Origin of the sequence: Janthinobacterium sp. KBS0711 (genome assembly GCF_000988085.1) — a bacterium.
In the GTDB taxonomy this organism is placed as follows: domain Bacteria; phylum Pseudomonadota; class Gammaproteobacteria; order Burkholderiales; family Burkholderiaceae_D; genus Janthinobacterium; species Janthinobacterium lividum_E.
Map to the genome: position 1 here is coordinate 420,351 of NZ_LBCO01000033.1, position 86,229 is coordinate 506,579.

An 86,229-nucleotide genomic window follows, 5' to 3' on the forward strand; every position below is an offset into this window, starting at 1 on the left:
AAAACGCGGCTGAAATCGGCATCGAACACCACCTGGGCATGACGTGCGACCCCATCGGCGGCCTGGTGCAGATTCCCTGCATCGAGCGCAACGGCATGGGCGCCGTGAAAGCCATTACAGCCGCTTCGCTGGCGCTGAAGGGCGACGGTACGCATTTCGTCAGCCTCGACGAAGTCATCGAAACCATGCGCCAGACGGGCGCGGACATGCAGGACAAGTACAAGGAAACATCGCTGGGCGGGTTGGCGGTCCACGTGATTACCGTGAACCACGCGGCTTGTTGATGCGCCGGGGGTGTTGTCGGATTACGCGCTTTGCGCTAATCCGACCTACGCTATGCCACGGTCGGCATAAGCCGACAAGCACCATCCAATACTTCACTCCTCCTCAAACAACTGCTCCAGCCTTCTCGGGTAGTTATTCAAGAAATCGCGCGTCACGGCGTAATGTTCCGTGTCTTCATACGCCACTTCGTGGATGCCGCCGCCCGTAAACATGAGGATTTTCGCGTTCGGGTAGGCGAGTAGAATCGGCGAATGAGTGGCGATGATCAGCTGGGAGTCGTCCTGCACCAGCTGGTGGATCACAGACAATGCCGCCATCTGGCGGCTCGGCGACAGGGCCGCCTCGGGCTCGTCCAGCAGATACAAGCCTTTTCCTCGCAGCTTGTTGATGAGGGTCGCCATGAATGCTTCGCCGTGCGATTGCGCGTGCAGCGACTTGCCGCCGTAGCTGCCCAGGTACTCGGGCATCTCGTCCATGTAGGTGGCGACGTTGAAAAAGCTCTCGGCGCGCAGGAAATAGCTGTCCTCGGGTTTTTTATAGCTCTTGCTCAGGCGCAAGTGCGCGTGCAAGCCCGATTCCTCGTCCGACGGCAGGGCGATGCGCACGTTGCGCGTGCCGCCATCCTTGCCGAAACCCAGCGCCACGGCCAGCGCTTCGAGCATGGTCGACTTGCCGCTGCCATTCTCGCCCACGAAAAACGTCACGTCTCGGTGGAAGTCCATGTGCACGAAGTCGCGGATGGCGGGAATGGTGAACGGATAGTGGTCCAGGTCGACGACGGCGTCGGAGCGCAGCGCGGCGCTTTGCAGATATGGTTTTTTACTCAGCGACATGGCCGGTTCTCGACTCCAATATTGATCATGGCAAGGGATACTCAGCACAGTGTGGCGCAAATCGGCGGCGCGCGCCAGTGTGTACGCCAGCCATGTTCGCCTGGCTTGATCTGATGCATTATGGCTGGTTTGGCAACACTCAGGCTCTCCAATTGTCACATTCAGACCTGGCTGGTGCCACGCGATTCGCCTTGGACGGCGGCTGGCACTATAATATCCGCTGCCATTCATGATCAACCGCACTCAGCTCAACTGGACTCTTCAAATTTATGCACTACGTGTCTACCCGCGCTGATAAAGCGCCATCGAATCAGCAGCAATTCTCCGACATCCTCCTGGGCGGCCTGGCCCCCGATGGCGGACTGTACCTCCCAGAACACTACCCGCAAGTCACTGGTGCCGAGCTCAATGCCTGGCGCACATTGTCGTATGCCGACCTGGCATTCGAAATCCTGAAGAAGTTCGCCACCGATATCCCGGCCGCGGACCTGAAGGCACTGACGGCAAAAACCTATACAAAGGCAGTCTACAAGAACGCCCGCGCCGGCGAAAACGCGGCCGACATCACGCCGCTGCGCGTGCTCGAAGAAAACGTCGTCAAGGGCGGATCGACCACCCTGATGCTGCAGGCGCTGTCGAACGGCCCGACCCTGGCCTTCAAGGACATGGCCATGCAGCTGCTGGGCAACCTGTTCGAATACACTTTGGCCAAGCACGACGCGGAACTCAATATTTTTGGCGCCACGTCGGGCGACACGGGCAGCGCGGCCGAATACGCGATGCGCGGCAAGAAGGGCATCCGCGTCTTCATGTTGTCGCCGCACAAGAAAATGAGCGCCTTCCAGACGGCGCAGATGTTCAGCCTGCAAGACCCGAACATTGTCAACATCGCCGTCGAAGGCGTGTTCGACGACTGCCAGGACATGGTGAAAGCCGTGTCGAACGACTTGCCGTTCAAGGCAAAACAGAAGATCGGTACCGTCAATTCCATCAACTGGGCGCGTGTCGTGGCGCAAGTTATCTATTACTTCCGCGGCTACCTGGCGGCCACCACCAGTAACGAGCAAAAAGTGTCGTTCACGGTGCCATCGGGCAACTTCGGCAATATCTGCGCCGGCCATATCGCCCGCATGATGGGCTTGCCGATCTCGAAACTGGTGGCCGCGACGAATGAAAACGACGTGCTCGACGAATTTTTCCGCACGGGCGTCTATCGCGTGCGCAAGTCCGCCGAAACGTACCACACGAGCAGCCCGTCGATGGATATCTCGAAAGCGTCGAACTTCGAGCGCTTCGTCTACGACCTCGTGGGCCGCGACAGCGACCGCGTGCGCGCCCTGTTCACGAAAGTGGAAACGCACGGCGGCTTCGACTTGTCCGGCAAGCCTGGCAGCGATGGCGATGAATTCAAGCTCGTCGCCAAGTATGGCTTCAAGTCGGGTAAGTCCACGCACCAGGACCGCCTCGACACCATCCGCGACGTGGCCGACGACTACGGCATCACCATCGACACGCACACGGCCGACGGCATCAAGGTGGCGCGCGAGCACCTGGAGCCCAACGTGCCGATGATCGTGCTGGAAACGGCGCTGGCGGCCAAGTTCAACGAAACCATCCTCGAAGCGCTGGGCGTGGACGCGGAACGGCCCGCCGGCTTCGAGAACATCGAAGACTTGCCGCAAAAGTTCGTCGTGATGGATGCGGACGTGGAAAAAATGAAGGCGTATATCGCCGCAAATACGGGCTTGTGATGAGCGATCCGACCGCAGAACGCAAAGCCATGCTGTCGGTGGCCGAGGCGCAAGCCTTCATGCTGGGCGCGGCGCGCCCGGTGGGCGAGGTGGAACTGGTCGACACCATGCGCGCCAACGGCCGCGTGCTGGCGGCCGCGCAAACGTCGACCCTGAACGTGCCCGAGCGCGACAATACGCAGATGGATGGCTACGCCGTGCGCGCCAGTGATTGCGCCAGCGGCGCGGCCAGCTTGCCCGTGTCGCAGCGCATCGCGGCCGGCCACGTGGGCCAGCCCTTGCAACCGGGAACGGCGGCGCGCATCTTCACGGGCGCCCTGATTCCGGACGGCGCCGACTGCGTCGTCATGCAGGAGCAGTGCACGGCGGCGGACGGCGTGGTGACGGTCAATCACGTGCCGAAAGCCGGGGAATGGGTGCGCCGCCAGGGTGAGGATATCCGCGCCGGCGGTGAAATCCTCGGCGCGGGCCGGCGCCTGCGCAGCCAGGAAATGGGCCTGGCCGCCTCGGTGGGCCTGGCGCAAGTCCCCGTGTTGCGCAAGTTGCGCGTCGCCGTTTTCTTTACCGGCGACGAGCTGGCCATGCCCGGCGAGCCCCTGGCGCCGGGCGCCGTCTACAACTCGAACCGTTTTACCCTGCGCGGCTTGCTGGAAAATCTGGGCTGCGAGATCACGGACCTGGGCATCGTGCCCGACAGCCTGGAAGCGACGCGCGCCGTGCTGCGCCAGGCGGCCCAGGGCAATGATCTGATCATCACTTCGGGCGGCGTGTCCGTGGGCGAGGAAGACCATATCAAGCCGGCCGTGGAAGCGGAAGGACGCTTGAACATGTGGCAGATCGCCGTCAAGCCGGGCAAGCCGCTGGCGTTTGGCGAAGTGCGGGAGGCGTTCTTTGTCGGCTTGCCCGGCAATCCTGTCTCGAGCTTTGTCACGTTTTTGCTGTTCGTGCGCCCGTTCATTTTGCGCCTGCAAGGCGTGGCGGGGAACCTTGCGCCGCGCAGCTACAAGCTGCCGGCCGCGTTCGAGCGCCTGAAGGCGGACAAACGCAACGAGTTCCTGCGCGCCAAGGTCAATGACGAGGGCGAGCTGGAACTGTTCGCCAACCAGAGTTCGGGCGTGCTGACGTCCACGGTGTGGGGCGACGGTTTGATCGATTGCCCGCCGGGCCTGTCGATCGCGCGCGGCGACATGCTGCGTTTTATCCCGTTTAACGAATTGCTGTACTGAGGAAGTATCGATGAAGATCAATCTGCGATTTTTTGCCAGCGTGCGCGAACTGGTGGGCACGGGCCATGAAGTGCTGGAAGTAGCCGAGCCGCTGACGGTGGGCGCAGCGAGAGCGCTGCTGATCGCCCGCGGCGGCAACTGGGAATACGCGCTGGCGCCGGGCCGCGCGCTGCGCATGGCGCACAATCAGGTGATGTGCGATGCCGATACCGTGATTGGCGAAGGCGACGAGGTGGCGTTCTTCCCGCCCGTGACGGGCGGTTAGGAATACCGACTCAAGAAAATGGCCGCTGATGCGGCCATTTTTTTATCGCGACTTGACCTTGGGCTTGTCCCCGCTGCACATGGCGCAGGCGACGGCTTTCCGGTAGCGCCAGTATTTCGAGCCGATGAAGATGGCCGACGCCACCAGCGACCAGGCCAGCGCGCTGAGGATATCGGCCTGGCTGGCGCTGCCCTTGCTGTACTCGACCACCGTCAGGATGATGAATAAAATCGAGCTGGCCAGCAGATAGCGGGAAATCCAGAATCCTGCGCCCATGTGTTTCTCCTCTTGTCGTCGCGTTGTCTCGTGATTCAAAGTGCCGATCGTTGCAGCATCTCAGCGCAGTATGCATCATTTTTCGGCATTATTGCCATCTCCTGGCCCTATCTCGACTAAAATGCCGGGGTTTTCACCGTCTTCCAGCTTGCCATGACCAACTCCAGCTCCCCTCCGTTCCACATCGCCGTCATCGGCGGCGGCCCTGCCGGCCTGATGGCCGCCCAGGAGGCGGCAGGCCAGGGCGCTACGGTGGAACTGTTCGACGCCATGCCATCCGTCGGCCGCAAATTCCTGCTGGCGGGGCGCGGCGGCATGAATATCACCCATGCGGAAGACTACTGTTCCTTCATCTCGCGCTACGGCCGGCCGGCACGCTGGATCAAGCCGGCGCTGGACCAGTTCGGTCCGCAAAAAGTGCGCGACTGGGTACACGGCCTGGGCGTGGATACCTTCGTCGGTTCCTCGAACCGCGTCTTCCCCACGGATATGAAGGCGGCGCCGTTGCTGCGCGCCTGGCTGCACCGCCTGCGCGAAGCGGGCGTGCAATTTCACATGCGCCACCGCTGGACGGGCTGGCGCGACGGCCAGCTGGTATTCGCCACGCCGGAGGGTGAGCGTTTGCGCGCCTTCGACGCCGTGATCCTGGCGCTCGGTGGTGGCAGCTGGGCACGGCTCGGTTCCGATGGCGCCTGGGTGCCGCTGCTGCAAGAGCAGGGCGTGGCCGTGGCGCCTTTGGTGCCGGCCAATTGCGGCTTCGACGTGGACTGGAGCGAGCATTTCAGCAGCCGTCATGCGGGCGAACCGTTGACAACGGTGGCCATCTCGGCGCGCAACATCGATGACTGCATGATCAAGCGCCAGGGCCAGTTCGTCATCACGGCGGGCGGCGTGGAAGGCAGCCTGATTTATGCCTTAGCGGCCGCGCTGCGCGAGCAGATCGCCGCCGAGGGCAGCACCACCATCTGGCTTGACCTGGCGCCCGACTACACGCATGAACGCGTGTTCGAAGAAGTGACGCGCCCGCGCGGTTCCCGCTCCATGTCCAGCCACCTGAATAGCCGCCTGGGCATCAAGGGCGTGAAATCGGGCTTGCTGCGCGAATGCCTGAGTGCGGCCGACTTTGCCGACGAAGCCAGGCTGGCGGACGCCATCAAGCTGCTGCCCGTCACACTCGTACGCCCGCGTCCCATCGATGAAGCCATCAGCAGCGCCGGCGGCGTGGACTTCGACGGTATCGACGGCAGCATGCTGCGCGCCATGCCGGGCGTCTTCGTGGCGGGGGAAATGCTGGACTGGGAAGCGCCGACGGGCGGCTACCTGCTGACGGCCTGCCTGGCGCAAGGCAAGGCGGCCGGCGAGCAGGCGGTCAGCTGGCTGGAAGAGAATGTCAATGCCAGATGATATCGCCTGAACCGCTCTTTTGCGCATCGCGCTGGCGCGGGTTGCCGTAGACGTGAATGTCGCCGCTGCCGCGCAAGGTGAGGTTGGCCGCGTCGCGCACGAAGACCGTGCTCTGGCCCGAGCCTTGCAGGCTGACGCTGGCCTTGTCGGCGGCCAGGTGCTCGGCATCGATGTCGCCTGATCCGCTCAGGTCGGCACGGAGGAACTTCGTGTTGCCGCTGGCGGCGATGCGCCCGGAGCCCACCATTTCCAGCACCACGCTGTCGCTGTTGCCTGCATTGATGTCGAGGTCGCCACTGCCGTTGACGGTGGCTTGTACCTGCTTGTAGCGTCCCGTGAAGCTGACGTCGCCCGAACCCGTCAATTCCAGGATAAAACTGTCGCCGGAAAATCCCGTGATCTTGCTGTCGCCATTGCCGTGCACTTCCACGCGCACGAGGGCTGGCAGCACCAGTTCCACCTGCAGCGGCTGGCGATGGTGGAACAGCATGCCTTTCGGACCGATATGCAGGGTCGTGCCATCGGCCGTCGTGTCGACGTTCGACAGCAAACGCTGCTCGCCGCTCACTTTCAGCGATGGCGTGGCGCCGCGGCGCAGCACCAGGTCGATGGGGCCGGCCAGGTCGATGCTGTTGATATTGGCGGCAATCGGGCGCGTTTCGCTGCGCACGGCGCGGCCGGCAGCGCTGCTGGGATTGCTGATCCCCTTGGCGCGCAGCGCCGCATACGACATGGCGATCAGGACCATGGCCAGCAAGAGCATGGACAGGCCAACTTTGAGCAAGCGTTTCATGGCAGCCTTTCTAGTGACCTTTGAGCAGGGAGACATTCATGGCGACATAGCGTTTGATACCGATCAAGGTATAGCGTGTGACGACCAGACTGAGCAGGAAGATGGCGATGCCGCCGAGCAGCATGCCCACGCCGAAGACGGTTTGCGTGGTGCGCGCATCGCGGTCCATGTCGGTGGAGATGCGGATGCCGCCGCCGGCCAGCGCTTCGGCCCGCTCCATCACGCGCGATGTGGCGCCAGGCGCCTGGGGCTCGGACTCGGCTTTGACGGGGCCGGGCAGGTGGTCCACTTCGATGCCTTTGTCGCCGATGGTGATGCGCGTTTCACGCCGTTCGCCGCCTTCGCCGCCGTCATCGTCATGGATGAAGACGTGGCGCAGCGGGCCATCGAGCACCAGTTCGTTGGCGCCGGACAAGCCGCTGGCCGTGATGGCGATGCCGGCCAGGTAAAAGCTCAGGCCGACGGCATACAGGGCGGCCAGCAGGGCCGCGTAGACGGCGGCCGGCACGACCATGAACAAGTTGAAGATGGCCAGGCCCACGAGCGAGACGAGCAGGCGCAGCAGGTTGACGGGCGTTTTCTTTTGCTCGAACGCCTGGCGGTGGGTGCTGCTGCGCAAGGTGAGGGCGATCTTTTTCGGGTCGCCCAGGTCATCGGCGATTTCGTGCTCGCTGCGGCCGGCCGCTGCGCCTTCAATGAAGGTCTGTTCGTAATAGTCGAGGGTCTTGGCCACCAAGTCCGGTGGCAAGCCTTCCAGCGCGCGCCGTAGCGCGTCGAGATAATCTTGCTTGTTCATCATATTCTTCCTGTCCGTCCGCTTCGCCGCTTCAGCCCACTGCCGGCAGCAGCATGCTTGCCTGGCTCAGCAGCAATGGCGCATGGGGCGCCTGCTGTCCGTTGATGACAATCAAGGTGGCCAGCGCCACACAAGCGAGCAGCGCCACGGCTTTCAAGCTATTTTTCAAGTGCAAGGTGGTGTGCATGGTATTCCCCGTGGCATGGCCGTTGTCGATGATCAGACTGTACCCAAGCGCACGCGGGCGCACCAGTGCGGTGCGACAGAATGCAATTTCGCGGGGCCGAGCGACACCAGGGGAGGATGCACCGTCAAGTCTACTTTGCCGGCTTGACCGTGGTGACGGCTTTGGCCGCCGCCACGCCGCTGCGCACGGCCGCCTCGATGGTGGCCGGATAGTCTTGCGTCCGGTCATCATTGGCCGTGTAGTCTCCTGCCAGCAGCAAGCCCGGCACGCCGCTGGCGTTGCCGGGGCGGGCCAGATCCGGCGTGCAGGCAAAGGTGGCGCGCTTTTCCGTGATCAGTTGGGTCCAGGCAGGTTGCGCCAGTTCCGGGCGTTGCAGCACCTGCGCCAGTTGCGCCGCGATCGCTTGCGCCAGCGGGCCATGGCCTTGCTCGGCGGCATTGCCCGAGGCGCTGATGACGACGGCCAGCAAGCCCGCCTGCTTGCTGTCGAGTTGGCCCCGGTCAAAGACGAACTGGCCCCAGCGTTGTTGTTCCGGCGTATCGACGAGGGCGTAGAACGGCAAGTCCAGGCGCACCGAGGCGTCGTATTGGAGGTAGCAGGTGCTGATGGCTTCCGGCGTGAAGGCTTGCATGCAGTCAATGGCAGCGTCGAGGCGGGCGTCCTGCAAGCCTTGCAGCAGCGTGGTCGCCTGCACGGACGAGGTGGCGATGATGACGCCATCATAGTGCTCGCCGTCATCGAGCCGCCAGCGGCCATCAGCCAGCGCCTGCAAGGCATCGACCTTGGCACCCGTGCGCACTGTACCGCCATGCCGTTCCACATAGCGGGCGGCCGCGTCCGGCAACAAGGTACTCAAATCCGCTTTCGGGATCAGCATATCGGACGCGCGGCGGCGGGATGCGCCCAGGCTGTCGCGCAGCACGTTGATGAAGACGCGGGCCGAGGCCCGCTCGGGCGGCGTATTCAATGCGGCCAGGCACAGCGGATGCCACATCAGCCGGTTCAAGCGGTCCGTCTGGTCGAAGCGCTGCAGCAACTCGCTGACCGTGCAATCGTTATATAGCTGCCAGCCCATCGTCCGCATGGCCGTGGAAAAACGCATCAGGGCCAGCTTGTCGGCGCGCAATAATCCTTTGGCGCACAACAGTGCCCATGCCAGGTGCAGCGGCGCGGGCAGGCGCGGCGCGACGAAATCCATGCCGCCCGAGTCCGCCGGATAGCGCATCTGCAGGGGCAGGGTGAGGATCAGTTCGCCAGGGTCTTGCCCCGCGAGCTTAATCAGGCGCAAGGTTTCCCTGTACGCGCCCAGCAGGATGTGCTGGCCGTTGTCGAGCGTTGTATTTTCTCTCTCGACTCGGCGTGCGCGGCCGCCCAGGGTGCGCGCCGCCTCGAACACGGTCACCGAGTGGCCGGCGCGCGCCAGCTCCATGGCCGCCGCGCAGCCAGCCCAGCCGGCGCCGATGACGGCGTAGCGTTGCTTCACGGCCTGATCAGCCACGAATCCAGGTTTTCCAGGCCAGCCACAGTTTGCGGATCGGCGTGAGCGAAATGCGCTGTTTCAGCACATGGTAGCCGTCGCGCTCGACTTCATTGAGCAGGGTCCGGTAGATGGCGGCCATGATCAGGCCCGGGCGCTGGGCGCGTCGGTCTTCCGCCGGCAGCAGGGCGAACGCTTCGTCATACGCCTTCTGCGCACGTGCTACCTGGAAACGCATGAGGTTTTCAAAGTTTTCGCTGTGGCGCGCGTTCAGCAGGTCGGCCGCCGTCACATTGAATTGCTGCAATTCGCTGATCGGCAAGTAGATGCGCCCCTTGCGCGCATCCTCGCCCACGTCACGGATGATGTTGGTCAGCTGGAAGGCGTGGCCCAGTTTTTCCGCGTACAGCAGGGTTTCCGGGCGGGTCGCGCCAAAGATGCTGGCCGACAAGATACCCACCACGCTGGCCACGTGCCAGCAATAGCGGCTCATGGCCTGGTAATCGAGGTAGCGGGTCTGATTCAAGTCCATTTCCATGCCGTCGATGATGGCCTGCAAATGTTTTTCTTCCAGTTTATACACGTCCAGGTGCGGCTGCAGCGCGCGCATCACGGGATGCGTGGGGTTGCCCTCGTACATGGCCTTGACTTCCTTGCGCCACCAGACCAGCTTGGTGCGTGCCACGGCTTCGTCCGTGCATTCGTCGACCGTGTCATCGACTTCGCGGCAGAAGGCGTACAGGGCCGTGATGGCCTTGCGGCGCTCGGCCGGCAGGAACAGGAAGCTGTAGTAGAAGCTGGAGCCGCTCTGGGCGGCCTTTTGTTGGCAGTATTCGTCGGGAGACATAGTCAAAAGAGCAAGGGTTGCAGATCGAAGCCGCTATTCTATCGTCTTACAGAGTGGGCGACGGGGGAAAAGCCGTTTTTACTTGTGTCTCTTGATGCAAGCTTTTGCGCGACATGCGCAGGGCGCGCCAGAAAATGATCAGCCAGTCGCGTTTCTCGAGCTTAGGACGGCGCCGGAAAACGTCGTAATTGACGGCTTCGATGCACTCGAGGATGCGCAATCCTCCTTGCACCACCAGGCGCAGTTCCCAGCCGATGCGTCCGCGCAAACGCAGGGCCAGCGGCGCGCCGGACAGCATCAGGGCGCGCGTGCGGGCCACTTCGAAGCGCATCAGGGCGCTCCACTTGCCGTGCGCTTCGGGGCGTTCGAAGGCGGCGGCGGAGACGGCAAAGCGGCTCAGGTCTTCCATCGGCAGGTAGATGCGCTCCTTTTGCTGGTCGATGGCGACGTCTTGCAAGAAATTAATTAGTTGCAAAGCTGAACATATCGCATCGGAATCGCGTACATTCTGTTCATCGGCCGCGCCATACAGGTGCAGCATCAGCAGTCCCACGGGGTTGGCCGAGCGGGCGCAGTAATCGAGCAGATCCTCGTAGCTGGCGTAGCGCGTCGTTTCCACATCCTGCTTGAAGGCGGACAACAAATCGTGGAATGGCTTCAGCGGCAGCTGATGTTTGGCGATGACGCCAGCCAGGCGTTCGAACATGGCGGCGTTCTCGCCGGCATGGCCTTCACCGCGCGCGATGCGGCCCAGCGCCTCTTCGTAAGCGTGCAGGGCGGACAGGCGTTCGGCCGGCCTGGCGTCGCCTTCATCGGCCAGGTCGTCGGCGCTGCGGGCGAAGGCATAGATGGCTTCGACGGCGGGCACCAGGCGGCGCGGCAGTAAAAATGATGCAACAGGAAAATTTTCGTAATGGTCTACAGGCATGAACACACTTCTCTAGTCTTGCGTTTGTCCGGCACCGCTCAAACGGTGGAATGGGGCCGGGCGTTGTACGTCTCAAGATTAATGACGCAAAAGTCACTAAAAACTTTTACGCACGATTATAATTAATAACCAGAAAGTCATTAGCGGTCAATCACTCGCCGCCATGACCAAGCTGATATTGTCACAAATTTAAGGATATCGCGTGCGAAAAAGTTTGGCTTAACCCAAAGGGCAAGCAAAAAGTTTCTCCGCATAAAAATATTGCAGCCCGCATAGTAAAGGAAAATACCTTGTTTGCCCTGAAAACCCTGCGCCGCGAGACCGGCGCATCCGTACTTCCCGCCCTGCGGCTGATTGCCGCCGCGGCCATCGCGCTGACCCTCGCTGCCTGTTCCAAGCCTGCCGTCAAAGTGGAAGACGTGCGCCCCGTGCGCGCCATCGTATTGTCCAGCAGCAATGTTGACGTAAGTGCCGAGCTGTCGGGCGAGGTCGTGCCCCGTGTCGTGTCGCAGCTGGGTTTCCGCGTGGGCGGCAAGATCGTCGCGCGCAAGGTCGACGTGGGCGCCAGCGTCAAGAAGGGCCAAGTGCTGATGCAGCTCGATCCCGTCGACTTGCAGCTGTCGCAAGCCCAGGCCAAGGCTTCGCTGGTCAGCGCGGAGACGAGCCGCGACCTGGCGCGCGCGGAATTGAAGCGCTACCAGGATTTGCGCGAGAAAAATTTCGTCAGCCAGGCCGTGCTTGATGGCAAGGACGCCACCTACAAGGCGGCGCAGGCAAACGTGGAAGCGGCCCAGGCCCTGTACCGGGGCCAGGCGAACCAGTCCGGCTATGCCAGCTTGCTGGCCGACGTCGATGGCGTCGTCACGCGCATCGAGGCTGAAGTGGGGCAGGTGGTGGCGCCCGGCGCGCCCGTCGTGCAAGTGGCCAGGAGCGGCGAGAAGGAAGTCGTGATCGGCATTCCGGAAGACAAGGTCGAGACCTTGCGCGGCGTCAAGGATGTCGTCGTGCGCCTGTGGGCCGACCCGAAACAGGCGCTGCCGGGCAAGATCCGCGAAGTGTCGCCCGTGGCCGATGCCGCCACGCGCACTTATATCGCCAAGGTCAGCATTCCGGACGCGCCGCAAGTGCGTCTGGGCATGACGGCCGTCGTGCAATTCGCCTCGCAGACGGCCACGCCGCAGATCAAGGTGCCGCTGACGGCCCTGTTCAATGAAAAGTCGCAAAGTTCCGTGTGGGTGGTGGAAAACGGCGTCGTGAAGCTCGTGCCGGTGACGGTGGGTGGCGTGGCGGGCAATGAGTTGCTGCTGGCCTCAGGCGTGAAAGCGGGGCAGACGGTGGTCACGGCAGGCGTCAACCTGCTCAAGCCGGGCCAGAAAGTGACCATCCTCGGCGCCGACGTGGCCAGCAAGCCGGATGTGGCCGCTGCCGCCGTCACCGTGGGTGCGGCCAAATGAAGGGCGGCTTCAATCTGTCGCGCTGGGCGCTCGAACACATCCCGCTGACGCGCTACCTGATGGCCGTGCTGCTCATTGGCGGCATGCTCAGCTATGCCAGCCTGGGCCAGGATGAAGATCCGCCGTTTACCTTCCGCGCCATGGTCTTGCAAGCCTACTGGCCGGGCGCCACGGCCTTGCAGATGGCCGAGCAGGTGACGGACAAGCTGGAAAAGAAACTGCAGGAAACGCCCTACATCGACGAGATCACCAGTTATTCGAAGCCGGGCGAAACCCTGATTCTGCTGGAGTTGCGCGAATCGGCGCCGCCCAAGGAAACGGCGGCCGCCTGGTACCAGGTGCGCAAGAAGATCGGCGACATCCAGGGCACCTTGCCGGCCGGCGTCGTGGGCCCGTTCTTCAATGACGAGTTCGGCGATACGTACGGCTCCATCTTTGCCCTGTCCGGCGACGGTTTTACGTACGCGGAAATGAAGGATTACGCGGACAAGGTGCGCCAGGAACTGCTTGCAGTAGGGCAGGTATCGAAGGTGGAACTGTTCGGCGTGCAGGATGAAAAAATCAATATCATCTTTTCGCACAAGAAATTTGCCCAGCTGGGCATTCCTTTCGACGCCATCGTGCAGCAATTGTCCGCGCAAAACAGCATCAACGCCACGGGCGTGCTGGTAACGCCGACCGATAATCTGCAAGTGCGCGTGACGGGCGCCATGGTGACCGTCAAGGACCTGGAAAACCTGGAACTGCGCGCCAACGGCACCACTTTCCGCCTCGGCGACTTTGCCACCGTGAAACGCGAATTCGTCGATCCGCCCAAGGACAAGATGCGTTTCAATGGCAAGGAAGTGATCGGCCTGGGCGTGTCGATGGAAAAGGGCGGCAACATCATCGACATGGGCAAGGCCTTGCAGGCCACCGTCACGCGCATGAAGCGCGAATTGCCGGTCGGCATAGAATTGCAGCGCGTGTCGAACCAGCCGGAAGCCGTGTCCGCTTCCGTGGGCGAATTCGTGCATACCCTGATCGAAGCCATTCTGATCGTGCTGGCCGTCAGCTTCGTCGCGCTGGGCTTGCATACGAAGCCGCTGCGCATCGACGTGCGCCCGGGCCTGGTGGTGGCGCTGACCATCCCGCTGGTGCTGGCCGTCACCTTCCTGTTCATGCGCCTGCTCGACATCGACTTGCACAAGATTTCCCTGGGCGCCCTGATCATCGCGCTGGGCTTGCTGGTCGATGACGCCATCATTGCCGTCGAGATGATGGTGCGCAAGATGGAAGAGGGCATGTCGCGTTTTGACGCGGCCACGTTCGCCTACACGTCGACGGCCATGCCCATGCTGACGGGCACCCTGATCACGGTGGCGGGCTTCTTGCCGATCGGCCTGGCCAAGTCGGCTGCCGGCGAATACACGTTCTCCTTGTTCTCCGTCAATGCACTGGCCCTGATCATTTCGTGGGTGGTGGCCGTGGTGTTTACGCCATACATCGGCTACATCTTGCTGAAAGTGAAACCGCACGCGCATAACGACCATGAATTGTTCGACACGCCGAACTTCCGCCGTTTCCGCCGCGCCGTCACCTGGTGCGTGGAATGGCGCAAGACCACCATTGTCGCCACCCTGGCCATCTTTGCGCTGGGCATTTACGGCTTTAACTTTATCGAAAAGCAATTTTTCCCCGATTCCAGCCGTCCGGAACTGATGGTGGAGCTGTGGTCGCCCGAAGGCACGACGTTTGCCGCGAATGAAAAGCAGGTCAAGAAATTCGAAGCGTTTGTGAGCAAGCTCGATGGCGTGGAAAGCGTCACCAGTTACGTCGGTACGGGCAGCCCCCGTTTCTACTTGCCGCTGGACCAGATCTTCCCGCAGACCAATGTGTCGCAAGTGGTGATCCTGCCGAAGAGTCTGGCTGAACGTGAACGCTTGCGCCAGCAGATCGTCGACGTCTTCAAGAAGGATTTTCCGGAAGTGCGGGGCCGGGTCAAACTGTTGCCGAATGGACCGCCGGTGCCGTATCCCGTGCAATTTCGCGTGATGGGGGCGGAAGTGGCCGGTGTGCGGGCCATTGCCGACCAGGTCAAGGACATCATGCGCGCCAATCCGAACACCCTGGGCGTGAACGACAACTGGAATGAATCGGTGAAAGTGCTGCGCCTGGACCTGGACCAGGACAAGATGCGCGCGCTGGGCGTCACCTCAAAAACGGTGATGCAGGCGGCCAATACGATTTTGTCGGGCACGGTCATCGGCCAGTTCCGCGAAGACAACAAGCTGATCGACATCCAGGTGCGCCAGCCGCTGGAAGAGCGGGCGACGATTTCCGTGTTGAATGACACAAATATCCCGACGGCAGCGGGCAAGTCCGTGCCCATCTCGCAACTGGCTCGTGCGCATTTCGTGTGGGAACCGGGTGTCGTCTGGCGCGACAAGCGCGAATGGGCCATCACCGTGCAGTCGGACGTGATCGATGGCATCCAGGGCGCCACCGTGTCGACTCAATTGACGCCGCAGATGGATGCCTTGCGCGCCAAGTTGCCAGCTGGCTACCGTATCGTCGTGAAAGGCGTGGCGGCCGACAGCGGCGAGGCGGAAGCGTCGATCTCGGCCAACTTGCCGCTGGCCATCTTCATCATCTTTACCTTGCTGATGCTGCAGCTGCACAGTTTTTCGCGTTCCCTGCTTGTCTTCCTGACGGGGCCGCTGGGCGTGGCGGGCGCCGCCTTTGCCTTGCTGGCGTTGGGCCGGCCGCTTGGTTTCGTGGCCAACCTGGGCATCATCGCGCTGTTCGGCATGATCATCCGTAACTCGGTGATCCTCGTCGACCAGATCGAGCAAGACATCAAGGATGGCTCGGCCCCGTGGGACGCCATCATCGACTCGGCCGTGCGCCGCTGCCGTCCCATCGTGCTGACGGCTGCCGCCGCCGCGCTGGCCATGATCCCGCTGTCGCGCTCCGTGTTCTGGGGGCCGATGGCCGTGGCCATCATGGGCGGCCTGATCCTGGCGACGGCCTTGACCTTGCTGTTCCTGCCGGCCCTGTATGCGGCCTGGTTCCGGGTCAAGAGGCCGGAGCCGGTGGGCGCAAAAGAAGGCTAGGAGGCAGCGCCAGGGCGCTGGCATAAAAAAGGCGGCATTCCTCTGGGAAATCCAGTAGAATGCCGCCTTTGCTTTACCGAGCGCTTGCTCCGGGCTTGCTCATAAGTCCACGGTAGCCAGATCGCTTCCGAGTTGTTAAAATCAGGGAAGCAGTTTGTAGCAAGTAGCATACAGTAGTAAAAATGCGGATGTGGTGGAATTGGTAGACACGCTGGTCTTAGAAGCCAGTGCTTCGGCTTGGGAGTTCGAGTCTCCCCATCCGCACCAATCCGGGTTGTTCCAGCCCGGACGTGCAGCACCATCAAGATATTCTCCAAAGCATTCAATTCAATTCAATTAAGCTAGTGCACCCAGTGCGCCCATTTGTCGGCTCGACTGTTGCACCATCTGCGCAATCAATGCCTGCGCCTGCGGGTAGCCGCTTCTTTCCATCAATTTGTCATCTTCAGTCAGCGGCCACAGCGCCTGCAGGACGCGTTGCCGTGCCTGCGGCCAGTTGTGCTCTTGCGCCTGTGTTGAGGGAGGCAGTTCCTTGCCCAGCAGGTGCAGCGCCTCGCGCGTCTGCGCCAGCTCTTGCTCTGCCTGCGCAGCCAGCGTATCGCTGCGCGGTGGCGGCTGCAGCGCCAGATAAGTATCGAGTTTGCGGCTCTGGCGTTCGTACAGGTCGAGTAGCAAATGCAAGGTGGCGCCGCCTGGCCGCCGTTGGGTGTCGAGCGCATCGAGCACGTCGAGCAGCCAGTGCGTCATCTGCCGCCCGGCCAGTCCCAGCTCCGGCCAGGTGGTACGTTGCAATTGCTCGCCCAGGTAGCGGGCGCGATCGATGGCGCGCCGGCTGCCGCTCATGTGCTGGCCGATGGGGCCGTACTGGGGCGCCAGCGCCGCCTCCTGCTGCTCGGCCAGCAGGCACAGCAGAGCCAGGTGGACATACACATGAAAGGCGGCCAGGGTGCGGTGGGCATCCCAATAGTGATTGCCATCATCATCGGGCGCATTCCACAGCGAGCAGACCTTGGCGCCGTCCTCGCGCGCATAGTCGGGCGCCAGCAGGCTGTGGCCGTGGCGGAAGTCGTAGAGTTTCTGATGCAGCGACTCGTGCAGCAGGTGCTCGGCCAGCCACCAGGGATTGCCGATCAGTTCCTGGTTCAGGAACACGCTGCCATTGACGCGAAATTGCGAGCTGGACGCCTTGCCGCGCCACGTGCCCAGCTTGGGAAACAGGGCGATCAATTGCACGTGATAAAGCGCGCTGGCCGTCAGGCGGGGCAGCAAGGTTTCCAGCAGGCCCAGCCCGCGTCGCAGCAGTGCCCGTTCCTGCGGCGTGGGCGTGGCCAGTGGCGCGCCGTAGTTATCGTCCATCACGGCAAGGAAGGCCGCCGCATACGGCGTGCCCTGATGCCAGGTATGCCATATATAAGTGTCGTTGTCCTGCGGTGCATGTTCGTCGTACAGGCGCGCCATGTCGGGCAAGTGCGCCGTCAGCGGCCGGCCGGGCAAGCCCGCGCGCAGATGTTCGTCGGCCGCCAGGAACAGCGCCGCGCATTGCGGCAGGGGCAAGCCGTATTCGTCGCCGAGGTGCAACTGGCGCATGGCGTGCTGGACGGCGCAGCGCAGTACCGTGTCGCCCAGCAGCTGGCGCTGGCGCGCGGGTGGCGCCCCATCGAGCCGGCTGGCCAGCCGCGCGGCCTCGGGCAGGGCGCTGCCCAGCTTGTGCAAGCGCCGCCGGTAGGCGACTGCCAGCTGGTCGCGGATATAGCCGCTGTCGCCAAAGGCGCGGTGGGTCGCCAGCGCCGTTTCCACGGCGGCCAGTACGTCCGCCTCCGGTGGCGCGGCGCGCACGGTGGGCGCGGCCACTGCCGGCTCAGGCGACGGTAGGGTGGTCGTGGTCGTGGTGTCCATCGCCCCGCATGCGCAATTCCATTTCATCGACTTCCGTCTGGATTTTTTGCAGGTCGTCGTCCGTGACGCCGTCGAGCAGGCGGCTGAGGACCATTTGCAGCTTGGCTTTGGCGTTGCTGGAACTGCCGGGTGTGCTATCGCTCATGATGTTTTCTCCCTTAAATTCACTTGGAGAGGGCGTGCGCGGCTTAGGTTTGCCTGAAAAATGGCCAAATTGAGGTAAATCAAAGGTTTTTTGCCCGAAATCTTCGCTGTGAGCGCATTTCTTTGTTTCGGACGGGGCGCCAGTTCGCATATACTAATGAACGAAGCAGGCTGGAAAGCCTGTCTCTGGCGAAATAAAGAATGCCGGGGCAAGAGTAAAGACAGGGCACTCCCAGGCTGTGGCGACTCGTTCGCCGCCGCTGGTATCCTCTGTGGCCGGGCTGCAAAGCCAGCCACTTTCCCGAAGTCCTTTGTTATAATGCCACGCTTTACCGAATGATGGCCGGCCCTGCATATACCTAGACGCATGGCTGGACGCTCGGAGCCCTGTCGCAGTACTGGAAGCGGCGGATTGTTTGGTGCCTGGTGCGGGTTTTTCCTCAGCCGGGTAGACCAGGTCCATCGTCCTGTTTTCAGTACTTTTACAGATGAATATGCGAGCGAGTGAAGCTGGACCCATGTCTTGCCGCCAGTGATGGCGCAAGGGGTCGGGTCTTCTTTTCTCGCACCAACAGTGTTTATTTTTTGGACGATTTTTTACATGGCAACTGCAGTCGAAACCTTGGGCAAACTCGAACGTCGTATCACGATCTCCTTCCCGCTGACGGACGTCCGCACGGAAGTTGAGAAGCGCCTGAAAGTGCAAGCCCGTACGGCTAAGGCACCGGGCTTCCGTCCGGGCAAAGTGCCGTTGAAAATGGTCGCAGCACAATACGGCTACCAAATTGAATCCGAAGTGCTGAATGACAAAGTCGGCCGCGCGTTCAACGACGCCGCCAACGAAAACAATCTGCGCGTGGCCGGTTTCCCGAACATCGTGCCGAAAGAAGAAGCAGCCGAAGGCCAGCTGGCTTTCGACGCAACGTTCGAAGTGTATCCGGAAGTCGCCATCGGCGACCTGACGGCCGTTGAAATCGAAACCGTGCAAGCCGACGTGTCGGAAGCCGAAATCGACAAGACCATCGACATCCTGCGCAAGCAGCGCGTGCACTTCCACACCAAGGGCGAAGCTGGCGAACACGGCGACGGCGGCGAGGCTATCGCTGCTAACGGCGACCGCGTGACCGTCGATTTCGTCGGCTCGATCGACGGCGTTGAATTCCCAGGCGGCAAAGCTGAAGGCTACGCTTTCGTGCTGGGCGAAGGCCGCATGCTGCCAGAATTCGAAGCAGCGACCCTGGGCCTGAAAGTGGGCGAGTCGAAGACCTTCCCATTGTCGTTCCCTGAGGACTACCATGGCAAGGACGTTGCCGGCAAAACCGCATCGTTCACCATCACGCTGCAAAAGCTGGAATGGGCGCACCTGCCGGAAGTCGATGCCGAATTCGCCAAGTCCTTGGGCGTTGCCGATGGTGACCTGGCCAAAATGCGCGAAGACATCAAAGTCAACCTGCAACGCGAAGTCGCTGGCCGCGTGAAAGCACGCAACAAGGAAGCCGTCATGGACGCGCTGATCAAAGTTGCTGAGCTGGAAGTGCCAAAAACGCTGATCGCTCAGGACTCCGAGCGTCTGGCCGAAATGACCCGTCAAGACATGGCGCAGCGCGGCATGAACGTCAAGGACGTGCCTTTCCCAGCAGAACTGTTCGCGGAAAAAGCCGAGCGTCGCGTACGTCTGGGCCTGATCCTGTCGCAACTGGTGGGCGACAACAACCTGCAGGCAACGCCTGAGCAAGTCAAGGCGCAAATCGAAGATTTCGCCCAAAGCTACGAAGATCCACGCGAAGTGCTGAAGTACTACTACAGCGACCGTCGTCGTCTGGGTGAGATCGAAGCCCTTGTATTGGAAGAAAACGTCGTCACTTACGTGCTGGGCCTGTCGAAAGTCACGACGAAAGCAGTTGCTTTCGACGAACTGATGGGAAGCAACGCACAAGCGTAAACCAGTTGGTATTGGGATGCCATCATTGCTGAAAAGTATTGATGGCTTCCCCTAACTGCTTCACAAGGAAATGAAATGACAGGTATGAACCGTAATCCGGCGCTGGACACAGAGATGCTCGGCCTGGTGCCGATGGTGGTGGAACAAAGCGGTCGCGGCGAGCGCTCGTATGATATTTACTCGCGCCTGCTGAAGGAACGCTTGATTTTCATGGTCGGCCCGGTCAATGACCAGATGGCCAACCTGGTTGTCGCCCAGCTGCTGTTCCTGGAAAGCGAAAATCCGGAAAAGGAAATCTCGCTCTACATCAACTCGCCAGGTGGTTCGGTCTCGGCCGGCATGGCCATCTACGACACCATGCAGTTCATCAAGCCGGACGTCTCGACCCTGTGCACGGGCATGGCTGCTTCGATGGGCGCTTTCCTGCTGGCCGCTGGCGCCAAGGGCAAGCGTTTCTCGCTGCCGAACTCGCGCATCATGATTCACCAGCCGTCCGGTGGTTCGCAAGGCATGGCGTCCGACATCGAGATCCAGGCGAAGGAAATCCTTTACCTGCGCACCCGCTTGAACGGCATCATGGCCGAGCGCACGGGCCAGTCGATCGAACAGATCGCCAAGGACACCGACCGCGACCGTTTCATGTCCGCCGACGAGGCCGTTGAGTATGGTTTGATCGACAAAGTGTTGACCAGCCGCGCTTGATGAGCCCCTACCGGTATTGCTAAGCATGTAAGTAAACGCCCGGGCGATCAAACGTTCGGGCGTTTCGCTTTTATTTCGGGTAGCATGGAGCTTGTGCACGTTGTTGACTTGCGCCATGGGTAGCCGCCTTTATGGGCGGCAACCATCATCCGGCTTGCGATTTTGCAATATTGTTAATGCAGTTCCAACCAAAATGCCTTATGTCAGACAAAAAATCCTCTAGCGGCGAAAAATTACTGTATTGCTCGTTCTGCGGCAAAAGCCAGCACGAGGTGAAGAAACTCATCGCCGGCCCGTCCGTATTCATATGCGACGAGTGCATCGACTTGTGCAACGACATCATCCGTGATGAAACGTCGAGCATCGAGACGGTGACCGGTACCAAATCCGACCTGCCGACGCCGCAAGAAATTGCCGCCTTGCTCGATCAGTACGTGATCGGCCAGCAGACTGCCAAGCGCATCCTGTCGGTGGCGGTGTACAACCATTACAAGCGCCTCAAGCACCTGGGCAAGAAAGACGACATCGAACTGGCCAAGAGCAACATCTTGCTGGTCGGTCCTACCGGTTCGGGCAAGACCCTGCTGGCACAGACCCTGGCGCGCATGCTCAACGTGCCGTTCGTGATCGCCGACGCCACCACCCTGACCGAAGCCGGTTACGTGGGTGAAGACGTGGAAAACATCATCCAGAAGCTGCTGCAAAGCTGCAACTATGACGTCGAGAAAGCCCAGCGCGGCATCGTCTACATCGATGAGATCGACAAGATTTCGCGCAAGTCCGACAATCCGTCCATCACGCGCGACGTGTCGGGCGAGGGCGTGCAGCAAGCCTTGTTGAAATTGATCGAAGGCACGATGGCTTCCGTGCCGCCACAAGGCGGCCGCAAGCATCCGAACCAGGATTTCGTGCAGATCGACACGACCAACATCATGTTCATCTGCGGCGGCGCCTTCGACGGCCTGTCGAAAGTGATCGCCAACCGCTCCGAAAAGAGCGGCATCGGCTTCTCGGCCACGGTGCGCAGCAAGTCGCAAAGCTCGGCCAGCGAACTGATGCTGCAAGCGGAACCGGAAGACTTGGTCAAGTTCGGCCTGATTCCGGAACTGGTCGGCCGTCTGCCCGTCATCGCCACCCTGGCGGAATTGACGGAAGAGGCGCTGATCCAGATCCTCGTCGAGCCGAAGAATGCGCTGATCAAGCAGTATTCGAAGCTGCTCGAGATGGAAGGCGCGGAACTGGAGATTCGCCCGGCCGCCCTGCATGCGATCGCCAAGAAGGCGCTGGCGCGCAAGACCGGTGCCCGTGGCCTGCGTTCCATCCTGGAACATGCTTTGCTGGACGTCATGTACGAACTGCCGAGCGAACAAAATGTGGTGAAGGTCGTCATCGACGAAAATACCATCACCAGTGGCGCCAAACCTTTGTTGATTTATCAAGAGACTGCCAAGGCCTCCGGAGAAAATTGATTACTGCTGAGACAAATGCATAAAAAGGGTTTTGATTCCTTAATGCATGGCAGTACAATTTAAATCAATGAGTGCAGGCTTCAATCGGAAAGCCACTCGCGGCGCTTAGCTGCGCGTGGCTTTTTTTACTGTGAAAACTGCATTTATTACCGTCATGCGGGTGTGTTTTGCGAAATAGACAGAAAAATGTTTGTTTCACAGAATTATTTATTCTCGCCGGTCTTGTGTTTTGGCAGCGAGCGCCAACATCGTAAACACGCTTTCTATAAGGTACGCCATGACAACTTCCAAATTAACTGAGCAAACTCAACTGCCGTTATTGCCGTTGCGGGATGTCGTCGTTTTCCCGCATATGGTGATACCGCTGTTCGTTGGCCGTCCAAAGTCGATCAAGGCGCTGGAAGCTGCGATGGAGCAGGGCAAGAGCATCATGCTTGCCGCTCAAAAAGCAGCCGCGAAGGACGAGCCGTCTCCTTCGGATATCTATGAAATTGGCTGCGTCGCCAATATTCTGCAAATGCTGAAGCTGCCCGATGGCACCGTCAAGGTGCTGGTCGAAGGCGCGCAGCGTGCCCGTATCAACCACATCAGCGATGCGCCGACGCACTTCATCGCCGACCTGACGCCGCTCGAGTCCGAGCCGGGCGACGAGTCGGAAGTCGAAGCCATGCGCCGCGCGATCGTGCAGCAGTTCGACCAGTACGTCAAACTGAACAAGAAGATCCCGCCGGAAATCCTCGCTTCGCTGTCGGGCATCGACGATGCCGGCCGCCTGGCCGACACGGTGGCCGCGCACCTGCCGCTGAAACTTGAGCAAAAACAAGTCATCCTGGAAATTTTCAGCGTGGCCAAGCGCCTCGAGCACCTGCTGGGCCAGCTCGAAGGCGAGCTCGACATTCTGCAGGTGGAAAAGCGCATCCGCGGCCGCGTCAAGCGCCAGATGGAAAAGTCGCAGCGCGAGTACTACCTGAACGAGCAAGTCAAGGCGATCCAGAAAGAACTGGGCGAGGGCGAAGATGGCGCCGACCTCGACGAGCTGGAGAAAAAAGTCGCTTCGGCCAAAATGCCGAAGGAAGCGCTCGACAAGGCCACCAACGAGCTGAAAAAACTCAAGCTGATGTCGCCGATGTCGGCCGAAGCCACCGTCGTGCGCAACTACATCGACACCCTCGTCAATTTGCCTTGGAAAAAGAAATCCAAGGTCAACAACGACCTGTCGAATGCGGAAAAAGTGCTCGAAGGCGACCACTACGGCCTCGACAAGGTCAAGGAACGCATCCTGGAATACCTCGCGGTGCAACAGCGCGTCGACAAGCTCAAAGCCCCGATCCTGTGCTTCGTCGGTCCTCCTGGCGTCGGTAAAACCTCGCTGGGCCAGTCCATCGCCCGCGCGACGAACCGCAAGTTCGTGCGCATGGCCCTGGGCGGCGTGCGCGACGAGGCCGAGATCCGCGGTCACCGCCGCACCTACATCGGCTCGATGCCGGGCAAGATCTTGCAATCGCTGTCGAAAGTCGGCGTGCGCAATCCTCTGTTCCTGCTCGATGAAGTCGACAAGATGGGCGCCGATTTCCGTGGCGATCCATCATCGGCCCTGCTGGAAGTGCTGGACCCGGAACAGAACCACACGTTCTCCGACCATTACATCGAAGTCGATTTCGACTTGTCCGACGTGATGTTCGTGGCCACGTCGAACTCGTACAATATTCCGCCAGCCTTGCTTGACCGCATGGAAGTGATCCGTCTGTCCGGTTACACGGAAGATGAAAAGACCAGCATCGCGCAGCGTTACCTGCTGCCGAAGCAGATCAAGAACAATGGCTTGAAGGAAGAGGAAATCTCGGTGGCCGAGTCGGCCTTGCGCGACATCATCCGCTACTACACGCGGGAAGCCGGTGTGCGTTCGCTCGAGCGTGAAGTGTCGAAGATCTGCCGCAAGGTGGTCAAGATGCTGCTGCTCAAGAAGTCCGACAAGAAAGTCATCGTCAACTCGAAGAACCTGGATAAATTCCTCGGTGTGCGCCGCTATGATTTCGGTGTCGCAGAGAAAGAAAACCAGGTGGGCCAGGTGGTTGGTCTGGCATGGACGGAAGTGGGCGGCGATCTGCTGACCATCGAAGCCGTGTCGATGCCGGGCAAGGGCGGCATTATCCGCACGGGTACCTTGGGCGACGTCATGAAAGAGTCGATCGAGGCAGCCCGCACGGTGGTGCGCAGCCGGGCACAGCGCCTGGGCATCAAGGCGGACGTGTTCGAGAAGAGCGACATCCACATCCACGTGCCGGAAGGCGCGACACCGAAGGATGGCCCTTCGGCTGGCGCGGCCATGACGGTGGCGATGGTGTCGGTCTTCACGGGCATTCCCGTGCGCGCCGACGTGGCGATGACGGGCGAGATCACCTTGCGCGGCGAAGTATTGCCGATCGGCGGCCTGAAAGAAAAGCTGCTGGCGGCCCATCGCGGCGGCATCAAGACGGTCCTGATTCCCGAGCAGAACGTGAAAGACCTGGCCGACATTCCGGACAACGTCAAGAACAAGCTCGAGATCGTACCGGTGCGCTGGATCGACAAAGTGCTGGAAATCGCTCTCGAACGCATGCCTGAAGCGTTGGCGGACGTCGCTGCGGTGGAGGCTGTCACGGCCGCCGCGGCCAAGCCTGATGCAGCCGGCGAGGTAGTAAAACACTAACGTTTTACCCCTGTTTTCCCCAAACAAGCGCTTTTAGAGCGCTTGTTTTATATTGAAACGTGAATTGCGCCCCCAAAGCGCTTGACACATATACAGTGTGGCTTGTTTAATACGCCTGCACATTTTTTTCGCCGGACAGCTGTGGTGCCAAAAGTGCCGCAACGATACGGTAAACGTTTTATACCTTTGTAATTGGGGATGCTAGTGAACAAGACTGAATTGATCGACCACATTGCTGAAAAAGCTGACATTTCCAAAGCCGCCGCTGCGCGCGCACTCGACGCTGTTATCGGCGGCGTGACGGAAACTTTGAAAAACAACGACAGCGTGACGCTGGTTGGTTTTGGCACTTTCTCGGTCAGCGAACGCGCTGAGCGTACCGGCCGCAATCCGCGTACCAAAGAAGCGATCACGATCGAAGCTGCAAAAGTTCCAAAATTTAAAGCTGGTAAAGCTTTGAAGGATGCTGTAAACTAACGGACTTCGGTGAGGTGACAATCACCGGAGACATTTGGCGGCGCCTCCGGGTGCCGCGATTTCAGGGTTGAAGTTCTACGAATCGCAACCCTGGATGCAAATGCAAGTAGTACTGTGTATTTTTCGGAGTGGTAGTTCAGTTGGTTAGAATGCCGGCCTGTCACGTCGGAGGTCGCGGGTTCGAGTCCCGTCCGCTCCGCCAAAAAAATACGCTCTTAAGGAGTGGTAGTTCAGTTGGTTAGAATACCGGCCTGTCACGTCGGGGGTCGCGGGTTCGAGTCCCGTCCGCTCCGCCAGAATATAGAAGCCCGCGCTGCTGAATAAGTAGCGCGGGTTTTTCTTTTCCAGCGCCAGATTATCTCGGCGCGCCTGCTTTTTAAAATTCTCTCCTGCCGTTTTGAATAAAAACACCCGCATTTAAATCCGCTTTAAGCTGCGCCGGGTTAAATGCCCGGGCCCTGCGCCTTGCCCGCCATGCGGCGCCAGGGCAGGGCGCGCGCCCTGATTTACTCTTGCTATAGCGCTATGGGCATTGTAGAATCAGGAGATAATGGCTTGGGCGTCAGAATCCTGCTTTAGTTCCAGCGCCAAGTTGTTGAATCTAAAGGGGAAGTGGACATCTGTCCCGTCCATTCCGCCGAAGAAATCAAGGCGAACGCATGTTCGCCTTTTTTTATAGTGATCCACTCATCCCGAATTGGCTGACCATGTTTGAATTTATTCGTACCCATCGACGCTTGATGCAGTTTCTCCTGATGCTGGTCATCGTCCCGTCTTTTGCACTGGTCGGTATCAGCGGCTACCAAAGCTTCGGCGATGGCGCGAACACCATCGCCAAGGTCGGCGACCAGGTCGTTACGCAGCAGCAATATGAAGAAGCGCAACGCCAGCAGATCGACCGCTACCGCCAGATGATGGGCGAGCAGTTCGACCAGAAAATGTTTGACACGCCGGAAGCGCGCCAGAGCATCCTCGATAACCTGATCGCCGAGCGCGCCGTGGCCGCCGAAGTGGGCCGTAGTCACCTGGTCATCAGCGATGCCGTGCTGCAAAAGGAAGTACTGGACATTCCAGGCTTGACCTTGCCTGACGGTAAATTCGACCTGGAACGCTACAAGTCCATGCTGGCCGCCCAAGGCATGACGCCGCAGATGTACGATGCGCGCCGCCGCAGCGACCTGGCCCTGCAGCAACTGGCCGGCGCCGTGCAAGGCACCGCGTTCGCGCCGAGCACCGTCTCCAAGCGCCTGTCCGACATCACATCGGAAGAGCGTGAAGTGCAGGAACTGCTGCTGCCGATCGCCCAGTACGTGTCGGAAGTCAAAGTGACGGACGCCATGATCAAGGCTTTCTACGACAAGAACAGCAAGTTCTTCGAGATCCCGGAACAAGCCAAGGTCGAGTACGTCGTGCTGGACGACAGCGCCGCCGGCGAGCAAGTCGACGTCACCGACGCCGACGTGACCGGCTACTACGCGAAGAACCAGAAAGCCTACACGACGGAAGAAGCGCGCCAGGCCAGCCACATCCTCGTAGCCGTCAAGAAAGATGCATCGGCCGCCGACAAGGCAGCCGCCAAGGCCAAGGCCGAAGCCATCCTGGCGGAAGTACGCAAGGCGCCTGCCAGCTTTGCCGCCGTGGCGAAAGCCAAGTCGGAAGACCCGGCGTCCGCGGAACAGGGCGGCGACCTGGGCGTGATTGGCAAGGATGGTTTGCCAGCACCGCTGCTGAGCGCTGTCGCGAAACTCAAGCAAGGCGAAATCAGCGATGTCGTCGCTTCCGATTTCGGCTTCCATATCCTGACCGTCACCTCGCTCAAGCCGCAGCATGTCCGTGCGCTGGACGAAGTACGCGGCGAAATCACGGCCGACCTGCGCAAGCAATTTGCTGCCAAGAAATACTCGGAAATGGCCGAAACGTTCACCAACACGGTCTACGAACAATCGGACAGCCTGAAGCCGGTGGCCGACAAGCTGAAGCTGAAAGTGGAAACCGTCGCCAACCTGTCGCGCACACCATCGCCAGCACTGGGCAAGGCGCCGTTCAACAACGCCAAGTTCCTGACCGCCATCTTCTCGAACGACTCGTTGAAAGACAAGCGCAACACGGAAGCCGTCACCGTTGCTCCTAACGTGCTGATCGCCGGCCGTGTGGTGGAATTCAAGCCTGCCTCGAAGCGTCCGCTGGCCGAAGTCGAAGCGATGATCCGTCAGCGCGTGACCCTGGAAGAAGCGGAAAAACTGGCCAAGAAAGCGGGCGAGACCAAGCTGGCCGCCTTGAAGGCTTCGGGTGACGCCACCGGTTTTGGCGCGGCGCAATGGGTATCGCGCAGCAAGCTTGACGGCATCAACCGTGCCGCCATCGCGCAAGTCATGAAAGCGGACACGAGCAAGCTGCCAGCCTATGTGGGCGTGGACCTGCCAGCCCTGGGCTACGGCATCTACCGCATCGCCAAGGTGCAGCAGCCAGCAGAAGTGGATGCAGCGCGCCGCCAGCAAGAGAAAGACCAGATCAGCGGCATCCTGGCACAACAGGAAATGTTTGATTACGTCGAATACCTGAAAGCCAAGGCCAAGGTGAAGATCGTCAAGCCGGTGACCGCTCCGGTTGCTGCAGCGCCGGAAGCGCCGTAATCAGTTTTAGTCCATAAGAATAGCCGCTCTTGAGCGGCTATTTTTTTGTCTGTGGAATGTGCGTGCCATGGACCTGACTAGGATATGCAGCATAAAGCTGGGCTCAGTCGCTTCGCGATCGGGATATGCCCCACTGGGGCATATCCCCCCGGCGGGTCTCGGCGACCCCGTCTGACCCCAGATTTTTGCCTCGGGCTAGAGCTAACGTCAACAACTGGCTTACTTGGCGTTCAGCAACGGCGCCAGCCGCGGCCAGATATTCCTCAAAATCGTCGGATGCGCCTGCGCATTCGGGTGCATGCGGTCGGCCTGGAACAGCTGCGGCTGGTCGGCGATGCCTTCGAACATGAAGGGGACCAGTGGCGCCTTCCATTCCTTGGCCAGCTTGCCGTACACGCCATAAAACTGCTCGCCATAGGCGCGGCCATAGTTGGGCGGCATGCGCATGCCTACCAGCACCACCTGCGCACCCGATTTTTTGGCTGCCTCGCCCATGGCGCGCAGATTCGCCTCGGCGGCCGCCACGGGCAAGCCGCGCAAGCCGTCGTTGGCGCCCAGTTCGATCAGCACGACATCGGGCTGGTGCTTGGCCAGCAGGGCGGGCAGGCGCGCGCGGCCGCCGCTGGTGGTCTCGCCGCTGATGCTGGCGTTGACGATGCGCGTGTCGTTCTTTTGCGCTTGCAGCCGCTGTTCCAGCAGCGCCACCCAGCCCGTGCCCCGCGCCAGCCCATACTCGGCCGAGAGACTATCGCCGAGCACCAGCAGCGTTTTTGGTGCAGAATAGGCGTTCGTCATGCTCGATACCAGCAGCAGGGCTGCCGCAGGAAGCAAGGACAGGGTGCGCCGCCGCATGCGGCTGCTGCCCTCGACACTTATTTGTTCACGAAATTTTTTAAGATAGATCAGCATGCCCGAATTCCCTAAAGCGACTTCCACCAGTTTTCTCCCGTCCGACGCAGCGGCCCAGCGGCCCGCCGCACCCAACAGCCAAAATGCCCAGCCGGCCATCGAAGTGGTCCAGCTGGCCAAGCGCGTACCCGATGCCGATGGTGAGCTGACCATCCTGCATCAAGTCGATTTTACCGTGCAAACGGCGGAGACGCTGGCCATCGTCGGCGCTTCCGGTTCCGGCAAGTCCACCTTGCTGGGTTTGCTGGCGGGACTGGACACACCCAGCGAGGGCAAGGTCATCCTCGACGGCACCGATATCTTCGCCCTCGACGAAGACGGCCGCGCCGGCTTTCGCAAGGAAAAGCTCGGTTTCGTGTTCCAGTCTTTCCAGCTGCTGGCCCATCTGACGGCGTTGGAAAACGTCATGCTGCCGCTGGAATTGCGCGGCGACCCCGATGCGAAGGAAAAGGCGCAAGCCATGCTGGGCAGAGTGAACCTTGGCAGCCGCCTGAAGCACTATCCGAAATACCTGTCCGGCGGCGAGCAGCAGCGCGTTGCGCTGGCGCGCGCGTTCGTCACGGAGCCGCCGCTGCTGTTCGCCGATGAACCGACGGGCAGCCTCGATGCGGCCACCGGCGAGGCCGTGATCCAGCTGATGTTCGAGCTGAACCGCGAACGCGGCTCGACCCTGGTGCTCGTCACGCATGACAGTTCGATTGCGGCCCGTTGCGGGCGGACGATCACGATTGCGGCCGGCCGATTGGTGTGATTGCTGGTGGTAGTTGTCGGATTACGCGTGCCGCTAATCCGACCTACCCGACCTCCGAGGTGTCGCTTGGATTAGCGCAGCGTAATCCAACACAAGCGCGCCAACTGCCTATGCCGACAAGGCATTGATCAACCTGCGTATCGCAGGGATCAATTCCCCCGCCGTCAGGCCAATGGGGCCGCTGCCTGCAGCCACCAGCGCGTCGGCCGCCGCGCCATGCAGCCACACGGCGCCTATCGCCGCTTCCCACTCCGGCCAGCCTTGCGCCAGCAGGCTGCCGCACAGGCCGGATAACACGTCGCCCGTGCCGGCAGTCGCCAGCGCGGGGCCGCCCGTGTTGTTGACGACGACCTGGCCGTCGGGCGCGGCGATCACCGTGCCCGAACCTTTCAATACCACGATGACGCCCAGCTGCGTGGCCAGCTGGCGCGCCGCACTCAGGCGGTCGGCCTGTACCTCGGCCACCGTCATGTCGAGCAAACGCGCCGCTTCCAGCGGATGCGGCGTCAATATCGTCGCCCCCGCGCCTGTGCGCACGGCCAGCGCCGATTGCAGCTCCGGCTCGGCCGCCATCAGGTTCAGCGCGTCCGCGTCCAGCAGCAGCGGGCTATCGCTGTCAATGGCACGCTGCAGCAGTTCCACCGTCCCGGCCTTGTCGCCGAGGCCGGGTCCCGCCACCAGCGCGGCGAAGTGCAGGCCCGAGAAATCCACGTCCCTCGCGTGCCGGCACATCAGCTCCGGCTGGCTGCTGTCGAAGGCGGGCGGCGCGTCGGGAAACGCGATATACACTCTTCCCGCGCCCGCATGCAGGGCCGTGCGGGCCGCCAGGATGGGCGCGCCCGCCATGCCTTGTGCGCCGCCGATGATGGCCACGCTGCCGTAGCTGCCCTTGTGCGTGTTTTGCCGGCGCGGCTGCAGCTGGCGCGCGAACAGGTGCAGGCCGCCCAGCTGGGTCCTGGCAGGCGGCAGCAGGGAAGGATCGATAGCCAGCGCGGCCACTTCCACTTCACCCGCATGGTCACGGCCATTCGCCGTGTGCAGGCCCGGCTTGTCGCCGATGAAGGTGAGCGTATGCGTGGCGCGGATGGCGACGCCGTCGATGGCACCCGTGTCCGCGTGCAGGCCGCTGGGCACGTCGAGCGCCAGCACGGGGCAATCGAGATTGTTGACCAGCTGCGCCATGTCGCGGCATTCGCCGTCCAGAGGGCGCGACGCGCCGATGCCGAACAGGCCATCGATGACGAGGTGCCATGGCGCCGCGCCCACTGCCGCCGAGGCCATGGAGGTTGCCGCTTCCATCAAGCGCGCGGCGCTGTTGCGCGCGCGGCTCAGGGCCTGCTCGCGTTCGGGCGACGTGGCTTGCGCCTCGGGGGCCAGCCAGACGAGCACCTCGGTGCCGCTACCGGCCAGGTGCGCGGCCGCTTCCAGCGCGTCGCCGCCGTTGTCGCCCGGGCCGGCCAGCACCAGGACGCGCCGGTGGCCGTCGTCGTCGCCATCTTCCTGGGCGTGCAGCAGCTTCAGGGCGGCACTGGCGGCGGCCTGGCCCGCGCGCTGCATCAGCAGCCCTTGCGGCAGGTCGCGCATGGCTGCTTGTTCGATGGCGCGCAGTTCGGCGATGGAGTACAGCGGTGTGGAAGAGTCGATCAGGGGCATGGGGCGTGTTCCGTTAGTCAGCATGTCTTCAACATAAGGCCGAAGCGGGCGAAAGGCAAGGCGCACACGCCTGCGGTGCGCCGTAAATTGTGCGGCTACAATAGCCATCTCACATAAGTGCGGGGGCAAGGCGATGGATTGGCAATTCTGGATCGACCGGGGCGGCACCTTTACGGACATCGTGGCGCGCCGTCCTGACGGCAGCCTGGCCACGCATAAACTGCTGTCGGAGAATCCCGGCCAGTACCGCGACGCGGCGCTGGCTGGCATGCGCCAGCTGATGGACCTGGCGCCTGGTGCGCCGCTGCCCGTCGAACTGGTGGGCGCCATCAAGATGGGCACGACGGTGGCCACCAATGCGCTGCTCGAGCGCAAGGGCGAGCCCACCGTGCTGGCCATCACGCGCGGTTTTCGCGACGCCCTGCGTATCGCCTACCAGAACCGCCCGCAGCTGTTCGCGCGCCAGATCATCCTGCCGGAACTGCTGTATGGCGACGTGATCGAAATCGATGAGCGCGTGGGCGCCCACGGCGACGTCGTGACGCCGCTCGACGAGGCGGCCGCGCGCACGGCGCTGGAGCAGGCCTATGCGCGCGGCGTGCGGGCCATCGCGGTCGTGCTGATGCACGGCTACCGCCACCACGCGCACGAGGCGCGGGTGGCGCAGCTGGCGCGCGAGGCAGGTTTTACGCAGGTGTCCGTGTCGCACGAGGTCAGCCCCATGATGAAACTGGTGGCGCGCGGCGACACGACGGTGGTCGACGCCTACCTGTCGCCGATCCTGCGCCGCTATGTCGACCAGCTGGCGATGGAACTGCCCGGCGTGCACCTGCAATTCATGCAGTCGAACGGCGGCTTGACGGATGCGCGCGCTTTCCAGGGCAAGGACAGCATTTTGTCCGGTCCCGCGGGCGGGATCGTCGGCATGGTGCGCGCCAGCGCGCTGGCCGGCTTCGATAAAGTCATCGGCTTCGACATGGGCGGCACGTCCACCGACGTGTCGCATTACGCGGGCGAGTTCGAACGCGTGTTCGAGACGCAGATCGCCGGCGTGCGCATGCGCGCGCCCATGATGAGCATCCACACGGTGGCCGCGGGCGGCGGCTCCATCCTGCATTTCGACGGCGCCCGCTACAAGGTGGGGCCGGACAGCGCGGGTGCCAATCCCGGCCCCGCCAGCTACCGGCGCGGCGGCCCGCTGGCCGTCACCGACTGCAACGTCATGCTGGGCAAGCTGCAGCCTGCGTTCTTCCCCCGCGTCTTCGGCCCCGACGCGAATGAAGCGCTGGACGCGGCCACCGTGCGCGCCCAGTTCGAAGCGCTGGCGCGCACGGTGAATTCGACGCCGGAACAGGTGGCCGAAGGCTATGTCGCCATCGCGGTTGGCAACATGGCCAACGCCATCAAGCAGATTTCCGTGCAGCGCGGCCACGACGTCACCGAATACACCCTGACCAGTTTTGGCGGCGCGGGCGGCCAGCATGCCTGCCTGGTGGCCGACGCGCTGGGCATGCGCACGGTGTTCATCCACAGCCTGGCGGGCGTGATGTCGGCCTACGGCATGGGCCTGGCCGACCAGAGCGCCATGCGCGAGCGCGCCATCGAAGCGGCCCTGGGCAAGGACCTGGCCGGCGATTTCGCGCAACTGGGCGAACTGGCGCGTGGCGACTTGCTGCGCCAGGGCGTGGAAGGGAAGCGCATCGCGCTGGTGTCGCGCGTGCACCTGCGCTACGAAGGCACGGATTCGGCCCTCGTCGTGCTGTTCGATACGGCTGCCAGCATGCAGGCGCAGTTTGAAGTAGCCTACAAAAAGCGCTTTTCCTTTTTGATGCCGGCGCGCGCGCTGATCGTTGAAGCGATCTCCGTGGAAGCCATCGGCGCGTCCGATGCGCCGCAAGTGGCCACGCCCGCGTATGCGGCGCGGGCGGGTGGGTTGGCGTCCGTGCAAACGGTGGACATGTACTGCGCCGGCGCGTGGCGGCCAAGCGGCCTGTATGCGGCGGACAGCTTGCGCCCCGGCGACGCCATCGATGGCCCGGCCATCGTCAGCGACGCCAATGCCACCACGGTCATCGAGCCGGGTTGGCGCGCGGAAGTGACGGCGCACGGCCATCTGGTCTTGCGCAGGGTCGTCGCCTTGCCCGAGCGGCGCGCCATCGGGACCAATGCCGACCCCGTGATGCTGGAAATTTTCAACAACCTGTTCATGTCGATCGCCGAGCAGATGGGCCTGCGCCTGCAAAACACGGCCCATTCCGTCAATATCAAGGAGCGGCTCGATTTCAGCTGCGCCATCTTCGACGCGCAAGGCCATTTGATCGCCAACGCGCCGCACATGCCCGTGCACCTGGGGTCCATGGGCGAGAGCATCCGCACCGTCATGATGCGCAATGCGGGCGCCATGTGGCCGGGCGACGTCTTCATGCTGAATGACCCATACCACGGAGGTACGCATCTGCCCGACGTGACGGTGATCTCGCCCGTGTTCGACGAAGCGGGCGGCGCCATCCTGTTCTATGTCGGTTCGCGCGGTCACCATGCCGATATCGGCGGCACGACACCAGGCTCCATGCCGCCCGACTCCACGCGCATCGAGGAAGAGGGCGTGTTGATCGACAATTTCAAGCTGGTCGACGGCGCCACGGGGCGGTTAGCAGAGGCGGAAACACTGGCCCTGCTGGCGGGCGCCAGCTGGCCTGCCCGCAATCCCCGGCAAAACCTGGCCGACCTGCGCGCCCAGGTGGCGGCCAACCAGAAGGGGGCCGAAGAACTGCACAAGATGGTCGCGCATTTCGGTTTGCCGGTCGTGCAAGCCTACATGGGCCACGTGCAGGACAATGCCGAGGAAGCCGTGCGCAGGGTCATCACGACCCTGAAGGATGGCCGCTATGCGCTGGACCTGGACAACGGCGCGCGCATCCAGGTGGCGATCAGGGTCGACGTGGCGCAGCGCAGCGCCCTCATCGACTTTACGGGAACGTCAAACCAGCTGCCGAACAACTTCAATGCGCCATCCGCCGTCTGCATGGCGGCCGTGCTGTACGTGTTCCGCACCCTGGTGGACGACGATATACCGCTGAACGCGGGCTGTTTGAAACCGCTCACGGTGATCATCCCGCCCGGCTCCATGCTCAACCCGCAGTATCCGGCCTCCGTCGTCTCGGGCAACGTGGAGACCTCGACTTGCATCACCAACGCCCTGTATGGCGCGCTGGGCGCGATGGCGGCGTCGCAGGGGACGATGAACAATTTCACGTTCGGCAGTGAGCGATACCAGTACTACGAGACGATATCGGGCGGCTCGGGCGCCGGTCCCGGTTTTGACGGCACGGACGTAGTGCAGACGAACATGACCAATTCGCGCCTGACGGACCCGGAAATCCTCGAGTGGCGCTTCCCCGTGCGGCTGGACAGCTACAGCATCCGCCCAGGCTCGGGCGGGGCGGGGCGCTGGCACGGCGGCAATGGCGGCGTGCGCCGGGTGCGCTTCCTGGAGCCGATGACGGCGGCGATCTTGTCGAACAACCGCATCCATCCGCCTTTCGGCATGGATGGCGGCGCGGCGGGCGCGCTGGGGCGCAATTACGTGGAGCGGGCTGACGGCGCGGTGGAGCACCTGGCGCATATCGGCAAGACGGATATGCAGGCTGGCGACGTGTTCGTGATCGAGACGCCGGGCGGCGGTGGTTACGGCAAGACGGAATAGGCCGTGCCAGCGCCCGCCAGTTGCGCGCGCACCTGGCCCACGTCGCGCATGGGCGCGCGGCCGAACTGGCGGCTGTATTCGCGGCTGAACTGCGATTCGCTGGCGTAGCCGACCCGGTAGCCGGCCGTGCCCGCGTCGATCTGCTCGACCAGCATGAGGCGCCGCGCTTCCTGCAGGCGCAGCAGCTTCTGGTACTGCATCGGCGTCATGGCCGTAATCGCCTTGAAGTGGTGGTGCAGCGACGACATGCTCATGTTCGCCATGCCGGCCAGGTGCTCGATGCGCAGCGGTTCGCAATAATTGTGCTTGATCCAGTCGATGGCTTGCCCCACCTGGTGCGACTGGCTGCTGGCCAGCGCCATGTGGCGCAGGCGCGCGCCGACAGGGCCGTTCAACAGGCGGTAGGTCAGCTCGCGGCGGATCAAAGGCGCCAAGGTGGCGATCTCCCCCGGTTTGTCGAGCAGGCGCACGAGGCGCAGCATGGCATCGAGCAGCTCGGCCGACACGTCGCTGACGGAAATGCCGCGCGTGGCGGGCAGGATTTTCTGCTGCGCCGCGCTGTCGCTGCTGCTTTCGCTATCGAGCAGCGCGGCCACGTCGGCGATGTCGATGCCCAGCACCACGCACAGGTGCGGCTTGTCCACGCTCGCTTCCACCACGCGCACCTGCACCGGCAAGTCGACGGACGTCAGCAGATACTGCATGCGGCTGTAATGGAAGGTTTCGCTTCCCAATGTGACGTCTTTCGCCCCCTGCGCGATGATCGCCACGCTGGGACGCGCCGCGTGGAACAGCGATTCCGTCACCGACGACTGGCGGTGGAAACTGAGGTTGCCGATGGCCGTCGTGTAGTCGCCCGTGCGTGGCGCGTGGCGGATGATCAGGGCGGCGATTTCATCTTGCGGAGTAAGTGGCGTGGACATGGTGTTCAGTATGCGTGAGGCGAAGAAGGGCAGGGGCTGATCTTACGCAGATTTGGAGGATCGTGCAAAGGTCTTGCAGGATCGCGGTAACGGCGGCCGGGCATCTCGGGCACACTTGTGCAATCGCCTGCACAGCACGCGCCTCTCTCGTTCGTCACACTACCCAAGGAGTTTTCATGACCACCATCGCCAAAGGCTACGCCGCACTGGGCCCGACTTCCGCACTGCAACCGTTCACATTCGAGCGCCGCGCCCCGCGCGAAGACGACGTGGCCATCTCGATCAAATACTGCGGCGTGTGCCATTCCGACATTCACCAGGCGCGCGACGAATGGGGCGGCGCCGCCTTCCCGATGGTGCCCGGCCATGAAATCGCCGGCGTCGTCACGGCCGTCGGCGCCAATGTCAGCAAGTTCAAGGTGGGCGACCACGTGGGCGTGGGCTGCTTCGTCGACTCGTGCACCACCTGCAAGACGCGCAACGTGGACCTGGAACAGTACATGCCAGGCCTGATCCAAACTTACAATGGCCTGGAAGCGGACGGCAAGACGGCCACGCAGGGCGGCTACTCGGACAGCATCGTCGTCAAGGAAGGCTATGTGCTGTCGATTCCCGACAACCTCCCGCTGGACGCGGCCGCGCCGCTGCTGTGCGCCGGCATCACCCTGTACTCGCCGCTGAACCACTGGAAGGCCGGCCCTGGCAAGCAGGTCGCCATTTTGGGCATGGGTGGCCTGGGCCACATGGGCGTGAAAATCGCCCACGCCATGGGCGCCGAAGTGACGGTGCTGAGCCAGACTTTGTCGAAGCGCGAAGACGGCCTGCGCCTGGGCGCCGACCATTACTACGCCACCAACGACGCGGAAACGTTCAGCAAACTGGCCGGCACGTTTGACCTGATCATCTGCACCGTGGGCGCATCGATCGACTGGAACCAGTACATCAACCTGCTGAAAGTCGACGGCAACATGGTCATCGTCGGCATCCCCGACGGCGCCGTGCCGCCGATCAGTGCCTTCGGCCTGGTGGGCGCGCGCCGCAGCCTGTCCGGCTCCATGATCGGCTCGATCAAGGAAACCCAGGAAATGCTGGATTTCTGCGGCAAGCACAATATCGTGTCGGACATCGAGATCATCCGCATCCAGGATATCAATGAGGCGTTTGAGCGTGTCGTCAAGAGCGACGTACGCTACCGCTTCGTGATCGACATGGCATCGCTGTAACGCTCGAGAAAAAGCCCAGGGCGTTGTTGCCGCGTCTCGCCGTACTATTCGTACTGTCTTCGACGAGGCGCCTAGCCCTGGGCATTTTTCGAGCGTTCCAACCGATATGCTGTAAAAGCCAAGCTGGCTACTAGCTAGCGGACTGTGTTTGTTGGATTACGCGCTTTGCGCTAATCCAACCTACGCATATCCAGCAGTCCGGTAGGTCGGATTAGCTCGTAGAGCGTAATCCGACAATCCCCCTGAATGCCCCCATCCCCGCCAAAAATCAAGCTTCCACATCAATTTTTCTTTCCTTGCATCAAAAATCGGCATAAAATGAAACCGTACAGTACAGTTTCACTACGTAGATTTGAAAAAACCAGCCATCCCCGGCGTATTTGCCTGGGCAGGGGAGGCGTCATGGATAAAAAATGGACACTTCAGTAAATAAAGGGGCGCCGGCGATCCCGGCGGTCTTCAGGGGCAAGCGGCTTGCCTTGACGGTTTTCGGCATCTTTCTAGGATTTTCCGGCCTGGCCCTGGCGGCGGGCGGCATCGAACTCATTACCCTCGGCGGTTCCTGGTACTACCTGCTGGCCGGTCTCGGCCTGCTCCTCGCCGGCGTGCTGTATCTGCGCCGCAAACCGCTGGCCAGCAGCATCGTCGCCGTGCTGGTCATCGCTACGCTGGTCTGGGCCGTGTGGGAAATCGGCTTCGCCTTCTGGCCCATGGTGCCGCGCCTGGCGCCGTTCCTCGTCATCGGCCTGATGGCTGCCTTGCTGCATCCGTGGCTGGCGGGGCGCAAGCACACTGGCCAGTCGCGCGGTTTCGCGGCCCTGCTTGCCGTCATGCTGGTGGCCGGTTTCGCCGCCATGTTCAAGCCGCACGGCGTGCTTGACGCCACCGTGCAGCCGCAGCAGGATGCGCTGGCGGCGGTGAATGGCGGCAGCGCCAACTGGGCGCATTACGGCTATGGGCCGAAGGGCACGCGCTTCGCGCCGTACACGCAGATCGACAAGCAGAATGTCGACAAGCTGCAAGTGGCGTGGACTTACCGCTCGGGCGAGCTGGCCGAAGGCGCGTCCGAATCGCAAAATACGCCGCTGCAGATCGGCGACACCATCTACACGTGTACGCCGACGAGCAAGGTCATCGCGCTCGATGCGGACACGGGCAAGGAGCGCTGGACCTTCGATCCGAAGCCGGCCAACATCAAAACGTGGAACCGCTGCCGCGGCGTGGCTTACTACGAGCCGGCGAAAGTGACGAATCCGTTTCGTTTTGACGGCATGCAGGCGGCCAGCGCGCCGGCGGCGGGCGCCTGCGCCAAGCGTATCGTGCAAGTGACCATGGATGCGCGCCTGATTCAGATCGACGCGCAGACGGGCAAACAGTGCGAGGGCTTCGGCGACAAGGGTTCCGTCGACCTGACCGTCGGCTTGGGCAAAGTGAAAATGAACGTGCCGTACTATGCCTACACGTCCGCGCCCACGGTGGCGCGCAACCTGATCATCCTCGGCGGCTGGGTCTTCGACGGCCGCTCGACCGATGAACCATCGGGCGTCGTGCGCGCCTACAGCGCCGACACGGGGGAGCTGGTCTGGGCCTGGGACCTGGGCAATCCGGCCATCACCAAGCTGCCGCCGGAAGGGCAGACGTATACGCGCAGCACGCCCAACATGTGGTCGGCGCCCGCCTTCGACGATGCACTGGGCCTGGTCTACCTGCCGACGGGGAACGAGCAGCCCGACTTCTGGGGCGGCAAGCGTCCGCCACTGACGGAAAAATACGCATCGGCCATCGTCGCCCTCGACATGGCCACGGGCCGCGAGCGCTGGACGTATCAAACCGTCCACCACGATATCTGGGACTACGACGTGGCCGCGCAGCCGGCCCTGTACGACGTCCCGGACGGCAAGGGAGGCAAAATCCCCGCGCTGGTGCAGCTGACCAAGCGGGGGCAGATCTTCATGCTGGACCGTCGTACGGGCAAACCGATCGCGGAGGTGGTGGAGAAACCCGTGCCGCAGGAGCACGCGGCCGGCGACTGGGTGTCCAAAACGCAGCCATACTCGACCGGCATGCCGGCCCTCGGTGCGGAAACGCTCACGGAGCGCGACATGTGGGGCGCCACCTTCTTCGACCAGCTGGCCTGCCGCATCAGCTTCCGCAAGCTCAATTACCAAGGCGAGTTCACGGCGCCAAGCTTGAAAGAGACGCTGATCTATCCAGGCTACTACGGCGGCTTCAACTGGGGTGGCGCGGCCGTCGATGAGAGCAATGGCTATATGTTCGTCAACGATATCCGCATGCCGCAAGTGGTCAAGCTGGTGCCGCGCGAAACGGTGGACGTGGCCAAGCTGACGGCTGGCCACGGCGTGGGCAGCACCTATCCGATGGATGGCACGCCGTTCGTCATCGACCACAAGGCCTTCAATTCGCCGCTGGGCATACCGTGCCAAAGCCCGCCGTGGGGCGTGTTTGCCGCCATTGACTTGAAGACCAAGAAAAAAGTGTGGGAGCGTCCGGCCGGCACGGTGCAGGATGCGGTGGTCAACGGCGTCAAGGCGCGGTTGCCGATCCCGCTGGGCATGCCGACCCTGGGCGGCGGCATGAGTACGGCGTCCGGCCTCGTGTTTTATGCGGGCACGCAGGATTACTATTTGCGCGCCATGGATATCGCCACCGGCCATGAAGTGTGGAAGGCGCGCATGCCCGTCGGCTCGCAAGGCACGCCGATGACCTATGTGTCGCCCAAGTCGGGCCGCCAGTACGTCGTGGTCGTCGCGGGTGGCGCCCGCCAGAGCCCGGACCGGGGGGATTACGTGATAGCATACGCGCTTCCCAAGACACAGTAAGAGTTTGCTTCATGCCCCAGTTGCGCACCGTTCCCGCTTCCCCGAGTACCCGAAGCGAGGAGCGGCGGCGCAAGCTGCTGGTGGCGGCATCCAGACTCTTTCTTGACGCCGGCTACGACGGCGTCAGCATGGACGCCATCGTGGCCGAGGCGGGTGGCTCGAAAGCCACCGCCTACCGCTACTTCGGCAGCAAGCAGGAATTGCTGGTGGCCGTGGTCGAATACCTGTGCGCCGACTTTATCATCGCGCTGCGCCAGCTCGACACGTCGCAAGCGGGCCTGGAACAGGGCTTGCAATTGATCCTCGATGAACTGGTGGCCGTCGTCACCAGCCCCCGCCACGTGGATTTCTACCGCCTCGTTGTCACGGCCGCCGCCGCCGTGCCAGCCGTGGGCCAGACCTGGTACGAGCACGGTCCGCAAGTGTGGCACGCATTGATCTTGCGCCTGCTGGAGCAGCAGCGCGCCCAGGGCCGCATCGCGCCCGACACCTCGTTTTCCAATTTGCCGCAAATCCTGTTCGACGCTGTTTTTTCGCACCTGACCACGCGCACAGTGATGCTGGGGCAGGGCGGCAATGCGGCCACGTTCCGGCCATTGATCGCGGAGCTGATTGAGCTGGTGGTGGCGCGGGTGGAGCGTAGGGCGGATTAGGCCCGACAGGGCCGTAATCCGACTGTGCGGTATAAATGGCGCTTTACATTTGATCCGAGCACTTGGTGTCCATTTCGCATGGACGAATGTAATAAATGTCAAAGTCTCCGTCCTCAATCAACTTAAATCCGTGGCGCACATAGAAACGGTTTGCGTCGCTACCACGTAGGGCTCCCACTCGAAGAGGCAAACCAAGAGCGTTTGCCTCTTCGATAATACGAGCAAGAACAACGGCCCCAATACCCTTGCCCTGATTGTTTGGATGAATATAGAGGTGGTCGAGAAGCATGACATTTGCTTGCTTTCTGATAGCAATAAAGCCGACCCGTTTGCCTTCTATTTCAATATGGCGTGTGTGCTCCGGCAAGAAACCGGACAGAAACCTCTCTCTCGCTCGCACCGGATCGAATCTCCCTACTTGCATCAGGCTATCGCGCATCGCCTCAATTCGAAGCGCGACAAGTGCATCTGCGTCGCCTGCCTGCGTCGGCGTAAACGTTACAAACGGTCTTTTTAATAGCATATTAAAGAATGAGGCTTTATCTAAGGGCCAGGATGAATAGGGCAAGATCCCTGACCTTTTGGGTGAATTGGAGGCGGATTTGGATGGCCCAAATCTCTTTCAACTTCAATGGAGTCTTTTTGGTCAACCAATTTCCCCTTGCTCCAGGTGGTTCGGAGAGCCGGCGTCTGCGTGTTCGGTTTCATAGGTCCTTCTTTGAAATCGGACCTCATTCTGGCGTACTCATGCTGTAGTGGCTGACTGCAGCAACCGCCCATAACCCACCTAATCAAAACCACTTCGTTCAAGGTGTTGCTTCATTAGACAGTCGTTCTGCAGCTATATGGATCGCAGGACTGGATACAGTACTGGGGCCTAATATCCATTCGTCGGTGTATAGCGCTTGTTCGGCCAGCCGGCGATACATTTGATTGTGATCTACAAGTGATTTTTCCTGCACGGGATCACCATGTACACCGCACTTCGGGGCACAAGCCCAAAAGGTACCTTCTGACCTTCTCAAAGATACCGCGCGGGGCGATAAGTCCGCTAACAGCACACCCATTGATAGCGGTGGAATTGATCCACCTGAAGATGAAGACATTACCTTGATGCGGTTGTGGACATTGCCACTTAAGGTTAGTATCAATGCTGCAGGACGGCGAGCGCGCTCAGCGCGTACTTTGGTTGCCATGACTTCATCGCGCGTAGAAGATGCGGTCCCGGAATTTACTACTGCGTCGCCTTCCAGTACAAATACATTCAGGTTTGGATTTTTCTGCGCAAGCAAACGTAATCGTTCGATAAGTTGAAAAATAGCATAGCTTGAACGGCCATCCTGAAACTCTCGTGTCCAGAACGATGAGCGGAGGAGTAGGGCAGATGCTGGCTGTCCGCCGTTTGACGCCAAATAACTCCTTAGAACTTCAGCCTCGTTGCCATACAGTTCCAGCCCCACCGAAACACTTCGACCCAGCGCGAGCGCGCGGCAGGCAGCGGTGCCGAAGGCGGCTGGGGCTTCAGCGGTCCCATGGACTTCACCCATTAAGATTATATTTTCAACCTTGATTCGAGTCTCCAGTTCGGCAGGGACTGCACATTGCAGTGACGTCTGCGGAAATGGTTGCGCTGAGACGGTACTCGTCCAGACCACTGCCAATCCAATGATCGCACGAATGGTGCGAGCAGCAATTTGATTCCATAAAACAATGCTCTTAATACGATAATAACTCATGAAATTTCCAGGACTTTCTGATAGGCCAACGACTGCTTTTGGCTACGGATTCAATCGATGGTCGCAACACTCTACCCTAAATGGGCAGTCGCCTCATTACTCAGAGCACGTAAAAAGCCAGCGCAAGCTTCAGCTTAGGAAATACACCAGATACCATGTCGCGCCGATCATGATGGCAACTCCATCGCAGGTGTTCTGCCACAGTTGCCTAGGACGGATGTGATGGCCTCGCTGCTCCCCCGGGTCGCGTTGCACCAAGGGCGAATGTTATAGTGGCGAAAAATTATTTACTGAAAGAAACTGCCATGAAAAACGACGCAACCACTCGCCCGCAAGCAAACCAGGCGCCTGCCAGGCTCAGCAAGGGGGATTTCGTCACCGCACTGCGCAAGCTGCTGCAAGAAGAAGCAAAGGCCGGCAAGTCCAGCGTGGACGTACGCGCCGCGAACCTGCACACGGACGTTGGCGTTTATCCTGCGCGCGGCCACTCGATGCCGACCTGTTGCACGGTGATGTATGAAGAGATGCAGCCGGGTGACGAGATACTGCTGACGCCACCTGGCGGCAAGGGGGCTACGCTGCTGGTACGCTATAAATTCCCGCGCTGATGCCGGCGCTGCTGTGGCAGCGAACTCATTGCAAACTACCAATCGTCGCTAACTTATAACGTGCACAAGCAGGCGCTTTGCTGAGGCTGCCTCGCCTGGATGGCAGCCCGCTTCAATAGTTTTTAAATATTTATATAAGCTCTTATATAAGTGGTGCTACCATGGTTGCATGAAACCTGGATTAGGCACGCAATTACGACATCTCATCGAACTGCTTGACGGCGCGGTCGAGCAGGCCTACGTGGACGCGGGACTCGATTACCGGCCGCGCTACACGCCCGTGATGCGGGTGCTGGCCGAGCAGCCGAGCGCGACCATCGGGGAGCTGGCGGCCGTGGCCGGGCTCACGCAGCCCGCCGCGACGCAGACAGTGGCCTTGATGGTGAAGAAGGGCCTGCTCACGGTGGCCGCCGGCGGCGAAGACGGCAGGCAGCGCGTGGTGCGCCTCAGCGCCATTGGCGCGGCGATGCTGCCGCGCCTGCGGCTGTGCTGGCAGGCGACCAAATCCGCGGCCGACAGCCTCGATGCGGAACTGGCGTTTCCCTTGTCCGACTGCCTCGCACAGGCGATCGCCGTACTCGAGACGCGTTCCTTCGGCGCGCGCATCCGCGACGGCAGGCTGCGCCTGGATGCTCGCTCTGACGCAGGCACGACAACACCTGGCGAGAAACCTGAATGATGCCGCCACGCACACTTTTTCACACACGATCAAACGTTTCGCAGTCCAACTTGGAGGAATGTATGTCAGGTAGAAAGAAGCTTGTCGCAGCAGTCGTATTGGGCACGTTGTTGTCGTTGCACGCCTTTGCGGCGGAGGACACCGCCTTGAACGCGGCCGATCGCACGACGATCGTACAGACACTGGTAACGAAAATGAACGCGAATTACATCGAGCCAGCGGTGGCCCAACGGGTCGGCAGTGCGATCGCCAGGAAAAATGCGGAAGGAGGCTATGCGAGCGCCGCCAGCGTGAAGGCGTTCAGCGCGGCGCTGGCGAAGGACTTGCGGGAATTGAGCGGTGATTTGCATTTCGGCGCCGCGTTTTATGAAGGTTTTCGTGAGGGCAGCGGTGCCGACGAACTGCCCAGCCGCGCCAAGATTGAAGAATGGCGCGACCAGACCGCGCGGCGCGGCTATGACATCGAGAAGATCGAACGCCTTCCCGGCAACGTCGGCTACATCGAGCTGCGCCGCTTCGGCGGCCCGGAATTCGTCGGCGCGGCGTACACGGCGGCGATGTCGCTCATGGCGGGGACGGATGCGCTGATCCTCGACCTGCGCCGCAACGGCGGCGGCAGCCCGGACAGCGTGGCTTACCTGATGAGTCATTTCTTCCCGCTCGGCGACGAGCGCCACCTTATCGACATGTACGATCGCCCGACCGGTACGACGCGGCAGTTCTGGACCGTGAAGGCGGTCACCCAGCGTTACGACAAGCCCGTGTACGTACTGACCTCGGCCCGCACGTTTTCGGGCGGGGAGGATTTCTCCTATGGCATCCAGGCGCAGAAGCGCGGTACGGTGGTTGGAGAAACCACCGGCGGCGGCTCCAATCCCGTGAGCTGGTTCAGTCTGGGGCAGGACATCATTGTCGCGATCCCCACCGCGCGCACGACCAATGCCGTCACCAAAACCAACTGGGAGCACGTCGGCGTGAAACCGGACATCGCCGTGCCCGCCGCTCAGGCGCTGCAGACGGCGCATGTCGCCATCCTGCGCAACCTGGTGTCATCGGCCAAGGAGGGCAAGGAGCGCAAGGAACTGCAGCGCGTGCTGGCGATGGCGGAGAAAGGGGAGTCAGAGAAGCCGGTCTACACGCTCAGGGGAGAGCGTTAATATCGCGAGTTGATCGAGCTAGTGGCGGCACGGGGGGCGTAGGTCGGATTAGCGGCGGCACGCCGCGTAATCCGACACTACGGAGCCAACAATGGTGTCGGACTACGCTCCGCTAATCCGACCTACGCGAATGATCGGAAATGGGCTGCGCAGCAGGTTTGCAGTGCGTCCCTCAGATCACGTCGCAATACCGTATTTATGCTGCGTGGCCGCATACTGCTGCTTGAGCGATTCCAGCTTCGGATGCTTGGGATCGATCTTGCTGATCACCTGCATCTGGTGCTGCGCCTGTTCGGCCAGCGGGGCTTCCCAGCCCAGCATGTTGAGCTGGCGCAGGATGGCGTCGACGGAGGCGAACAGCACGGGCAGGTTGCCTGGCGTCTTGCGCAGGGCCTGGCGCAGCACGAATACTGCCCCCTTGAGCTCTCCGCTTTCCGATTTGCTGGCCGCATCCTGCATCAGTTCCTGTACCTGGTTCGTGATCTGCTGGCCCATGCCTTGCGCCAGGTCGTGGCGGCCCGCCTTTTCAAAGACATCGACGGCCGCTTCCATCGTCACGTCGCTGTCGGCTTCGTTGACGAGTTTCATCATGACGTCGGACGCCGCCTGTTCCAGGTTGTTTTTCAGGCAGCTTTGCACGAGGCCCACCTTCAGCTGCGTCGACAGGCCCCGCGCCGTGTCCAGGGCGGCGGCGGCCAGTTGCAGTTCGGTGGCGGCGGCGATGTCGTTGCCCGACAATTCATGCAGCATGGCGGCCGAGATGGCGCGGCATGCTTCCACGTTGGCGCCGCCGCGCAGCGAGCGCTCCATGTCGCGCAGCACGCCGCTGGCCTGCGGCGCATCGCCTTTCTTGACCAGCGTTTTCACCAGGTTGACATGGTCTTCCGGGTCGCGGAATTCCGAGTATTTGGCTTTCGTCACCACCTGTTTATAGGCCCGTTCGGCCGCGCCGATGTCGCCCGTGTCGAAGGCGATGCCGCCCAAGTGGCGCAGGCGGCGCACCATGTGCGGCGAGATGGCCACCGCGTCCTCGAGAATTTTTTTCGCCTGCAGTTGCTGGCCCATGGCTTCATGGTTTTGCGCCAGCAGGTCGTAGGCGGCCATGAAGCGGGGATAGGTCTCCACCAGTTCCAGCAGCGCGTCCTGCGCCTCTTCGTGGCGCTGCTGTTCGAACAGGGTGCGCGCCAGTCCCAGGTGGGCCCAGGCCATGGGGCGCGTGGCCAGCATGTCGGCGTACAGCTGTTCCGCTTCCTTCCATTCATCGAGGGTGATGTGCAGTTCGGCGCGCAGGCGGGCGAAATCGGCCGCCAGGCGCGGGTGCTGCAGTTCGGCCGCGCGGCAGCTTTTCACGGCTTCGCGCAAATCGCCCTTGTCGATCAGCTGGTACGTGGGCAGGAAAACGGCGCGCCGTTCGATGGCGCGCGCGATGCGTCCGCTCAGCACATCGACGGTGAACGGTTTCAATATGTAGTCGGACGGGGTCAGTTCGGCCGCGCTGATCACCTTGCTGTGGATGGCTTCCGACGTCAGCATGATGAAGATCGTCCACAGCCCGATCAGCTTGTGGTGGCGCAAGTCTTCCAGCAATTGCTGGCCATCCTGGCCGTCCGTGCCGCTGCCAAGGTCGTATTCGCACAGGATGATGTCGAACGGTTTCTTCGTCAGCAAGCGGATGGCCGTGCCGGCATTGACGGCATATTCCACCTTGGTGATGGCCGCCTGGTTCAGCATATTGTGCAGATTGCCCCGCATGCTGGGGTTCGGGTCGACGATCAGGACAGATAAGTCGCTAGTTTCTGGCATTGTTCAGCTCTCGTTCATCTGTTCGGTCATTTGCGGGAACTCTTCTTATATGTCTCTGCCTGGCAGTATTACTTTTTATCAGCATACTGCAAAGCCGGGCGACACTGCCAGCAAAATGCATGCAATCGGGCGCGGGGCAGGGCGCAGGACACATCGGCTGGCGCGCAGCGTTGTATTTCATGCCGCTGCTGCCCTGTGTGCCCATGCCGGCGCCGCAAATTCCAGCACATAGTTGACTAGCATGATAGTATCCTAATTACAACTAATGTTGAATGCCGCGCAATCTTGCGGCCAGGCATGCGCAAGGCTGTACCGGGCGCTTTTCTTCTTTCTGGTGTCGATACCCGTATGCGTGTTCCTGATCTCTCTTCCCTGCGCCGCGTTGCCGTTCCCCTCGCATTTGGCGGCAACAGCGAACAGCAGCATACCTATTTTGCGGAATTGCACCGGGTCGGCATGGTGACGCAAGTGCTGGGCATCATCGCCTTCAGTCTGACGTGGCTGCTGATGCCGCCCACCTACCATCCGAACCTCACGCATGCCGTGCTGGCGCTGCTGGGCATGCTGATCAGCCTGGTCGTGCGCTACCGCTGCACCACCCTGCCCGTGCTGACCATTACGGGCGCCTGCGCCGTGCTGGCCCTGACTTTTGGCTTGCGCACCATGGCCGACGCCGTGCAGCACGCCAGCTTCTGGGTCCTGCCGGTCGGCGTCTTCATGACCCTGGCCATCGCCTCCATCTTCAATGGCGGCCTCAGCTACCTGGCCGTGGTGGCCGGCGTGTGGTGGAACGTGGGTCACGGCCTGTATCCCGTCAACGCGGGCTTGCCCGACCAATCCTGGGCGCCCTTGATGATCGCCGTCAGCGTGCTGTTCGGGCTGGCACTGAATGTCAGCTTCAGTTTATTGCGTTTGCGAAACTATCACTCCAAGGTGGAATTGACGCGGCTGGCCTTCCAGGACAGCCTGACGGGCCTGAACAACCGCCGCATGTTCACGCAGCGCGCCCAGCAGATGTATGGCGCGACTCACGGCGGCATGCTGCATTTCCTGATGATCGACATCGACAATTTCAAGATCATCAACGACCAGCAGGGCCACGATGCGGGCGACGCGGTGCTCGTGCGCACGGCCGCCGTCATCGCGGACAAGGCGCAGGGTCATTTGTGCGGGCGCCTGGGCGGCGAGGAATTCGGCATCGTCTACGCGGGCGACCGCGAAGATGCGCGCGCCTTTGCCGGCGCCTTGGTCGAAGCCGTCAGCGATGCTTTCCTGGCCGCCCAGTTCGTGTCGATCAGCGTGGGCGTGGCCGAACTGGACCGTGGCAAGGACCTGGGCCACAGCTACCGGCTGGCCGACGAGGCCCTGTACCTGGCCAAGCGGCAAGGCAAGAATCGCTATGTGATCGTCTGATGACCGGCTGAGGGTGTTGTTGCCATGTCAAAAACTGCCGCTGCGTGGGGCAAAACGGTGGCAAAAGGGGGGTAAAACCCCAAGTTCCGGTCATAAGGCAGGGGTAAAACGGGTATAATGCGCGCAAAGGAAATTTGCCGTACGAAAGATATTGTCATACCTACCTTTAACCCGCAGCCACGCTGCATCAACCACCTTCCAATCATGTTGATACTGCCGGGTTCCAATGCCCTGTCCGTTTTCCGTAGCCACCGTCTGTTAAGCCAACTGCAAGCCGTCTCGCCTGCGATCGTTGCCGTACAAGCACGCTATGTCCATTTCATCGATGCCAGCGCGCCTCTCACCAACGACGACAGCACGCGCCTTGGCGCCTTGCTGACGTACGGCGAGCCGGCCCAGGCTGACAATACGGAAGGCGCTGCCGAAGAATTCTTCGTCATCCCCCGTTTCGGCACGATTTCGCCGTGGGCCTCGAAAGCCACCGATATCGCGCACAACTGCGGCATGGCGCACATCAAGCGTGTCGAACGCGGCATCGCTTTCCGCATCAACCTGAAATCGGGCATCCTGGGCAGCGCCATCGGCGCCGGTAAATTGACTGAGGCGCAGTTGAACTCTGTGGCCGACCTGCTGCACGACCGCATGACGGAATCCGTGCTGCGCAGCGCAGACGACGCCAAAGACCTGTTCCGCACCCTGGAAGCGCGTCCGCTCGAATCGATCGACTTGCTGGGGCAGGGCAAGGCCGCGCTGGAAACGGCGAACACGGAATTGGGCCTGGCGATGTCGGAAGACGAAATCGACTACCTGGACGCCGCCTTCACCAAGGCCGGCCGCAACCCGACGGACGTGGAACTGATGATGTTCGCGCAGGCGAACAGCGAACATTGCCGCCACAAGATCTTCAACGCCGACTGGACCATCGACGGCGTGGCGCAACCGAAGTCGCTGTTCGGCATGATCAAGAACACACACGAACTGCAGCCGAAGGGCACCGTCGTCGCCTACAGCGACAATTCCTCGATCATGGAAGGCGCGACGGTTTCGCGCTTCTACCCGCGCGGCGCCAGCCACGAATATGCGGCGTCGACGGAACTGACGCACACCCTGATGAAGGTGGAAACGCATAACCACCCGACGGCAATATCTCCATTCCCCGGCGCCTCCACGGGCGCGGGCGGCGAGATCCGCGACGAAGGCGCGACGGGCCGCGGCGCCAAGCCTAAGGCTGGCCTGACCGGCTTCACCGTGTCGAATTTGTCCCTGCCGGACGCCGTGCGCAGCTGGGAAACGGCAGCTTCCGTGACGGCGCCGCTGGCTGGCCGCGCGGATGCGGACCAATACGGCAAACCGGAGCGCATCGCTTCGCCGCTGCAAATCATGATCGAAGGCCCGCTGGGCGGCGCCGCGTTCTCGAACGAATTCGGCCGTCCCGTATTGGGCGGCTACTTCCGCACGTATGAACAGAACGTCGGCGTCGACAAAGACGCCGTGTTCGGCTACCACAAGCCGATCATGATCGCTGGCGGCATCGGCAATATCTCGGCGCAGCACACGCACAAGAACGACATCCCCGTCGGCAGCCTGCTGGTGCAGCTCGGTGGCCCGGGCATGCGCATCGGCATGGGCGGCAGCGCCGCTTCGTCGATGACCACCGGCAGCAACACGGCCGACCTGGACTTCGATTCCGTCCAGCGCGGCAATCCGGAAATGGAACGCCGCGCCCAGGAAGTCATCAACGCCTGCTGGCAAATGGGCGCGGACAATCCGATCATCTCGATCCACGACGTGGGTGCGGGCGGCTTGTCGAATGCGTTCCCGGAAATCACCAACGACGCCAAGCGCGGCGCGATTTTCGACCTGCGCAAAGTACCACTGGAAGAATCGGGCATGGCGCCGAAGGAAATCTGGAGCAATGAATCGCAGGAACGCTACGTTCTGGCCATCGCGCCGGAGAGCCTGCCACTGTTCAAAGCCATGTGCGAACGCGAACGCTGTTTGTTCGCCGCCGTGGGCGTGGCCACCGAAGAGCGTCAGCTGAAACTGATCGACACGGAACTGGGCAACGAACCGGTCGACATGCCGATGGACGTCTTGCTGGGCAAGCCGCCGAAGATGCAGCGCGACGTGGTCCACGTGGCCAACGATTTCCCTGCCATCGACCTGACGGGCATGGACTTGAAGGACGTGGCGCAAAAAGTGCTGCTGCTGCCGACCGTGGCCGACAAATCCTTCCTGATCACCATCGGCGACCGCAGCGTGGGCGGCATGACCGTGCGCGACCAGATGGTGGGACCATGGCAAGTGCCGGTGGCCGATTGCGCCGTCACCACCATGAGCTTCGAGGGGTATCTGGGTGAAGCGATGGCCATGGGCGAACGCACGCCGCTGGCCGTCATCGACGCAGCAGCTTCCGGCCGCATGGCCGTGGGCGAAGCCGTCACCAACATCGCTGCCGCAGCCATCAGCGATATCTCCGACATCAAATTGTCCGCCAACTGGATGGCCGCCTGCGGCCAGCCTGGCCAGGACGCGGCCCTGTACGACACGGTCAAAGCCGTCGGCATGGAACTGTGCCCGGCGCTGGGCATCAGCATCCCGGTCGGCAAGGATTCGCTGTCGATGCGTACGACGTGGAAAGACGAGAACACGGGCGCGGCGAAATCCGTCACGTCGCCGGTGTCGTTGATCGTTTCCTCGTTCGCGCCAGTGACCGACGTGCGCAAGTCGCTCACGCCGCAGCTGAAAACGGACAAGGGCGAGACCTCGCTGATCCTGATCGACCTGGGTCGCGGCAAGAACCGTCTGGGTGCCTCGGCGCTGGCGCAAGTCATGGGCCAGTTGGGCAACGCCACGCCGGACGTGGACAGCGCGGAAGACCTGAAAGGCTTCTTCGCCGCCATCCAGAAACTGAACAGCGACGACAAGCTGCTGGCCTACCATGACCGTTCGGACGGCGGCCTGTACGCCACGCTGATGGAAATGGCCTTCGCCGGCCACACGGGCATGTCCGTCAACCTGGACATGCTGACCATGGAAGGCGAGCATTCGAGCGACTGGGGCGATGCCAAGAACTGGGCCGGCCAGGTAGCGGAACGCCGCAACGAACTGACCCTGCGCGCCTTGTTCAGCGAAGAACTGGGCGCCGTGATCCAGGTGCGCGCGGAAGAAAAGTCGCTCGTCATGGACGTGCTGCGCACGTTTAATTTGGGCGCCTGCAGCCATATCATCGGCAAATTGAACGACCGCGACGTCATCGAATTCACGCGCGACGCCAAGCTGATTTACACCCAGCCGCGCGCCGAACTGCACCGCCTGTGGAGCGAAACGAGCTGGCGCATCGCCCGCCTGCGCGACAATCCGGCCTGCGCGGACGCTGAATACGACCGCCTGCTGGACGTGCAAGATCCGGGCATGTCGCCGATCGTCACCTTCGACCAGAACGAGAACATCGCCGCGCCATTCATCGCCACCGGCGTGCGTCCGCGTGTCGCCATCCTGCGCGAGCAGGGCGTCAACTCGCATATCGAGACGGCGTACGTGATGCACCAGGCCGGCTTCACGGCCGTCGACGTGCACATGAGCGACCTGATTGCAGGCCGTGTGAAACTGGACGACTTCCAGGGCGTCATCGCCGTGGGCGGCTTCTCGTACGGCGACGTGCTGGGCGCGGGCGAAGGCTGGGCGAAAACGATCCTGTTCAACGCCAGCCTGGCGGAACAGTTCGCGCGCTTCTTCAACCGCACGGACAGCTTCGGCCTCGGTATCTGCAACGGTTGCCAGATGATGAGCAATCTGAAATCCATCATCCCCGGCGCCCACGCCTGGCCCAAGTTCACGCGCAACAAGTCGGAGAAATTCGAAGGCCGCTTTGCCATGGTCGAAGTGATGGATTCCCCATCGATCTTCTTCAACGGCATGGCCGGCACCCAAGCCGGCATCGCCATCGCCCACGGCGAAGGCTACGCCGACTTCTCGCAAACGGGCGACATCACACAAGTCACCAAAGCCATGCGTTTTGTGGACAACAAGGGCGCCGCCACGGAAGCGTATCCGTACAACCCGAACGGCTCGCCGGAAGGCATCACCTCCGTCACCACGCCAGACGGCCGCTTCACGGTGCTGATGCCGCACGCGGAGCGCGTGTTCCGCAGCGTGCAGCAGTCCTACCACCCTGAAGCGTGGGGCGAGGATTCACCGTGGATGCGCATGTTCAGGAATGCACGGAAGTTTGTGGGGTAATCAGTTAGCTTACAGGGTAGCGCTGGAGTTCAAGGCGCTGCTGCTGGGGTAGGAATGAGAAAGCCGCTGTCGGGAGACAGCGGCTTTTTTTAAATTAATAAAGTACTCGTTTTGATACTATTTCAATTAAACATTTAAGCCATCCGGTGCACTCTTTGGAGCTATTGAATACGTTGGCTAGGCCTTCTTTTCTTAGTGTCAACTTTCCTGTTCCAAGTGCTAGAATAAATTCTCCAATTGCTGCACCTGCTACATGTTCATAATATCTAATCCATTTAATTAGTAGTCTTTCCATATCGTGACTCATTTCTGAGCTTACGCTGTAATTTAGCTCCGCAGGATATGCTGCTCGAAGTATTGCTGCTTGAATTACAGGATCATTATATCGAGTGAATGTTTCAGGGCAAATTAAGGCATGCTGAAATAAACCAGCTACTAAACTAGTTGCATCTGCTGAAGATTTCGTTGTTCTGGCCTCTTGTAGAAGTGTTGCTACTGATAGGAGCACTGCACCACCAAAGTTATCCCCTTCAATAGAACTGTTGTCTGGCCATAAAAAGAAACCTGAAGATAGAGGTAGTGGCAACCCTAGCGGAGATGGAAGAAAAACCCATTTATCTTCAAGAGGTTTGTTATTTATAAGCAACTCTGTTCTTGATGTGACTTCTTGGCAATCTATATTCGCATCGCTCATAGATTGTTCAAGTTCAGATAATAAATTGATTTCCTTTTTCCAATCCATAGTGGCGTCTAATTTTCCGATTGCCAACGAAAATTGGTATTTAAAATCGTAAAGTTTTTCAGTTGCTATGCATGAGGTGATGTCGCTTCTTAATTGATTTAGTTGATTTTTTGATTCTGGGAGAAGGCTTATTGCGAGGAATAATCTCTTTCCTTTTGGTTGTTTTTGACGCAAGGTTGCACTAATTTGTTTTAGTATAAAGCCATTTCCTATGATTGGAGCTGCTATTATTGCATTGCAATCATTCAGATCGTATGCGAAAGGTATGCTAGTTTTTGTTAATTCATCGCTACTTAGTTTAAATGCTTTTGCGTTAGGATTTGACTCTTTTATAGTGTCTAAAATTCTTTGTGCAAAAAAAGCGGCATTTTTTGCCACTTCAGTAGCTGCAGCACCATCTGCTGATGGGTAAATAACCACCACAGGTTTTTCTGGGCTGTAGTCCTTAATCCATCCTTTTACAAGAGAATCTACCTCTCCTAGTTCAGCTGTACTTGCCATTCCTATAATTTTTTGCAAATCGAAAGAAATGGACCATCGAGATTGTGCATCAAAGCGCACTCGACTAATTTTAACTATGTGTTTTTTTGCAATTTTTGCAAGAATTTCTTTTGTTGTTTCATCGAGTGTTTTGTGCACCAATCGCACTCGTTTTGGCTTTGCTGTTTGACTTAAAAAACGTTCTCCTACTATGCTAATAGTCTCAGTTCCTGGTGAAATATCTTTAATGTTTGGTTCAAAATAGTCTCTAAGACCATTCAATGCGGGGCGACCATCTAGTTTTCTTGATAAGAGTGATATAAAATTGGGCTCTTCACAATCCTCCGAATTGTGTTCATTGGTTGACTCTAAACCTAAAATTGTCCAAATTTCTGCATTTGATTCTCCTATTTTTTTTCTAATTTTTTCCGCCAATCCACCAGACGTAGATGCCGAAATTATAACGAATGATGGTCGTTTCTGAGGGTTCCATTTTTCCAAACCATCATATGATTTGAAACTGTCGATGGTAAAAGAGGGAGAGTTTGGATTTCCGATTAAGTGAAATTGCCTTAGTTTTTCCGCCACAGGCCATACACTCATTGTGTCTATGTAAATGTTGATGGACTCATCATTTCGAATACCTGCTCCTTTAATCCATTCATTTAATGGCTTGAGAAGGCGCAATGCAAGTAGTTCAATGGATGTTGTTGATGTAAGTAGAGCTTCCGCGCGAATAAAATGGCTTGAAAATCTATCAGATAATTTTTCGAAATATGTTCCTAGTGGTGCTGGAATGATAACATCGCTATTATATATTTGTGTGTCAATATGCGATTTAATGGAATTAAAAAACAATTCATTTAATTTTAGATATTTTGGAATGGTTTCTGAAATGTCTTCAATATTTCCTTTGAAGTCAAATCCACCTAATACTACTGTTCTTGTTTCTCTTTGTCCGTAAAGACGATCTAGTCCTGATATTCTTCCTTTTTTGTTTAATGTTTCAGTAATAAATTTCTTCATTGCTAAAATTTCACCAATTATGACTGTCGTTGGCGGTGGCACATGTGAATTTGTCCAGTCAACATATGCATCATCAATGATAAAAGCATCCGGAATATCTAATCCAAGAAATATAATTACGCAATCGGATAAAGGATCTGATGGAGTTGTACTTTTTTCGTAAAATAATATTTCCATTGTTTATACCGGCAAAAGGATTGAGTACGATGTCCCTTCAACGGGGCTTAATGTTTCCTTGTTCCATGGGCGAAGAAAAAATGCCACGTCGGTATCTTCCATGAAAACATGTGTTCCATCATCCATAGTATATTGCGTCGCTTTTCCTTCCTCTCCTTTTCCTTTCATTCGTTGTTCAACATCTTTTGTGGCTGATTGTGTACCAAAAAGATATGCCAATCGACCAGTTCTTAAGCGCATAAAACCATTTTTTTCACGTAACATTCTTGCTACAGAAAATAATCCAATTCCTCTAACGGAGCTATGTGAAGAGGTAGACCATTTTTTGAAGCAATCTACAACTGCTTTTTCTTCGTCGGCCATTGATATGGTTTCCAAATCAGCCACTAGTTTTTTTTTAAACTCGCTATCTTGAGATGATAGCCAACGTCTAGCTAGGCCTGGTCCAGAATCAACGACCGAAAGCTCAATAAAAGAACTTCTTTTAATGGAACGTTTTCTTGAACTTGATTCTCCGCCATCAGATTCGCCTTGCTCTAGTAAAATGGTTTGAAGGTAGCTCTGGAGGTGATGGTTAGATCCGCCAAAATTTGCGGCGTTATCATCATCAATATCTACAAGTCTAAAGCTCAGAACTCTAAAACTTTTCCCTCGTTTATATGGCACTCCTGCCTCATCAGTTCGTGCCCACCAATCTGCATTTTCCATAAGTTCTTGTACTAATTGAGCAAGCGGTGCAGATACTTCACGAAGTTTTTTTCCGGTCCAACTTGATGCTAGTTGCGCTAATATGTCTTGAACAAATAACCTGACGTCTGAATAAGGACGCACAACCATTTTGTTTTTAACTTCGTGATATAACGGCTGAATAAATTCACGTTGCGCACCTTGTACGCAAATTAAATTAACTCGCATTTGTGGTGTTGCATGCGTCTTTAAGAAGTCGTATGAATCCATAGCATCTAAATATTTTGAAAATGATTGACTGTGTGATTTAGATATGCCAATTAGATTCGAATCGAAAATTTTTGCTGCCATAATCCATGCACACAATACATGTGTATTGCCTAATGAATTTTTGAGAATTGTTTCGTAATCTTCATCAGATATTGCAAGGCCTTCAAAGTGTACAGCGAAATTTTCCCCAGCTTTACGAGAGGCAGATGCAATAAGCTGTAGAAGTGGAGCTTCAATACAAAATGGCAAAGGTGCAGATAGAGAAAGCGGTAACGTTAAATTGGGGTCGTTTGTTATTTTCCAAGATCGGTACGCGGATTCTAAATTATCTACGGTCAATTGATCTGGTAGCCTCATTTTTTTGCCTTTATTTAAATTCGTCCGGATAATTTAATATTCATTTCTATTCTATAGGAATAATGTAATCTATATTATTGCCCCTATTTTCAAATCCCCTTCGCCACCCCCACAATCATCACCGCCGATGGCACCAGCAAAAACTGCGCTATCAGCGTCCCCGCCAATCTGCTCCCCACCAGCCACACCACCGCCCGTCTAAATTGCGATTCTTCGATCTTGCCCTCGATGACGTCATCCGTCATGCCCGACATGTGCGGGGCGATGAAGACGGTCATCATGATGGTGGCGCCGCCGTTGATGATCGATGAAAGCGTGCTGGAGGTGATGCGCACGCTGGGGTCGAGGACACCTGCGTACAGGGCGGCGGTGTAAGGTGGACAAAGATGCGCCCACCGTCCACAGGGCTGTGGCGATGAAGTTCATGGCGGTCATGGAGACGGAGACGCTGGATTGTTGGCGCAGGCCGGTCACGGTGGCGGTCTTGGGCAGGCTGGCGGAGGTCTTGAGGTAGGACAGGCCGCCCTTGAAGACGGCGTGCAGCAGCAGTTTCGGCACCGACCTGTGTACCTGGAAATGCTCGACGGCTCGGCAGAAGGCGCGCTGGAAGGTGGGGATCAGTATGGCGCCGAGGATGGTCGCCAGGCTGGCGGAGAATAGCAGCCAGCGGAAGTCGAGCAATAGCGTGCTGGCGGCAACATGCTGGTCTATGCCCGTTTCCACGCGCTTGGCGAGGAAGGGGCCCAGGAATGAGTTCGACGTGCGCGACAGCAGCATCAGGATGCTGAACAGGGCCAGCGAGACGGCGATGCGCCGCGTGCGGATGCCGGCGATGCGCACGGAATAGGCGAGGGTGCCGATGATGTGGATGATGAACGTCAGCGCGCAAATCAGCAGCAATTGCTTGTCCATCACAACCTTGCAGTATGGAAAATGTAATTCCATCCTGCCATGGAATTATTTATTTTTCAACTGCAAATAAGTTAATTATCACGTGATCTAGTTTTTGTGGTGTTTTATGGGCGGTAGTGTGGCATTGGCTGTATTTTCACCCCAAGGCAGAAACTGGGGTCAGACCCTACAGGGGTAATGTCCCCCAATGGGGGACATTACGATCACGAAGTGACTGACCCCGGCCTTTGCCTGTGGGTGAGATAAATGCCGCCAGTGAGCGTCTGACTCGTTTCCTTGCTTGTATTTCAAGCTTGCACCCTCAACTATCCCGGGTAGCGGCACGATTTGCGCTCGACATGAATCAACCAACCCGGAGGTACACCATGAGTTTCGATTCCTTTCTGTCCAAACTGAAGACCAAAGCCAGCGAGCTGAAAACCGAAGCACTGAAGTACAAGAACAAGGATTTCCTGAATGCCGCGATGGCGGGATCGGCCCTGATCGCGATGGCCGACGGCAGCGTCAGCGCGGAAGAGAAGCAGAAAATGGTGAAGTTTATTGAAAGCAATGACGCGCTGTCGGTGTTTACCACCAGCGATGTGATCAAGGCTTTCCAGGAATATGTCGGCCAACTGGAGTTCGACAAGGATATCGGCGAAGCCAAGGCGTATCAGGCGCTGGGCAAGATGAAGTCGAATGTGGAGGCGTCGCGCCTGCTGGTGCGCATGATCATTGCCGTCGCTTCGTCGGACGGCAATTTCGACGCCAATGAACAGCGCGTGGCCAGCAAGATCGCGCGCGAGCTGGGCTTGACCCCGGCGGAATTCGAGCTGCAGTAAAGCCAGGCCAGCCGGCCCCCGGCTGGCTTAACTCTTGTCCCACCAAGGCGGCGTGCCAGACGACCAGGGGCACGCCATTTCCACTTCGCTGATCCTGTAGCGGATCTCGATCACCTGGCCGGGGCTGAAGGGACCGCGTTTCCAGTCGCCGGAATCAAAGACGTAGCCTTTGCCCTTGATGCAAAGGCTGGTCGGATTGTTGCCGATGGGACCGGTCGAGTGCAGGGTGACGCGCACTTCGCCGTTGGCGTCCAGCGGGGCGTCGCCACCCATGAAGAGTGGATCGGAGCCGACGTCGCAGACAGTGGTGCTGCCTATCTTGCTGCAGTGCTTGATATACGTTTGCTGGCGCGCATTGGCCAGGTAATCGTCATGCCGCATCGGCTTGCCGTCGTCATAGGTGAAGCGCAGGATGACTTGCGTGGGCTCGCTGGCAGGATGGCGCGTGGTGCTGGTGCAGGCGGCGCTGACCAGGGCCAGCAAGGGCCAGGCCAGCAGGCGCAGGCCGCCGCGCAGCACGGTGAGTATGGGATTACTGCGAGGTGTCTGCATTGCGCTCCATGGGCCGTTGCCATTCGTTTAAGGAATTTGGCGGCGATGATAGCACGCGATGGCTGCAGCTGTTCCTGCCGTGCCTGCGCGCCGCCTCAGCGCGACGCCAGGCCGATGCTTTGCACGTGGTAGGGCACGATGTCGCCGCCGGACAGATTCTGCGCCGGCACCACCATCACCAGTTCGCCATCCACGCTGCCGTCATCGTTGTGGTCGATGCGCACTTTCAGCTGGCGGTCCAGCGCGACGAAGGCGTTGTGGTCGGTGGCGACGATGCGATGCTCTTCCTGCTTGCCGATACGCGCATACATGACAGCGCCAGCAAGGCGCAGTTCCAGGGTGTCGCCATTCGACAGATCATAGGTGCCGACGAACTTCTTGCAGTCCTGGCGCATCATGTAGCGCGGGTGTTCGGGCACATCGATGCGCAGCGCGTTGCCCGGCACGGTGACAGTGTGCTCCGGTGGCAGGGTTTGCGCAGTGGTTGCCGTGCTGGCGGCGGCGAGGCACAGCAGTGTGCCCAGGATAATGGTTTTCATGTTGTTGTCCTCGTTGGTGGATGGCCTTTGGCGCATGATGCGGGCGGGAATGGGGCAGGAATCAGTCTAGGCGCGGGTGTTGTGGCGTTATGGGCCGGTGCTGTCTATGCCGGCCCGGGCTTGCCGCCTTAGCGCGAGGCCAGGCCCATGCTTTGCACGTGGGCAGGCATGATGGCGCCGCTGGCCAGTTTTTCGGCCGGCATCTGCATCAGCACTTCTCCGCCCACGCTGCCATCGTTGCGCAAGTCGATGCGTATGGCCAGTTGCCGGTCCAGCGCCACGAAGCTGTGGCTGCCGCTGGCGACGATGCGGTGTTCCTCCTGGTCGTCGATGCGCGCATACATGAGGGCGCCGACGTTGCCGATATTGCGCAGGTGAAGCACTTGCCCGTTCGACAGCTCATAGCCGCCGCGGAACGGGGCAAACGTTTCCGCATTCATAAAATGTCTTTGTGCCGGCAGTTCGATCGTCTGCAGGCGTCCGCCTGGAATGACGACGGTCTGGCTGTCGGGGAGCGATTGCGCATTTGCCAGCAGGGCGCAGACGCCCAGGGTGCTGGCCAAGATCCATGTTTTCATTTTTTTACCCATCCTTGAACTGTGGTGCCGTCCGCTGCCGGCGCGGCGATATGGTTGTCGATACCAGGGAAATCGAACCGGCTGGGCAGCACGCGCTGTGATGACTCTGGCAAGGTGCGGGCGACCGGTCTTGCCAGTGTAGGCAGGCAAGTTGTCCTGCACATCATCCGATCGGATGAGGCAGCCTCATGCGTCGAGCACGGCCAGGTGCGCCGTCGCGCCGTGGATCAGCGCGATCAGCTCGCCCTGGCGCCGCGTGTCCGTTTTCAGGTAGGTGTGATGCAGATGCGTCTTGACGGTGTTGACGCTGATGCCACCGCGCGCGGCAATTTCCTCGATGGTGGCGCCTTGCGCCAGTTCCTTGCCGACCAGCGCTTCGGCTTGCGTCAAGTCGAACAGCTGGCGCAAGGCAGTGGCGGACGTGCTCGCTTGTGCGGGGTCGCGCGCGATCAGCAGTGCGCATGGCGGCTGGCAGGCGGCGAGCAGGGTGACGGTCAGGGCCAGCGGCGTTTGCTGCTTGCGCATCAGGCGAAGCGACTGGCATTGCGATGGGCCGCTAGCACCGGCGCTGGCGATGACGAGACGCACAGCGCGTACGAGGGCGGGCGGCGCAGTGTGCGCCAATTGCGCCGCATGCAAGGCGTGGCCGGCGGGCGTGGCGAAGCGCAACCCGAGTCCCGCGTCGAGTACCAGCACGGCGGCGCCCATGGCGTCGAGCGCCGCCAAGGCGCAGCGGCTGGCCAGTTGCGCCTCGCGCAGACGCTGCTGCAAGCACAGGGCGCGTTGCAGATGCGGCAAGAGTTCCTGCCATTGCCGGCTGTTCAGGGCCGTGCTGTCGAACTGCGGCCAGTCGTCCGTGCCGCAAGCCGTCTCGTACAAGGCGGCGATCAGTTCGCCCACATCCGCGCTTGCTGTAGCTGTGCCCATGCTCGTCCCCATAGCCTGATTACATCAGTGTGCCGCAGGCGTGCAGGTGCGGAACTGGGTAAGGGCGGTGTTGCACAGCGATCCGCCCCACCTTTATGAGGAAGGGCTGGCCGCTGCCATCTGGCCTGGGCAACTATCAAGATAGTACAAAGACATCAGTGCTGCAATGGTTTGCAAAAATATGCATGGATGGTGTTCTGTAGGAAACTTGCACGGGCAAAACACGTCGATGATGTAAGATTCGCACTATGACCGATTTCACATTTACCGATTGCCCATGAGTTCAATAATGATCCCCGACGTCGCCCTCGTCGACAATACCGAACAACGCACGCCGCTGGTGCTCGTGCTGGACTGCTCCGGCAGCATGGATGGCGAGCCTGTCTCGCTGCTCAACGAAGGCCTGGCCTTGCTGGAACAGGAACTCAAGTCCGACGTGATCGCCGCCAAGCGCGTGCGTATCCTCGTGATTCAATATGGCGCCCACGATGAAGCCGTGGTGGCCAGCAACTGGTGCGACGCCATGGATTTCACGGCGCCCCGCCTTGAAGCGAACGGCACCACGCCGACCGGCGCGGCCGTCGAGCTGGCCCTGGCCGAGATCGAGCAGGAAAAGCAGCGTTTCCGCCAGGCCGGCGTGGCGTACACGCGGCCATGGCTGTTTTTGATGTCGGACGGCGAGCCGACGGACCGCTGGCAGCACGGCGCCGAGCAGGCGCGCGCGGCCGAGCAGGCCAATAAGGTGGCGATCTTCCCCATCGCCGTGGGCGACAACGCGAACATCGATTCCCTGGGGCAGTTTTCCAGCCGAGGCGAGCGGGGCGTGAAGCAGCTGAAAGGCTTGCAATTCCGCGAACTGTTCCTGTGGCTGAGCGCCAGCATGCAAGTGGTGTCGCAATCGCGTCCCGGTGCGCAGGCCCAGCTGGCCTCGACGGACGGCTGGTCTGTCGTGAATACGTGAAAGCCGCTGATTCATGGCGATAGTAAACAAGCAGTGGCGCGTATTCGGCGCCTCCGTCACGGGCAAGGCGCACCTGGATAAAGACATCCCTTGCCAGGACGCGCACGCGCACGCCGTCGTGGGAGACGTCCTGGTGGCCGTCGTCTGCGATGGCGCCGGTTCGGCCAGGCTCAGTGAACAGGGCGCACAGTTTGTTGCCGCGCAAACCGTGCAGGCGCTGGCCGGACGGCTGGAGCAGGGCGCCACCGTGCAGGATTTACATGACGGCGCGCTGGCCGGCGCCTTGGCGCAGATCCGCGCGGCGCTGGACGATATCGCCCGCGCCGCCAATGCCACCCTCGAAGATTACGCTGCCACTGTCGTTGGCGTGGTCATGGGAGCGGAGGCAGGCTTCTTTTTCCACCTGGGCGATGGCCTGGGCGTGGCGCAGCTGATTGATGGCGGCGAACTCATCTCGCTGCCCGCCAACGGCGAATACGCGAACGAAACCTACTTTATCAGCGGCGAACGCTGGCGCGAACAGCTGCGCCTGCTGCCCATTCCCCGGTCCGTGCGCGGCGTGGTGCTGATGTCGGACGGCTGCATGCCCTTTGCCATGAGCAAGAACAATGCGGCCTTGTACGCACCGTTCATGGATGCCGTGCAAGGTTATCTGCGTACGGTCGAGAGCATCGAGTTGGGCAATACGGCGCTGGCGTCCACCCTGGCCGACCCGCGCACGCACCAGATCACGGGCGACGACAAGACCCTGCTGCTGGCCTTGCGCGCATGAGCCAGAAGCAGGGGATGACGCCGGGCCTGAGTCCGGGTGGAAAAATTTGGCTGGATAAAGTCCGCAGTTTGGTCTTGGGCAAACTGATTAAAAGCGGCGGCGCGGGCAGCGTGTATCTGTTGCCCGGCGCGCCCGCGCAGGTTGCCAAGCTGTACCATCCTCACCTGGACCGGGCCGCCAACCGACGCAAGCTCGAAGCGATGCTGGAACTGACGCCCGAACTGCCCGACCAGTTGGAAAACGGCAAGCGCTACGTGCAGATCGCGTGGCCGCAAGCGGCCGTGTTTGACGGCCAGGACGGCTTTGCCGGCTTCGTCATGCCCTTGCTGGACATGGCGCAGACGGCCGAGCTGGAACAGATCATGCAGGAGCGGCAAGCGCGCGCGGCCGGCTTGCCCACGGGACTCGGCCCCAAGCTGACCCTGGCCGCCAACCTGGCCGCCGTCATCGACGCGCTGCATCAGCAACAGCATTACGTGGTCGACCTGAAACCTGTGAATCTGCGCTTTTACCGCGATTCGCTGTACATCGCCATGCTCGATTGCGACGGCTTCAGCATCCAGGGGCATGCCGAGCGATTTCCTGCCGAGCAATTCACGGCCGACTACCTGGCGCCGGAATTCCAGCGCAAGGGCATGCCGGCGGGCACGGAAATGGCGCAAGACCGCTTTGCGCTGGCCGTCGTCATCTTCCAGCTGCTCAACTTTGGCATCCACCCGTACAGCGGGCGGCCCGGCAATGCGCAAGTGGCGACCGATATTCCCGGGCGTATCCGCGACGGCTGCTATGCGTATGGCATCAAACGCCACAAGCAGCTGGCGCCGAACGCCACCAGCGGCCACGCGCTGATGCCTCCTGAACTGCGCGCCATGTTCGACCGCGCGTTTTCCCAGTCCCCCAAACCGCAGCGGCCCTCGGCGGCCGACTGGGCGCAGTTGCTGCGCGGCTATGCGCAGCGCAGCGGCGGCAAGCTTGTCGTGTGTACTGCCAATCCCGAGCACCAGCATTTCGCGGGCCTCGGCTGCGCAGCCTGCGCGCGCGACAAGGTCATCGGTGCGGCAGCGCAAGCGTCCGTGCTCGCGCAGCAACAGATGCTGGCGCAGTCCCAGCCACGGCAGCGCAGCGCGCGCGGCGCGCACCATACGGCACCGGGGCAGGCGCCCGTGCGGCTGCCTGCGGGCGGTGCGCAGGCCAATGCGGTCGGCATTTCAGGCAAGGGCTGGGCCGTGGTGGTGCTGCTGATCGTGCTGTTCCTGATCGGCTTTACGGCCTGGACCTCGTCGTCCGATGAAGTCAACAAGAAGGCAAGCTTGCAGGCTCAAGCGGACCAGGCGGCTGGCCTGGAAGTATTTCGTTGGCGCTCGCGCAAGGCGGCCGGTTTCCAGCAGTCGGACGCGCGCAAGGCCGTGCACAGCCTGTCGCAAGCGATCAGCAAGGGCGATGATGACGCTGTCACGCGCGGCTTGCAGCTGTTGTACCGCTCCGGGGAGGGAAAATCCTCGGGTTACGAGGGTGACAAGGTGCGTGCCCGCTTGCGTACCACCTTGATGGAAGGCTTGGGCGCAATGCCCTTCTATGCTCCCGAATTGGCGAAGACCTATCTTGACCAGTTGCAAGCCGATCCGCGCGACCACCTGGCGGCGGCGGCCATGGGCCGCATGCACCTGAGCCTGAACGAACCGCAGGCGGCGCGCCAGTATTTCGAGCAAGCCGTGTGGGCCCACCCGACTGATGGCGTGTCCTGGCTGGGCATCGCCGCCACGGCCCTGATGCGCGGCGGCGACGAACAGGATGCCGTCAACCTGGTGGCGCTAGCGCAGTTGACGGCCTACCGCTATGCGGTGGAAAACGCCATGCCGACGGAACCGGGCGAGCCGGCCGACAATGGCGTTGCCGCCACGGCGAAGCGCATGGACCGGGCCGCCAAGGTGCTGCGCATGGTCCAGGCTGGTTCCTACGAGAAGCGCTGGGACAAGGCGCTGGCCGATGGCGCGCTGCTGGCGTCCAAACTCAAGGCCTTGCCGCCGTTGCCGGATCAGCCTGCCAGTGTGCTGCGCGAGACGATGACGACGGTGGATTATGGCGTGCTCGACGAAAAGCAGGCGGCGGGCGAAAATCGTCTGACCCTGTCGATTGCCGCCGACGGCAGCCTGACGTACGCGGCGGCGGAAAAGCCGATGGAACCCCAGTTGAACAAGGTGATACAGGATAGCGTGAAGCGCTGGACCTATTTGCCGGCCGTCAAGCATGGCCAGTTACAGGATGCCAAGGCGGAAGTGTTGGTGCGCTACCGCAATGGCCGGGCCAGCTTTGTGCCGGCCGAGGCGCGTGTTTCCGTGGAAGATTAAAGGAATCGTATGAAAATCAAGACTCTATGCGCGCTGCTTGGCGCTTCCTTGCTGTGGCCCGCGCTGTCGCAGGCGCAGATCGTGCAGCGCCAGGTGTTCACGGCGATTGCCAGCGAACAAGACAGCGAAGGCGCCGACGTGCTGACGGTGGCGGGCGACACGGCTTGCGGCGGCCGCCAAGTGCGCATGGATGCGCGCTCGGTCGGGCTGGACGATGCACCGTATGAAGCAATGAAAGGCCGGCTGGCCAGGCAGATCCGCAGCAAGACGCCCATGCTCGTCACCCTGAAAAAATGCCCAGAGGATGAAAGCGTGCCCATCGTGCGGCAGATCGCCGCCTGCACGCCAGCGGCCTGCGCCGACGGCCGGGCGCGGTTGTACCTGCACGAGCGTTTCTTCCCCATCGAACAGGAAAAGGCGCCAAACGTGTTGCTGTTGCCTTTACCGAAAGGCAAGCTGCCGGGTACGTGGAAGGTGGACATTTACAGCGTGGCCGGCCACAAGCTGCGCCTGTCGGGCCAGGTCAACCACGCCGACTATGCGCAGGGTGAACTGGTGGGCGGCTACACCTATTATTACCCGGATGGCCAGATCGAAAAACAGGTGCCGCAAGATGCCAAGGGCCGGCAGCAGGGCGTGGCCAGCAGCTACTATCCTGACGGTACGCTGGAATCGCGCAGCCAATGGCGCGACGGTATGCCGGAAGGCATGCAGCGCAGCTATCACAGCACGGGCAAGCTGCGCGAAGCCGTGGAATTTCGCAATGGCGGCCAGGTTGACGGCACATTCGATACCTTTGATGCCAATGGCAAGCTGAAGACACGCCAGACCATGCGCGATGGCAAGCTGGAAGGCGAACTCATTACGTATCTTCCTGACGGTAACGTTTCCAGCCGCACGCAAATGAGCAAGGGCAAGTACCATGGTCTGGCCACCTATTACCATCCGGATGGCGCCGTGCGCTCCACCATGACAATGCTCATGGACTTGCCGACGGGCGAAGCGTTGGAATTTTATCCAGATGGCAAGGTGCAAACGCGCCAGCAGTATGCCGGGAATGGGGCGCTGCTCAAGGTCCAACGCTACAGCCCGCAAGGCGTGCTGGTGCTGGAAAGAAACTGGGACAAGCAGCTGCGTGAGCAGGGCACGTCGCGCTCGTGGTACGAGAACGGCAAGCAGGAGCAAGCCATCGACTACGTGAACGACCGGCGCGACGGCTGGAGCCGCAGCTGGCACGAGGATGGCAGTTTGAAGGGCGAATGCCAGTATGTGGCCGGCAAGGCCCAGGGCGCATGCGGCGAAGCGCCGCCAGCGCCGGAACTGCAGCGCAAGGAGCAGGCATGGCGCGCATTGTGAAGCGCCTGCTTGGCGTCATGCTGCTGTTGCCGGCGCTGGCCCACGCCGAGATCGAACAGCGGCAAGTGGTCACCGCGATCAAGGCCGAGTCCGGCAAGGACGGTGGCGATGTGCTGTCCCTGGCCAGCGAGGATGGCTGCGGCGGGCGGCAGGTGCGCATGGATGCCGTGTCCGTGGGCCTAGACGCGCAGCAGTACGCCGCCATGAAGCGGCAATTGGCCAAGCTGATACGCGACAGGACGCCGTTGTTGATGGGTATCAAATTCTGCCCTGCGCCGGGTAATGTGGGTGCGCTCGCCATGCCGGATGTCGGTAAGCTGGGCGGCTGCGAGCCGCAAGCCTGTGCCGATGGCAAGGCGCGCTTGTACCTGAATCACAATCTGACGCGCGGCGAAGTCAAGGAACATGCGCGCTATGCGCTGGTCGTCCCGCTGCCGCCTGGCAAGACACCCGGCACCTGGCAAGTCGAGGTGGTGCACGCGCGTGAAGGCGAGCCGAAGCGGTTGATTGGCCAGGTCAACGATCCCGATTACCTGCGCGGCAGGCTGGTGGGCAACTACAGCATGTACTACCCGCATGGACAGGTCGAGATGCAGGTGGAGCAGGATGGCCGTGGCGTGCAGGAAGGTGTGCAGACCCTGTATCGTCCTGACGGCCAGATTTCCATGCGCAACACGTGGCGCGATGGCGTGCAGGAGGGAGAACAGCGGACCTATCACGATACGGGCAAGCTGAACGAGGTCAGCCAGTACGAAAACGGCGCCCGCGCCGATGGCCTGGTAGAAACTTTCGACAAGGATGGCAAGCTGCGCACGCGCATGACCCAGGTCAAGGGTCAGACGGAGGGCGAGCTGCTGCTGTTTTATCCGGACGGTAGCGTGGAAAGCCGCAGCAAGTACATGAATGGCGTCCAGGCAGGACCAAGCACCGGCTATTTCCCGGATGGCAAGGTGCAGCGGACAACGCAGTACGTGGACGACAAGCCCGTGGGCGACAGCGTCGAATATTATCCGGATGGCAAAGTGGCCAGCAAGCGCACGCACAGCGACCACTACGTCTTGCGCAGCGAACAGCGTTTCAGCCGGGCCGGCGTGTTGCTCGTGCACAAGCAGTGGAACGCGGGTGGCCGCGAGGAGGGCGCATTGCGTTCCTGGTATGCCGATGGCAAGCCGAGGCAGTTGATCGAGTATGTCGATGGCGAGCGCCAGGGCTGGACGCGGCACTGGCGGGAAGATGGCGGGCTGGAGAGCGAGTGTAGGTATGTGGCGGATGAGGCGCAGGGAGAGTGTACTGGCGATTCGGCCAGGTTTTCTTACACGGAAGATGGCATCGAGTTTGAATATCTGAGCCTTGACGCGCATTGACCTGTATGCAAGCTGCTATTGTCACTTCACTGCAGGTAAAGAGCCGGGGTCAGACCCGGCGGGTCTGACCCCAGATTTGCGCCAGTAGAATACTGTCGCTGCCTAAGATATATTGGTGAGAAACAATTACCTATGCGGCGGCGTCAGCACGCTGGCAATCGCCTTCGGCAAGGTCTCGGGATAATCGCGGCTGAAGTGCAGGCCGCGGCTTTCGCGGCGGGACAGGGCGCTGTTGACGATCATCGAGGCTACGTCGACGAGATTGCGTAGTTCCAGTAAATCGTGCGTGATGCGGAAGTTACGGTAGTACTCGTCGATCTCTTCCTTCAGCAGGGCGATGCGGTGCTGGGCCCGCTCCAGGCGCTTGGTGGTGCGCACGATGCCCACGTAATTCCACATGAAGCGGCGCAGCTCGTCCCAGTTGTGCGAAATCACCACTTCCTCGTCCGCATCCGTTACCCGGCTTTCATCCCAGTCGGGCAGATACGGCGTGCCCAGCTTTTCCTTGCTTTCGATATCCTGCGCGCAGGCGCGGCCGATGACGATGCATTCCAGCAAAGAGTTCGACGCCAGGCGGTTCGCGCCATGCAGGCCCGTGCAAGCCGTCTCGCCGACCGCATACAGGCCCGGCAAGTCGGCGCGGCCGGCCAGGTCCGTCACGACGCCGCCGCACGTGTAGTGGGCCGCTGGCACGATGGGAATAGGCTGCTTGGTGATGTCGATGCCCAGTTCCAAACAGCGCGCGTAAATCGTCGGGAAGTGTTCGATGAGGAATTCCGCCGGCTTGTGGCTGATGTCCAGGTGTACGTAGTCGAGGCCCCGTTTCTTGATCTCGAAGTCGATGGCGCGCGCCACCACGTCGCGCGGCGCCAGTTCGGCCCGCTCATCGTGCGCCAGCATGAAGCGCTGGCCGGCCGCCGCGCCCGCTTCGGGCGGCAATTTCAGCAAGCCGCCTTCGCCACGGATGGCTTCGGTGATCAGGAACGATTTCGCATACGGGTGATACAAACACGTGGGGTGGAACTGGATGAATTCCATGTTCGACACGCGGCAGCCGGCACGCCAGGCCATGGCGATGCCGTCGCCGCTAGCCGTGTCCGGGTTGGTGGTATATAAATACACCTTGCCGGCGCCGCCCGTGGCCAGCACGGTGTGCTCGGCGGCAAAGGTGAGTACTTTACCCGTTTGCTCATCCTGCACGTACAAGCCGTGGCAATGCGGTTGGGCGTTGCGCTGGGTCGGCTTCATGCCCAGCTTGTCGGAAGTGATCAGGTCGATCGCGCAATGGTGTTCGAACAGGCTGATGTTCGGGTGGGCGCGGACTTTTTCTTCCAGGGTCACTTGCACGGCGTGCCCGGTGGCGTCGGCCGCGTGGATGATGCGGCGCTGGCTGTGTCCGCCTTCGCGGGTCAGGTGGAAGCCCAGCTCGGCCGTGGCGTCGCGCGTGAATGGCACGCCTTGCTCGATCAGCCATTCGATCGCTTCGCGGCCGTGCTCGACGATGTAGCGCGTGGCACTCTCGTCGCACAGGCCGCCGCCGGCGATCAGGGTGTCTTCGATGTGCTGCTCGTGGCTGTCGCCCGAGTCCAGCACGGCCGCGATCCCGCCTTGCGCCCAGTTGCTGGCGCCATCGAGCAGCGCGCGTTTGGAAATGATCGCGACGGTGCGCGTCTCAGCTAAATGCAGTGCAACCGATAAACCCGCCAGGCCACTGCCGACAATCGCTACATCAAATTTCATGACATTTATATTTTTTTAGGGGAAGCATACTATATGCCATTTCCCCTCATTCGGTAATGTATTGAGATAAATTCTACCGGCGAAAGATAGCTGGGGCCGTAGCTTGTGGCGCATCAATGTCTTCTTGGAACAGTTCGCCATGATGGCAAGACCAGCAGCAGGCCGCCTTGCGCGTGGCCTGATGCTTTTTGCCGCAGGGGGAACCATGATCCGCATCTTCAGCCATTACGTCTCGAAAACAGCGTTTATCTTGCTGTTGCTGGAAATCCTGATCCTGCTGCTGTCGGCCACCTTGACGTCCTTGCTGTGGCTGGCCGATGGCAGCCGCCTGGTGCGGGCGAGCGAGGTCTACCTGTCGTCCTCGATCTTTGCGCTGGTCATCGTTTTGAGCATGAGCGCGCTGGGCATGTACCAGCACCGCTCGCGCGAAGACATCCGCAACACTTTATTACGCATCCTGCCGTCGTTCGCGCTGGGTTTTGCCGTGCTCAGCGTCTTGATCCGGTTTATTCCTTCCTTGCATTTCGGACGCGGCAGCGTGCTGATCTTCGGCCTGGGGGCCATCGGCGTGCTGCTGGCGCGCCTGGTGGTATTCAAATCCTCGCAATCGGCGCTGATGAAAGGCCGGCTGATCCTGGTGGGCGGCGGGGTGCTGGCGCGCGAATGCATGGATTTGGCGGCCAGCAAGATCGGTTTCCACCAGTTTACGGTCGTCGGCTGCATCGATGTGGCGGGCGAGCAATGCTGCGTGCCGGCCTCGGCCTTGCTGCCGGCCGGACCGTCCCTGCTGGCCACGGCCCAGCGCCATGCCGCGCATGAGATCGTCGTGTCCGTCAGCGACCGGCGCAATGGCGCGTTTCCTGCCAAGCAACTGTTGGAATGCGCGCTGGGCGGCGTGAAAGTGATCGACGCGGCCACGTTTTTCGAGCGCGAAGCTTGCCAGATCCGCATCGATTCATTACAACCGAGCTATCTGATCTATGGCGGCGGCTTCGACCAGAGTTTTTTCCGCGCCGCGTCGAAGCGTTTGTTCGACCTGGCGGCCAGCGCAGTCATCTGCCTGGCGGCGCTGCCCGTGATGCTGGTGACGGCACTGTGCATCCGCCTGGAAGACGGCGGCCCCGTGTTCTATCAGCAAGAAAGGGTCGGGCGCGACGGCCAGCCTTTCAAGGTGCTGAAATTTCGCAGCATGCGCTGCGACGCCGAGCGCGACGGCACGCCCATCTGGGCGCTGGCCAACGATGCGCGCATCACGCGCGTGGGCAATCTGATCCGCAAGCTGCGCATCGACGAGCTGCCGCAGATGCTCAATGTATTTCGCGGCGAGATGAGCTTCGTGGGACCGCGCCCCGAGCGCGCCTATTTTGTCGAGCAATTGAAGGAACAAGTGCCGTACTACAACATTCGTCACAGCATCAAGCCTGGCATCACGGGCTTGGCGCAGGTGCGCTACCAATATGGCGCTTCCGTCGACGATGCCGTCAAGAAGCTGCAATACGATTTGTATTATGTGAAAAACAATAGTCTATTCCTCGACTTGCTGATACTGCTCGATACGGTGCAGGTGGTGCTGTTTGGCAAGGGCAGCCGGTGATGCGGGACCAGTCGGACTGGCTGGCGGCGCCCGACGCGGCGGCTCTCAGCCATGGCCTGGCGTCGCTGGCCTTTTTCGTGCTGGCGCTGCTATTGATCAGCAACTGGCGCGCGCGGCAGAACGTGCGCGCCTTGCTGGTGGCGTGCCTGGCGACAGGCGGCTGGGCCACGGGCACGGTGGTGCTGGTGCTGCTGGGGCAGCGCATCGCGCTTGCCGGCGACGCGCTTGAATTGCTGCGCACCCTGGCCTGGCTGGTGTTTTTGCTGCTGCTGATCGAACCGTCGCGGTCACGCTTGCGTCTCGTGCTGGCTGGCATCGTCCTTACGGCGCTGGCGCCGTGGCTGCTCTCCATGGCTTCATCCTGGCTGGCGCTGCCTTTGCCGGCGCGCATCATCGCCAGTGTCTGCCGGCTGCTGCTGGCCGTGCTGGGCATGTTGCTGGTGGAACAGTGGTACCGCAACACGCCGCCCTTGAAACGCTGGGGCATCAAGTTTGCGTGCCTGGGCGTGGGCGGCCTGTTCGCCTACGATTTCTATCTGTACAGCGACGCCTTGCTGTTTCGCGCAGTCAATGACGACATCTGGGCCGCGCGCGGCATCGTCGACGCCCTGTGCGCACCGCTGCTGGCCGTCTCGGCCGCGCGCAATCCGGGCTGGGCGCTGGGCTTGTCCGTCTCGCGCCAGATGCTGTACCGCTCGGCCGCCTTGCTGGGTTCGGCCATCTACCTGCTGGCGATGGCGGCCAGCGCCTATTACTTGCGCTACTTTGGCGGCACCTGGGGTTCCTTGATGCAGATGGCTTACCTGGGCGGCGCGGCCTTGCTGCTGGCGGGCGTGCTGTTTTCCGGCAGCTTGCGCGCCAAGCTCAAGGTGTACATCAATAAACATTTTTACAATGCCATCTTCGATTACCGCGAGGAATGGCTGAGATTTACGCGCGCGCTGTCGGAAGATGGACCGGCGCTGGGCGAACGCACGATACAGGCCATGGCGCAACTGGTGGAAAGCCGCGCCGGCGCGCTGTGGATCTTGCGCGAACAGGGCCAGTTTGCTCCGGCCGCCAGCTGGAACTGGCCGCCGAGCACGTGGAGCGAGCCGGCGCTTGGCCCCCTGTGCCAGTTCCTGGAAGCAAGGCTATGGGTGATCGACGTGCCGGACTGCCAGCACAATCCGCGCGCGTATGGCGGCTTGCGCTTGCCGCCCGCACTGCTGGCGCTGCCCGGCGTGTGGCTGCTGGTGCCCTTGATGCTGCATGGCCAGCTGTTCGCCTTTGTCGCGCTGGCGCGGCCCCGCACGCACATCAGTTTGAACTGGGAAATCCGCGACGTGCTGAAAATTGCTGGCAGCCAGGCCGCCAGCTACCTGGCCCACCGCGAATCGCTCGATACCTTGACGGTGGCGCGCCAGTTCGACTCGTTCAACCGCATGTCCACCTTCATCGTGCACGACCTCAAAAACCTTGTGTTTCAATTATCCCTGTTACTGAGCAATGCGGAAAAGCACCGCGCCAATCCCGCTTTCCAGGAAGACATGCTGGGCACCCTCGACCATTCCGTGCAGAAAATGAAGACCTTGCTGCAGAAGCTGGCGCGCGGCGAGGCGCCGGAAGCGCCCGCGCCATTGCTGCTCGACGGCTTGCTGCGCCAGGCCGTCGCCGCCAAGGCCAGCCTGGCGCCGGCGCCCCGGCTGGAAATCGTCGATGGCGAGCTGACGGTGCTGGCCAACCGCGCGCGGCTGGAACGGGTGCTGGGCCACTTGATCCAGAACGCCATCGAAGCGACGGCCAGCGACGGCAAGGTGGCCGTGCGGCTGCGGCGCGAACAGCATACGGCCGTCGTCGAGCTCGACGATACGGGGCAGGGCATGAGCGAACAATTCATTCGCGAACGTTTATTTAAACCGTTCGACACAACCAAGACGGCGGGCATGGGCATCGGCGTGTTCGAAAGCCGCGAATACTTGCGCGAAGTGGGCGGCAGCCTGGAAGTGCGCAGCGAGCCGCAGGTGGGCACGACGTTTCGCGTGGTCCTGCCGCTGCATGCGGCATAGCAAAGGAATGCCATGGGCAAACAAAAACTGCTGGTCATCGAAGACGATCCCGGCCTGCAAAAGCAGTTGCACTGGAGTTTTGACGGCTATGAAGTCTTGCTGGCGGGCGAGCGCGAGGCGGCGCTGGCGCTCGTGCGGCGCCACCAGCCTGCCGTGGTGACGATGGACCTAGGCTTGCCGCCCGACCCGGACGGCGCCACGGAAGGCCTGGCCACCCTGCAGCAAATCCTCGCGCTGGCGCCGGACACGAAAGTCATCATCCTGTCTGGCAACCAGGAACGGGCGCATGCGTTAAAAGCCATCGCGCTGGGCGCCTACGATTTCCACCAGAAACCGTTCGAGGCCGACATGCTGGGCCTGGTCATCGCCCGTGCGTTCTATCTGCACGCGATGCAGCAGGAAAACCGCCGCATGCTGCAGACCCAGGCGGACTCGCCCTTGGCCGGCATCGTCAGCCGCGATCCGGGCATGCTGAAACTGTGCCGCAGCGTGGAAAAAGTGGCGCCCTCGTCGGCCAGCGTGATGCTACTGGGCGACTCGGGCAGCGGCAAGGAACTGATCGCGCGGGGCCTGCATGCGCTGTCGAGCCGCCATGCGCAACGCTTTGTCGCCATCAATTGCGCGGCCATCCCTGAAAACCTGCTCGAGAGCGAGCTGTTCGGCTATGAGCGGGGGGCGTTTACGGGCGCGGCGCGGCAAACCCTGGGCAAGATCGAACTGGCGCACGGCGGTACTTTCTTTCTCGATGAAATCGGCGACATGCCGATGGGGCTGCAGGCGAAACTGCTGCGTTTCCTGCAGGAGCGGGTCATCGAGCGCGTCGGCGGGCGCGCCGAGATCGCCGTCGACGTGCGCATCGTCTGCGCCACGCACCAGGATTTGAAGGTGCTGGCGGAGCAGGGACGTTTCCGCGAAGACCTGTTTTACCGCCTCAGCGAAATCGTGCTGCGCATTCCGCCGCTGCGCGAGCGGGCCGGCGATGCGGCCTTGCTGGCCCACCATTTCAAGAACAAGTTCTGCGCCAGCGAAGGGCGCAGCAATCTGCATTTCAGCACCGGCGCGCTGCAGCTGATCGAAAGCTATGGCTGGCCCGGCAATGTGCGCGAAGTGGAAAATTGCATCAAGCGGGCCGTCATCATGAGCGACGGGCCGCAGATCGCCGCCGACGACCTGGGCCTGCCCGCCAGCGCCCAGGCGGCGCCCCAGGATGAACCGCTGAACCTGCGCCAGGCCCGCGACGGGGCCGAATACAAGGTGATGGTGCGCGCGCTGGCGCGGGCCGACGGCAATATCGCCAAGGCGGCCGAGCTGCTGGGCGTGAGCCGGCCCACCTTGTACGACCTGATGGGCCATCACGGCATCAAGTCGCAGGTTAATAGCTGAGTGTATTAAAAATCAAGATTGTGTAAGGCGTCGCACATACGCTGGCGCCGCCATGGCGCATCCTTGCCTCATCCACAACAAGGAGGCGCCATGAACGCGATCACATTATTGATGCAGGACCACAAGGCCGTCAAAGCCCTGTTTGCCCAATATGAAGGCTTGAGCGACCGCTCATTTGCCACCAAGAAAAAACTGGCCGACCAGATCTGCCAGGAACTTACCGTGCACACGCAGCTGGAAGAAGAAATTTTCTACCCGGCCGTGCGCCGTCCCATCCACGACGGCGACCTGATGGATGAGGCTCTCGTCGAGCACGCCAGCGCCAAGGAGCTCATCGCGCAAATCGCCGCGATGGACCCGGCCGACGACCTGTACGACGCCAAGGTCAAGGTGCTGTCCGAGCAGATCGAGCACCACGTCAAGGAAGAAGAGGGCGACATGTTTCCCAAAGTGCGCGAGACGGCCGTCGACCTCGACGCGCTGGGCCAGGAAATGGCCGCGCGCAAGGAACAGCTGACGGGCGTGGCCGTCTGAACGGCTTAAAAAAATCAACAACCAAGGGAGTATTCCATGCAAGCTACACAATTGTCCGCGTCGGACCTGAACAACCCGGGCGTCTCCTGGGGCGCCGTGCTGGCGGGCGCTGCCGCCGCGGCCGCCTTGTCCTTCATCCTGCTGATCCTCGGCGTGGGCCTGGGCCTGTCGTCCGTGTCGCCGTGGTCGTTCAACGCGACAGCCATCGGCGTGTCGACCATCGCCTGGCTGGCTTTCATGCAACTGGCCGCTTCCGGCATCGGCGGCTACATGGCGGGCCGGCTGCGCGTGAAATGGAGTGCCATCCACACGGATGAGGTGCATTTCCGCGATACGGCGCACGGCTTGCTGGCCTGGGCCGTGGCCACCCTGATCACCGTGGCCGTGCTGGCCGGCGGCACGCGCGCCGTACTGAGCGGCGCCATCGACGCGGGCAGCGGCGTGGCGGCTGCCGTTGCACCCGCAGCGGCAGCGGGCGCAGGCGCTGTGGGTGCTGCAGGCGCCAATGCAGGCGAGGGTGGCGGCGCCAATCCGCTCGACTATTTCTCGGACATGCTGCTGCGCGCCGCACCGGCTGCACCTGCCGCCACCACCGGCGCCCTGGCAGCGCCCTCGGCCAATGCCGGCACGGCCGACCAGCGCGTGGAGATCGGCAGGATTTTCGCAACAAGCCTGTCCACGGGCAGCTTGGCCGCCGACGACCGCGCCTATCTGGGCCAGGTCGTGGCCAGCCGCACGGGCCTGACGCAGGCCGAAGCGGAAGCGCGAGTCGACGCCGTCTACGGCCGCGCAGCCAAGGCCGCCGCCGATGCCAAGGCGCGTGCCCAGCAAGCGGCCGACACTGCCCGCAAAGCTGGCGCCCACACGGCATTGTGGATGTTCGTCGCCTTGCTGCTCGGCGCTTTCGTGGCCAGCCTGGCGGCAACGTTTGGCGGCCGCCAGCGCGACCATGAGCGCGTGCTGCGCCACGTCACCATCTGAACCCCTATATCTATATATAAATCAAGGAGTCTGCCATGCGTTCCATCCTCTTGCTGCTGCTGGGCATTCCATTGCCCATCGTTATACTGATCGCCCTGTTCGTACGCTGACCAGGCCAATCCAGGAACCGGCGCCCGCTGCAAGGTGGGGCCGGTTTTTGCGTGAAAGCGGGCGCATGTGTAAGATGGCGCCATCTTTCCACCGAGACTATTCATGAACGTGACCACCATCCGTCCCTTGCTGAAAACCGCCGCCATCGCCGCCTTTGCCTGCACTGTGCTGGCCTCGTGTTCCACCCTGATCGGCCCGCGCGACGTGAATGTGTCGCTGAGCAAGATGCAGCAAGGCCTGGAGCGCCGCTTTCCCATCGACAAGCGCGTGCTGTCCGTGCTGGACGTCAAGCTGACCCACCCGCAATTGTCCTTGCAACCCGAGCGCGAAAGAGTCGCCCTCAGCGTGGACGCCAGCGTCTTGCCGCCGTTCATACGCCAGAGCTGGCGCGGCAGCCTGGCCATGTCGGGCCGTTTGGTGCTGGACGCCCGGCGCAACGCCGTCTACCTGAGCGAGGTTAGCGTGGACAAGGTGACCATCGACGGCATGGATGAAGCCCAGCAGCGCCAGTTCGCCAAGGTGGCCAGCCTGGTGGCCGACCAGCTCATGCATGAAACGCCGATCTACACCTTCAAGCCCGACGAACTGCGCTATGCGGGCGTACAATTCGTGCCGACGCAGCTCAGGACCACCAGCGATGGATTGACGGTGACGTTCGAGCCGGTGAAGTAGGCCAGGCTTAGAATACGGGCGAGCCGATTTGCGTTGCCGTGTTGTTGCGCGGCGTCGCTTCTTCATGGAACAGGTCAGCCAGGTATTCGCATAGCGCATCTGCTTGAATATCGTCTGGAATAATGAAATCGGCGGGCCGGCGCTTGCCTTCCGCGCCGAGATAGTATGCGCGCCATGCTCCCGGATTTCCCCGGACGGCAATCAGCGTGCCGAAGATATTGAATCTGCATTCCTGCATCAAACTTCTCCCGTCAAAGTGCCAGGCAAAGCGATATGCTCGCGGCGAGTATGGTTATTGCCAAATGGTAACATTTGCGGATCATCGTCGGTCTTGAGGCGTGCTGCAGCACCTGTCGGATCACTGGACTTGTTTAACGGACATTGTTTCCCCGCAGGCAGGCGGACTATAATCCTGCCTCCCATGCCTGGACACAGCATGTTCCCCAACATGAAGTTAAAACAATTAAAGGAATCTTCGTGAAACGCTCACTCATCAGCGCAGCTTGCTGCGCCTTGCTCGCCTTATCCTCGCCCTCGCTGTACGCCCAGCAAGGCGCTACCGCCGCCGCGCCCGTCTCCGGCATCGACCTGAAAACCCTGGACCCGGCCGTCAGCCCGAAGGATGACTTCTACGGCTACGTCAACGGCGTGTGGACCCGCAATACGGAAATCCCGGCCGACAAATCCGTCTGGGGCACGTATATCGAATTGCGCGAAATCGCCCAGGGCCAGTTGCGCGGCCTGATCGACGCCACCGTGAAAAACCCCGGCAAGCCAGGCAGCGAAGCGCACAAGATCGCCGACCTGTACACGAGCTTCATGAACGAGAAGGCGCGCAATGCGGCCGGCTTCAAGCCCCTGCACGCCGAACTGGCCCGCGTCGCCGCCGTCAAGGACAAGAAAGACTTGCCGGCGCTGCTGGCCTATCTGCAAGGCAATGGCGTGGCGACGCCGTTTTCTGCCTATGTCGCGCCCGATGCGCAAGACCCCGAGCAGTACACGGTCAACATCAGCCAGTCCGGCCTGGGCTTGCCTGACCGCGATTACTACCTGAAGGACGACGACGCCAAGCTGCAAGCCGTGCGCGCCAAATACCTCAAGCATATCGAAACCATGCTGGCCATGAGCGGCGACAAGGCCGCTGCCGAACATGCGGCGCAGATCCTCGACATCGAAACGCGCCTGGCGGCAGTGCAGTGGACGCGCGTGCAGATGCGCGATCCCGTGAAATCGTACAACCGCGTCGATTTCGACAAATTCGCGGCACTGGCGCCGGCCTTCGACTGGAACGCCTACTTTACGGCCGCCGGCCTGGCGCCCAAGGCCTCGTCGGCCGTGGTGCGCCAGCCCAGCTTCATGACAGGCTTTTCCGAGACGGTGGCCGCCGTGCCGCTGGCATCGTGGAAGAGCTACCTGAACTGGCGCATCATCGAAAGCTACGCTTCCTACCTGGACAGCACGACCGTCAAGGAACGTTTCGCCTTCGACGGCACGGTGCTGCGCGGCGTGCCGCAAAGCGAACCGCAGTGGCAACTGGCGCTGCGCTTCACGGATAACGCCATCAGCGACGCCGTCGGCAAGCGCTACGTCCAAATGTATCTGCCGCCGGAAACCCGGCCCCGCGTGATGGCCATGTTCGACAATTTCGTCGCCTCGTTCAAGGATGGCATCGAACAGCTCGACTGGATGGGTCCGGAAACCAAGAAGGAAGCCCAGCTCAAGCTGGCCGCCCTGAAGCCGAAGATCGCCTACCCGGATACCTGGCGCGACTACAGCAGCATGAAAACGCAGCCGAATGACCTGATCGCCAACGTGCGCGCCTCGCGCGTGTGGAGCCGCCAGCAAAACCTGGCCAAGCTGGGCAAACCGGTCGACCGCGACGAATGGTCGATGACGCCGCAAACCGTCAACGCCAGCTACAGCCCGGCCCTGAACGCCATCACGATTCCCGCCGCCATTTTGCAGCCGCCATTCTTCAACGTGAAGGCGGAAGACGCCGTCAATTACGGCTTGCTGGGCATCACCTTCGGTCATGAAATCAGCCATGCCTTCGACGATTCCGGCAGCCAATATGATGCCAAGGGCCGTCTGCGCAACTGGTGGACGGCGCAAGACCGCACGGCCTTCAAGGCGCTGGCCGCCGGCCTCGTCAAGCAATACGGCGCCTACAGCCCCGTGCCTGGCTACCACATCAATGGCGAGCTGACCCTGGGTGAAAACATCGGCGACAATTCCGGCCTGTCGATCACCTACAAGGCGTACCAGCGTTCGCTGGGCGGCAAGCCATCGCCCGTCATCGATGGCTTGACGGGCGAACAGCGCCTGTACATCGGCTTTGCGCAGAAATGGCGCGCGAAATTGCGTCCCGAAGCGGCCATCGCCCAGATCAAGAGCGACCCGCATTCGCCTGGCGAATTCCGCGCCAAGGGCACGGTGAAAAACCAGCCCGGCTTCTACGAAGCGTTCGGCATCAAGCCGGGCGACCCGATGTACCTGCCGCCCGAGCAGCGCGTGATCATGTGGTAAATCACGTGGTAAACCCGTAAGGTAGTTGGGCAACCGCGCCGGGGACTATTCCTTGGCGTGGTTGAGCGTGTACCTGGGCAGCTCGACTGTCAGGTCTTCCTGCGCCAGGCGCGCCTGGCACGACAGGCGCGAGTGGGGCTGCAAGCCCCAGGCCTGGTCGAGCATATCTTCTTCATTGTCACCCAGTTCGTTGAGTGTATCGAAACCCTGCACCACGATCACGTGGCAGGTGGAACAGGCGCCCACCTGGCCGCAGGCGTGTTCGATGTCTATTTTGTTGAGCAGCAAGGCGTCGCAAATGCTCATGTTCTGCGGCGCGTCGATGACGGCGCCGTCGGGAGCCAGCTCGGGATGGGGCAGGACGGTGATCTTTGGCATGCGGGATTCTCCTCGGTTATCCTTCAATGCCGTCACTGTGGACCTTCCCGCCTTGGCAAGGTCAAGCCCCTGCGGCATCCTGCGCGACGATGCACTCGTCCAGATGATCGAGCAATTGCAGGAACACGCGTTTATCGGCGTAGTGATTCATCGTGTTACTCAGCAATACATCGCTGGCGGCCGCGGCCACGGCGCTGCGGGCCTGCACGCAGGCGGCATGCAGTTGCGCGCGATCGAGTTCCAGCAGCGCCGTATCGACGGCTTCCCGCGTGAAGTCGTAGGCATCCATGCCGCAGCAGCCGGCGACACAATGGGTTTCCAGCAGGCAGATCAGCGGCCACAGTTCCCCCAGCAAGGCATCGATGTCGATGGCTTGCTCATAGCGGCCGTCAAGACCGATGAATTCGATCCATGCATCGTCGCCGATCTGGATATCGTATTGGCGGTCGCGTTGCGTCATGTGTCAGCATTCTCATGGTCAGTGTTATCGCATTATAAAAAAAACCGCCCGAAGGCGGTTTTCTTGTGCGGTAATGCAGCGCTTAAATAAAATAGATCAGCGCGATGATGCCCACGACCAGCGCCACCCGGGTGACCTGGTAGGCCGTCTTGTTCCACGCCTTGAAGCGGCGGCGGTACTGGCCCATGGTCCAGGAAATCTGGAACAGCTTGCTCACGCCGCCCACCTGGTCGCCCAGTTCGTTGGGCGAGGCGGCGGCCGTCATCAGGGTGCGGCCCAGCCAGCGGTTCAAGCCTTGCGCCCAGCGGTAGCGCATCGGGCGCTCGATGTCGCAGAACAGGATGATGCGGTCGCTGTCGGCATCGTTGCGGGCCCAGTGGATATACGTTTCATCGAACATCACGGCTTGACCGTCGCGCCAGCTGTGGCGCTCGCCATCGACGTCGATGAAGCAGCGGTCATCGTTCGGCGTCTGCAAGCCCAGGTGGTAGCGCAGGGAACCGGCGAACGGGTCGCGGTGCGGGTTGAGCTTGCCGCCTTGCGGCAGTTCCGCGAACATGGCTGCCTTGATCGACGGAATCGATTGCAGCAAAGCATAGGTTTGCGGGCACATCTGCTGCGCCGACGGGTGGTTCGCGTCATACCATTTCAGGTAGAAACGCTTCCAGCCATACTTGAAGAAGGAATTGAAGCCCACGTCATTGTTCTTTTCAGCGGCCTTGATCTTTTTCATTTCCTGCATGCGCAGCGCTTCATCGCGGATGATTTGCCAGTTCTGCTGCAGCGGCGCCAATTCCGGAAACTGCTCGACGGAAAGATAGGGCGTGGCCGGCACCTTGGAAAAGGTGTGCATGAACAGGTTCAGCGGCGCCATGAACGAGGAGTGATCGAAAATCTGGCGGCGGAACGGCAGGCGCACCTTGCCCCGAAAATGAATATGTAAAACAGAAAACACAAAAATGCCCAGCAAGGCCCACTTCATACACAACCTCGTTTTTTAAGAATGGGGCAATTATAACCAGTTAATGCCATCGCCACCCCGTGCCACGGTGAAGGAAAGATGAAGCGGCGCACATGGGCGAGCTGCCCTACAATGGCCTTTTCTACACACTTCTCCGAGGTAACAATGGAAATCTGGCACGCACCGCTCGACCTGGCCATCCTCAACGCCGCCAGCGAGGGCACGGCCATGCGCCACCTGGGCATCGAATTCACGGCCTTCGGCCCCGACTGGATCGAGGCGACCATGCCCGTCGACCACCGCACCATGCAGCCATTCAAGCTGCTGCATGGCGGCGCCTCGGTCCTGCTGGCCGAAACCCTGGGCAGTATGGCCGCGAATGCCTGCCTCGATTCGCGCCGGCACGTGAGCGTGGGCCAGGAAATCAACGCCAACCACCTGCGCGGCGTGCGCGGCGGCCACGTGAGGGGGCGGGCCACGCCGATCCACCGGGGCCGTACCAGCCAGGTCTGGGAAATCCGCATCACGGACGACGACGGCAAACTGTGCTGCATCTCGCGTATCACCATGGCCGTCATCGACGCCCCGGGCGCGGGCTGATACGGTAGCTCTTGACTTGCATCAAGGCATCAAAAGCGAGCGCGTGAAATCATAAAAAACGCTGTTCGCTTATAATTCAGTGTGCTGTTGTATGGCGTAGAGGAAAGTCCCGCGCGCCTGCATTGCCCGAAATTAGAAGCTGACTGCCCAAAAAACGCCAGTTAGAGACCCATCCCGCGCCATGAGGGAAAGGCACCACGACGGCGAGCAGATCGCTGGTTCTAGCGGAACCAGCAACAATCAACTTTATACAGGGCAATAACAACAATGATGTCATTCAATCGTTTGACGATAGGCGCGCGCCTGAGCGCAGGCTTCGGGCTGCTGGTGCTACTCATGCTGGTGCTGGCCGCCTTCGCGCTGCTGCGCATCGGCGCCATCTCCGGCGCCATGGACGCGCAAGACAAAGTCCAGCTGGAAAAACTCGAGCCGCTGTACGTGGCGCGCGAAGCGCTCGACCAGACGGGCCTGGCCGCCCGCAACGCCTATATCTTCCATGACCAGGCCGCCGCCGAGAAAGAGCTGGCCATCCTCGACAGCCAAAAGGCGCTGTACCTGGACGCGCTGGCCCGGCTGGCGCCGCAGTTCGCCGGCGATGCGCAATTCGAGAAAGTCAGCACGGGCTTGAAAGCCATGGCGCAGGAATTGCAGCGTCCGCGCCAGTTTCGCGCCGCGGGGCAGATGGAACAGTACGGCACCTTTCTCGTCGAGGAATGCAGCCCCCTGCGGCGCCAGATCGTCGCCGACATCGATACCGTGCTGAAAAACGTGCAGCGCGAATCGGAGCAGGCCAGCGTGGCCGCGCGCGCCATCTACGGCCAGTCGCTGCGCTGGATCGGCGTGCTGGCAGCGCTCAGCGTGCTTATTTGCATTGCGGTCGCCACTGTCATCACGCGCGGCCTGCTGCGCCAGCTGGGCGGCGAACCGGCGTATGCGGCCGCGATTGCCGGGCGCATCGCGCTGGGGGAGCTGGCCATCGACGTGCACACGCGCCACGGCGACGACAGCAGCCTGCTGTTTGCGATCAAGACCATGCGCGACAACCTGGCCGCCATCGTCGGCAAGGTGCGCCACGGAACGGAAAGCATCGCCACGGCATCGACCGAGATTGCCACGGGTAACCGCGATTTGTCGCAGCGCACGGAGCAGCAGGCCGGCTCGTTGGAAGAAGTGGCGTCATCGATGGAAGAACTGATTTCCACCGTGCGCCAGAATGCGGACAACGCCCAGCAGGCGAACCGCCTGGCGCGCGAAGCGTCGCAGGTGTCGGAGCAGGGCGGCAAGGCGGTGGCCGAAGTGGTGCACACCATGGGCCTGATCAACGCCTCGTCGAACAAGATCGTCGACATCATCGGCGTGATCGACAGCATCGCCTTCCAGACGAATATCCTCGCCTTGAACGCGGCCGTGGAAGCGGCGCGGGCCGGCGAACAGGGGCGCGGCTTCGCCGTCGTCGCCACCGAGGTGCGCAGCCTGGCGCAGCGATCCAGCGCCGCCGCGCGCGAAATCAAGGCCCTGATTGACGATTCCGTCAGCAAGGTGGGCACGGGCACGGTGCTCGTCGAGCAGGCGGGCGCCACCATGCATGATGTGGTGGCCGGCATCGGCAGGGTGACGGGCATCATGGCCGAGATCAGCCACGCCACGCAGGAGCAGGGCGCCGGCATCGAACAAGTCAACCGCGCCATCGTCGACATGGACCGGGTGACCCAGCAAAACGCGGCCCTGGTCGAGCAGGCGGCCGCCGCCGCGCACGAACTGCAGCAGCAGGCGGCGCAGCTGGAACAGGAAGTGGGCATCTTCAAGCTGGCCCCGCCGGCCAACGGACCGCTGCGCCTGGCGGCTTGAGCCGGATGGCGCTTTAGCGCGCCAACAGCCGTGCGCCAATAGTCATATTCCGCGCTACAATGAGCGCTGGATCACCGCCAGGACGACTCATGCAAGTGCGCAGCAGCCATGATCTATCCAGCCCGGACGACGACAAACCGGCGCCGCCCGTGCTGCAGCTGGCCCTTGCCGGTCTCGGTTGGGGCTTGCTCACCTGCATGCTGTGCTTTGCCATCCTGTTCCTCACCAAATGGCTGTTGCCGCCCGAATACTGGGGCGCACACACGGGCCTGTCCAAGTTCAAGCGCGAAATGTCGCTGCCCCTGCTGGTGTTCTGGGTCGTCATCTATTCCCCCATCCTGGAAACCTTCCTTGGCCAGTTGCTGCCGCTGGAAATCCTCCGGCGCCTGGGCGCCAGCCGGCAGCTGAGCGTTTTTATCGGCGCCATCCTGTGGGCCATCGTGCATTTCATCAGCGGCGGCTTGCTGCACGCCATCGTCGCGCTGGGGTCGGGCGCCATGTTCAGCTTTGTTTACCTGCGCTACCGCGGCCCCAGTGTGGCCGTTGCCTACGCGACAACGGCGTTTGCGCGCGCCTGCAACAATATCGCCATCCTCATTGCGGTGTTCTACGGCCTCGACACCTGAGTCGCACCATTCCGAAGCAAATATGGCACGAGCGCCGCCAGCGCCACGGCCAGCACTGCCAGGCCGACCAGCAACTGGCGGAAAGCGGCGTCATAGCTGGCGCGCAGCAGCGCTTCCTGGCCGCCCAGCAGCTGTGTCGCCTGCTCAATATCGCCGAGTGCGGCGCGGCTGGCGGCGGCCAGCACCGGTAAATCGGCCGGCAGCTGCTGCGCCAGGCCTGCGCCGATCAGGCTGGCCAACAAGGAGCCCGCCAGGGCCAGCGCCACCCCGTCGGCGCTGACGCGCACGGTATTGAAGATGCCCGTCGCCATGCCGGCCCGCTCCGTTTCCACCACGCTCAGGGCCATGCCATCCATCAAGCCCCACGGCAAGCCGATGCCCACGCCGATCAGCAGCAGGGGGCCGGCCAGCGCCGCGGTGCCGCCATGGCCCAGCACTTGCGCCAGCCAGGCCAGGCCTGCCGCGGCCAGTAGCAGCCCCGCCGCACACAGGGCGCCCGTTTCGATCCAGCGCGACAGCAGCGCCGCCAGCATGGGCACGAGCAGCAACGGCGCTGCCAAGGCGATCATCAAACGGCCCGCCGCCAGCGCGGACATGTTGTCGATGCCGATGAAGCGCCCCGGCAGCATGACGATGAGCACGATGAACAGGAAGGCGGGCGAGGCGGCCAGCACCTGCACGGCGACAAAGCGGCGCTGGCGGAACAGCGACAAATCCAGCATGGGCCGCGCCGTCCGGCGCTCGATCGCGACAAAGGCGAGGAACAGCAGCACGGATGCGGCGATGGACAGCAGCACGGCGCCGTTGCGCCAGCCGTGTTCGGGCGCCAGCAGCATGCCCAGGGTCAGCAGGCCCAGCGCGGCGCTGAAGCTGATGGCGCCTGGCCAGTCCAGCTGGCCCTGGCCGCGCGCTGGATCGGCCGGCACGCTGACCCATACCAGCAGCATGCCAATGGCGCCCAGCACGGCCGTGGCATAAAAGATGGCGGGCCAGCGGGCCAGCGCCAGCATGGCGCCGGCCGCCAGCGGACCGAAGGCCAGGCCCAGGCCGAACGTCGTGCCCAGCACGCTCATCACGCGGCTGCGCGCCGCGCCGTGGAACAATGGCGCCAGCGAGGACATGGCGGCGGCGAACGCGGCCGCGCCGCCCAGGCCCTGCACGAAGCGCAGCGCGGCGATCCATGCCACCGATGGCGCGACCGCAATGGCCAGGGTAGCCACGCAGAACAGCGCCAGCCCCGCCAGCCAGACGCGGCGCCGTCCCAGCACGTCCGTCAGGCTGCCGGCCACCATCATGGCACTGCCATAGCTGAGGATATACGCATTGATGACCCAGTTCAGGGCGGCGGCGCTACCGTGCAATTCGGCGCCGAGGGCGGGCAGGGCCACGGCCGGGCCCGTGAAGCACAGGGGTATCAGCAAGCCCGTCAGGCAAGCGGCCAGCACTTGCAGCGGGAGTGAAAGACGTGAGGAAGTGGACATGGGTGTCGGATATAAAAGAAAGAGGGGCGAGTATGGCGTGCCCATCATTGAAGAAAAATGGGCTAAACTGATCAACATATCGGACAAGAATGTCTTTAATGGAGTGCGCATGGATAGCTTGGGTGGCATCGCCATGTTCGTGCAGGTGGCCGACAGCGGCAGTTTTTCGGCCACGGGCCGGCTGCTGGGCTTGTCATCGTCGGCCGTGGGCAAGAGCGTGGCCCGCATGGAAGCACGGCTCGGCGCGCGCCTGTTCCAGCGCAGCACGCGGCACCTGGCGCTGACGGCGGAAGGGGAAAAATTTCTGCAGCGCTGCAAGCGCATCCTGGCGGAAGTGGAAGCGGCCGAGCGCGAGCTGGGCGAGTCGGGTGGCGCGCCCAGCGGCCGCCTGCGCATCAGCCTGCCACGCTACAGCGGCCTGTTCGAAGCGGCCATCGGCGCGTTCATGCAAGCCTATCCCGCCATCGAACTCGATCTCGATTTTTCCGACGCCATGGTCAATATCGTCAGCGACGGCTTTGACGCGGCCGTGCGCACGGGCGAACTGGCCGATTCGGGCTTGATGCGGCGCAAACTGTGCACATTCCGCCGCCTGCTGGTGGCGTCGCCCGCCTACCTGGCGCGCCATGGGCGACCCGCCGATGGCGCCGAACTGATGCGGCACGCGCGCCTCGATTATCGCTTTCCCGCCACGGGCCGTTTGGAACAGTGGCCGCTGATGGACGAGGCTGCCCAGCCGGCGCCCGGCATGGTGTGCAACAGCGTGGAAATGCGCATCTACCTGGCCGTGCAGGGGCAGGGCATCGCCTACCTGCCCGCATTTGCCGTGCAGCGCGAGCTGGCGGCTGGGCAACTGGTCTCGCTGCTGGACGAGCATACGCAGGCGCGCACTGCATTCTGGCTGCTGTGGCCAGCCAGCCGCCACCTGCCGCCGCGCCTGCGCGTCTTCATCGATTTCCTCGTGCAGCAGTTGCAGGATCAAACTTTTGGAGCTTTGCCATGACGCAGGACGCTTCCCTGACGCCCTTGCAGTTGCATGTGGCTGGCGCCACCGTGTGCCACGACCACCCGTTTGCCGTGCCGGCGCTGCCGCCGCAGGAACCGCTGACGGCGGCCTTGCGCGATGACTGGGTGCGTCCCCTGTACATGGGCTTGCACCAGCCCCAGGCGCAGGCGTGCGTGGCCCGGCTGGTGCTGGCCGACGCCACCGTCATCGCCCGCCTGCTGGGGCAATTCGACTGGCGCAGCCGCACGGCGGGCGCCTACCTGGCCGCATTGACCGGGCAGTCCGCTTTCACGGACCAGCTGGGCGGCCTGCTGCTGGCCAGCGAGGTCTGCTACGCGGGCAGCGCGTATTGTTTGGCGCTGGCCGCTTTCGATACGCCAGCCAGCCGCGACTACCTGCACCGCTATCTTGCACATTACCTTCGCCAGCCGCAGTTGCACTTTGATCAGGAGCAAGCGATGGCGGCCATTGCCTACCTCGATGGCCAGCATGGTCGGGACGAGGCGGCGCGCCATGCGCCAGCCTGGACCGCTTTCGCCGCCAGCC

At 61.3% G+C, this 86,229-nt stretch carries 69 protein-coding genes, 3 tRNA genes and 1 pseudogene; 44 read left to right on the forward strand and 29 right to left on the reverse strand.

Annotated elements, in window-relative coordinates; all coding sequences use genetic code 11:
* On the forward strand, positions 1–284 hold a 284-nt coding region (locus tag VM94_RS29175; RefSeq protein WP_046685665.1), incomplete at its 5' end, for an L-serine ammonia-lyase, iron-sulfur-dependent, subunit alpha.
* Positions 285–377: 93 nt separating this feature from the next.
* Here VM94_RS29175 and VM94_RS20525 read toward each other — a convergent pair.
* On the reverse strand, positions 378–1,118 hold the full coding sequence (locus VM94_RS20525) for an AAA family ATPase (RefSeq protein WP_046685115.1): 741 nt from the start codon (positions 1,116–1,118) through the stop codon (positions 378–380).
* A 269-nt stretch (positions 1,119–1,387) separates the two neighbouring features.
* Here VM94_RS20525 and thrC point away from each other — a divergent pair, with 269 nt between their 5' ends.
* Genes thrC through moaD form a run of 3 tightly spaced genes read left to right on the forward strand, consistent with a single transcriptional unit; the run spans position 1,388 to position 4,360 of the window.
* Positions 1,388–2,869: a threonine synthase gene (thrC, locus tag VM94_RS20530; protein ID WP_046685116.1), complete on the forward strand. Its 1,482-nt coding sequence runs from the start codon at positions 1,388–1,390 to the stop codon at positions 2,867–2,869.
* A complete protein-coding gene (locus VM94_RS20535) occupies positions 2,869–4,095 on the forward strand; it encodes a molybdopterin molybdotransferase MoeA (RefSeq protein ID WP_046685117.1) in 1,227 nt (408 codons plus the stop codon). Before thrC ends, VM94_RS20535 begins: the two co-directional genes overlap by 1 nt.
* 10 nt (positions 4,096–4,105) lie before the next feature.
* Positions 4,106–4,360: a molybdopterin converting factor subunit 1 gene (gene moaD / locus VM94_RS20540; protein WP_046685118.1), complete on the forward strand. Its 255-nt coding sequence runs from the start codon at positions 4,106–4,108 to the stop codon at positions 4,358–4,360.
* Positions 4,361–4,402: 42 nt separating this feature from the next.
* Here moaD and VM94_RS20545 read toward each other — a convergent pair whose 3' ends face one another.
* The gene (locus tag VM94_RS20545; RefSeq protein WP_046685119.1) at positions 4,403–4,636 is read right to left on the reverse strand and encodes a hypothetical protein; all 234 of its coding nucleotides are present in this window, start codon (positions 4,634–4,636) and stop codon (positions 4,403–4,405) included.
* Positions 4,637–4,789: 153 nt separating this feature from the next.
* Between VM94_RS20545 and VM94_RS20550 the strand changes: the two genes are divergently transcribed.
* On the forward strand, positions 4,790–6,040 hold the full coding sequence (locus tag VM94_RS20550) for a TIGR03862 family flavoprotein (protein ID WP_046685120.1): 1,251 nt from the start codon (positions 4,790–4,792) through the stop codon (positions 6,038–6,040).
* On the opposite strand, the gene VM94_RS20555 is transcribed toward VM94_RS20550, so the two are convergent.
* The 6 genes from VM94_RS20555 to hpnC form a co-directional block, all read right to left on the reverse strand.
* Positions 6,027–6,833 (reverse strand): head GIN domain-containing protein, encoded by an 807-nt coding sequence (locus VM94_RS20555; protein WP_046685121.1) that lies wholly within the window; start codon positions 6,831–6,833, stop codon positions 6,027–6,029. The genes VM94_RS20550 and VM94_RS20555 overlap by 14 nt on opposite strands.
* A 10-nt stretch (positions 6,834–6,843) precedes the next feature.
* Positions 6,844–7,632, reverse strand: coding sequence for a DUF1700 domain-containing protein (locus VM94_RS20560; protein WP_235432968.1), 789 nt, complete (start codon positions 7,630–7,632; stop codon positions 6,844–6,846).
* A gap of 28 nt (positions 7,633–7,660) precedes the next feature.
* Positions 7,661–7,816 (reverse strand): hypothetical protein, encoded by a 156-nt coding sequence (locus VM94_RS28585; RefSeq protein WP_160309309.1) that lies wholly within the window; start codon positions 7,814–7,816, stop codon positions 7,661–7,663.
* Positions 7,817–7,946: 130 nt separating this feature from the next.
* On the reverse strand, positions 7,947–9,299 hold the full coding sequence (gene hpnE / locus VM94_RS20570; RefSeq protein ID WP_313902976.1) for a hydroxysqualene dehydroxylase HpnE: 1,353 nt from the start codon (positions 9,297–9,299) through the stop codon (positions 7,947–7,949).
* Between the two features lie 7 nt (positions 9,300–9,306).
* Positions 9,307–10,140 carry a presqualene diphosphate synthase HpnD gene (gene hpnD, locus VM94_RS20575; protein WP_046685124.1) on the reverse strand — a complete coding sequence of 278 codons (834 nt, stop codon included), beginning with the start codon at positions 10,138–10,140 and terminating at the stop codon, positions 9,307–9,309.
* A gap of 46 nt (positions 10,141–10,186) precedes the next feature.
* Positions 10,187–11,068: a squalene synthase HpnC gene (gene hpnC, locus VM94_RS20580; RefSeq protein ID WP_046685566.1), complete on the reverse strand. Its 882-nt coding sequence runs from the start codon at positions 11,066–11,068 to the stop codon at positions 10,187–10,189.
* Positions 11,069–11,358: 290 nt separating this feature from the next.
* On the opposite strand from hpnC, the gene VM94_RS20585 reads away from it, so the two are divergent.
* From VM94_RS20585 to VM94_RS20595, 3 genes are all read left to right on the forward strand, one after another.
* Complete coding sequence (locus VM94_RS20585) at positions 11,359–12,522, forward strand: efflux RND transporter periplasmic adaptor subunit (protein WP_082127816.1); 1,164 nt, start codon at positions 11,359–11,361, stop codon at positions 12,520–12,522.
* Positions 12,519–15,617: an efflux RND transporter permease subunit gene (locus VM94_RS20590; RefSeq protein WP_046685125.1), complete on the forward strand. Its 3,099-nt coding sequence runs from the start codon at positions 12,519–12,521 to the stop codon at positions 15,615–15,617. The genes VM94_RS20585 and VM94_RS20590 overlap by 4 nt, the downstream gene beginning before the upstream one ends.
* Positions 15,618–15,801: 184 nt before the next feature.
* Positions 15,802–15,884: transfer RNA gene (locus tag VM94_RS20595), tRNA-Leu, on the forward strand.
* 69 nt (positions 15,885–15,953) lie between these two features.
* Here the strand turns inward: VM94_RS20595 and VM94_RS20600 are convergent.
* Together VM94_RS20600 and VM94_RS20605 are read right to left on the reverse strand one after the other, a co-directional pair.
* Entirely contained in the window at positions 15,954–17,513 is a 1,560-nt protein-coding gene (locus tag VM94_RS20600; protein WP_138829185.1) for a hypothetical protein, read from the reverse strand.
* Complete coding sequence (locus VM94_RS20605) at positions 17,476–17,658, reverse strand: hypothetical protein (protein WP_046685127.1); 183 nt, start codon at positions 17,656–17,658, stop codon at positions 17,476–17,478. The genes VM94_RS20600 and VM94_RS20605 overlap by 38 nt, the downstream gene beginning before the upstream one ends.
* A 600-nt stretch (positions 17,659–18,258) precedes the next feature.
* On the opposite strand from VM94_RS20605, the gene tig reads away from it, so the two are divergent.
* From tig to VM94_RS20645, 8 genes are all read left to right on the forward strand, one after another.
* Positions 18,259–19,599 (forward strand): trigger factor, encoded by a 1,341-nt coding sequence (tig, locus tag VM94_RS20610; protein WP_046685568.1) that lies wholly within the window; start codon positions 18,259–18,261, stop codon positions 19,597–19,599.
* 84 nt (positions 19,600–19,683) lie between these two features.
* Positions 19,684–20,301, forward strand: a complete 618-nt coding sequence (gene clpP / locus VM94_RS20615; RefSeq protein ID WP_374106865.1) for an ATP-dependent Clp endopeptidase proteolytic subunit ClpP — start codon at positions 19,684–19,686, stop codon at positions 20,299–20,301.
* Between the two features lie 200 nt (positions 20,302–20,501).
* Complete coding sequence (gene clpX / locus VM94_RS20620) at positions 20,502–21,770, forward strand: ATP-dependent Clp protease ATP-binding subunit ClpX (protein WP_010398446.1); 1,269 nt, start codon at positions 20,502–20,504, stop codon at positions 21,768–21,770.
* A gap of 277 nt (positions 21,771–22,047) precedes the next feature.
* Complete coding sequence (gene lon / locus VM94_RS20625) at positions 22,048–24,459, forward strand: endopeptidase La (RefSeq protein WP_034751007.1); 2,412 nt, start codon at positions 22,048–22,050, stop codon at positions 24,457–24,459.
* A gap of 204 nt (positions 24,460–24,663) precedes the next feature.
* Positions 24,664–24,936 carry an HU family DNA-binding protein gene (locus tag VM94_RS20630; RefSeq protein WP_010398442.1) on the forward strand — a complete coding sequence of 91 codons (273 nt, stop codon included), beginning with the start codon at positions 24,664–24,666 and terminating at the stop codon, positions 24,934–24,936.
* A gap of 125 nt (positions 24,937–25,061) precedes the next feature.
* Positions 25,062–25,138: transfer RNA gene (locus tag VM94_RS20635), tRNA-Asp, on the forward strand.
* 17 nt (positions 25,139–25,155) lie between these two features.
* Positions 25,156–25,232 (forward strand) — tRNA-Asp (locus VM94_RS20640).
* Between the two features lie 411 nt (positions 25,233–25,643).
* Positions 25,644–27,569, forward strand: coding sequence for a SurA N-terminal domain-containing protein (locus tag VM94_RS20645; protein WP_046685569.1), 1,926 nt, complete (start codon positions 25,644–25,646; stop codon positions 27,567–27,569).
* 219 nt (positions 27,570–27,788) lie between these two features.
* Here VM94_RS20645 and VM94_RS20650 read toward each other — a convergent pair whose 3' ends face one another.
* Positions 27,789–28,478 carry an arylesterase gene (locus VM94_RS20650; protein ID WP_082127818.1) on the reverse strand — a complete coding sequence of 230 codons (690 nt, stop codon included), beginning with the start codon at positions 28,476–28,478 and terminating at the stop codon, positions 27,789–27,791.
* On the opposite strand from VM94_RS20650, the gene VM94_RS20655 reads away from it, so the two are divergent.
* Positions 28,477–29,229 (forward strand): ABC transporter ATP-binding protein, encoded by a 753-nt coding sequence (locus tag VM94_RS20655; RefSeq protein ID WP_046685128.1) that lies wholly within the window; start codon positions 28,477–28,479, stop codon positions 29,227–29,229. The genes VM94_RS20650 and VM94_RS20655 overlap by 2 nt on opposite strands.
* A gap of 108 nt (positions 29,230–29,337) precedes the next feature.
* Here the strand turns inward: VM94_RS20655 and VM94_RS20660 are convergent, their stop codons facing one another.
* The gene (locus tag VM94_RS20660; RefSeq protein ID WP_046685129.1) at positions 29,338–30,882 is read right to left on the reverse strand and encodes a bifunctional ADP-dependent NAD(P)H-hydrate dehydratase/NAD(P)H-hydrate epimerase; all 1,545 of its coding nucleotides are present in this window, start codon (positions 30,880–30,882) and stop codon (positions 29,338–29,340) included.
* A gap of 133 nt (positions 30,883–31,015) precedes the next feature.
* On the opposite strand from VM94_RS20660, the gene VM94_RS20665 reads away from it, so the two are divergent.
* Complete coding sequence (locus VM94_RS20665) at positions 31,016–34,588, forward strand: hydantoinase B/oxoprolinase family protein (RefSeq protein WP_046685130.1); 3,573 nt, start codon at positions 31,016–31,018, stop codon at positions 34,586–34,588.
* Here VM94_RS20665 and VM94_RS20670 read toward each other — a convergent pair.
* Positions 34,570–35,511, reverse strand: a complete 942-nt coding sequence (locus tag VM94_RS20670) for an AraC family transcriptional regulator (RefSeq protein WP_046685131.1) — start codon at positions 35,509–35,511, stop codon at positions 34,570–34,572. The genes VM94_RS20665 and VM94_RS20670 overlap by 19 nt on opposite strands.
* 176 nt (positions 35,512–35,687) lie before the next feature.
* Here VM94_RS20670 and VM94_RS20675 point away from each other — a divergent pair, with 176 nt between their 5' ends.
* From VM94_RS20675 to VM94_RS27405, 3 genes are all read left to right on the forward strand, one after another.
* Positions 35,688–36,734 carry an NAD(P)-dependent alcohol dehydrogenase gene (locus VM94_RS20675; RefSeq protein WP_046685132.1) on the forward strand — a complete coding sequence of 349 codons (1,047 nt, stop codon included), beginning with the start codon at positions 35,688–35,690 and terminating at the stop codon, positions 36,732–36,734.
* A 413-nt stretch (positions 36,735–37,147) separates the two neighbouring features.
* Positions 37,148–39,574 (forward strand): membrane-bound PQQ-dependent dehydrogenase, glucose/quinate/shikimate family, encoded by a 2,427-nt coding sequence (locus tag VM94_RS20680; protein ID WP_082127819.1) that lies wholly within the window; start codon positions 37,148–37,150, stop codon positions 39,572–39,574.
* Between the two features lie 11 nt (positions 39,575–39,585).
* The gene (locus VM94_RS27405; protein WP_082127820.1) at positions 39,586–40,227 is read left to right on the forward strand and encodes a TetR/AcrR family transcriptional regulator; all 642 of its coding nucleotides are present in this window, start codon (positions 39,586–39,588) and stop codon (positions 40,225–40,227) included.
* A gap of 43 nt (positions 40,228–40,270) precedes the next feature.
* Here the strand turns inward: VM94_RS27405 and VM94_RS20690 are convergent, their stop codons facing one another.
* The gene (locus VM94_RS20690) at positions 40,271–40,795 is read right to left on the reverse strand and encodes a GNAT family N-acetyltransferase (RefSeq protein ID WP_313902977.1); all 525 of its coding nucleotides are present in this window, start codon (positions 40,793–40,795) and stop codon (positions 40,271–40,273) included.
* A gap of 238 nt (positions 40,796–41,033) precedes the next feature.
* Positions 41,034–41,963 carry a hypothetical protein gene (locus VM94_RS28305; protein WP_138829186.1) on the reverse strand — a complete coding sequence of 310 codons (930 nt, stop codon included), beginning with the start codon at positions 41,961–41,963 and terminating at the stop codon, positions 41,034–41,036.
* 305 nt (positions 41,964–42,268) lie between these two features.
* Here VM94_RS28305 and VM94_RS20695 point away from each other — a divergent pair, with 305 nt between their 5' ends.
* From VM94_RS20695 to VM94_RS20705, 3 genes are all read left to right on the forward strand, one after another.
* On the forward strand, positions 42,269–42,571 hold the full coding sequence (locus VM94_RS20695) for a hypothetical protein (RefSeq protein WP_046685135.1): 303 nt from the start codon (positions 42,269–42,271) through the stop codon (positions 42,569–42,571).
* A gap of 169 nt (positions 42,572–42,740) precedes the next feature.
* Positions 42,741–43,250: a MarR family winged helix-turn-helix transcriptional regulator gene (locus VM94_RS20700; protein WP_046685136.1), complete on the forward strand. Its 510-nt coding sequence runs from the start codon at positions 42,741–42,743 to the stop codon at positions 43,248–43,250.
* Positions 43,251–43,312: 62 nt separating this feature from the next.
* Positions 43,313–44,407, forward strand: a complete 1,095-nt coding sequence (locus VM94_RS20705) for a S41 family peptidase (protein ID WP_046685137.1) — start codon at positions 43,313–43,315, stop codon at positions 44,405–44,407.
* A gap of 177 nt (positions 44,408–44,584) precedes the next feature.
* Here VM94_RS20705 and VM94_RS20710 read toward each other — a convergent pair whose 3' ends face one another.
* On the reverse strand, positions 44,585–46,210 hold the full coding sequence (locus VM94_RS20710) for a tetratricopeptide repeat-containing response regulator (RefSeq protein ID WP_046685138.1): 1,626 nt from the start codon (positions 46,208–46,210) through the stop codon (positions 44,585–44,587).
* A gap of 348 nt (positions 46,211–46,558) precedes the next feature.
* Between VM94_RS20710 and VM94_RS20715 the strand changes: the two genes are divergently transcribed.
* Together VM94_RS20715 and purL are read left to right on the forward strand one after the other, a co-directional pair.
* Positions 46,559–47,623 (forward strand): GGDEF domain-containing protein, encoded by a 1,065-nt coding sequence (locus VM94_RS20715; protein WP_160309310.1) that lies wholly within the window; start codon positions 46,559–46,561, stop codon positions 47,621–47,623.
* 204 nt (positions 47,624–47,827) lie between these two features.
* Positions 47,828–51,865 (forward strand): phosphoribosylformylglycinamidine synthase, encoded by a 4,038-nt coding sequence (purL, locus tag VM94_RS20720; RefSeq protein WP_046685139.1) that lies wholly within the window; start codon positions 47,828–47,830, stop codon positions 51,863–51,865.
* Positions 51,866–51,959: 94 nt separating this feature from the next.
* Here the strand turns inward: purL and VM94_RS28310 are convergent, their stop codons facing one another.
* The 3 genes and pseudogenes from VM94_RS28310 to VM94_RS20725 all read right to left on the reverse strand — a co-directional run bounded on the left by VM94_RS28310 (position 51,960) and on the right by VM94_RS20725 (position 56,516).
* Positions 51,960–54,290, reverse strand: a complete 2,331-nt coding sequence (locus VM94_RS28310) for a hypothetical protein (protein ID WP_138829188.1) — start codon at positions 54,288–54,290, stop codon at positions 51,960–51,962.
* Positions 54,291–54,293: 3 nt separating this feature from the next.
* Positions 54,294–55,586 carry a hypothetical protein gene (locus VM94_RS28315; protein ID WP_144295914.1) on the reverse strand — a complete coding sequence of 431 codons (1,293 nt, stop codon included), beginning with the start codon at positions 55,584–55,586 and terminating at the stop codon, positions 54,294–54,296.
* Positions 55,587–55,693: 107 nt separating this feature from the next.
* A pseudogene (locus tag VM94_RS20725) lies at positions 55,694–56,516 on the reverse strand (lipid II flippase Amj family protein).
* Between the two features lie 365 nt (positions 56,517–56,881).
* On the opposite strand from VM94_RS20725, the gene VM94_RS20730 reads away from it, so the two are divergent.
* Positions 56,882–57,337: a tellurite resistance TerB family protein gene (locus tag VM94_RS20730; RefSeq protein WP_046685140.1), complete on the forward strand. Its 456-nt coding sequence runs from the start codon at positions 56,882–56,884 to the stop codon at positions 57,335–57,337.
* Positions 57,338–57,364: 27 nt separating this feature from the next.
* On the opposite strand, the gene VM94_RS20735 is transcribed toward VM94_RS20730, so the two are convergent.
* The 4 genes from VM94_RS20735 to VM94_RS20750 form a co-directional block, all read right to left on the reverse strand.
* Complete coding sequence (locus VM94_RS20735) at positions 57,365–57,889, reverse strand: hypothetical protein (RefSeq protein WP_138829190.1); 525 nt, start codon at positions 57,887–57,889, stop codon at positions 57,365–57,367.
* A gap of 95 nt (positions 57,890–57,984) precedes the next feature.
* Positions 57,985–58,428: a hypothetical protein gene (locus VM94_RS20740; RefSeq protein ID WP_046685142.1), complete on the reverse strand. Its 444-nt coding sequence runs from the start codon at positions 58,426–58,428 to the stop codon at positions 57,985–57,987.
* Between the two features lie 128 nt (positions 58,429–58,556).
* Positions 58,557–59,006 (reverse strand): hypothetical protein, encoded by a 450-nt coding sequence (locus tag VM94_RS20745; protein WP_046685143.1) that lies wholly within the window; start codon positions 59,004–59,006, stop codon positions 58,557–58,559.
* A 186-nt stretch (positions 59,007–59,192) separates the two neighbouring features.
* Entirely contained in the window at positions 59,193–59,933 is a 741-nt protein-coding gene (locus VM94_RS20750) for a helix-turn-helix transcriptional regulator (protein WP_160309311.1), read from the reverse strand.
* A 277-nt stretch (positions 59,934–60,210) separates the two neighbouring features.
* Here VM94_RS20750 and VM94_RS20755 point away from each other — a divergent pair, with 277 nt between their 5' ends.
* The 5 genes from VM94_RS20755 (at position 60,211) to VM94_RS20775 (ending at position 66,734) form a co-directional block, all read left to right on the forward strand.
* Complete coding sequence (locus tag VM94_RS20755; protein ID WP_046685145.1) at positions 60,211–60,894, forward strand: vWA domain-containing protein; 684 nt, start codon at positions 60,211–60,213, stop codon at positions 60,892–60,894.
* A 13-nt stretch (positions 60,895–60,907) separates the two neighbouring features.
* Entirely contained in the window at positions 60,908–61,666 is a 759-nt protein-coding gene (locus VM94_RS20760; protein ID WP_046685146.1) for a PP2C family serine/threonine-protein phosphatase, read from the forward strand.
* Between the two features lie 74 nt (positions 61,667–61,740).
* A complete protein-coding gene (locus tag VM94_RS27410; protein WP_138829191.1) occupies positions 61,741–64,014 on the forward strand; it encodes a hypothetical protein in 2,274 nt (757 codons plus the stop codon).
* A gap of 9 nt (positions 64,015–64,023) precedes the next feature.
* Positions 64,024–65,370: a toxin-antitoxin system YwqK family antitoxin gene (locus VM94_RS20770; protein WP_046685147.1), complete on the forward strand. Its 1,347-nt coding sequence runs from the start codon at positions 64,024–64,026 to the stop codon at positions 65,368–65,370.
* A complete protein-coding gene (locus VM94_RS20775) occupies positions 65,355–66,734 on the forward strand; it encodes a toxin-antitoxin system YwqK family antitoxin (protein WP_046685148.1) in 1,380 nt (459 codons plus the stop codon). Before VM94_RS20770 ends, VM94_RS20775 begins: the two co-directional genes overlap by 16 nt.
* A gap of 126 nt (positions 66,735–66,860) precedes the next feature.
* On the opposite strand, the gene nadB is transcribed toward VM94_RS20775, so the two are convergent.
* Complete coding sequence (nadB, locus tag VM94_RS20780; protein ID WP_046685149.1) at positions 66,861–68,474, reverse strand: L-aspartate oxidase; 1,614 nt, start codon at positions 68,472–68,474, stop codon at positions 66,861–66,863.
* A 205-nt stretch (positions 68,475–68,679) separates the two neighbouring features.
* On the opposite strand from nadB, the gene VM94_RS20785 reads away from it, so the two are divergent.
* The 6 genes from VM94_RS20785 (at position 68,680) to VM94_RS20810 (ending at position 75,797) form a co-directional block, all read left to right on the forward strand.
* On the forward strand, positions 68,680–70,068 hold the full coding sequence (locus VM94_RS20785; protein WP_046685150.1) for a TIGR03013 family XrtA/PEP-CTERM system glycosyltransferase: 1,389 nt from the start codon (positions 68,680–68,682) through the stop codon (positions 70,066–70,068).
* Positions 70,068–72,116, forward strand: a complete 2,049-nt coding sequence (prsK, locus tag VM94_RS20790) for an XrtA/PEP-CTERM system histidine kinase PrsK (RefSeq protein WP_046685151.1) — start codon at positions 70,068–70,070, stop codon at positions 72,114–72,116. Before VM94_RS20785 ends, prsK begins: the two co-directional genes overlap by 1 nt.
* 12 nt (positions 72,117–72,128) lie before the next feature.
* Positions 72,129–73,499 (forward strand): PEP-CTERM-box response regulator transcription factor, encoded by a 1,371-nt coding sequence (gene prsR / locus VM94_RS20795; RefSeq protein WP_046685152.1) that lies wholly within the window; start codon positions 72,129–72,131, stop codon positions 73,497–73,499.
* 90 nt (positions 73,500–73,589) lie between these two features.
* Positions 73,590–74,033, forward strand: coding sequence for a hemerythrin domain-containing protein (locus tag VM94_RS20800; RefSeq protein WP_046685153.1), 444 nt, complete (start codon positions 73,590–73,592; stop codon positions 74,031–74,033).
* A gap of 36 nt (positions 74,034–74,069) precedes the next feature.
* Complete coding sequence (locus VM94_RS28590) at positions 74,070–75,014, forward strand: hypothetical protein (protein WP_046685154.1); 945 nt, start codon at positions 74,070–74,072, stop codon at positions 75,012–75,014.
* A 213-nt stretch (positions 75,015–75,227) separates the two neighbouring features.
* A complete protein-coding gene (locus VM94_RS20810; protein ID WP_046685155.1) occupies positions 75,228–75,797 on the forward strand; it encodes a DUF1439 domain-containing protein in 570 nt (189 codons plus the stop codon).
* 7 nt (positions 75,798–75,804) lie between these two features.
* Here VM94_RS20810 and VM94_RS20815 read toward each other — a convergent pair whose 3' ends face one another.
* Positions 75,805–76,035, reverse strand: a complete 231-nt coding sequence (locus tag VM94_RS20815) for a DUF7661 family protein (RefSeq protein WP_046685156.1) — start codon at positions 76,033–76,035, stop codon at positions 75,805–75,807.
* 239 nt (positions 76,036–76,274) lie between these two features.
* Here VM94_RS20815 and VM94_RS20820 point away from each other — a divergent pair, with 239 nt between their 5' ends.
* Positions 76,275–78,323: a M13 family metallopeptidase gene (locus tag VM94_RS20820; RefSeq protein ID WP_046685157.1), complete on the forward strand. Its 2,049-nt coding sequence runs from the start codon at positions 76,275–76,277 to the stop codon at positions 78,321–78,323.
* Positions 78,324–78,368: 45 nt separating this feature from the next.
* Here the strand turns inward: VM94_RS20820 and fdx are convergent, their stop codons facing one another.
* The 3 genes from fdx to lpxO form a co-directional block, all read right to left on the reverse strand.
* On the reverse strand, positions 78,369–78,701 hold the full coding sequence (fdx, locus tag VM94_RS20825) for an ISC system 2Fe-2S type ferredoxin (RefSeq protein WP_046685158.1): 333 nt from the start codon (positions 78,699–78,701) through the stop codon (positions 78,369–78,371).
* Between the two features lie 61 nt (positions 78,702–78,762).
* Complete coding sequence (locus VM94_RS20830; RefSeq protein ID WP_046685159.1) at positions 78,763–79,161, reverse strand: DUF6331 family protein; 399 nt, start codon at positions 79,159–79,161, stop codon at positions 78,763–78,765.
* Between the two features lie 82 nt (positions 79,162–79,243).
* The gene (lpxO, locus tag VM94_RS20835) at positions 79,244–80,143 is read right to left on the reverse strand and encodes a lipid A hydroxylase LpxO (RefSeq protein WP_046685160.1); all 900 of its coding nucleotides are present in this window, start codon (positions 80,141–80,143) and stop codon (positions 79,244–79,246) included.
* Between the two features lie 144 nt (positions 80,144–80,287).
* Here lpxO and VM94_RS20840 point away from each other — a divergent pair, with 144 nt between their 5' ends.
* From VM94_RS20840 to VM94_RS20850, 3 genes are all read left to right on the forward strand, one after another.
* Positions 80,288–80,722, forward strand: a complete 435-nt coding sequence (locus VM94_RS20840) for a hotdog fold thioesterase (protein ID WP_046685161.1) — start codon at positions 80,288–80,290, stop codon at positions 80,720–80,722.
* Between the two features lie 267 nt (positions 80,723–80,989).
* Positions 80,990–82,570, forward strand: a complete 1,581-nt coding sequence (locus VM94_RS20845; RefSeq protein ID WP_046685162.1) for a methyl-accepting chemotaxis protein — start codon at positions 80,990–80,992, stop codon at positions 82,568–82,570.
* 89 nt (positions 82,571–82,659) lie between these two features.
* Positions 82,660–83,196, forward strand: coding sequence for a CPBP family intramembrane metalloprotease (locus tag VM94_RS20850; RefSeq protein WP_046685163.1), 537 nt, complete (start codon positions 82,660–82,662; stop codon positions 83,194–83,196).
* Here the strand turns inward: VM94_RS20850 and VM94_RS20855 are convergent.
* Positions 83,178–84,677, reverse strand: coding sequence for an MFS transporter (locus tag VM94_RS20855; RefSeq protein WP_046685164.1), 1,500 nt, complete (start codon positions 84,675–84,677; stop codon positions 83,178–83,180). The two genes, VM94_RS20850 and VM94_RS20855, sit on opposite strands and share 19 nt — an antisense overlap.
* Before the next feature lie 109 nt (positions 84,678–84,786).
* Between VM94_RS20855 and VM94_RS20860 the strand changes: the two genes are divergently transcribed.
* Both VM94_RS20860 and VM94_RS28325 read left to right on the forward strand, forming a co-directional pair.
* Positions 84,787–85,680 (forward strand): LysR family transcriptional regulator, encoded by an 894-nt coding sequence (locus VM94_RS20860; protein WP_046685574.1) that lies wholly within the window; start codon positions 84,787–84,789, stop codon positions 85,678–85,680.
* Positions 85,677–86,229: DUF6000 family protein (locus VM94_RS28325; RefSeq protein ID WP_200899244.1), on the forward strand; the 553-nt coding region annotated here is incomplete at its 3' end. The genes VM94_RS20860 and VM94_RS28325, both read left to right, overlap by 4 nt.

What these genes read in the sequence shown, in the direction of transcription:
- lon (WP_034751007.1), top strand. Translation starts at nt 22,048, where the DNA reads ATGACAACTTCCAAATTAACTGAGCAAACTCAACTGCCGTTATTGCCG.
- VM94_RS20710 (WP_046685138.1), bottom strand. Translation starts at nt 46,210, where the DNA reads ATGCCAGAAACTAGCGACTTATCTGTCCTGATCGTCGACCCGAACCCC.
- VM94_RS20760 (WP_046685146.1), top strand. Translation starts at nt 60,908, where the DNA reads ATGGCGATAGTAAACAAGCAGTGGCGCGTATTCGGCGCCTCCGTCACG.
- VM94_RS20600 (WP_138829185.1), bottom strand. Translation starts at nt 17,513, where the DNA reads ATGGACACCACGACCACGACCACCCTACCGTCGCCTGAGCCGGCAGTG.
- VM94_RS20770 (WP_046685147.1), top strand. Translation starts at nt 64,024, where the DNA reads ATGAAAATCAAGACTCTATGCGCGCTGCTTGGCGCTTCCTTGCTGTGG.
- nadB (WP_046685149.1), bottom strand. Translation starts at nt 68,474, where the DNA reads ATGAAATTTGATGTAGCGATTGTCGGCAGTGGCCTGGCGGGTTTATCG.
- VM94_RS20850 (WP_046685163.1), top strand. Translation starts at nt 82,660, where the DNA reads ATGCAAGTGCGCAGCAGCCATGATCTATCCAGCCCGGACGACGACAAA.
- VM94_RS20755 (WP_046685145.1), top strand. Translation starts at nt 60,211, where the DNA reads ATGAGTTCAATAATGATCCCCGACGTCGCCCTCGTCGACAATACCGAA.
- VM94_RS20745 (WP_046685143.1), bottom strand. Translation starts at nt 59,006, where the DNA reads ATGAAAACATGGATCTTGGCCAGCACCCTGGGCGTCTGCGCCCTGCTG.
- VM94_RS20525 (WP_046685115.1), bottom strand. Translation starts at nt 1,118, where the DNA reads ATGTCGCTGAGTAAAAAACCATATCTGCAAAGCGCCGCGCTGCGCTCC.
- VM94_RS20740 (WP_046685142.1), bottom strand. Translation starts at nt 58,428, where the DNA reads ATGAAAACCATTATCCTGGGCACACTGCTGTGCCTCGCCGCCGCCAGC.
- prsR (WP_046685152.1), top strand. Translation starts at nt 72,129, where the DNA reads ATGGGCAAACAAAAACTGCTGGTCATCGAAGACGATCCCGGCCTGCAA.
- moaD (WP_046685118.1), top strand. Translation starts at nt 4,106, where the DNA reads ATGAAGATCAATCTGCGATTTTTTGCCAGCGTGCGCGAACTGGTGGGC.
- VM94_RS20675 (WP_046685132.1), top strand. Translation starts at nt 35,688, where the DNA reads ATGACCACCATCGCCAAAGGCTACGCCGCACTGGGCCCGACTTCCGCA.
- VM94_RS20750 (WP_160309311.1), bottom strand. Translation starts at nt 59,933, where the DNA reads ATGGGCACAGCTACAGCAAGCGCGGATGTGGGCGAACTGATCGCCGCC.
- VM94_RS20855 (WP_046685164.1), bottom strand. Translation starts at nt 84,677, where the DNA reads ATGTCCACTTCCTCACGTCTTTCACTCCCGCTGCAAGTGCTGGCCGCT.
- VM94_RS28590 (WP_046685154.1), top strand. Translation starts at nt 74,070, where the DNA reads ATGCAAGCTACACAATTGTCCGCGTCGGACCTGAACAACCCGGGCGTC.
- fdx (WP_046685158.1), bottom strand. Translation starts at nt 78,701, where the DNA reads ATGCCAAAGATCACCGTCCTGCCCCATCCCGAGCTGGCTCCCGACGGC.
- VM94_RS20845 (WP_046685162.1), top strand. Translation starts at nt 80,990, where the DNA reads ATGATGTCATTCAATCGTTTGACGATAGGCGCGCGCCTGAGCGCAGGC.
- prsK (WP_046685151.1), top strand. Translation starts at nt 70,068, where the DNA reads ATGCGGGACCAGTCGGACTGGCTGGCGGCGCCCGACGCGGCGGCTCTC.
- clpX (WP_010398446.1), top strand. Translation starts at nt 20,502, where the DNA reads ATGTCAGACAAAAAATCCTCTAGCGGCGAAAAATTACTGTATTGCTCG.
- VM94_RS20730 (WP_046685140.1), top strand. Translation starts at nt 56,882, where the DNA reads ATGAGTTTCGATTCCTTTCTGTCCAAACTGAAGACCAAAGCCAGCGAG.
- VM94_RS20830 (WP_046685159.1), bottom strand. Translation starts at nt 79,161, where the DNA reads ATGACGCAACGCGACCGCCAATACGATATCCAGATCGGCGACGATGCA.
- VM94_RS20545 (WP_046685119.1), bottom strand. Translation starts at nt 4,636, where the DNA reads ATGGGCGCAGGATTCTGGATTTCCCGCTATCTGCTGGCCAGCTCGATT.
- VM94_RS20860 (WP_046685574.1), top strand. Translation starts at nt 84,787, where the DNA reads ATGGATAGCTTGGGTGGCATCGCCATGTTCGTGCAGGTGGCCGACAGC.
- hpnD (WP_046685124.1), bottom strand. Translation starts at nt 10,140, where the DNA reads ATGTCTCCCGACGAATACTGCCAACAAAAGGCCGCCCAGAGCGGCTCC.
- VM94_RS20775 (WP_046685148.1), top strand. Translation starts at nt 65,355, where the DNA reads ATGGCGCGCATTGTGAAGCGCCTGCTTGGCGTCATGCTGCTGTTGCCG.
- VM94_RS20735 (WP_138829190.1), bottom strand. Translation starts at nt 57,889, where the DNA reads ATGCAGACACCTCGCAGTAATCCCATACTCACCGTGCTGCGCGGCGGC.
- VM94_RS20670 (WP_046685131.1), bottom strand. Translation starts at nt 35,511, where the DNA reads ATGTCCACGCCACTTACTCCGCAAGATGAAATCGCCGCCCTGATCATC.
- VM94_RS27405 (WP_082127820.1), top strand. Translation starts at nt 39,586, where the DNA reads ATGCCCCAGTTGCGCACCGTTCCCGCTTCCCCGAGTACCCGAAGCGAG.
- VM94_RS20840 (WP_046685161.1), top strand. Translation starts at nt 80,288, where the DNA reads ATGGAAATCTGGCACGCACCGCTCGACCTGGCCATCCTCAACGCCGCC.
- VM94_RS20650 (WP_082127818.1), bottom strand. Translation starts at nt 28,478, where the DNA reads ATGCTGATCTATCTTAAAAAATTTCGTGAACAAATAAGTGTCGAGGGC.
- VM94_RS20815 (WP_046685156.1), bottom strand. Translation starts at nt 76,035, where the DNA reads ATGCAGGAATGCAGATTCAATATCTTCGGCACGCTGATTGCCGTCCGG.
- hpnC (WP_046685566.1), bottom strand. Translation starts at nt 11,068, where the DNA reads ATGCCTGTAGACCATTACGAAAATTTTCCTGTTGCATCATTTTTACTG.
- VM94_RS28310 (WP_138829188.1), bottom strand. Translation starts at nt 54,290, where the DNA reads ATGGAAATATTATTTTACGAAAAAAGTACAACTCCATCAGATCCTTTA.
- VM94_RS20665 (WP_046685130.1), top strand. Translation starts at nt 31,016, where the DNA reads ATGGATTGGCAATTCTGGATCGACCGGGGCGGCACCTTTACGGACATC.
- VM94_RS20680 (WP_082127819.1), top strand. Translation starts at nt 37,148, where the DNA reads ATGGACACTTCAGTAAATAAAGGGGCGCCGGCGATCCCGGCGGTCTTC.
- VM94_RS20810 (WP_046685155.1), top strand. Translation starts at nt 75,228, where the DNA reads ATGAACGTGACCACCATCCGTCCCTTGCTGAAAACCGCCGCCATCGCC.
- VM94_RS20590 (WP_046685125.1), top strand. Translation starts at nt 12,519, where the DNA reads ATGAAGGGCGGCTTCAATCTGTCGCGCTGGGCGCTCGAACACATCCCG.
- tig (WP_046685568.1), top strand. Translation starts at nt 18,259, where the DNA reads ATGGCAACTGCAGTCGAAACCTTGGGCAAACTCGAACGTCGTATCACG.
- VM94_RS20535 (WP_046685117.1), top strand. Translation starts at nt 2,869, where the DNA reads ATGAGCGATCCGACCGCAGAACGCAAAGCCATGCTGTCGGTGGCCGAG.
- lpxO (WP_046685160.1), bottom strand. Translation starts at nt 80,143, where the DNA reads ATGAAGTGGGCCTTGCTGGGCATTTTTGTGTTTTCTGTTTTACATATT.
- VM94_RS20660 (WP_046685129.1), bottom strand. Translation starts at nt 30,882, where the DNA reads ATGCCCCTGATCGACTCTTCCACACCGCTGTACTCCATCGCCGAACTG.
- VM94_RS20550 (WP_046685120.1), top strand. Translation starts at nt 4,790, where the DNA reads ATGACCAACTCCAGCTCCCCTCCGTTCCACATCGCCGTCATCGGCGGC.
- VM94_RS20655 (WP_046685128.1), top strand. Translation starts at nt 28,477, where the DNA reads ATGCCCGAATTCCCTAAAGCGACTTCCACCAGTTTTCTCCCGTCCGAC.
- VM94_RS20645 (WP_046685569.1), top strand. Translation starts at nt 25,644, where the DNA reads ATGTTTGAATTTATTCGTACCCATCGACGCTTGATGCAGTTTCTCCTG.
- VM94_RS28585 (WP_160309309.1), bottom strand. Translation starts at nt 7,816, where the DNA reads ATGCACACCACCTTGCACTTGAAAAATAGCTTGAAAGCCGTGGCGCTG.
- VM94_RS20695 (WP_046685135.1), top strand. Translation starts at nt 42,269, where the DNA reads ATGAAAAACGACGCAACCACTCGCCCGCAAGCAAACCAGGCGCCTGCC.
- purL (WP_046685139.1), top strand. Translation starts at nt 47,828, where the DNA reads ATGTTGATACTGCCGGGTTCCAATGCCCTGTCCGTTTTCCGTAGCCAC.
- VM94_RS20785 (WP_046685150.1), top strand. Translation starts at nt 68,680, where the DNA reads ATGATCCGCATCTTCAGCCATTACGTCTCGAAAACAGCGTTTATCTTG.
- VM94_RS20605 (WP_046685127.1), bottom strand. Translation starts at nt 17,658, where the DNA reads ATGAGCGATAGCACACCCGGCAGTTCCAGCAACGCCAAAGCCAAGCTG.
- VM94_RS20560 (WP_235432968.1), bottom strand. Translation starts at nt 7,632, where the DNA reads ATGATGAACAAGCAAGATTATCTCGACGCGCTACGGCGCGCGCTGGAA.
- clpP (WP_374106865.1), top strand. Translation starts at nt 19,684, where the DNA reads ATGAACCGTAATCCGGCGCTGGACACAGAGATGCTCGGCCTGGTGCCG.
- VM94_RS20800 (WP_046685153.1), top strand. Translation starts at nt 73,590, where the DNA reads ATGAACGCGATCACATTATTGATGCAGGACCACAAGGCCGTCAAAGCC.
- VM94_RS20715 (WP_160309310.1), top strand. Translation starts at nt 46,559, where the DNA reads ATGCGTGTTCCTGATCTCTCTTCCCTGCGCCGCGTTGCCGTTCCCCTC.
- thrC (WP_046685116.1), top strand. Translation starts at nt 1,388, where the DNA reads ATGCACTACGTGTCTACCCGCGCTGATAAAGCGCCATCGAATCAGCAG.
- VM94_RS20555 (WP_046685121.1), bottom strand. Translation starts at nt 6,833, where the DNA reads ATGAAACGCTTGCTCAAAGTTGGCCTGTCCATGCTCTTGCTGGCCATG.
- VM94_RS20700 (WP_046685136.1), top strand. Translation starts at nt 42,741, where the DNA reads ATGAAACCTGGATTAGGCACGCAATTACGACATCTCATCGAACTGCTT.
- VM94_RS28305 (WP_138829186.1), bottom strand. Translation starts at nt 41,963, where the DNA reads ATGAGTTATTATCGTATTAAGAGCATTGTTTTATGGAATCAAATTGCT.
- VM94_RS20705 (WP_046685137.1), top strand. Translation starts at nt 43,313, where the DNA reads ATGTCAGGTAGAAAGAAGCTTGTCGCAGCAGTCGTATTGGGCACGTTG.